This window comes from Marinovum sp. E3, assembly GCF_055755275.1.
The window spans coordinates 57,672-169,722 of record NZ_CM146908.1; the positions used below are offsets into that span (position 1 = coordinate 57,672).

101 protein-coding genes and 4 tRNA genes (1 of these 105 running past the window's edge) are annotated in these 112,051 nt (G+C 64.9%); 49 read left to right on the forward strand and 56 right to left on the reverse strand.

Annotation, left to right across the window (positions count from 1 at the left end; translation table 11 throughout):
- Positions 1-703, forward strand: the 3' portion of a protein-coding gene (uxuA, locus tag AC0J5K_RS00255) for a mannonate dehydratase (RefSeq protein ID WP_274562101.1). It extends 464 nt beyond the left edge of the window; only the last 703 of its 1,167 coding nucleotides appear in the window; the start codon falls outside the window, past its left edge; the stop codon is at positions 701-703.
- Positions 704-743: 40 nt separating this feature from the next.
- Here uxuA and AC0J5K_RS00260 read toward each other — a convergent pair whose 3' ends face one another.
- Positions 744-1,445 carry a GntR family transcriptional regulator gene (locus AC0J5K_RS00260; RefSeq protein WP_139211321.1) on the reverse strand — a complete coding sequence of 234 codons (702 nt, stop codon included), beginning with the start codon at positions 1,443-1,445 and terminating at the stop codon, positions 744-746.
- Between the two features lie 348 nt (positions 1,446-1,793).
- On the opposite strand from AC0J5K_RS00260, the gene AC0J5K_RS00265 reads away from it, so the two are divergent.
- The 14 genes from AC0J5K_RS00265 (at position 1,794) to AC0J5K_RS00330 (ending at position 17,184) form a co-directional block, all read left to right on the forward strand.
- Complete coding sequence (locus AC0J5K_RS00265; protein ID WP_274562103.1) at positions 1,794-2,960, forward strand: UxaA family hydrolase; 1,167 nt, start codon at positions 1,794-1,796, stop codon at positions 2,958-2,960.
- Positions 2,957-3,250: a UxaA family hydrolase gene (locus AC0J5K_RS00270; protein WP_274562104.1), complete on the forward strand. Its 294-nt coding sequence runs from the start codon at positions 2,957-2,959 to the stop codon at positions 3,248-3,250. Before AC0J5K_RS00265 ends, AC0J5K_RS00270 begins: the two co-directional genes overlap by 4 nt.
- On the forward strand, positions 3,247-4,053 hold the full coding sequence (locus AC0J5K_RS00275) for an HpcH/HpaI aldolase family protein (protein ID WP_274562106.1): 807 nt from the start codon (positions 3,247-3,249) through the stop codon (positions 4,051-4,053). The genes AC0J5K_RS00270 and AC0J5K_RS00275 overlap by 4 nt, the downstream gene beginning before the upstream one ends.
- Positions 4,050-5,483 carry an aldehyde dehydrogenase family protein gene (locus AC0J5K_RS00280; RefSeq protein WP_274562108.1) on the forward strand — a complete coding sequence of 478 codons (1,434 nt, stop codon included), beginning with the start codon at positions 4,050-4,052 and terminating at the stop codon, positions 5,481-5,483. Before AC0J5K_RS00275 ends, AC0J5K_RS00280 begins: the two co-directional genes overlap by 4 nt.
- A gap of 11 nt (positions 5,484-5,494) precedes the next feature.
- Positions 5,495-6,595 carry an enolase C-terminal domain-like protein gene (locus AC0J5K_RS00285; RefSeq protein ID WP_274562109.1) on the forward strand — a complete coding sequence of 367 codons (1,101 nt, stop codon included), beginning with the start codon at positions 5,495-5,497 and terminating at the stop codon, positions 6,593-6,595.
- Positions 6,595-7,473, forward strand: coding sequence for a carbohydrate ABC transporter permease (locus AC0J5K_RS00290; RefSeq protein WP_274562111.1), 879 nt, complete (start codon positions 6,595-6,597; stop codon positions 7,471-7,473). The genes AC0J5K_RS00285 and AC0J5K_RS00290 overlap by 1 nt, the downstream gene beginning before the upstream one ends.
- Before the next feature lie 54 nt (positions 7,474-7,527).
- The gene (locus AC0J5K_RS00295) at positions 7,528-8,775 is read left to right on the forward strand and encodes an ABC transporter substrate-binding protein (RefSeq protein ID WP_274562112.1); all 1,248 of its coding nucleotides are present in this window, start codon (positions 7,528-7,530) and stop codon (positions 8,773-8,775) included.
- A gap of 66 nt (positions 8,776-8,841) precedes the next feature.
- A complete protein-coding gene (locus tag AC0J5K_RS00300) occupies positions 8,842-9,720 on the forward strand; it encodes a carbohydrate ABC transporter permease (RefSeq protein ID WP_274562194.1) in 879 nt (292 codons plus the stop codon).
- Positions 9,721-9,734: 14 nt separating this feature from the next.
- A complete protein-coding gene (locus AC0J5K_RS00305) occupies positions 9,735-10,802 on the forward strand; it encodes an ABC transporter ATP-binding protein (protein ID WP_274562114.1) in 1,068 nt (355 codons plus the stop codon).
- Positions 10,799-11,737: an aldo/keto reductase gene (locus AC0J5K_RS00310; RefSeq protein ID WP_274562116.1), complete on the forward strand. Its 939-nt coding sequence runs from the start codon at positions 10,799-10,801 to the stop codon at positions 11,735-11,737. The genes AC0J5K_RS00305 and AC0J5K_RS00310 overlap by 4 nt, the downstream gene beginning before the upstream one ends.
- Position 11,738: 1 nt before the next feature.
- Positions 11,739-12,578 (forward strand): amidohydrolase family protein, encoded by an 840-nt coding sequence (locus AC0J5K_RS00315; RefSeq protein WP_274562117.1) that lies wholly within the window; start codon positions 11,739-11,741, stop codon positions 12,576-12,578.
- Positions 12,579-12,732: 154 nt separating this feature from the next.
- Positions 12,733-15,147, forward strand: coding sequence for a glycosyltransferase family protein (locus AC0J5K_RS00320; RefSeq protein ID WP_274562119.1), 2,415 nt, complete (start codon positions 12,733-12,735; stop codon positions 15,145-15,147).
- Positions 15,144-15,539 carry an HAD family hydrolase gene (locus AC0J5K_RS00325; RefSeq protein ID WP_074836593.1) on the forward strand — a complete coding sequence of 132 codons (396 nt, stop codon included), beginning with the start codon at positions 15,144-15,146 and terminating at the stop codon, positions 15,537-15,539. The genes AC0J5K_RS00320 and AC0J5K_RS00325 overlap by 4 nt, the downstream gene beginning before the upstream one ends.
- A 19-nt stretch (positions 15,540-15,558) precedes the next feature.
- Positions 15,559-17,184 carry a hypothetical protein gene (locus tag AC0J5K_RS00330; RefSeq protein WP_423135782.1) on the forward strand — a complete coding sequence of 542 codons (1,626 nt, stop codon included), beginning with the start codon at positions 15,559-15,561 and terminating at the stop codon, positions 17,182-17,184.
- Positions 17,185-17,218: 34 nt separating this feature from the next.
- Here AC0J5K_RS00330 and AC0J5K_RS00335 read toward each other — a convergent pair whose 3' ends face one another.
- From AC0J5K_RS00335 to ectA, 4 genes are read right to left on the reverse strand one after another with little or no spacing between them, the layout of a single operon-like run.
- Positions 17,219-18,643 carry an aspartate kinase gene (locus AC0J5K_RS00335; protein ID WP_074836595.1) on the reverse strand — a complete coding sequence of 475 codons (1,425 nt, stop codon included), beginning with the start codon at positions 18,641-18,643 and terminating at the stop codon, positions 17,219-17,221.
- Position 18,644: 1 nt separating this feature from the next.
- A complete protein-coding gene (locus AC0J5K_RS00340; protein WP_048528982.1) occupies positions 18,645-19,040 on the reverse strand; it encodes an ectoine synthase in 396 nt (131 codons plus the stop codon).
- 5 nt (positions 19,041-19,045) lie between these two features.
- Entirely contained in the window at positions 19,046-20,338 is a 1,293-nt protein-coding gene (ectB, locus tag AC0J5K_RS00345; RefSeq protein ID WP_048528984.1) for a diaminobutyrate--2-oxoglutarate transaminase, read from the reverse strand.
- A 54-nt stretch (positions 20,339-20,392) separates the two neighbouring features.
- Positions 20,393-20,926, reverse strand: coding sequence for a diaminobutyrate acetyltransferase (gene ectA, locus AC0J5K_RS00350; RefSeq protein ID WP_274562129.1), 534 nt, complete (start codon positions 20,924-20,926; stop codon positions 20,393-20,395).
- A gap of 239 nt (positions 20,927-21,165) precedes the next feature.
- Here ectA and AC0J5K_RS00355 point away from each other — a divergent pair, with 239 nt between their 5' ends.
- Positions 21,166-21,672, forward strand: a complete 507-nt coding sequence (locus tag AC0J5K_RS00355) for a MarR family winged helix-turn-helix transcriptional regulator (protein ID WP_048528987.1) — start codon at positions 21,166-21,168, stop codon at positions 21,670-21,672.
- A 3-nt stretch (positions 21,673-21,675) separates the two neighbouring features.
- Here AC0J5K_RS00355 and AC0J5K_RS00360 read toward each other — a convergent pair whose 3' ends face one another.
- The 3 genes from AC0J5K_RS00360 to AC0J5K_RS00370 form a co-directional block, all read right to left on the reverse strand.
- Entirely contained in the window at positions 21,676-22,992 is a 1,317-nt protein-coding gene (locus AC0J5K_RS00360; RefSeq protein WP_274562133.1) for an HlyD family type I secretion periplasmic adaptor subunit, read from the reverse strand.
- A gap of 4 nt (positions 22,993-22,996) precedes the next feature.
- Positions 22,997-24,793 carry a type I secretion system permease/ATPase gene (locus AC0J5K_RS00365; RefSeq protein ID WP_274562134.1) on the reverse strand — a complete coding sequence of 599 codons (1,797 nt, stop codon included), beginning with the start codon at positions 24,791-24,793 and terminating at the stop codon, positions 22,997-22,999.
- Positions 24,794-24,894: 101 nt separating this feature from the next.
- Positions 24,895-25,554: a TIGR02466 family protein gene (locus AC0J5K_RS00370; protein WP_048528992.1), complete on the reverse strand. Its 660-nt coding sequence runs from the start codon at positions 25,552-25,554 to the stop codon at positions 24,895-24,897.
- A gap of 220 nt (positions 25,555-25,774) precedes the next feature.
- Here AC0J5K_RS00370 and AC0J5K_RS00375 point away from each other — a divergent pair, with 220 nt between their 5' ends.
- Complete coding sequence (locus AC0J5K_RS00375) at positions 25,775-26,503, forward strand: hypothetical protein (protein WP_274562137.1); 729 nt, start codon at positions 25,775-25,777, stop codon at positions 26,501-26,503.
- 5 nt (positions 26,504-26,508) lie between these two features.
- On the opposite strand, the gene AC0J5K_RS00380 is transcribed toward AC0J5K_RS00375, so the two are convergent.
- Positions 26,509-26,757: a hypothetical protein gene (locus AC0J5K_RS00380; RefSeq protein ID WP_274562139.1), complete on the reverse strand. Its 249-nt coding sequence runs from the start codon at positions 26,755-26,757 to the stop codon at positions 26,509-26,511.
- 142 nt (positions 26,758-26,899) lie between these two features.
- Here AC0J5K_RS00380 and AC0J5K_RS00385 point away from each other — a divergent pair, with 142 nt between their 5' ends.
- From AC0J5K_RS00385 to AC0J5K_RS00400, 4 genes are all read left to right on the forward strand, one after another.
- Positions 26,900-29,881 (forward strand): putative sodium/potassium/calcium exchanger, encoded by a 2,982-nt coding sequence (locus AC0J5K_RS00385; RefSeq protein ID WP_274562140.1) that lies wholly within the window; start codon positions 26,900-26,902, stop codon positions 29,879-29,881.
- A 114-nt stretch (positions 29,882-29,995) separates the two neighbouring features.
- Positions 29,996-30,289 carry a hypothetical protein gene (locus AC0J5K_RS00390; protein ID WP_420398612.1) on the forward strand — a complete coding sequence of 98 codons (294 nt, stop codon included), beginning with the start codon at positions 29,996-29,998 and terminating at the stop codon, positions 30,287-30,289.
- Positions 30,290-30,325: 36 nt separating this feature from the next.
- Positions 30,326-31,519: a CaiB/BaiF CoA transferase family protein gene (locus tag AC0J5K_RS00395; protein ID WP_274562142.1), complete on the forward strand. Its 1,194-nt coding sequence runs from the start codon at positions 30,326-30,328 to the stop codon at positions 31,517-31,519.
- Complete coding sequence (locus tag AC0J5K_RS00400) at positions 31,516-32,325, forward strand: citryl-CoA lyase (RefSeq protein ID WP_048529002.1); 810 nt, start codon at positions 31,516-31,518, stop codon at positions 32,323-32,325. Before AC0J5K_RS00395 ends, AC0J5K_RS00400 begins: the two co-directional genes overlap by 4 nt.
- 273 nt (positions 32,326-32,598) lie before the next feature.
- Here AC0J5K_RS00400 and AC0J5K_RS00405 read toward each other — a convergent pair.
- Positions 32,599-32,675 (reverse strand) — tRNA-Arg (locus AC0J5K_RS00405).
- Between the two features lie 237 nt (positions 32,676-32,912).
- On the opposite strand from AC0J5K_RS00405, the gene AC0J5K_RS00410 reads away from it, so the two are divergent.
- The 3 genes from AC0J5K_RS00410 to AC0J5K_RS00420 all read left to right on the forward strand — a co-directional run bounded on the left by AC0J5K_RS00410 (position 32,913) and on the right by AC0J5K_RS00420 (position 36,051).
- Positions 32,913-33,935, forward strand: a complete 1,023-nt coding sequence (locus tag AC0J5K_RS00410; protein WP_048529004.1) for a LacI family DNA-binding transcriptional regulator — start codon at positions 32,913-32,915, stop codon at positions 33,933-33,935.
- 121 nt (positions 33,936-34,056) lie between these two features.
- Positions 34,057-35,259 (forward strand): winged helix-turn-helix domain-containing protein, encoded by a 1,203-nt coding sequence (locus AC0J5K_RS00415; protein ID WP_274562150.1) that lies wholly within the window; start codon positions 34,057-34,059, stop codon positions 35,257-35,259.
- Between the two features lie 585 nt (positions 35,260-35,844).
- Positions 35,845-36,051 (forward strand): hypothetical protein, encoded by a 207-nt coding sequence (locus tag AC0J5K_RS00420; RefSeq protein ID WP_048529008.1) that lies wholly within the window; start codon positions 35,845-35,847, stop codon positions 36,049-36,051.
- Positions 36,052-36,059: 8 nt separating this feature from the next.
- Here the strand turns inward: AC0J5K_RS00420 and AC0J5K_RS00425 are convergent, their stop codons facing one another.
- From AC0J5K_RS00425 to AC0J5K_RS00490, 14 genes are all read right to left on the reverse strand, one after another.
- A complete protein-coding gene (locus AC0J5K_RS00425) occupies positions 36,060-36,659 on the reverse strand; it encodes a glutathione S-transferase family protein (protein ID WP_274562153.1) in 600 nt (199 codons plus the stop codon).
- Positions 36,660-36,757: 98 nt separating this feature from the next.
- Positions 36,758-37,783 (reverse strand): DNA polymerase III subunit delta, encoded by a 1,026-nt coding sequence (holA, locus tag AC0J5K_RS00430; protein ID WP_274562154.1) that lies wholly within the window; start codon positions 37,781-37,783, stop codon positions 36,758-36,760.
- 3 nt (positions 37,784-37,786) lie between these two features.
- Positions 37,787-38,281 carry an LPS assembly lipoprotein LptE gene (gene lptE / locus AC0J5K_RS00435; protein ID WP_274562156.1) on the reverse strand — a complete coding sequence of 165 codons (495 nt, stop codon included), beginning with the start codon at positions 38,279-38,281 and terminating at the stop codon, positions 37,787-37,789.
- Positions 38,268-40,838, reverse strand: coding sequence for a leucine--tRNA ligase (leuS, locus tag AC0J5K_RS00440; RefSeq protein ID WP_274562158.1), 2,571 nt, complete (start codon positions 40,836-40,838; stop codon positions 38,268-38,270). Before leuS ends, lptE begins: the two co-directional genes overlap by 14 nt.
- Before the next feature lie 127 nt (positions 40,839-40,965).
- Positions 40,966-42,603, reverse strand: a complete 1,638-nt coding sequence (locus AC0J5K_RS00445; protein WP_274562159.1) for a peptidoglycan-binding protein — start codon at positions 42,601-42,603, stop codon at positions 40,966-40,968.
- Positions 42,604-42,619: 16 nt separating this feature from the next.
- Positions 42,620-43,792: a phenylacetate--CoA ligase family protein gene (locus tag AC0J5K_RS00450; protein ID WP_074837447.1), complete on the reverse strand. Its 1,173-nt coding sequence runs from the start codon at positions 43,790-43,792 to the stop codon at positions 42,620-42,622.
- A gap of 118 nt (positions 43,793-43,910) precedes the next feature.
- Positions 43,911-44,711, reverse strand: a complete 801-nt coding sequence (locus tag AC0J5K_RS00455) for an ABC transporter ATP-binding protein (protein ID WP_473009885.1) — start codon at positions 44,709-44,711, stop codon at positions 43,911-43,913.
- Positions 44,712-45,469, reverse strand: a protein-coding gene (locus AC0J5K_RS00460; protein WP_420398465.1) for an IS5 family transposase whose coding sequence is annotated in 2 segments (ribosomal slippage) — positions 44,712-45,133 and positions 45,133-45,469 — 759 coding nt in all. Because the reading frame shifts where the segments join, the coding sequence is not laid out codon by codon here.
- Between the two features lie 179 nt (positions 45,470-45,648).
- Positions 45,649-46,938, reverse strand: coding sequence for an ABC transporter substrate-binding protein (locus AC0J5K_RS00465; RefSeq protein ID WP_048529023.1), 1,290 nt, complete (start codon positions 46,936-46,938; stop codon positions 45,649-45,651).
- 49 nt (positions 46,939-46,987) lie between these two features.
- The gene (locus tag AC0J5K_RS00470; RefSeq protein WP_048529025.1) at positions 46,988-48,064 is read right to left on the reverse strand and encodes a branched-chain amino acid ABC transporter permease; all 1,077 of its coding nucleotides are present in this window, start codon (positions 48,062-48,064) and stop codon (positions 46,988-46,990) included.
- Positions 48,065-48,172: 108 nt separating this feature from the next.
- Positions 48,173-48,547: a VOC family protein gene (locus tag AC0J5K_RS00475; RefSeq protein ID WP_074837448.1), complete on the reverse strand. Its 375-nt coding sequence runs from the start codon at positions 48,545-48,547 to the stop codon at positions 48,173-48,175.
- 28 nt (positions 48,548-48,575) lie between these two features.
- Positions 48,576-49,529 (reverse strand): branched-chain amino acid ABC transporter permease, encoded by a 954-nt coding sequence (locus AC0J5K_RS00480; RefSeq protein WP_048529027.1) that lies wholly within the window; start codon positions 49,527-49,529, stop codon positions 48,576-48,578.
- Positions 49,530-49,635: 106 nt separating this feature from the next.
- The gene (locus tag AC0J5K_RS00485; protein ID WP_074837527.1) at positions 49,636-50,427 is read right to left on the reverse strand and encodes an ABC transporter ATP-binding protein; all 792 of its coding nucleotides are present in this window, start codon (positions 50,425-50,427) and stop codon (positions 49,636-49,638) included.
- 142 nt (positions 50,428-50,569) lie between these two features.
- Positions 50,570-52,543 carry an AMP-binding protein gene (locus tag AC0J5K_RS00490; protein WP_274562174.1) on the reverse strand — a complete coding sequence of 658 codons (1,974 nt, stop codon included), beginning with the start codon at positions 52,541-52,543 and terminating at the stop codon, positions 50,570-50,572.
- A 274-nt stretch (positions 52,544-52,817) separates the two neighbouring features.
- Between AC0J5K_RS00490 and AC0J5K_RS00495 the strand changes: the two genes are divergently transcribed.
- Both AC0J5K_RS00495 and AC0J5K_RS00500 read left to right on the forward strand, forming a co-directional pair.
- Positions 52,818-54,725 (forward strand): PAS-domain containing protein, encoded by a 1,908-nt coding sequence (locus AC0J5K_RS00495; protein WP_274562176.1) that lies wholly within the window; start codon positions 52,818-52,820, stop codon positions 54,723-54,725.
- The gene (locus tag AC0J5K_RS00500; RefSeq protein WP_048529031.1) at positions 54,722-55,426 is read left to right on the forward strand and encodes a response regulator transcription factor; all 705 of its coding nucleotides are present in this window, start codon (positions 54,722-54,724) and stop codon (positions 55,424-55,426) included. The genes AC0J5K_RS00495 and AC0J5K_RS00500 overlap by 4 nt, the downstream gene beginning before the upstream one ends.
- A 2-nt stretch (positions 55,427-55,428) precedes the next feature.
- On the opposite strand, the gene AC0J5K_RS00505 is transcribed toward AC0J5K_RS00500, so the two are convergent.
- On the reverse strand, positions 55,429-55,590 hold the full coding sequence (locus AC0J5K_RS00505) for a hypothetical protein (RefSeq protein ID WP_170850563.1): 162 nt from the start codon (positions 55,588-55,590) through the stop codon (positions 55,429-55,431).
- Positions 55,591-55,708: 118 nt separating this feature from the next.
- On the opposite strand from AC0J5K_RS00505, the gene AC0J5K_RS00510 reads away from it, so the two are divergent.
- Positions 55,709-56,107: an MAPEG family protein gene (locus tag AC0J5K_RS00510; RefSeq protein WP_048533624.1), complete on the forward strand. Its 399-nt coding sequence runs from the start codon at positions 55,709-55,711 to the stop codon at positions 56,105-56,107.
- A 111-nt stretch (positions 56,108-56,218) separates the two neighbouring features.
- Positions 56,219-56,851 carry an MT-A70 family methyltransferase gene (locus tag AC0J5K_RS00515; RefSeq protein ID WP_048533625.1) on the forward strand — a complete coding sequence of 211 codons (633 nt, stop codon included), beginning with the start codon at positions 56,219-56,221 and terminating at the stop codon, positions 56,849-56,851.
- Between the two features lie 86 nt (positions 56,852-56,937).
- On the opposite strand, the gene AC0J5K_RS00520 is transcribed toward AC0J5K_RS00515, so the two are convergent.
- Both AC0J5K_RS00520 and AC0J5K_RS00525 read right to left on the reverse strand, forming a co-directional pair.
- Complete coding sequence (locus AC0J5K_RS00520) at positions 56,938-57,723, reverse strand: BglII/BstYI family type II restriction endonuclease (protein WP_074837450.1); 786 nt, start codon at positions 57,721-57,723, stop codon at positions 56,938-56,940.
- 32 nt (positions 57,724-57,755) lie between these two features.
- Positions 57,756-58,706 (reverse strand): HNH endonuclease, encoded by a 951-nt coding sequence (locus tag AC0J5K_RS00525; protein ID WP_244526534.1) that lies wholly within the window; start codon positions 58,704-58,706, stop codon positions 57,756-57,758.
- Positions 58,707-58,837: 131 nt separating this feature from the next.
- Here AC0J5K_RS00525 and AC0J5K_RS00530 point away from each other — a divergent pair.
- A protein-coding gene (locus tag AC0J5K_RS00530; protein WP_420398465.1) for an IS5 family transposase occupies positions 58,838-59,595 on the forward strand; the annotation gives its coding sequence in 2 pieces (ribosomal slippage) (positions 58,838-59,174 and positions 59,174-59,595; 759 coding nt in all).
- 61 nt (positions 59,596-59,656) lie between these two features.
- Here the strand turns inward: AC0J5K_RS00530 and fdhF are convergent.
- Entirely contained in the window at positions 59,657-62,422 is a 2,766-nt protein-coding gene (gene fdhF, locus AC0J5K_RS00535) for a formate dehydrogenase subunit alpha (RefSeq protein ID WP_274563597.1), read from the reverse strand.
- A 192-nt stretch (positions 62,423-62,614) separates the two neighbouring features.
- Between fdhF and AC0J5K_RS00540 the strand changes: the two genes are divergently transcribed.
- Genes AC0J5K_RS00540 through AC0J5K_RS00550 form a run of 3 tightly spaced genes read left to right on the forward strand, consistent with a single transcriptional unit; the run spans position 62,615 to position 65,462 of the window.
- On the forward strand, positions 62,615-63,265 hold the full coding sequence (locus AC0J5K_RS00540) for a histidine phosphatase family protein (protein ID WP_048529038.1): 651 nt from the start codon (positions 62,615-62,617) through the stop codon (positions 63,263-63,265).
- A 10-nt stretch (positions 63,266-63,275) separates the two neighbouring features.
- Positions 63,276-64,331, forward strand: coding sequence for a saccharopine dehydrogenase (locus AC0J5K_RS00545; RefSeq protein WP_074837453.1), 1,056 nt, complete (start codon positions 63,276-63,278; stop codon positions 64,329-64,331).
- A gap of 3 nt (positions 64,332-64,334) precedes the next feature.
- Positions 64,335-65,462 carry a saccharopine dehydrogenase family protein gene (locus AC0J5K_RS00550; protein ID WP_274563603.1) on the forward strand — a complete coding sequence of 376 codons (1,128 nt, stop codon included), beginning with the start codon at positions 64,335-64,337 and terminating at the stop codon, positions 65,460-65,462.
- A gap of 13 nt (positions 65,463-65,475) precedes the next feature.
- Here AC0J5K_RS00550 and AC0J5K_RS00555 read toward each other — a convergent pair whose 3' ends face one another.
- The 5 genes from AC0J5K_RS00555 to AC0J5K_RS00575 form a co-directional block, all read right to left on the reverse strand.
- Positions 65,476-66,198 carry a metallophosphoesterase family protein gene (locus AC0J5K_RS00555; protein WP_274563605.1) on the reverse strand — a complete coding sequence of 241 codons (723 nt, stop codon included), beginning with the start codon at positions 66,196-66,198 and terminating at the stop codon, positions 65,476-65,478.
- A gap of 58 nt (positions 66,199-66,256) precedes the next feature.
- Positions 66,257-66,901: a hypothetical protein gene (locus AC0J5K_RS00560; RefSeq protein WP_274563607.1), complete on the reverse strand. Its 645-nt coding sequence runs from the start codon at positions 66,899-66,901 to the stop codon at positions 66,257-66,259.
- 92 nt (positions 66,902-66,993) lie between these two features.
- Positions 66,994-68,592, reverse strand: coding sequence for a phosphoglycerate dehydrogenase (serA, locus tag AC0J5K_RS00565; protein WP_274563609.1), 1,599 nt, complete (start codon positions 68,590-68,592; stop codon positions 66,994-66,996).
- An 84-nt stretch (positions 68,593-68,676) separates the two neighbouring features.
- Positions 68,677-69,159: a hypothetical protein gene (locus AC0J5K_RS00570; RefSeq protein ID WP_274563610.1), complete on the reverse strand. Its 483-nt coding sequence runs from the start codon at positions 69,157-69,159 to the stop codon at positions 68,677-68,679.
- Positions 69,160-69,161: 2 nt separating this feature from the next.
- Positions 69,162-70,316 (reverse strand): phosphoserine transaminase, encoded by a 1,155-nt coding sequence (locus AC0J5K_RS00575; RefSeq protein ID WP_274563612.1) that lies wholly within the window; start codon positions 70,314-70,316, stop codon positions 69,162-69,164.
- A gap of 299 nt (positions 70,317-70,615) precedes the next feature.
- Between AC0J5K_RS00575 and AC0J5K_RS00580 the strand changes: the two genes are divergently transcribed.
- Both AC0J5K_RS00580 and serB read left to right on the forward strand, forming a co-directional pair.
- Positions 70,616-72,235, forward strand: a complete 1,620-nt coding sequence (locus AC0J5K_RS00580) for an FAD-dependent oxidoreductase (protein ID WP_274563614.1) — start codon at positions 70,616-70,618, stop codon at positions 72,233-72,235.
- 68 nt (positions 72,236-72,303) lie between these two features.
- Positions 72,304-73,173, forward strand: coding sequence for a phosphoserine phosphatase SerB (gene serB / locus AC0J5K_RS00585; RefSeq protein WP_074837461.1), 870 nt, complete (start codon positions 72,304-72,306; stop codon positions 73,171-73,173).
- A 30-nt stretch (positions 73,174-73,203) separates the two neighbouring features.
- On the opposite strand, the gene AC0J5K_RS00590 is transcribed toward serB, so the two are convergent.
- Positions 73,204-74,337, reverse strand: coding sequence for an alkane 1-monooxygenase (locus AC0J5K_RS00590; RefSeq protein ID WP_420398613.1), 1,134 nt, complete (start codon positions 74,335-74,337; stop codon positions 73,204-73,206).
- A gap of 110 nt (positions 74,338-74,447) precedes the next feature.
- On the reverse strand, positions 74,448-75,125 hold the full coding sequence (locus AC0J5K_RS00595; RefSeq protein ID WP_074837463.1) for a GntR family transcriptional regulator: 678 nt from the start codon (positions 75,123-75,125) through the stop codon (positions 74,448-74,450).
- Positions 75,126-75,327: 202 nt separating this feature from the next.
- Here AC0J5K_RS00595 and AC0J5K_RS00600 point away from each other — a divergent pair, with 202 nt between their 5' ends.
- Complete coding sequence (locus AC0J5K_RS00600; RefSeq protein WP_048529058.1) at positions 75,328-76,737, forward strand: NCS1 family nucleobase:cation symporter-1; 1,410 nt, start codon at positions 75,328-75,330, stop codon at positions 76,735-76,737.
- A 161-nt stretch (positions 76,738-76,898) separates the two neighbouring features.
- Here AC0J5K_RS00600 and mutY read toward each other — a convergent pair whose 3' ends face one another.
- Positions 76,899-77,939, reverse strand: a complete 1,041-nt coding sequence (gene mutY, locus AC0J5K_RS00605) for an A/G-specific adenine glycosylase (RefSeq protein ID WP_074837464.1) — start codon at positions 77,937-77,939, stop codon at positions 76,899-76,901.
- Positions 77,940-78,221: 282 nt separating this feature from the next.
- Between mutY and AC0J5K_RS00610 the strand changes: the two genes are divergently transcribed.
- The 3 genes from AC0J5K_RS00610 to AC0J5K_RS00620 are packed head-to-tail and all read left to right on the forward strand — an operon-like array spanning position 78,222 to position 80,532.
- Positions 78,222-78,731, forward strand: a complete 510-nt coding sequence (locus AC0J5K_RS00610) for a DUF721 domain-containing protein (protein WP_274563622.1) — start codon at positions 78,222-78,224, stop codon at positions 78,729-78,731.
- Positions 78,732-78,754: 23 nt separating this feature from the next.
- The gene (locus AC0J5K_RS00615; RefSeq protein WP_074837466.1) at positions 78,755-79,429 is read left to right on the forward strand and encodes a DsbA family protein; all 675 of its coding nucleotides are present in this window, start codon (positions 78,755-78,757) and stop codon (positions 79,427-79,429) included.
- On the forward strand, positions 79,426-80,532 hold the full coding sequence (locus AC0J5K_RS00620; protein ID WP_048529065.1) for a CaiB/BaiF CoA transferase family protein: 1,107 nt from the start codon (positions 79,426-79,428) through the stop codon (positions 80,530-80,532). The genes AC0J5K_RS00615 and AC0J5K_RS00620 overlap by 4 nt, the downstream gene beginning before the upstream one ends.
- A 302-nt stretch (positions 80,533-80,834) precedes the next feature.
- On the opposite strand, the gene AC0J5K_RS00625 is transcribed toward AC0J5K_RS00620, so the two are convergent.
- Positions 80,835-81,854 (reverse strand): IS110 family RNA-guided transposase, encoded by a 1,020-nt coding sequence (locus tag AC0J5K_RS00625; protein WP_074838651.1) that lies wholly within the window; start codon positions 81,852-81,854, stop codon positions 80,835-80,837.
- Positions 81,855-81,954: 100 nt separating this feature from the next.
- Here AC0J5K_RS00625 and AC0J5K_RS00630 point away from each other — a divergent pair.
- Positions 81,955-82,901, forward strand: a protein-coding gene (locus AC0J5K_RS00630; RefSeq protein ID WP_420398614.1) for an IS630 family transposase whose coding sequence is annotated in 2 segments (ribosomal slippage) — positions 81,955-82,296 and positions 82,299-82,901 — 945 coding nt in all. Because the reading frame shifts where the segments join, the coding sequence is not laid out codon by codon here.
- Between the two features lie 24 nt (positions 82,902-82,925).
- Here AC0J5K_RS00630 and AC0J5K_RS00635 read toward each other — a convergent pair.
- The 5 genes from AC0J5K_RS00635 to AC0J5K_RS00655 all read right to left on the reverse strand — a co-directional run bounded on the left by AC0J5K_RS00635 (position 82,926) and on the right by AC0J5K_RS00655 (position 91,571).
- Positions 82,926-83,819: a DUF2189 domain-containing protein gene (locus AC0J5K_RS00635; RefSeq protein WP_048529067.1), complete on the reverse strand. Its 894-nt coding sequence runs from the start codon at positions 83,817-83,819 to the stop codon at positions 82,926-82,928.
- Between the two features lie 190 nt (positions 83,820-84,009).
- Positions 84,010-86,907, reverse strand: a complete 2,898-nt coding sequence (locus tag AC0J5K_RS00640; RefSeq protein ID WP_274566257.1) for an error-prone DNA polymerase — start codon at positions 86,905-86,907, stop codon at positions 84,010-84,012.
- Between the two features lie 272 nt (positions 86,908-87,179).
- Entirely contained in the window at positions 87,180-88,814 is a 1,635-nt protein-coding gene (locus AC0J5K_RS00645) for a thiamine pyrophosphate-binding protein (protein WP_274566258.1), read from the reverse strand.
- 64 nt (positions 88,815-88,878) lie between these two features.
- A complete protein-coding gene (locus tag AC0J5K_RS00650; protein ID WP_274566259.1) occupies positions 88,879-90,117 on the reverse strand; it encodes an aminotransferase class V-fold PLP-dependent enzyme in 1,239 nt (412 codons plus the stop codon).
- A gap of 26 nt (positions 90,118-90,143) precedes the next feature.
- Positions 90,144-91,571, reverse strand: coding sequence for a pyridoxal phosphate-dependent decarboxylase family protein (locus AC0J5K_RS00655; RefSeq protein WP_274566260.1), 1,428 nt, complete (start codon positions 91,569-91,571; stop codon positions 90,144-90,146).
- Between the two features lie 250 nt (positions 91,572-91,821).
- Here AC0J5K_RS00655 and AC0J5K_RS00660 point away from each other — a divergent pair, with 250 nt between their 5' ends.
- From AC0J5K_RS00660 to AC0J5K_RS00675, 4 genes are read left to right on the forward strand one after another with little or no spacing between them, the layout of a single operon-like run.
- Entirely contained in the window at positions 91,822-92,700 is an 879-nt protein-coding gene (locus AC0J5K_RS00660; protein WP_048529077.1) for a metal ABC transporter substrate-binding protein, read from the forward strand.
- Positions 92,693-93,583 carry a manganese/iron ABC transporter ATP-binding protein gene (locus AC0J5K_RS00665; RefSeq protein WP_274566261.1) on the forward strand — a complete coding sequence of 297 codons (891 nt, stop codon included), beginning with the start codon at positions 92,693-92,695 and terminating at the stop codon, positions 93,581-93,583. Before AC0J5K_RS00660 ends, AC0J5K_RS00665 begins: the two co-directional genes overlap by 8 nt.
- Positions 93,580-94,434, forward strand: a complete 855-nt coding sequence (locus tag AC0J5K_RS00670; protein WP_048529078.1) for a metal ABC transporter permease — start codon at positions 93,580-93,582, stop codon at positions 94,432-94,434. The genes AC0J5K_RS00665 and AC0J5K_RS00670 overlap by 4 nt, the downstream gene beginning before the upstream one ends.
- Positions 94,431-95,264 carry a metal ABC transporter permease gene (locus tag AC0J5K_RS00675; RefSeq protein WP_048529080.1) on the forward strand — a complete coding sequence of 278 codons (834 nt, stop codon included), beginning with the start codon at positions 94,431-94,433 and terminating at the stop codon, positions 95,262-95,264. The genes AC0J5K_RS00670 and AC0J5K_RS00675 overlap by 4 nt, the downstream gene beginning before the upstream one ends.
- 50 nt (positions 95,265-95,314) lie before the next feature.
- Here AC0J5K_RS00675 and AC0J5K_RS00680 read toward each other — a convergent pair whose 3' ends face one another.
- From AC0J5K_RS00680 to hisA, 4 genes are all read right to left on the reverse strand, one after another.
- The gene (locus tag AC0J5K_RS00680) at positions 95,315-96,643 is read right to left on the reverse strand and encodes a CoA transferase (protein WP_074837473.1); all 1,329 of its coding nucleotides are present in this window, start codon (positions 96,641-96,643) and stop codon (positions 95,315-95,317) included.
- A 62-nt stretch (positions 96,644-96,705) separates the two neighbouring features.
- Positions 96,706-97,017, reverse strand: a complete 312-nt coding sequence (locus AC0J5K_RS00685) for a phosphoribosyl-ATP diphosphatase (protein ID WP_074837474.1) — start codon at positions 97,015-97,017, stop codon at positions 96,706-96,708.
- Complete coding sequence (gene hisF / locus AC0J5K_RS00690) at positions 97,014-97,775, reverse strand: imidazole glycerol phosphate synthase subunit HisF (RefSeq protein WP_274566262.1); 762 nt, start codon at positions 97,773-97,775, stop codon at positions 97,014-97,016. The genes AC0J5K_RS00685 and hisF overlap by 4 nt, the downstream gene beginning before the upstream one ends.
- A 168-nt stretch (positions 97,776-97,943) precedes the next feature.
- Entirely contained in the window at positions 97,944-98,666 is a 723-nt protein-coding gene (gene hisA / locus AC0J5K_RS00695; RefSeq protein WP_074837476.1) for a 1-(5-phosphoribosyl)-5-[(5-phosphoribosylamino)methylideneamino]imidazole-4-carboxamide isomerase, read from the reverse strand.
- 135 nt (positions 98,667-98,801) lie between these two features.
- On the opposite strand from hisA, the gene AC0J5K_RS00700 reads away from it, so the two are divergent.
- Entirely contained in the window at positions 98,802-99,188 is a 387-nt protein-coding gene (locus AC0J5K_RS00700) for a DUF2147 domain-containing protein (protein WP_048529092.1), read from the forward strand.
- 60 nt (positions 99,189-99,248) lie between these two features.
- The gene (locus AC0J5K_RS00705) at positions 99,249-99,650 is read left to right on the forward strand and encodes a DUF2147 domain-containing protein (RefSeq protein ID WP_274566263.1); all 402 of its coding nucleotides are present in this window, start codon (positions 99,249-99,251) and stop codon (positions 99,648-99,650) included.
- A gap of 3 nt (positions 99,651-99,653) precedes the next feature.
- Here the strand turns inward: AC0J5K_RS00705 and hisH are convergent, their stop codons facing one another.
- On the reverse strand, positions 99,654-100,292 hold the full coding sequence (hisH, locus tag AC0J5K_RS00710; protein ID WP_274566264.1) for an imidazole glycerol phosphate synthase subunit HisH: 639 nt from the start codon (positions 100,290-100,292) through the stop codon (positions 99,654-99,656).
- 66 nt (positions 100,293-100,358) lie between these two features.
- A complete protein-coding gene (locus AC0J5K_RS00715; protein ID WP_048529095.1) occupies positions 100,359-100,958 on the reverse strand; it encodes a TetR/AcrR family transcriptional regulator in 600 nt (199 codons plus the stop codon).
- A gap of 108 nt (positions 100,959-101,066) precedes the next feature.
- On the opposite strand from AC0J5K_RS00715, the gene AC0J5K_RS00720 reads away from it, so the two are divergent.
- On the forward strand, positions 101,067-101,684 hold the full coding sequence (locus AC0J5K_RS00720; RefSeq protein WP_274566265.1) for a DUF2306 domain-containing protein: 618 nt from the start codon (positions 101,067-101,069) through the stop codon (positions 101,682-101,684).
- Between the two features lie 9 nt (positions 101,685-101,693).
- Here the strand turns inward: AC0J5K_RS00720 and AC0J5K_RS00725 are convergent, their stop codons facing one another.
- Both AC0J5K_RS00725 and hisB read right to left on the reverse strand, forming a co-directional pair.
- Positions 101,694-102,176, reverse strand: coding sequence for a GFA family protein (locus AC0J5K_RS00725; protein ID WP_048529097.1), 483 nt, complete (start codon positions 102,174-102,176; stop codon positions 101,694-101,696).
- A 141-nt stretch (positions 102,177-102,317) separates the two neighbouring features.
- Entirely contained in the window at positions 102,318-102,905 is a 588-nt protein-coding gene (hisB, locus tag AC0J5K_RS00730; protein WP_074837479.1) for an imidazoleglycerol-phosphate dehydratase HisB, read from the reverse strand.
- Between the two features lie 148 nt (positions 102,906-103,053).
- On the opposite strand from hisB, the gene AC0J5K_RS00735 reads away from it, so the two are divergent.
- Positions 103,054-103,293: an Lrp/AsnC ligand binding domain-containing protein gene (locus AC0J5K_RS00735; RefSeq protein WP_048529100.1), complete on the forward strand. Its 240-nt coding sequence runs from the start codon at positions 103,054-103,056 to the stop codon at positions 103,291-103,293.
- 82 nt (positions 103,294-103,375) lie between these two features.
- On the opposite strand, the gene AC0J5K_RS00740 is transcribed toward AC0J5K_RS00735, so the two are convergent.
- Both AC0J5K_RS00740 and AC0J5K_RS00745 read right to left on the reverse strand, forming a co-directional pair.
- Positions 103,376-103,450, reverse strand: a tRNA-Gly gene (locus AC0J5K_RS00740).
- A gap of 34 nt (positions 103,451-103,484) precedes the next feature.
- A tRNA-Gly gene (locus tag AC0J5K_RS00745) sits at positions 103,485-103,559 on the reverse strand.
- Positions 103,560-103,781: 222 nt separating this feature from the next.
- Here AC0J5K_RS00745 and AC0J5K_RS00750 point away from each other — a divergent pair.
- Positions 103,782-104,669, forward strand: coding sequence for a cation diffusion facilitator family transporter (locus AC0J5K_RS00750; protein ID WP_274564452.1), 888 nt, complete (start codon positions 103,782-103,784; stop codon positions 104,667-104,669).
- Positions 104,670-104,742: 73 nt separating this feature from the next.
- Here AC0J5K_RS00750 and AC0J5K_RS00755 read toward each other — a convergent pair whose 3' ends face one another.
- Entirely contained in the window at positions 104,743-108,189 is a 3,447-nt protein-coding gene (locus tag AC0J5K_RS00755) for a pyruvate carboxylase (RefSeq protein WP_048529104.1), read from the reverse strand.
- Between the two features lie 104 nt (positions 108,190-108,293).
- Positions 108,294-109,175, reverse strand: coding sequence for a hypothetical protein (locus AC0J5K_RS00760; RefSeq protein WP_274564446.1), 882 nt, complete (start codon positions 109,173-109,175; stop codon positions 108,294-108,296).
- 136 nt (positions 109,176-109,311) lie between these two features.
- Here AC0J5K_RS00760 and AC0J5K_RS00765 point away from each other — a divergent pair.
- Positions 109,312-109,387: transfer RNA gene (locus AC0J5K_RS00765), tRNA-Thr, on the forward strand.
- A 525-nt stretch (positions 109,388-109,912) separates the two neighbouring features.
- Here the strand turns inward: AC0J5K_RS00765 and AC0J5K_RS00770 are convergent.
- The gene (locus AC0J5K_RS00770) at positions 109,913-111,634 is read right to left on the reverse strand and encodes an ABC transporter substrate-binding protein (RefSeq protein WP_274566116.1); all 1,722 of its coding nucleotides are present in this window, start codon (positions 111,632-111,634) and stop codon (positions 109,913-109,915) included.
- A 91-nt stretch (positions 111,635-111,725) separates the two neighbouring features.
- Complete coding sequence (locus AC0J5K_RS00775) at positions 111,726-111,998, reverse strand: DUF2160 domain-containing protein (protein WP_048529114.1); 273 nt, start codon at positions 111,996-111,998, stop codon at positions 111,726-111,728.
- Positions 111,999-112,051 lie beyond the last annotated feature (53 nt).

Here is a 112,051-nt window from a genome sequence, read left to right on the forward strand (position 1 = left end):
CGAAGAAGCCGAAACGCGCTATGACGGCATGGACGGGGCCGCCTGTCAGCGGCTGACCGAGACGATCATCGCCGGGCTGCCGGGGGCCGAGGAAAGCTGGACGCTCGACGGCTTCCGCAATCGCATCGCCGATTACCGCGAGATCGATGCCGCGCGGCTGCGCGCCAACCTGCTGGCCTTTCTCGACCGGGTGCTGCCGGTGGCGCGCGAGGCCGGCGTCAAACTGGCCATCCATCCCGACGATCCGCCCTTCGCGCTGTTCGGCCTGCCGCGGGTGGTCTCCTGCGCCGAGGACCTGGCGGCGATCCTCGATCACGCGCCGGTGGCGGAAAACGGGCTGACCTTCTGCACCGGTTCGCTGGGCGTGCGCGCCGACAACGATCTGCCGGCGATGTTCGATCGGTTCCGCGACCGCATCCACTTCTTGCACCTGCGTTCGACCGAGCGCGAGGCCGATGGCGTCAGCTTTCACGAGGCCGCGCATCTGGCCGGCGATGCCGGTCTGGTCGAAATCGTGCGGCGGGCGCTGCGTCTCGAGGCCGACAGCGGCCGGCACGTGCCGATGCGCCCGGACCACGGCCATATGATCGGCTGGGATCAGTCACGCGGCATGCGCGCCGGCTACCCCTATATCGGCCGGCTGCGCGGCCTGGCCGAGCTGCGCGGTGCCGCCGCGGCCCTGGCCGCGACCGGCCGCGCCTGACGCACCCCGGCCGGCGGCAGGCCCCGGCCCCGCCGGGCCGTCAATATTCGATGGCGTCCAGAAATCTTTGCTGCGCGGTGTTGAGATGCTCTTCGAGCAGCCGCGCGGCCCGGTCGGCGTCCTTGTCGCGGATCGCATGCAGGATCTCGAGGTGTTCGGCAAAGGCCTCGCCGTGGCTGAGATAGCGCGGCGGCAATTGCAGCCGCACCAGCATCTGCTTGGTTTCAAGGTTTCTGAATATCTCGTCGATCAGGCTGCTGCCCAGGGCCCCTAGAAAGGTCTGGTGCAGATCCCAGTCGAGCTTGGTGCGCCGGCGGACCAGCGCCTGGCGCTGTTCGGCGGTCTCGGTCGAGGCTTCCATGATCTCCAGCGTTCTGCGGCGCAATGCGTCGACTTCCTGGGGGTCGTGGTCGCTTGCGTATGCGCGCACCGCCGGCATCTCGACCAGTTTGCGCAACTGATAGATCTCGCGCACCTCGGTGGCGTCGATCTCGCGCAGAACGACGCCTTTCTTGGCAATCAGCTCGACAATCCCTTCGCCCTCGAGCCGCTTCAGCGCCTCGCGCACCGCCGTGATGGTCGAGCCGGTGGCATCGCAGATCTCGCGCTGGGTGACCAGCCGGCCGGGTTTGAACGTGCCCTGCATCAGGCATTTCACAAACCGCTCATAGGCGCCCGAGCGCTGGACCTGGGAGGATTGCGCGGCCTCTTCCACAGTCGGGTCGTTCACGTCACTGGGCACAGGTGATCTCCTGAAAATGGGGCGGTCGGGCAAGGCGAGGGACGGCAGGGGCCCGAGTGATTATCGCCGGCCGCCCGCCCCCTCATTACGCCCAAGCCCCCGGTCTTTTCAACCTGCGCACCTGGCGGCCGGTCGGCGGGGAGAGTGGGGGCGGTCATGCGGCCTCGGTCCTTTCATGGCGGTGAGATCAGCATTGACTCGGCCAGTCGACTCTGTCAAATCTTTTATAAGATCTCAGTTAAGCTCCCAATAAGGAGCGCAGCAATCCAGCTTGGAGACCCGCATGTCGCGCACCGTCGTTCCGGCCCCGAGAGCCGCCCGCACCGCCGCCAGGATGGTGGCCCCCTGATGGTGCGGGGGCCCGAGACATTCCGGGGCTATCCGCGCCCCAGCGGCCGGCCGGGGATCCGCAATCACCTGCTGGTTCTGAACGCCACCGGGCTGACCGATGCGGCGGCGCGGCGGATTGCCGGGGCGTTGCCGGGCACGGTCTTTGCCGGAACGATGTTCGGCATGGGTATGGTCGGCCGGGACGCCGAGCTTCACCTTGCCGCGCTGTCAGGTCTGGCGGTGCATCCCAATTGCGGCGCGGTGCTTCTGATCGGCGCCGACCGCACCCGGCTTGACCAGTTGATCGCGGTGCTGGACCGCGACGGGCGGCCGTATGCGGCGCTGGGCCTCGACGAGGTCGGACATGACGCGCATCTGCTGAGCCAGCGCGGCCTGGCCCTCGGCGCGGGGCTGTTGCGGCGCCTGTCGGCGCAGCAGCCGCAGGACTGCCCGCTCATCAATCTGTTGCTGGCCTTCGAATGCGGCCTGTCCGACCCGTCTTCCGGGCTGGCGGCCAATCCGCTGCTCGGCCGGGTGGCCGATTGGCTGGTCGATGCCGGCGGCAGCGTGATGCTGGGCGAAAGCATCGAATGGCTCGGCACCGAAAAGGAGCTGGCGCGTCGCGCGGCGACGCCCGAACTGGGCCGCGCGCTGAAACAGGCGGTGCGACGGCGCCTCGATCTGGCGCATGCCGCCGGGCTCGACCTGCTCGGCACCAATCCCAATGCCGCCAATATCAAGGCCGGGCTGAGCACCATCGAGGAAAAGGCCAGCGGCGCGGTGCAAAAGGCCGGCACGCGGCCGATCCGGTCGCTGCTGGCCTATGCCGAGACGCCCGCCACCCCGGGGCTGCATTTCATGGACGCCCCGAGTTATTCGCCCGAGTCGCTGACCGGATTTGTCGCCGCCGGGGCGCAGATGATCCTGTTCACCACCGGGCTCGGCAACAGCTATTGCAGCGCGCTGGCGCCGACCCTGAAGCTGAGCGCCAATGCCGCAACCGCCGGGGCGCTGGGCCGCCAGATCGACTTTGACGCATCGGGCCTGCTCGCCGGGCGGACGATGGACGACATGGCCGCCCGGCTGATCGAAGAAATCGCCGCCACTGCCGCCGGCCAGCTCACCTATGGCGAGATCATGGGCGAGGGCGGCGAGGCCATCAGCCGGTTCGGAGAAGCGATATGACCCCGATTGCCCATACGGTCGGCGCCGATGACATGGTCGCCTATCTGCTCGCCGATGTCGCGGCCGGGGCCGAGATCTCGCTGCAAGGCGCGGCAACCGGCGCGGTGACGGCCCAAGACGCGATTTCAGTGTTTCACAAGGTTGCCCTGCGCCCGATCCGCGCCGGCGAAACCGTCTGGCGCGGTGGCTGGCCCATCGGCCGGGCCACGGCCGACATCGCGGCGGGGGCACATGTGCACACCCATAACCTCGTCAGCGCCCATGCCACGACTTCGAAGGAAAGCAAATGACAGACAACTTGCCCCGTACCCTGCAAAAAGGGCGTATTTTCAAGCAGAAGCTGGCCGAGGGCCGGGCGGTTTCCGGCGCATGGTCGACGCTTGGCTCGCCCGAGGTCGCCTGTCTCATGGCGCGGGCCGGGCTGGATTACCTGCTGGTCGATCTCGAGCACGGGCGCGGCGGGATCGATGGTCTGGCGGCACAGGTGCAGGCGCTGGCCGGCTTCGACACAGCGGTCATGGTGCGGCTGCCAGATCACGACACCAGCAGCGTCAAGCGCTGTCTCGATGCCGGGGCGAACTGCCTTCTGGTGCCGCAGGTCGACAATGCCGAAATGGCGGCGCGGGTGCTGGAGGCGGCGCTGTTTCCCGGCGCGGGGCGGCGCGGCGTGGCAGTCGGCGCGATCCAGGCCGCCGATTGGGGGTATGCGGCCGACAGCTATTACACCCATGCCAATGACGCCCTGACGGTGCTGATGCAGATTGAATCGCCCGAGGCGGTGGCCAACCTCGATGCGATCCTCGCGCTGTCCCGGCTCGATGGCCTCTTTGTCGGGCCGAACGATCTCTCAGCCACCATGGGGCTGTTCCGCCAGTTCGAGGCGCCGGCATTCCGCGAGGCCTTTGACAAGGTCTTCGACAGCACCCTGGCCGCAGGCAAGGTGTTTGGCGCGCTGCCCGCTCCCGGCCTGGCGCTCGAGGCGCTGGTGCAACGCGGGGCGCAGGTGGTGCCGGGTGGCTCGGATCAGACGATGTTGCGCGGCGGGGCACAGGCGCTGGTCGCCGGGCTCAAGGCGGCGGGAGGGGCGGCATGACGTCGGTAAAGCCGCCCGTCCTGCCGGCGCCGGCCAATTGGTCGGGCACGGCGGATTTCGAGACCCGCGACCCGGCGCTGGGGCTGGTGGTCGGCCGCTACGCCTTTGCCTCGCCCGGGGATGTGACGCAAGTGCTCGAGATTGCGGGCAAGGGCTTTGCCGCATGGTCGGCGCTGACCGTCAACCAGCGTTGCGATCTGCTGGGCGACTGGCTGTCGCGGATCGAGGCCGAAACCCCGGCGCTGGCCGGCGAGATGACCGATGAACAGGGCAAGCCCCTGGCCGAAGCGACGGCCGAGATCGGCAAATCGCTGCGCGAGGCGCGGCAGATGCTGGGATTTGCCCGCAGCCATGGCGGCCAGACGCTGCCCGGGCGCGCGCCGGGCTGGAGCAACACCATCCTGCGCCGCCCGCGTGGCGTGGTGCTGGCGATCACGCCATGGAATTTCCCGGTGCTGACCCCGCTGCGCAAGCTGGTGCCGGCGCTGGCCGCAGGCAATGCTGTGGTGCTGAAACCCTCGGAATACACCCCGGCGGCGGCAATGCGGCTGGTGCGCGCGGCCGAGGGCCTCTTGCCGCAGGGCGCGCTCTGCCTGGTCAATGGCGCCGGCGAGGTGGCGTCGGGGCTTGTCGCGGCACAGGTCGACGCGATCTCCTTCACCGGCTCGGTTGCCACCGGGCGCAAGATCGGCGCGGTCGCCGGCGGCAATTTGGTGCCAGTTTCTCTCGAGCTGGGCGGCAAGAATGCGGTCATCGTCGACCGGGTGGCCGATCTGGAACCCGCGCTCGATGCGATCATCGGCGCGGCCTTTCAATGTTCGGGCCAGCGTTGCACCGCGATCAGCCGGGTGATCGCCCAGACCGAGGTCTATGACGCGGTGCGCGACGGGCTGATCGCGCGGATGCAGCGGCTGACCGCGGGGCCGGGACGCGATGCCAAAACGACGCTGGGGCCGATCACCACGCAGGCGCAGCTTGATCGGATCACGCATCTTGTCCGTGCCGCCGAGCTCGAAGGCGCGACGGTGCTCACCGGCGGGCGGCGGCTGGCGCCGGACAGCGCGCCCGAGGGGCTGTTTTTCGAGCCGACGCTGCTGGCCAGCGACGATCCCGCCAACCCGGCGGTGCAGGACGAAATCTTTGGCCCGGTGCTGACCCTGTCGCGCTATCACGGCGACGATGCGGCGCTGCGCCTTGCCAATGCCACCGAATTTGGGCTGACCGGCGCGATCTTCACCGACCGGCTCGATTTTGCCCGGCGCGCGATGAATGAGCTGCAATCGGGCATGATCCACGTCAACCACGGCACCGCGCCGGATGACAACATGCCCTTTGTCGGCATCCGCGCATCCGGCCTCGGCACCGGCTCGGTCGGCCCCTCCACCCTCGATTTCTACACGACCGAACACGCCGCCTATCAGGCCGGCTGAAGGAGATTTTCATGAAGTTCACCAATATCGAAATCCGGGCCTGCCGCCACGAACCGGATCAGGCCTACAGCCTGAAGGACGGCAAGCCGATCGACTTCGAATTCCTCGCCATGAAATTCGACACCGACGCCGGGATCAGCGTCGAGACCTTCGGCTTTGCCGGCCGCAGCGCGCTGGCCATGGGGGCGGTCTCGGCCGAGCTGTTGCGGCCGTTCTTCATCGGCCGCGACCCAGATTACCGCGAAAAGCACTGGCACGACTATCGCCGCTTCAACCGGGCCTGGAACTTCACCCCGGCCTATGCCTATGCGCCTTACGACATCGCCTGCCATCTGGCGCAGGCGCAGGCGGCGGAGCTGCCGCTGTACAAGCATCTGGGCGCGGTGCGCGATGCGGTGCCGATCTATGGCTCTTCGCTGACCCTGCCCACGGCGCAGGCCTATGCCGATGAGGCGAAGGCGTTGCAGGCGCGCGGCTGGGCGGCCTACAAGCTGCACCCGCCGGCGGATATCGACATTGCCTTCGAGGCGCACCGGCTCTGCCGCGAGGCGGTGGGCCCGGAATTCCGGCTGATGTCCGACCCGGTCAACAACTTCAATTTCCAGCAGAATCTGCACTTCGGCAAGATGCTGGAAGAGCTGAATTACTACTGGCTCGAAGAACCGATGTTCGACGAATGCCACGGCTCCATGCGCGAGCTGACGCGGGCGCTGCGCATTCCCATCGTCGGCGGCGAGACCGCCGAGAACCACCCCGCAGGCGTGGCCGAGCTGGTGGCCAGCCGCGCGGTCGACATCGTGCGCGGCGACGCCTCGTGGTCGGGCGGGATCACCGGGCTGATGAAGACGGCGCATCTGGCCGAGGCGCATGGAATGAACTGCGAGATCCACACCGCGATCTATCACCCGCTGGAGCTGGTGAACCTGCATTGCGCCGCCGCGATCCGCAACAACGAGTTCTTCGAGGTGCTGGTGCCGGAAGAGCTCTTTGCCATCGGGTTGAAAGATCCGATCGACGTGCGCGACGGCCACGCGCATCTGCCGCAGGGCCCGGGCCTCGGCATCGCGCTGGATTGGGATTTCATCGACAACGCGACGCTGAAGGTGCTGTGATGTCGGATATCGTCCAGCCCGCCCAGGCCGCACAGGCCGTCAACGAAGAGCGCCGCCGCCGCTGGCGGCAGGCCGCGATCTATGCCGCGCTGGCCCTGGTCACCTTTGTCATGGTGTTTCCGATCCTCTGGATGGTCTCGGTTTCGCTCAAACCGACCACGGAGACCTTTTCGCTGCCGCCGCGGCTCCTGCCCGAGACCTTCCATTGGGACGGCTATGCCAAGGTGCTGACCGATCCCAAGTTTCGCAGCTTCCTGATCAACAGCTATGTGGTGGGCCTCGCCGTCACCGCGCTGTCGCTGGTGATCGGCACGCTGGCGGCCTTCGGCTTCTCGCGCTACCGCTTTTTCGGCGACCGGGTGGCCAAGCTCTTTGTGATCACCACCCAGATGGTGCCGACGATCACACTGCTGATCCCCTATTTCGGCGTGATCGTCTTTCTCGGGCTCTATGACACGCTCTGGGGCCTGATCCTGACCTATCTGACCTTCGCGCTGCCCTATTCCATCGTCATGATGAACGGCTATCTCGACACCATCCCCAAGGATTTCGACGAGGCCGCCACCATCGACGGCTGCACGCCGCTGGGCGTGCTGGTGCGGGTGCTGCTGCCGGTGGCGCTGCCGGGGATCATCTCGACCGCCGTCTACACCTTCCTGCTGGCCTGGAACGAGTTCCTGTTTGCCCTGGCGCTGACCCGGTCGATGGACATGCGCACCGTGCCGGTGGGGATTTCGATGATGGTCGGCGAGTTCGGCCTGAAGTGGGACGAGATGATGGCGTTTTCGGTGATCGGCTCTTTGCCGGTGCTGATCCTGTTCATGCTCGTTCAGAGATTTGTCGTCGGCGGGTTGTCCGCGGGGGGCGTCAAGGGGTGAGGAGCCCGCACACCGGGGCGGCAAGCCCCGGACCACAACAAGGAGGAGACTACCATGATCAAGACCCGTTTCACTGCCCTGGCGCTCGCCGCCGCGACGGCGCTGACGCCGCTGGCGGCGCAGGCCGCCGAGATCGAATGGCTGCAATGGTTCGCGGCCGAGAACACCGACGGCTTCTATGACGAGCTGGTCGCCGACTTCGAAGCCAAGCACCCGGATATCACCGTCAAGCTGGTCACCCAGCCCTTTGGCAAGGCGCGCGAGAGCATCGTGACCGACAATGCCATCGGCGTCGGCTCGGACGTGCTGGGGCTCAACATGCCCTGGACCAAGGAATTCCTCGACATCGGCATTCTCGAGCCGCTCGACGAGTATCTGGCCCGCGACGACAACAGCTTTGCCACATCCGATCTGGTCGAGGCGCCGCTGGGCAAGATCGACGGCCACACCTGGATGGTGCCGCTCAATGCCTTTCCCTTCGTGATGCATGTGAACATGGGGCTGGTGCGCCAGGCCGGGTTCGACGCGCCGCCCGCCACCTGGGAGGAACTGGCAGAACAGGCCGGCGCGATCTCGGCGCTGGAGGATGGCATCTCGGGCATCGGTATGCCGTTTTCCTCGCAGCCGCCGTCGAACGGCCCGATCCTGACCTTCCTGCCGCTGCTCTATGCCCATGGCGGCAGGATCATGGCTGACACCACGCCGAACTTTGACAACCCCGAGGTGGTGGCGACGCTGCAATTCCTCAAGGACATGAACGATGCCGGTGCCATCGCGCCGGGTGCGGCCTCGCGCACCGGCGGCGTCGATCTGGAGGAGTTCATCGCCGGGCGCACCGGGTTCATGATTTCCCCAGGGGTGCATTCCAGCTCGATCACCAGCCGCAATCCCGAGCTGGAGTACACGCTGGTGCGGGTGCCCACGAACGGGGAGACCGCCTATCGCGTGCATGGTTGGGAAATCGGCATTGCCGCCGACAGCCCCAACAAGGACGCGGCCTGGACCTTCGTCAACTACCTGCTTTCGCCCGAGGTCAATGCCCGTGCCGCCAAGGCCGCAAATGCGCTGCCCGGCAATCTCGCCGCGCTTGATGCGGTGCGCGAGGGCGCGGATGAGACGCTGCTCAAACAGATGGAAATCCTGTCGGGGGATACCCCGGTCGAGGAGATGCGCCAATCGCCCAAGGCGGCGGCCAGCTGGTCGGTCATGACCGAGGAAATCCAGGCCATGCTGCGCGGCGACCAAAGCCCGGAAGAGGCCGCCGCCGCCGTTCAGGCGCGCTGGCTCGACCTCGCCGGATAAGACGCAAGGGCCGGGCGCATCCCTGCGCCCGACCCTCCACGCGAAAAGGACGTTCAAGTGACCACAATGCTTCGCCAGATGACCACCCGGGGCACGCCCTACCTGTTCCTTCTGCCGGGGCTGGTGATCCTCGGCGCGCTGCTGTCGGTGCCGCTCTACAAGGTGGTGGAATATTCGCTTTACGACAATGTCATCGTCGAGCGAAACCCCACCTTTGTCGGCCTCGCCAATTACACCAACCTGCTCACCGATCCCGGCTATTGGAGCGCCGGGTTCAACACCGTGGTCTTCACCGTGGGTTCGGTGCTGGGCCACATGATTGTCGGCATCGGGCTGGCGCTCCTGGTCAACGCCGATATCGCACCGCGCGCCCGCACGTACTTTCGCTCGATGCTGATCCTGCCGTGGATCTTCACCGCCGTCGTCGTGGCGTTGAACTGGCAATTGCTGCTCAACCCCTTCGGCCTGATCAACTACATGTTGCAATGGATGGGGCTCACGTCCGAGCCGCTCGACTGGTTGGGCGATCCCGATCTGGCGATGTGGTCGCTGCTGCTGATCTCGACCTGGCGCGGCTATCCCTTCATCATGGTCAGCTTCCTGTCGGGGCTACAAACCGTCCCGCGTGAGCTTTACGAAGCCGCCGAGATCGACGGTGCAGGTTTCTGGCACAAGTTCTGGCATGTCACCCTGCCGCAGCTGAAACCGGTGATCTTCGGTGTCGCGCTGCTGGACCTGATCTGGACCTTCCAGCTCTTTCCGCTGGTCTGGCTGTCCACCGGCGGCGGCCCCGGCCGGGCGACCGAGGTGCTCTCGACCCTGACCTTCCGCCTCGCCTTTGTCGATTTCCAGTTCAGCCAGGCGGCCACCGTCGCCGTATCCATCCTCATCATCTCGGCGGCCTTCACGCTGCTTTACCTGCGCAACGAAGCGCGCCGTCTGTAAGACCCGGAGACCCCATGTCACGCATTGAAATCCGAAACCTCGTGAAGATGTACGGCGCCCACCAGGCGCTGCACGGGATCGACATCTCGATCCAGCCGGGCGAGTTCTGTGTCCTTGTCGGCCCCTCGGGCTGCGGCAAATCCACCACCCTGCGCATGGTGGCCGGGCTCGAGACCATCTCGGGCGGCGAGATCGCCATCGGCGAGCGCGTCGTCAACGGGCTGCGCCCGAAGGAACGCGGCATTGCCATGGTGTTCCAGAACTACGCGCTCTACCCGGCCAAGACCGTCTACAACAACATGGCGTTTTCGCTGCAACTTTCGCGGATGCCCAAGCCTGAGATCGACCGGCGCGTGCGCGAGGTGGCCGAGATCCTCGAGCTGACGCCGCTGCTCGAGCGCAAGCCCGGCGCCCTCTCGGGCGGCCAGCGCCAGCGTGTCGCCATGGGCCGCGCCATCGTGCGCGACCCGGAGGTGTTTCTCTTTGACGAACCGCTGTCGAACCTCGACGCCAAGCTGCGCGGCCAGATGCGGGCCGAGATCAAGCGGCTGCACCAGCGGCTCCAGAACACCATCATCTATGTCACCCATGATCAGGTGGAGGCGATGACCCTGGCCGACCGCATCGTCATCATGCGCGACGGCAAGATCGAACAGCAGGGCACGCCGGATGCCATTTTCCACGATCCCGACACCGTCTTTGTCGCCGGGTTCATGGGCAGCCCGCCGATGAACCTGGTCGATTGCATGGTGACGCCGACCGGGTTGAAACTGGGCGACAGCGAGATTGCCTGCGCCACGCCCGACGGGCTGCGCGCCGGCGCGCGGGTGATCTGCGGCATCCGCCCGGACGACATCCGCCCCGCCGTCGACCAGCCCGGCCGCGCGACCGCGACGGTGCCGGTGGACCTGATCGAACAATTGGGCACCGAAAAGCTGGTGCATTTCCGCGCCGGCCAGCACAGCATGATCGGCAAGACCGGCGGCCGGGTCGATCTTGCCGAAGGCGCCCCCCATCCGCTCGCCTTCGACATGGCGCATGCCTATTTCTTCGATCCCGAAACCGAAGGGCGCATTCGATGAGCCAGCCGATCAAACCTCTGGGCCTCGGGTTCGGCCTGTTGGGCACCAGCAATGTCGCGCCGATCTCGGACGCCCAGGCCGAGGCGATGTTCGCCGCCGCCTGGGCGATGGGCCTGCGGCGCTTCGACACCGCGCCGCTGTATGGCGGCGGGCTGTCCGAGGAGCGGTTGGGGCGGCTATTGCGGGGCGTGCCGCGCGGCGATTATCTGCTGTCGTCCAAGGTCGGGCGCTACCGCGATTATGCCGCCCGGGTCAGCAACCCCAAGGCCAACCCGGGCGACTGGCGCGACTATTCCCGCGACGCCACCCTGCGTTCGGTCGAGCAGAGCCTGACGCGGCTGGGCACCGACCGGCTCGACATCGCCTTTGTGCACGATTGCGACGATGACCCGGGCGCCGCACTGGACGGCGCGCTGCCGGCCCTGGCCGAGCTGAAAGCGCAGGGGGTGGTGGGCGCGCTGGGCGTTGGCAGCAATTTCGCCGCCACGCATCTCGCGCTCTTGCGCGAGGCCGAGCTTGACGTGCTGATGGTCGCCGGGCGGTTCACCCTGCTTGATCAATCCGCCGCGCCCGATCTTTTCCCGCTGTGCCGCCAGCGCGGCACCCAGGTCGAGCTGGCTTCGCCGTTCAATTCCGGCATTCTCGCCACTGGCCCCGACGATCCCGCCACGCGCTTCGACTATCAGCCCCCCGACGCCGCGACGCGGGCGAAAGTGCGCGCCATTCAAAAGGCTTGCGCGGCCCATGACGTCACGCTCAAACGCGCCGCGCTGCACTATAGCGCCGCCCATCCGGCGGTGACGCGGCTGGTGCTCGGGCTGACCGCGCCCGCGGGTTTGCGCTCCAACCTGGCCGATCTCTCCGCGCCCGTTCCCGCCGCCCTCTGGCCGGCCCTGGCCTCGCTCGGGATACCGGCCCCAACCGAACAGCCCTGACATGACCCAGCACATCATCGACGCCCATGTCCACATCTGGGACCGCAGCCGCGGCGAGACCTTCATTGCCGAAAAGCAATTCCCCAGCCTCACCGGCAACGCCTTTCTGCCTGCCGATCTTGCCCCCGTTCTGGCCGAGACCGGGGCCGAGAGCGCGGTGCTGGTTCACGGCCCCGCGACGGTCGAGCACGCGCTGCATTGCCTTGATCTTTGCCGCGCGCATGAAATGTTTCGCGCCGTTGTGGGCTGGGTCGATCTGCGCGATCCCGCCTGCCAGGCCCAACTTGCCCGGCAATCCGCCGATCCCGGCTTTCGCGGTGTGCGGCTCACACCGCTGCTGGATGCGGCACCCGAAGACTATCTGCGCAGCGCGGCCGCGCGCGGGGCCTGCGCGGCCTTGCAGGACAGCGGCGCGTTGATCGAGGTGCTGGCCCCGCCGCCCCTGTTTGGCGCCGTGGCGGCGCTGGCCCGGGCGCATCCGAAGCTGCCGGTCGTGGTCGCGCATTTCGGCCTGCCCGACACGGACCCCGGCCGCTTTGACGGCTGGCATCGCGCCATGGCCGGGCTGGCCGAGCTGAACAATATCCACGTCAAGGTTTCGGGCCTGCCGCTGACCGGCGATCCGGCGCAGGACGATCCGATGACCCAGCGTCATGTCGCCGCGATGATCCGGCTTTTCGGGGCCGAGCGCCTGCTTTACGCCAGCAACTGGCCGGTCGCCACGGCCCTGGCCTCGCCGGGCTATTGGCGCCACCGGCTCGACACCGCTCTCGCCGAGCTGGATATCCCGGAGCGCGACCGACAAGCGCTCTACCACGACACCGCCGCGCGGCTGTACTGAGCCGGCCTTTCCGGCGGGCTGCGGGCGCCGCCCATGGAAAACCATGCTTGATGCTGCATGTCGCACAGGTTACCCTGCGGCGCAGAAAATATCTTTCGCTGCCGGTTCAGGCGGCATTTTTACTTCAATACCTTACCGCAGGAACATTGACTTTATGATAGTTTTTCCTCTGGTCGGGAAAAGCCGACGATTTTCCGACGCCGGTTACACCCTTCCGAAATTCCGGCTGGAGGCGTTTGGCGCCCCGATCTTCCGCCACATCGTTCAGCATTTCAACGGGCCCGGGATCAAAGACAACTTCCTGTTTGTCCTCCAGGAGGATGACTTTACAGAGAATTTCATTCGCGCGGAATGCGCCAAGGCCGGGGTTGCCGAGGACCGCATCCAGATCCACCGCGTCCCCCGGATGACCGCCGGGCAGGCGGATACCGTCGCCCAGGGCATCCGCGCCACCGATGTTCCGGCCAACGAGCGGATCATCATATTCAACGTCGATACGATCCGGCTGAATTTCAAGCTGCCATCGGCCAAAGTCCTGAAGCCGCTGGATGGCTATCTCGAGGTCTTTCGCGGCGAAGGCGACCATTGGTCGTTTGCGGAAGTGGCCGACCCGAAAGCCTTCAAGGCCTCCGGTGCTGCCGAGGTCAAGGCCGTCGCGGAGAAGGTGCGGATTTCCGATTTCTGCTCCAACGGATTGTATTATTTCAGGACGGCGGAGCTGTTCCTCAAGCACTTTGACGAAGAAGCGAAAAACTACTCGATAGGCAACGAGCTGTTCGTGGCACCGATCTACAACCGGCTGATCAAGAACGGCCATCGCGTCGCTGCGGTTCTGGTGCCGGCTGAGGCCATGCATTTTTGCGGCACGCCGCAGGAATATGAAGCGTTCCGGGCCCAACAGAGCCCGCGCGGGATCGAGCTTGATTTTGCCTATCACATGTCGGTCCTGACCAGGATGTACACACAGGGCCGATCGCAGCCCAGGTTTACCGAGTTCTTCGATCACATCATGGCGCATCCCAGTATCGCGCAGCAGGGCAAACTAACCGAAATCTGCCGCAACATTCTCGAGTATCACGTCGAGCATGACAGTTTCAGCCATTATACATTCGGCCTGCGCGGATTGCGCGCCGAAGCCAAGGGCTTTCGCAAGGCGACCCAAGCCCTGCGCCCGATCCTGAATGACATGTTGCAACGGGCCTATTTTGAAAACGACCGGGCCAAGGCGATGAATATTCTGGCCGGGCTTATCAACCTCTGTGAAGCGGATGCTCTGAAACGGCCGAGCGAGGCGCTCAAATTCGCGTTTGCCGATTTCTCCTTGCCCGTCCATCGCCATATCCTTCGGATCATGCGGAAATCGATCTCGCCGAGCCGCATGATCAAACATGTCGTCGATCTGGAGCAGGAGAGCCCGACGGTGGTTTTCCTGTTTTTCATCTATTGCATCACCCGGTTGCGCCCGGAGGCCGACAGGAAACCGATCCTCGCCTATATCGAACGTCACCTGGAAACGGCGCGCGAGCATTCCAAGGGTGACGACAAGCGCCGTCAGATCCTGCGCAACATCGTGGCGCAGGACGTCGGCCAGACAAGCGCGAAGCCGCAGGTCAAGGCTGAGCGGCCGGCTGCTCCCAAGAAGCGCTTTGGCCTGAAGTCGCTGTTGCCCAGCTTCAGCAAGAAACCCGCCCTGCGCGGCGCGCTGCTGCTGAGCGGACAGATGCGGGCCGATGATTTTGCCCAGAACTTCCGCAATTCGCCGCTGTTCGACGGCATCGAGCTCACGACGTTGATTTCGACCTGGGCCAATCGGGGCACCCCGCCGGCCAACTTCGGCACCCTGCGAGGCTATGAAGAGAGAATTCGCCCGGTCATTCGCGAGGTCTGCCTGGAAAAGCAGATTTCAGGAGAAGCCTTCAACAAGACCTATGATTTCAGCCCCTCGTCGAGAATTTCAGAGAAGGCGCTCTACGAGGCCTATGACGCGGAATGGGTCCAGATTGACCGGGAAGGTGAAACTTGCCAGAAATTCAAGCACAATCAGGAGCGCTTGTTCTACAAGCTGTTTGACGTCTACCATTCAGCAATCGAAACCGGGGAGTTTGATTTCTTTATCCGGATGCGGCCCGATCTGAGTTTCGATTTCGACCAAAGTGAACTTCGCGAGGCCATCGAAATCTGCGCCCGGCAACCGCGTGCCATATTTGTTCGACGGGCGCCGCTTTATGACATCCATTTCCCTTTCGTTGACGACAATTTTGCCATTGCCGGACCCGAGGCGATAAAACATTATTGCGGCGTCTGGCATGAGTATGGGAAGAAATACAAAGACTTGCCCTTCGACACTGGTTCGGGGGCAATCAATCCGCATTCGACGCTCGGGTACTCACTCATGTTGTCCGATTTGTATATCAGACCAATATTTTCCTTTCAGAACTGGCAGTACAACGCGACACGGATTTGCACGGTTGCCGAGTATATAGGTTTCTTGCGAGCCCGGTCTGGCGCCGATCCTTCGGTTGTCTCCCGTCTGGTTGACCGGCTGTCCGAGCTGGAGCCTGCACAATGAAACCCAATTCGCCCAGGCTTGTTATCGATCTCGACAATACGCTCACGATCGACGGGCCCGAGGACTACTCGACCAAGCGGCCCAATGTGAGCGCCATCGATACCCTTCGCAAGTACCGCAATGACGGTTTCACCATCGCGATCCATACCTCGCGGAACATGCGAACCTATGAAAGCAGTGTCGGGGCGATCACCGCCAATACGGTGCCGATTGTCATTGACTGGCTCAAGAAACACGATGTTCCCTATGACGAAATTTGGGTCGGCAAACCCTGGTGCGGCGACAATGGGTTCTACGTCGATGACCGGGCGATCCGCCCGAGCGAATTCTGCAACCTGTCACGGCAGGAAATCGAAGACCTTCTGAAACGGGAAATGCAGCGCGATGACTAGGGCTCCGACTGCGGTTATCATGTCGGGCGATTACAGCGGCGAAGATATCTGCGCGGAGTTCGGGAAATTGCCGCCGGCCTTTTTGCCGGTTGGCACGCGGCGGCTGTATGAGCATCAGTTCAAGGAACTGACCCGGTTTACCAAGGATATCGTGCTGGCGATTCCGGCTGATTTCGAGCTGGACCAGGCCGATCAGGAACGGCTGGAACGCGAAGAGGTCAGGATACTGCGGGTTCCCATCGGATTGTCGCTGGGAAACGCGGTCTATTTCATTTTCGAAGTCCTGCAATTGACCTCCGGGGTCATGATCCTGCTGGGCGACACCTTGATGCGGTTTCAGGATGATCCGGGGGCGGACACGGTTTCGGTTTTCGATACCACCGATTTCTACAAATGGTCCGAAATCGTCGAGGCGCGGGACGGAGTTCTGAGCTTGCGCAAGGGGTTTGGCGACGGCAATTCGCCCCGCACCGTGGCCTCCGGGTTTTATTTCCTTTCCGACGCGCAGAAGTTTCGCGATGAAGTCTGCAGGGGCGTCGATTTCGATGCCGCGATTTCGACCTATTCAAAGAGTCGGCCGGTGGCTTTGAAGCGGGACGCGTGGCTGGATTTCGGCCATATCAATACCTTCTACAACTCACGCAAACAGATGCTGGTGGCGCGGTATTTCAACTCTCTGGAATGTGACGGCCCAGTGTTGACAAAGGGCGGGCAGGATCAGGCAAAGCTTCGCGCCGAGGCGCGCTGGTTCGAGTCGCTGCACGATGAAATGCGTGTCTTTGCGCCGGCCTATCTCGGCAACAACGGCACCTCCGATGGGTTTTCCTACAATCTTGAATACCTGCACAATCCGACATTGGCCGAGCTTCACGTTTTTGCGCGCCTACCGAGATTTCAGTGGAGCACGATCGGCCGCCAATGCGAAGTGTTCCTTGACCGATGCAACGCCTTTCCGCTGACGTCCACGGATGGCGCCATGGGCAACCATGCGTCGGACTGGTTTCAACGACTGATCGTTGACAAATCCCTGCATCGGGTCGAGGCCTTTGGCCGGCAGGCGGATTTCGATATCGATGCCGAAATCACGCTGAACGGGTGCCGTTATCCATCGCTGATGCGGTTTGCCGTGGGGCTGATTGATGGCATTCGCCCGTCCATGCCGCAGGACATGAGTTTCTGGCATGGCGATTTCTTCTTCGGCAATATCCTGTTCGACCTGCGGTCCAGCAAGCTGAAGGCAATCGATCCCAGGGGTATTCCCGATGCCGCCGAAAAGACCGCGATCGGCGATTGGCGCTACGATATGGCCAAGCTCTGCCATTCCGTCTTTGGCTGCTACGATCTGATCCTGTCGGATCGCATGTCCTTCGAGCGGCGAGGACCAAACGATTTTGCGCTCGAGGTTCATCAGGAAAATTCTGTTCGGGCGGTGCAGGATGAATTCCGCCCGCTGCGCATCCGGGGACAGGATCTGCTGTCCGAGGAAATCATCCCGATGACCGCGTTGCTGTTTGTGGCGATGCTGCCGCTGCACGCCGAGGATCCGAGACGGCAATTTGCCCTGCTCGCCAATGCCTATCGGTTTTTCGATGAATATTCGGCCGGATACGGTGCCCCAAGACGTGAAAAGGCCCGCACCGGCTGATGCCGGGCGGGCCCTTGGTTGCTCTTTGGAGGGCTCAGGCGACGCGGGCGAGCTTTGGCGCGCGTTGCTCTACCAGTGCGCCATGCAGCGCGGCAATGGCCGGCTTCAGCGCGTCACGCTCGAGGATGAACTGAACATCCACGTTGCGCGGGCCCTGGCTGGCGCCGATCGCTTCGAGATCGGCCGCGGCGATGGCCTGAAGGCCACGGGTCAGCACCGAGAGCCCCGACAGATCGCCGCCGATCACCGCTGCCATGGCGATGGCACGCGACGAAACGTCGGCGGAGGGGTAGTGCTTGGCCAGATCCCGCTCGACCCGGCGCAGCACCTTCATCGAGGTGTCCACGTAGTGGGTGATCGTATTGGCGTTCGACACTTTCGAGACGATCCGCACGTTGTGCCGGGTCAGCACCTCGAGGATGGTCGAATCGTAGCCCTTCACGCCGACCATGTCCTGTTCGAACACCTCCAGCGCAAAGAGATCGAGGCCGGTGACAATCTCGACCGCTGCCTCTTCCGCCGGCTGATCGTCGATCAGCGTGCCGGGGTCGGCCGGCTCGAAGGCATTGGTCACGCGCAGCGGCACCGCCGCCTGGCGCAGGGTCTTGGCGGCCTTCGGGTGGATCGCCTCCATCCCGAGGTTCGACAGCTGATCGGCCACGTCATAGTTGGTCCGGCCCAGCTTCTTGACGGCATCGGCGCCGACAAGCTTGGGATCGGCCGACGAGAGGTGGAATTCCTTGTGGATGATCGCTTCCCGGGCGCCGGTCAGCGCCGCCAGACGCGAGAATGTCACCTCGGAATAGCCGCGGTCGAATTCGCCCATCAGGCCCTCGGAGCATTGCGCATAGCCGGTGACGATCGGCATCTCGGTCTCGAGATCCACACCCTTCATTGCGCCGGTGATGCGCTCTTCCAGGGTCAGGTCACCTTCGTCACACCAGCCGGAGAGGTCGATGAACCGTGCGTTCACCCCGGCCCGCTGCAACATCAGAGATGTGACAAAGGCCGAATGCGACTCGCCCAGACCGGCCAGCAGCTCGCGGGTCTGCCCCATGTTCTGGGACAGGCGGAAGTGGCCGTAGGAACACAGCCGTTGCAGGTCGATCAGGCAGTTGCGGGCGCCCAGCAGACGGTCGTTCACAAAGGCATCGGCGCGCTCGATGTCGGCCGGATTCTCCAGCACGCGGGTATGCGCCATCTTCATCGCCTCGGCGACGCGATCCAGCCGGTCATGCCAGCCGTGATCGTTGTCGTCGCTGGCAAAGGCTGCATAGGCGCCGGGCTCGCCGGTCTTCTTGTGCTCGAGCAGCAGGTTGGTGATGCCGCCGAAGGCCGAGACCACGAAGATCCGGCCATAAAGGTCCGCCGGCTTGCGGTCGCCGACGATCAGCGTGTCGCGCAGCTCGTCGATGCGGTCCATGGACGTCCCGCCGATTTTTTCGACTGTATGGGACATGTCAAGCTACCTCGGCTGCCGCATAGGACCCGTCTTCGCGGTGTACTTCCGTCCCGGTGACGGGCGGATTGAAGACGCAGGCCATGACAAGCTCTTCTTCGGCGCGCAGGACGTGCCGGTCATGTTCATTCAGCGCATACATGACGCCGGGGGTGATCTCGTGGGTCTCGCCGGTGGCGAGATCGGTGATCGAGCCCTTGCCTTTCATGCAATAGACGCTTTCGAAGTGGTTCTTGTACTCGAAGGTGTGTTCCGAGCCGCCTTCGAGGAAGGTGATATGGAAGGAAAAGCCCATACCATCATCCGCCAGCAGCATCCGGACCGACGTCCATTGCGCGTCGGACACCACGCGATCCCGCTCGGAATCGACGATCTTGTTGAAATCTCTCACGATCATGTCGGTTACTCCGCTGCGATTGCTGTTTTCTCGGAAATCACGGTCTCGGCCGCCGAAAGCAGGATCTCGAAGCCCTTCTCCAGCAGCGCGACCGGGGTGGTAAGCGGTGCAAGGATCTTGACCACCTGGTCCTCGCTGCCCGAGGTCTCGACCACGAGGCCGTTCTCATAGGCCTTGGCGCAGATCTCGCCGGCGAGCTCGCCCGAACCGACGTCGACGCCCTGCATCAGACCGCGGCCCTTCATCTTGGAGCCCTCGACCATATTTGCCAGCTCGGTCAGCTTGCCATGGATCAGCTCGGCCTTGTCGGCCAGCTCTTTCTGGAACGCATCATCGGCCCAGAATTTCTCGATCGCGACGCGCGCGGTGACAAAGGCGTGGGTGTTGCCGCGGAAGGTGCCGTTGTGCTCGGCCGGGCCGAACACGTCATGCTCGGGGCGCACCAGAAGCATCGCCATCGGCAGGCCGAAGCCCGAGAGCGATTTCGCCATGGTCACGATATCCGGCGTCACGCCCATCTCTTCGAAGGAGAAGAAAGTGCCGCAGCGGCCGCAGCCGGCCTGGATGTCATCGATGATCAGAAGCGCGCCGTGGTCTTTGGCCAGCTTGGCGATGCGCTGCACCCATTCGGTGCTGGCGGCGTTCAATCCGCCTTCGCCCTGCACGGTCTCGAGGATGATCGCGGCGGGCGCGTCGACGCCGCCGGATTTGTCGCTCAGCATCGCCTCGAGGAAATCGGCGGTGTCGGTGGCACCGGCGAAATAGCCGTCATAGGGCATCCGCGTCACACCGGAGAGCGCCATGCCGGCGCCGCCACGGTGATAGCCGTTGCCGGTCGCGGCCAGCGCGCCGTTGGTCACGCCGTGAAAGCCGTTGGTGAAGGCGATGACGTTGGTGCGGCCGGTGACCTTGCGGGCGATCTTCATCGCCGCCTCGACGGCATTGGCGCCGGTCGGTCCGGTGAACATCACCCGGTGATCCATGCCGCGCGGCTCGAGAATGTGCCGGTCGAAGGCCTCGAGAAAGGCGGCCTTGGTGTCGGTGTGCAGGTCGAGACCATGGGCAATGCCGTCGGCGCTGATGTGATCGATCAGCGCGGCCTTCATGTCCGGGTCGTTGTGGCCGTAGTTCAGCGAGGAACAGCCGGCGAGAAAGTCGATGTAGCTCTGGCCGTCGTCCGCCGTCAGCTCGGAACCGCTCGCCTTGGTAAAGACGGCGGGCATGCTGCGGCAATAGGAGCGGGCGGCACTCTCGCGACGTTCAAAGATATCGCGGGTTTCTGTCATGTCCTTGGGCATGAGGTATCCTTTCGCACTTGGTGCGTTGAAAATTTCTGGAATCCGGGGATGAGTTCAGGCAGCGCGTGCCAGCATTTCGGGCGCCGGAAGGCTGATCGTCACCATATGCTCGGTGTCGTGATGCCCGTCGAAATGCGCATCGCGTTCGAAATGCGGCTCATCTGCCAGTTCGCCGCCGATTTCGCGGGCAAAGCTCCGAAAGAGCCCCCAGGATGCGGCGTTGTCCTTGGTGATCGTGGTCTTGAGATGGTCGGCGCCGTCGCAGGCGTCGCGCTGGATCAGTTCCAGCAGCATCTTCTTGCCGAGGCCGAGGCCACGCGCCTGTGCGCTGACCGCCACCTGCCAGACAAAGAATTCGTCCTTCGACGGGATCATGTGGCCGGAGATCCAGCCGACGATCTCCCCGTCAAACTCCGCCACCACGCAGGTATCGCGGAAATGATCGGCCTGGATCAGGTTCGCATACATGGAATTTTCGTCGAGCGGCTTGCAACTTTTGACAAGCGCCCAGATGTCGGCTCCGTCCGTCGCATCGGGTTTGCGCAAACGGAGCTTACGCGTTCGGGGTTCGGTCATGTCTTTCGGCATCTGGCTTTACGCTCCCTGATCGTTCGAGGCTTTAAATAGCGCCAGAGTGCCGAAACTTCAACATGCGAAGTAGATTTATCTCGCTTTCCGGCGCTAATAGCGGCATTTGAGGCAAGAATGCGCCATAATTGGAAAGACTATCGAAGCAGCTTGACTCAGGCTTTCTTCGCTCTGTGAACGAAAGAATGTAGATAGTTTGATGATTGAAGCGTCAACCCGCTTCATGCGACACTGGGCGCATGACTGAATTGCCCCCCATCCGTGTCGACGAGTGCCTCATTGCGCTGCGGCGAATCCTGCGCGCCACGACGCTGTATGAGCGCAATCTTGCCATGGCGGCGGGAATCACCCCGGCACAGCTTCGGGTGTTGCAGATCCTGCACGGTCAGCGCGACGGCAGCACCACGCCCAAGGTGCTGGCAACGCAGATGGGGGTGGTGCAGGCGACGGTGACCGCGCTGATCGACAAGCTCGAGGCCTCGCGCCTGGTATCGCGGCAGCGCAGCGAGACCGATCGCCGCCAGACCCATGTGGTAATCACCGACAAGGGCCGCAGCGTGGTCAAGGATGTGCCCGACGCGCTGCAACAGCGTTTTGTGGGCTCCTTCGAGCGGATGCAGGATTGGGAGCAGGCGCAGCTTCTGTCCTCGCTCGAGCGGGTGGCCGCCATGCTCGACGCCGAAGATATCGATGCCTCGCCGGTGCTGGCGGCGGGCGATTTCCACGCCACGCCAAAGCCGCAATAGTGTTCAGGTGTCGCGGAAGGCGCGATCGAAATAATGTTTGATCGGCCGGAGCACGTATTGAATGGCGATCTGGCTTTCGGTGGTCATGAACGCTTCCACCGGCATGCCGGGCACCAGATCGCGATCGCCGAGCTTGGCCATCTCATCCTCGCGCAGCTGCACCTTGACCTCGTAGTAGAAGGCCTTGCTCACCGGATCCGAGATCACATCGGCCGAGATCCGCGCCACTTCGCCGAGGATGATCGGGATTTCCCGCTCGCTGAACGCCTTGAACTTGATCGACGCCTGCTGCCCGACGCGCACCTCGTCGATGTCGGTGGCGTCGACCCTTATGCCGACCTGCACCGGTTCGCTGCTGGGCACGATCATCATCAGCGGCTTGGCCGCCACCACGACCGACCGGGTGCCGAACAGGGCTGACTGGTGGATGGTGCCGTCCACCGGCGCGCGGATCTCCAGCTTGCTCAACGTGTCGGTGAGCTGAAGCCGCTTTTCCAGGTAGCGCGTGCGCAGCGGCCGCAGCTTGCTCAGCGCCTCTTCGGCCTTTTCCTGTGCTTCCGGCACCACCGCCAACCGCTTGAGGTCGAGCTCGGAGATCTTGCCGCGCAGCTCCGCGATCTTGGCTTCGAGCCTGCCGATCTCGCCGCGCATGGCGACATCTTCCTTCTTGAGCTTGTAGACCTCCGAGGCCTTGATCAACTGGCGTTCGGCCAGGGTGTCGGCATTGGCGATCTCTTCCGCCAAGAGCGACAGCTCTTCGCGAGTGGCGGCCAACTGCGAGGACACCCCGGCAATCTCGGCGCGAATTTGCTGGGCCTGTTCTTCCAGCAGCCGCATGCCGGAGCTGACCGCCTCGAAATGGGCCGCCAGCTGTCGGCGCTGTCGCGCGACCAGCCGGCCGATATCCGCGTGCTCGGCCGCGGCTTCGGCCAGCAACGGGTGCAGGTCGAGCGCGTCGCGGTTGTCGAGCACCGCGTCGAGCCGGGCGATATTGGCCAGCGTCTCGAAGAGCTCGCCTTCGGTGACATTGAGATCGGAGCGCGGCTCGGTGCTGTCGAGCCGGACAAGCAGATCGCCGGCGCGCACCCGGTCGCCGTTGCGGGCAAAAATCTGATCGACGACGCCGCCCACCGGATGCTGTACGGCGGTCATGGTGGTCGAAACCTCGAGCACGCCTTTGCCGATCACCGCCCCCGATATCCGCGCCTGCGTCGACCAATAGCCCAGCCCCGCCAGCCCGAGGATCATTGTCAGCACCACGATGGTGAACGGGCGTCCGGTGGTCCAGGTCCTGCGGCGTCGGTCGGGGCTCTCGGTCATCGGCTCACCGTCTCGCGACCTTGGGGCGGGGCTCTTCGCTCACGGCGCCATCGTTGCGCACCACCGCGACCCGCGGCCGTTGCTGGCCCGCGGCGGCGGGCGCGTCTTCGGCCACCTTGCGGTTCTGGTTGGAGGACGAAGCGCTTTTCTGTTCGGTGAGCTTGCCATCCTTGAGCAGGAAGTGCCGGTCGGTATACCCCAGCCCCTGAGGGTCGCGCGCGGTCATCAGGATCAGCGTCCCCTCGTCCTTGAGCGCGGTAAGCGTCTGTTTCAGTTTTTTGGGAATGCGCACCAGCATATCGGAATCGAGCTGATCGATGATCAGGATTTCCGGGCTGTGATAGAGCGCGCGGGCGAGGCTGAGCTGATAGCGCTCAAAGGCCGAAAGACAGGTGCCGCGGGCATCGATCACGGTCTTGAAGCCATCGGGCAGCGAGCAGATCGCGGCGTGCATCCGCGCCCGACGCGCCGCCTCGCCGACCTTTTCCGGGTCGGGGCTGGCCTCGAAACCCGAGATGTTCTCTTCGATCGTGCCGGCCACAAAACCGGGCGACTCCGGCGCATAGCCGAAAACCCGCTGCGCCTCGGCGTCGGTGAGCCGTGACGTGTGCCGGCCATTGATCAGCACGGCGCCGGCGCTTTGCTGCCACATCCCGAGGATGGTCTCGAGCAGAACGGTCTTGCCCTGGCTCGACAGCCCGTTGATTTCGATCACTTCGCCCGCATTTGCGGTGAGCGAGATCGAGCGCAGGATCAGGTTGCCGGTGAGCGGCGAGCGGACCGAGAGGTTTTGCAGCACAAGCCGGTAGGGTGCGCCGGGCTGTTCGGCGTAATCGTCCTCGAGCTCTTCGGCGCGGTTGGCCAGGATGCGGGTCAGACGCTGCCAGTGCTGGCGGGCCTCGAACATCCGCGGGATCTGGACAAAGAACCGGTCGACCGGTCCGAGAATGCGGGTCACCAGGAAGGTGGCCGCCACCATCGCGCCCACGGTCAGTTCGCCCTGAAGGGTCAGCAGGGCACCCGTGGCCAGCACCGAGTAGCGCACCACCATGGTGGTGATGCGCGACATGGTTTCGAACCAGCTTGTCCAGTCGCGCAGCGCGATGGAATCGTCACGCGCCTGATTGCGCGCCTGTTGCCAGCGCGGATTGAACCCCACGCCCATATCCTGTGACCGCACGGTATCGCGCGAGGCGATGAGCACGTTCTTGAGCTGGTTGACCGCCCCGGAGGCGGCCCGCGACCGTTCCTGGCGGCCGCCCATGAAGATCGCCTGGAGCGCCGCCAGCAGCGCAATCACGCCGACCCCGGCCACACAGGCCCAGCCCAGCAGCGGGTGCAACACAAAGACCACGGCGACAAACATCGGCGCCCAGATGAAGTCGAAGATCGCGATCAGCGAGCCGGAGTGGAAAAAGCCACGCAGCCCGTCGACCTCGTCAAGCCCGACGGCGGGCTTGGGTTTGTTGTGCTGAAAGACATGGTTGCGGCCGGAATGGCGCAGCAGCGTCTGCTCCATCTTTTCTTGGAACTGCGCGCCAAACCGCGCCAGCAGGCGCTTGCGGGCGTAATCCAGCACGCCGAGCACCAGCAGCAGGCCCATGACCAGCGCCACCAGCGCCACCAGGGTTTCGACCGAACGCGAGGTGAGCACCCGGTCATAGATCAGGATCATGAACATCGGCCCGGCCAGGCGCAGGACATTGACCAGAAAACTGAGAAGAAAGGCCGAGGTCAGGATGAACCCGCCCTTGCGGACGGCGGCCCGCGCCGACCCTCGGAGTGCCTTGGCTGAATTCACGTTACTCTGTCCTTCCGTGGTTTCGAGAACCGGAACGGACCGCGTCAGACGACCCATGGCGGACAGCGCCGGCGGCGCTGCCCCGGTGTAGCCGGAAAGAGCTACTTCTTCTTGTTCGGCTTCTTCACCTGATTGAGGTTGAAGCTGATAATGATGCGGTTGGCGTCGTTGCCTTCTTCCTTGGATTCATTCGTGTCGACCGAGTGATACAGCCAGCTCGGAAAAATGAGCATGCGGCCCGGCACCGGCGTGAAGCGGACCTTGGTCCAGCATTCCTTGGGCCGTTTCTTGTTCGGCTGAAACTTTGCCTGGTTCATCAAATGCATGGTTCTGGGTTCAATGAACTCGATATTACCACATTTTTCCGGCGCCTGGATATAGTAGACTCCGCTCCACAGGCAACCGGGGTGGACATGCGCCTTGTTCACGCAGCCCGGCGGGTTGATGATCGACCACATGGTGCCGATCCTCATTTCGTGGGTGTCGGCATAGCCGAGGTTCTCCGACATCCGGGCGGTTGCCTGATTGATGCGCGAGACCATCTCGGCATAGTCGTCGGCTTTGTGCAGATCGTTGTGGCTGTGCCAGCCGCCCAGTGCGGGAATGTTCGAGCGGCTGATGCCTTTCTGGTCGCGGATACGTTCGTTGTAAATCTTTTCGATCAGGCTTTCGTTCAGCTTTTCGGGATTTTTCAAATCGATTTGAAATACCATAGTCGGAAAGTACATGCGTCGAGTGAAATTGAAGTCTTCGTTGGCCATTCCATCTCTCACTTGTTTTAAAATACATGGTCTTGCTAGGATGGCGGCCGCCGCCGCCACCTGCGATCATACCAGCGAAGCGCCTTATTCCAATTGGTTATTTTCACGTGTCCAGCCTGCAACTTATGATGGAGCATCGCTCTGGCGACCGGAGTTGCCCGAAGCGGTTGCCGGGTGACGCTACGGCATCTCACTCTCCTTTGGCGTGTGTGGTCGCGTGATGCGCGCCGCGTCCCCACCCTGCATGCGGGACTGGCTGGCGCTGCACGGCATGACAGCGCAGGGCTGCGCCCGGCTGCTGGCCACCGAACCGCCCCTCCCGGAGCCGGTCGCGCACAGCGATACGGCAGCGGAATGGCCGGACGGCCCGGCGCTCTGGGCACTGGTCGCCCGCGCCCTGACGCACCGCCTGCCAGAGCTCACCCCGGAGATCGAACAAACAGCCGGCGCCACCGTGCTGAACTTTGCCCCTGACCGCGCCCGGCACCCGAAGCCATTTGCGCTCTATATTACTGAAAAATCGTTGGTTTACGTGTCCTGCCCGCTCTCGCGTTCGGCTGCGGACCTCGCCATCGCAGCGCATGAATTCGGCCATGCCCTCCAGTTGCATTGCATCGCCGGAGCCGCACTGGCGCCGGTGCTGCGCGAAACCTGTGCCTTTCTGGCCGAAGAAATGGTGCCGCCGGGGCTGGCCGATCTCTCGGTCGGCCACGCTGGCGCCGCTGCCGATGCGCTGGCCGGCCACCGGGCGCGCAACCTCGGCGCGATGCGTCAGCGATTGCAAGCCTGTCTTGCGCGCCCCGGGGCGGCGTATGACTACAGTTGGAACTATCCGCCCGCCCGAATCCTCGCGTTGCTCCTTCTGCAAGAGGGGACGGGCGCGGTGCGACGGGCGGTTTTCCATGGCGAAAAGAGCCTGGCTGATCTGCGGCGCGATCTGCACGCATAAGGCGATCACCCCGGGTGATCGAGGCACGTTCGCCCCTGCTGCGACAGCGCCTGGAAGACGGTCAGGGCGGGGGCTGCGCGGCCTCGCCGGAAACCCCAGTTCCTTAAATTTCCGTTGACAGAATGCCGATTCGTGCCGAACATCTTGAGTAAATCTGCATTTCCTTGGGCCGTGGCGTCATTGAGCATCACTTTGGCCCGCATTTGGTTTTTTTGTACTGCATTGATTAATATACCCAAATGCACATCGGTCATGCGCTTTTGATATACCTGCATTTCTGGATTTTTCAGGCTCGCTGAGCCGCTCCCACCAGAACTCCCGATTCAGAGCTGCCTGCCTGGCAGGCGCATTTCTTTCATTCTCGCAAGAGACCATTCCGACCAACGGAGACCTCCCATGACCGCCATCATCGCCACCCCCGCCGCCCTGACCACCGACCTCACCGAAGAGCTGGCCGCGCTGATCGACGCCGCGCTCGAGATCCGTGACCTCACCGCGCCCCTGAGCTTTGTTGATTTCTTCGATGGCGATGAAGGCGATGAGGAGAACGAAGGCAACGAGGGCGACGAAGACGACGAGGACAACGAAGGCGACGAGTTCGACGAGGGCGACGAGAACGACGAGGGCGACGAGGGCGACGAGGGCAACGAAGGCGACGAACAGGACGAGCCCGACGGCGGCAATGAAGGCGACGAAGGCAACGAGGGCAACGAAGGCAACGAAGGCAACGAGGACAACGAAGGCAACGAAGCTGACGAAGGCAACGAGGGCGACGAAGGCGACGAAGGCGACGAAGACGACGAATTCAACGAGGCCGACGAAGGCAACGAAGGCGACGAGGGCGACGAAGGCAACGAAGGCGACGAGGGCAACGAGGACAACGAAGGCAACGAAGGCTTTGAGGGCGACGAGGGCAACGAAGGCGACGAAGGCAACGAAGGCAACGAGGGCGACGAAGACAACGAGGGCAATGAGAGCGGCGGCTCGGGCGACGACGGCAACGAGGGCGACGAGGACAACGAGGGCAACGAGTCCGACGAAGGCAACGAAGGCGACGAGGGCGACGAGGGCAACGAAGGCAACGAAGGCAACGAAGACGACGAAGGCAACGAAGGCGACGAAGCCAACGAGGGCAACGAAGGCGACGAAGGCAACGAAGGCAACGAAGGCGACGAAGGCAACGAGGACAACGAAGGCAACGAAGGCGACGAGGGCGACGAAGCCGAAGGCGACGAAGGCGACGAAGGCGACGAGCAGGACGAAAACGACGAAGACGACGAAAACGACGAAGGCGACGAAGGCGACGAGGCCGACGAAGACGACGAGGGCAATGAAGACAACGAAGGCAACGAGGGCGACGAAACCGGCAACGAAGGTGACGAAGGCAACGAGGCCGACGAAGGCGACGAGGGTGACGAAGACAACGAAGGCAACGAAGGCAACGAAGGCAACGAAGGCAACGAAGGCGACGAAGGCGACGAGCCCGGCGTAGACCCGCAGGATGAGGGTGACGAAGAAAACGAGGGCGACGAAGGCGACGAAGACGACGAGGGCGACGAGGGCGACGGCACCGATACGTTCGACGACGAAGGCGACGAGGGCAACGAAGACGACGAAGACGACGAGGCTGACGAAGCCAACGAGGGCAATGAGCACGGCACCAACCCTGACGACGATGATAACGAAGGCAACGAAGGCGACGAAGGCAACGAAAACGTGCCCGGTCAGGAAGACAACGAAGGCGACGAAGGCGACGAGAGCAACGAAGACAACGAAGACGACGAAGGCAACGAAGACGACGAGGCCGACGAAAACGACGAGGGCGACGAAGGCGACGAGAACGACGAAGGCGACGAAGCCAACGAGGACGACGAAAACGACGAAAACGACGAAGGCGACGAAAACGACGAGTTCAACGAAGGCAACGAAGACAACGAAAACGACGAGAACGACGAAAACGACGAAGGCGACGAAGGCAACGAAGGCGACGAAGACGACGAAAACAACGAAGGCAACGAAGCCCTGCCGGATACCGGGAACGAAAACGACGAGAATGACGAAGGTGACGAGGGCAACGAAGGCGACGAACTCGACGAGCACGACGAAGACGACGAGGGCGACGAGAACGATGAAGACGACGAAAACGACGAAGGTGACGAAGGCCAGGAGGGCGACGAAGGCGACGAAGGCGACGAAGACAATGAATTTGACGAAAACGACGAGAATGACGAAGGCGATGAGGCCAACGAGGGCGACGAATACGACGAGGGCGACGAAGGCGATGAGGCCAACGAGGGTGACGAGGGCGACGAAGGCGATGAGCCTGTGGCCGGCACTGGTGACGAGGGTGACGAGGGCAATGAAGGTGACGAAATTGATCCGGACATAGATAACTCCGGTGACGAAGCCGACGAAGGCGACGAAGGCGACGAAGCCGACGAAGGCGACGAAGCCGACGAGCACGACGAAAACGACGAGGGTGATGAAGAGGACGAAGGCGACGAAGGCAACGAGGACGACGAAAGCGACGAAGACGACGAGGGCGATGAAGACAACGAAGGTGACGAAGCCGACGAGGACGACGAAGGGGACGAGCACGACGAAGAAAATGAAGGCGACGAAGCCGACGAGAATAACGAAGGCGACGAAGGCAATGAAGGCGACGAATCCGACGAGAACGATGAAGCGGACGAAGGTGACGAAAACAATGAAGGAGATGAAAACGACGAAAGCGATGAAGGCGACGAAGGCGGCATAAACAACGAAGGAGACGAAGGCGACGAAGACAACGAGAACGACGAGAACGACGAGAACGACGAAGACGACGAAGCTAACGAAGACGACGAAGGCGACGAATTCGACGAGGGCGACGAGGAGAACGAGGGCGACGAAAACGACGAAGAGGATGAAAACAACGAAGGCGACGAAGGCAACGAAGACTTCGAAGGCGACGAGGGAGACGAAGGCCAGGAAGGCAACGAAGGCGACGAAGACGACGAAGACAACGAAGGCGACGAAGACGACGAGAATAACGAAGGCGACGAAGGCAACGAAGGAGACGAAGGCGACGAAGGCGACGAAGCTGACGAGGCCGACGAAGAGAACGAAGGCGACGAAGGCGACGAGAACGACGAACTCAACGAAGAAGACTCCGACGACGAAGGTGACGAAGCCAACGAGGGCAATGAGAACGACGAAGGAGATGAAGGCGACGAAGGCAACGAAGCGGACAGCCAGGCCGATAACAATGAAGGCGATGAAGGCGACGAGAACAACGAAGGCAATGAAGGCGACGAGAACGACGAAGACGACGAGGGCAACGAACACGACGAAGACGACGAGGGTGACGAAGGCGACGAGGGTAACGAACCCGTCTAATCCCTCGCACCACCTGCCTGCGGAGTCCTTCCCGCAGGCAGCGGTTCTGCCAAGACACCAAGGCGGCGCTCCCAGCGCCGCCTTCTTGTTTGGAGCGCTCGCCGGGCTGCGCCCGTGCCCTATATCGGCCAGAACACCGCCAACGAGCTGCTGATCCTGGTTGGCTGCGCTCTCTGCGCGACCTTCCTGCGGTTTGCAGATCTCCCGCTGGCGCGCCTGCTGATCGGCTTCATCCTCGGTCCGCCGTCGAAGAACAACTTTTCCCGCGCCATGCAGTTTTGTGACGGGGTGAGTTTCATCTGCGACTGTCCGATGACACTTGGCCTGCCGGTGCGGGCGCTGATACTGGTGGTCCTGCCCAGTTGCCGCGCGCGGAACCGGGCGGCAGGTGCGGCCAAAGGCGACTGAGGCCCGACGCCAGCGACATCGAGCCAGGGAGAGGCCATGAGCAAACCGCTAGAGGGCATTCGCGTGCTCGATTTGACCAATGTGCTGGCCGGCCCGTTCTGTTGCCACCACCTGGCGCATATGGGTGCCGAGGTGATCAAGGTCGAGGCCAGGGGCCGCGGCGACCTTGCGCGGCAGCTGGGGGCCGACCCGGAGCTGAATGCCAGCGGCATGGGGGTGTCCTTTCTGGCCCAGAACGCCGGCAAGAAATCGGTGACCGTCAATCTCAAGCACCCGGAGGGAAAGGCGCTGTTCCTGCGCCTCGTGGCGACCGCCGATGTGGTGGTCGAGAACTTTCGCCCCGGCGTGATGACCCGTCTGGGCGTCGGATATGACGCGCTGAAAGCGGTGAACCCGCACCTGATCTATTGTGCGATCTCGGGCTTCGGGCAGGATGGTCCCTGGGTGCATCGCCCGGCCTATGACCAGATCGTGCAGGGCGCCTCGGGGGTCATGTCGATCACCGGCGACAGCGAAAGCGCGCCGCTGCGCGTCGGCTATCCGGTGGCCGATACCGTCGGCGGCATCACCGCCGCCTTTGCCATTTCCGCCGCGCTCAATGCCACGCCCCGGGGCAGCATGATCGACGTCTCGATGCTGGAATCGGTGCTGGCAACGATGGGCTGGGTGGTCTCCAACTACCTGATCGCCGGGGTGGAGCCTCTGGCCCATGGCAACGAGAACCCCACCTCTGCCCCTTCCGGGGCCTTCGAAGCCGGCGAAGGCCTGATCAACATCGCCGCCAACAAGGACGAGCAATGGCAGTTGCTGGCCGGGCATCTGGGGTTGTCGCATCTTTGCGCGCGGCCCGAATATGCCAGCCGGGAGGCGCGCAAGGCCAACCGCCGGGCGCTGAAGGCCGAGCTGGAAACCGTGCTGAAAACCCGGCCGGCCCGCGACTGGGCCAAGGAATTGAACCGGATCGGCGTGCCGGCGGGTGCGGTGCTGACCGTGCCGGAAATCCTGGCCATGCCGCAGGTGGCCGACCGGGGGTTTCTGCACAGCTATGCGGATGTGCCCGGCGTGGGGCGCGATATCCAGGTGGCCACGACCGGCATCAAGCTTGACGGCGCGGCGCCCGCGGTCGAGACCCCGCCGCCGGAACTGGGCCAGCACAACGCCGAGATCTGGCAGGAGCTTGGCCTTACCACCGAGGACATCGATACATTGCAAGAGGATGGCGCGATATGACCCGAGACAGCAATGACGTCTCTGACTGGTGGACGACCGAGATCATCGACATGGCGCCCGGCCAGATCCGGTTTCGCGGCCATCCGGTCGAGGAACTGATCGGCGCCGTGACCTTCCCGCAGATGATCTGGTTGCTGACGCGGGGCGACCTGCCCACCGAGGCGCAGGCGCGTCTGCTGGAATGCGCATTGGTCGCGGCGGTCGATCACGGGCCTCAGGCGCCTTCGATCGCGACCGCCCGCATGGCGGTGACCTGCGGGCTCGGACTCAACGGGGCCATGGCCTCGGCGGTGAACATGCTGGATGATGTCCATGGCGGGGCCGGCGAGCAGGCGGTGGAATTCTACGGCTGGATCGATGCGGCCGTTCAGGCGGGCCAGCCTCTGGATGCTGCGGTGCCGCAGATGGTCGACCGCTGGCAGGCCGAGCGCGGCAAATTTATCCCGGGCTTCGGCCACCGGTTTCACAAGCCCGAAGACCCGCGCGCGCCGCGCCTGTTGGGCTTGGTGGACGAGGCTGCCGCGGCCGGAACGGTCAGCGGGCGATACGCCGCCATCGGCCGCACCGTCCAGACGGTGCTCAACGATCGCAAAGGCAGCCCGGTGCCGATGAACATCGACGGCGCGACGGCGGTAATCTATGCAGAACTCGGCTTTGCCGGCCCACTGGCGCGCGGATTGTTCTGCCTGTCACGCTCGGTCGGGGTGATCGCCCATGCCTGGGAACAGATGAACCAGGGCGGGCGCAACAAGGGACCGACCCCGCCTGCCTATCGCTGGACCTATACCGGCCCCGATCCGATCTGAAGCCAGTGAGACCCTCGTTGACGTGATCGGGCTCGGGCGTGTTCCTGTTCACACCGAGGTTCAGGAGCTGATAGCTGAAGCCGCAAACAGTTGGGCGGATGCCGGTTGTTTCTGCATCGCAGAGCCGGAAAAAATCACTCTGCACCGAAAGGGAAATCGCAGTCATTTTCCGTGCACACGCAAGGACGGAAGGACCGTTTTCTGCCCCCCTCAGACAATCAGCGAAGGCACTGGATAAATCGTCTTTTTCCGGGGCATAAAGTCAGGTGATTTTGGCGACCCCGGCAGGATTCGAACCTGCAACCTGCCCCTTAGGAGGGGGCTGCTCTATCCAGTTGAGCCACGGGGCCGTACAGCGCCTGACATAACCGCTCCGGCAGCCGCTGTCAGCCCGGAAAGCCACCGTTTGGAAAAGACGCGGCGCGGTTGTGGCCGGCGGGTCGTTCTGCGGCCTGGCGCCAGCCTGGGCCGGCGGCGCCGCATCGCGAGGCGGCGGCCGCATACTTTGCTTGCCCCGGCGTGCGGGCGAACTTGAACACCCTTGGCGGAGCGCCTAGTCTGGCGTCAGATCAATCGGGAATATCCAAGTGACCTCAGAGCATAACCGCCCGCTGACGCTTCGCGACGTGTCCGAAGCCTCGGGGGTTTCCGAGATGACGGTGAGCCGGGTGCTGCGCAACCGCGGCGACGTCAGCGCCGCCACCCGCGAAAAGGTGCTCGCCACCGCCAAGCAGCTGGGCTACGTGCCCAACAAGATCGCCGGCGCGCTGGCCAGCCAGCGGGTCAACCTGGTGGCGGTGATCATCCCCTCGCTCAGCAATATGGTCTTTCCCGAGGTGCTGAGCGCGATCAGCGCGGTGCTGGAAGAGACCGACTTGCAGCCGGTGGTGGGCGTCACCGACTACATGCCGGAAAAGGAAGAGCGAGTGCTCTTCGAGATGCTGTCCTGGCGGCCCTCGGGGGTGATCATCGCCGGGCTGGAACGTTCGGATGCCTCGCGCGCCATGCTCAAGGCCTCGGGCATTCCGGTGATCGAGATCATGGACACCGACGGCATTCCGATCGACGCCGCAGTGGGCATTTCGCACCGCCGGGCCGGACGCCAGATCGCCAAGGCGATCCTCAAGCAGGGCTATGAGAACATCGGCTTCATGGGCACCAAGATGCCGCTGGATCATCGCGCAAGGAAGCGCTTCGAAGGCTTTACCGAGGAACTGGCGCGCAACGGCGTCGAGATCATGGATCAGGAGTTCTATTCCGGCGGCTCGGCCCTGGCCAAGGGGCGCGAGATGACCAAGGCCATGATGGAGCGCTCACCGGATCTCGATTTCCTTTATTATTCCAATGACATGATCGGCGCTGGCGGGCTGTTGTGGCTGATGGAGGCGGGCTATGACATTCCCGGCCGCATCGGGCTGGCCGGCTTCAACGGGGTCGAGCTGTTGCAGGGGTTGCCGCGCCAGCTGGCCACGATGGATGCCTGCCGCCGCGACATTGGCACGCGGGCGGCGCAGATCCTGGTCGAACGGCTTGATGGCGGCGGCACCGAAGAGCGGGTCTTCGAGATGACGCCGACGATCAGCTTCGGCGACACCCTGAAGCGCTATTGACCGGACGCGGCGCAGGCCGGGCAGGGGGGCTCTGCCCCCGCCCTCGCAGGATTCCCCCGCGGTATCTTCGAACAGAAGAAGCCCCGGGCAGGGCTGTCACCGGCCGGGACTGCGGGCCGCGATGCTGAAGCTCGACAACAGAACCGCCCGCCGGCTGTTTCTCGACCGGCACGGGCTGGCAGAGGCACCGGGCGGGCCGGGCCATGGCGCGGCGCTGGAAGCGGTGATTGGGCGGCTGGGTTTCGTGCAGCTCGATTCGATCAACACCGTCGCCCGCGCCCACGACCTGATCCTCTTTGCCCGGCGACCGCGCTACCGGCCGGAAAACCTGGGCCGGCTGGTCGAGGGCCGAGCGCTGTTCGAGCATTGGACGCATGATGCGGCGGTGATCCCGATGGCGTTTTACCCGGCCTGGGCGCTGAAGCGCCGGCGCGATGCCGCGCGGCTGGCGCAGCGTTACCGGGTCTGGCAGCGGCACGAGTTTCAGACCGAGTTCGACCGGGTGCTGGCGATGATCCGCGAGCGCGGACCGGTGTGCAGCAACGATCTCGGCCCCGACACGCCGCGCAAGGCCGGCGGCTGGTGGGATTGGCATCCGGCCAAGACCGCACTGGAATATCTCTGGCGCAGCGGCACGCTGGAGATCTGCCACCGGTCGGGGTTTCGCAAGTTCTACGACCTGTCGGAGCGGGTGGTGCCCGAAGCGCTGCGCGCGGCGGCATGGGACGAGGCGGAGACCGTGGCATGGCTGATGCGGGGGGCGCTGGCCCGGCTGGGCTTTGCCACCGCTGGCGAGCTGGCGGATTTCTGGGATATCGTGACCAGGGACGAGGCCCGGGCCTGGTGTGCCGCGGCCCTGGCGCGGGGCGAGATTGCCGAGGTGGCGATCGCCGGCGCGGACGGGGCCGAGCGGGTGCATTTCGCCGCGCCGGAGGTGCGGGCCGAGGCCGCGGCCGCGCCCGAACCCGGCGGCCGCTTGCGGGTGCTCAGCCCCTTCGACCCGGCGCTGCGCGACCGCAAGCGGGCCGAACGGCTGTTCGGCTTTCACTACCGGATCGAGGTCTTCGTGCCCGAGGCCAAGCGGCGCTATGGCTATTACGTCTTTCCTCTGCTCGAGGGCGACCTGCTGGTCGGGCGCATCGACATGAAGGCCGACCGCAAGGCCGGCGTGCTCAATGTCACCGCGCTCTGGCCGGAGCCGGGGGTGCGGTTCGGGGCCGGCCGCAGCGCCCGGCTCGAGGCAGAGCTGGCGCGGGTGGCACGCCTGGCCGGGGTCGCGCGGGTGGATTTCGCGGATGGTTGGCGGCGCGACAGCCAAGGGTGACCAGGCTGGCCGGTGTCATGCGCCTGTCACGCGGATCGGGTATCCGGGGCGTGTTATTGAGCCCATCCCCGGGACAAATTGTACTGGTCGTCATTTCGAGCATTTTCGGGTGGCCTATTCTGGCCCACCCCTTTCCCTGAGCCCTGTCAGCGCCTTGGTCCCGCAACGCTTTTTCGGCAACCGGTCCCCTGACATCAAAACAGCCCCGCGAAAGAGGCTGTTTTGATCCCGCCTGCGGGCCGGCATAAGGCGGCCGAAACCGGCGCCTGGGGAGGAGACAAGAGCCGGGACAGACGGGAAAGTTGATTTTACGTGGGTCTGCTATCCTCAAGTGTGCATGGGCGTGGCAGATCTGTCAAGAAAATCGCACCGGGCCACTGGCTTGGTGATTTATTTTCAAGCACTTGGCGCATTGGTGCCACAGAGGGGCCGCCCAAACCGGTTCAGGCTGCCATGTGGCGGGCGTCGGGCGCGCTATGCGCCGGTCGCAAGGCGGGGTTTCGGCGGTAACACTGGTCAAAATGCTGCACCTGCACAATATATCTTCCATGACAGCGTCACCCCGACGAGAAAAGGACAGATATCATGGCACAGCTCACGACCAATATCGCTGACACCCGGCCCGGCATCTTTGCGCGGATTCTGGATTTCCTGATCAGCATCAGCGAAAGCAACAGCCGCATGCGCCGCGTCAACTACCTCAACAGCCTGTCGGATGCAGAGCTCGAAGCCCGTGGCCTGCGCCGCGAGGACATCGTGCGTCACGTCTTTGCCGACGTCATGGCCTACTGAGCCGCGGGTCAGCCGACCGGTTTACTCAATGCACGGGCGCGTCCGAATGCCGGACGCGCCCGCATTCGTGAGAGATACGGGGCAAGTCGTTTGTCCGGGTCGGGGAACTTCGCCGAAATTGCCCAATTGCAGCAATGGGTCAGCACGATATCGGGCACGGTCATCCGCGCTCCCATCACAAACGGCCCGGCCACGCGGTCGGTCAGGCGGGCGAGATTGCGGGCATATTCGGCTTTCAGGCTTTCCTTGACGGCCGGCACGCGCTGATCTTCGGGCAGGACGAAACTGTGCCGGGCGGCGGTCCAGAGCAGGCTGTCCAATTCATCGAGCACGGCAAAGGTGACGGCATCCTGCCGGGCGCGCTCGAGGCTGCCGGCGGGGTAGGTGAGGGCGCCGTGTTTGTCGGCGAGATAGGTGAGGATGGCGGTGGAGTCGGTCAGCGCCGCATCACCGTCGAGCAGCACCGGGATTTTGCCCGAGACTGAATGCGCCGTGACCTCTTCGGCATGCGGGCTGGCGGGCCGATGTTCATAATCCGCGCCCAGTTCCTCGAGCATCCAGAGCACGCGAAAGGTGCGGCTGGCGACGCCGCCGATCACGGTATACATGGCTGGGTCTCCCTCTGATCGTGGCGAGATTAGGCCCAGGCCCGGCCGGGCCGCAACCGGTTTTCGCCCGGCCCGGGCAGGATGGGCCGCGCCAGGCTTCAGCGACTGGCGCCGAGCATGGCAAGGCGGATCAGCATACGCTCGACCAGCGCCATGGCCGGCGCGTTCTGGCCGGCCGAGCGCAGTTGCAGATCGGTGTCGGTGAGCAGGGAGATCGCCTGATCCAGCCGGTGCGCGCCCCAGGCGCTGGCCTGGCGGGTCATCCGGTCGCGGCGCGGGCCAAAGATCGGCGGACGCATGGCGGCGATGCCGCGGGCGGCGCCATCTGGATGGCTTGCGGCGGCATGCAGCGCGCGAAAGTGGCGCATCGCGGCGATCACCAGCCCCACAGGCTGGGTGCCCTGCGCCGCGAGCCGCGACAGCATCGGGCCGATTTCGCGGGTCTTGGCCTCGGCCACGATATTGAGCACATCGTCCAGCTCGGCCTCGGTCGAGGCCGGGGCGACGGCGGCCACATCCTCTGGTGTGACGGCGCTGCTGTCGCCGTGTTTGTAGAGCGCGAGCTTTTCCAGCGTCTGACGGAAATCGCCGGGATCGAGCGCGCGGGACAGCGTGGTGATATCTTCCATCGCGGCGCCTCCGACGGTCACGCCGGCGCGGTTCAGCTCGGCCTCGATCTCGGCGCGCGAAGGCGGATCATCATAGATCACGGCGGCATAGGCGTTGGGATGGGCCTCGAAGGCCTTGCGGATTTTGGAGGTCGCCTTGAGCTGGCCGGCGGTGACGACGATCTGGGCATCGCCCTCGGCCCAATCCTCGAGCGCGGCCAGGATCGCCGGCGCTGCCACGTCGGTGGCCTCTTCGACAAAGGCGACGCGCGGGCCGGGAAAGAAGCCGATCGCCTTGACCGCATCAATCAGCAGCGTCGGTTCCTTGCGCAGATCGCCGCCGGGAATGCGGCTCAGGCGCATCTCGGCCTCGCCCTCGGGGCCGATCAGTGCGGCGATCACCTCTTGCCGTTTCAGCGCCACGCGCATGCCGTCGGGGCCATAGATCAAAAGCCCGGTGCGGCGCGGATCGGGCTTGGCGAAATAGCCGGGGGCTTCGCGGGGCGAGAGTTTCATGGCTTAGAGATCAGGTGCGGCCAGCACCAGCTCCTGCACCACCCGATCGGCGAGGATCACCATCATCCGCTCTTCGGCGTCGCGCTTGGCCTGCAAGGTGGCAACGGTAGAGCCCGAGGCGGAATAGCCGGTGAAATGGCGCACGGTGTTGGTGTCGAGCACTTCGGTCCCGCCGGTGCGGCGCAGCGCATAGGTGACGCGGCCCAGCACCTGATAGCGGGTCAGCGCGCCATCGGAGGTGCTGGCCGAGCTCTCTTCGTTCAAACTGACGATCAGGTCGAGCTCATAGGGTGCCGACGCCCCGCCGGCGCCGAGACGTTCCTCGATCCGGCGGGTGACGAAATAGGCGTTCTGGCTGTCGGGTTCCTCGATGCGCAGGGCGTTCTGCAACCGGCTGGCGCCGCCGCCGGTGCCATAGGCCGGCGCGAAACCGCAGCCCGCCAGCGTCATCGCGGCCGCCGCGCCGAAAAGCAGGCTGCGTCGGTCAGACAACCACATTCACGATCCGCCCCGGCACCACGATCACCTTCTTCGGCGCGCTGCCTTCCAGCGCCTTGACCACAGCGTGATGGCCGAGCGCGAGTTTTTCAACCTCTTCCTTCGAAGCATCGGTGGCAACGCTGATTTCCGCCCGCCGCTTGCCGTTGATCTGGATCGGCAGGGTGACGGCGTTTTCCACCAGCATCGCCTCGTCGGCCTGCGGCCAAGCGGCCGCGATCACCAGCCCCTTGCCACCGAGCAGCGACCAGATCTCTTCGGACAGATGCGGCGTCATCGGCGCCATCAGCTGGGCCAGGGCGCGGGTCGCCGCGCGTTTCGCCTCGCCGCCGGCCTTGGATTTGGCAAGCGTGTTGGTAAAGGCGTAAAGCCGGGCGATGGCGGCGTTGAAACCAAAGCTCTCGATGCCCAGGGTCACATCGCGGATCGCCTTGTGCATCTCTTTCAGCAGCGCCTCGTCCCCGGCCTGCGGGCCATCCTCGGAGGCGGCGGCGTCGCTGGCGATGCGGTGGACGCGCGCAAGGTGGCGGGCGGCGGCCTCGGCGCCGGCGGCGGTCCATTCCACGTCGCGCTCCGGCGGGCTGTCCGACAGCACGAACCAGCGCGCGGTATCGGCGCCGAAGTTGGCAACGATCTCGGCCGGGTCGACCACGTTGTTCTTGGATTTCGACATCTTGGCCGAAGGCACCACCTCGACCGCTTCGCCGGTGGCGCGGACAACGACTGCGCCGTCACGCTCCTCCACATCCGCCGGGTAATGATATACCGGTCGGCCGTTGGCATCCCGGGTCTGATAAATCGCATGGGTCACCATGCCCTGGGTAAAGAGCGCGTTGAACGGCTCCTTGGCGCTTTCCGGCAGATGCCCGGTGATGTGCATGGCGCGGGCAAAGAAGCGCGAATAGAGCAGGTGCAGGATCGCATGCTCGATGCCGCCGATGTACTGATCGACGTTCATCCAGTATTGCGCCGCCGCCAGGTCGGTGGGCGTGTCGGCGTGCGGTGCGGTAAAACGGGCAAAATACCACGAGCTGTCGACGAAAGTATCCATCGTGTCGGTTTCGCGCTTGGCGGGCCGGCCACAGGCGGGGCAGGCGCAGTCGCGCCAGGTCGGGTGCCGGTCGAGCGGATTGCCCGGCGTGTCGAAGCTGACGTCATAAGGCAGCTCGACGGGCAGGTTTTCCTTTTTCTCCGGCACCACGCCGCAGGCCTCGCAATGCACCACCGGGATTGGGCAGCCCCAGTAGCGCTGGCGCGACAGGCCCCAGTCGCGCAGGCGGAACTTGGTCACGCCCTGGCCGACGCCGTTGTCCTCGCAAAAGGCGATGGCGGCGTCGATACCTGCTTCGCCGGTCTGTTCGGTCTCGCCGGCGAAGCCGCGCACATAGATCACCCGCTCCGACTTCGGCGGCACATAGGCTTCGCCGCCGTCTTCCGGCATGGTGCGGCCCTCGTCCTCGGCCGAGGCAAAGACCGAGGTCACCGGCAGCTCGTACTTGCGGGCGAACTCGAGATCGCGGGCGTCATGCGCCGGGCAGCCGAAGATCGCGCCGGTGCCGTAATCCATCAGGATGAAATTGGCGATATAGACCGGCAGATCCCAGGCGGTGTCGAACGGGTGGCGCACGGTCAGCCCGGTGTCAAAGCCCTTCTTCTCGGCCTTTTCCAACGCTTCCTCAGTGGTCGCGCCCTTGCGACATTCGGCGCAGAAAGCAGCGATTTCGGGGTTGTCCTTTTCCAGCGCCCTGGCCAGCGGATGGTCGGGCGAAATGCCCAGGAAGGACGCGCCGAGCAGGGTGTCGGGGCGGGTGGTATAGACCTCGACCCGGTCGAAGCCCTCGGGGCCTTCGGTGAGGCCAAAGGCAAACTGCAAGCCGCGCGAGCGGCCGATCCAGTTCTGCTGCATCAGCTTGACCTTGGCCGGCCAGTCATCCAGCCCGTCGATGGCGTCAAGCAGCTCTTCGGCCATGTCGGAGATGCGGAAGAACCACTGCGTCAGCTCGCGCCGCTCGACTTCGGCGCCCGAGCGCCAGCCCTTGCCGTCCTCGACCTGTTCGTTGGCCAGCACCGTCATGTCGACCGGATCCCAGTTGACCACGGCGTTCTTGCGATAAACCAGACCCTGATCGAGGAAATCCAGGAACAGCGCCTGCTGCTGGCCGTAGTACTCGGGGTCGCAGGTGGCAAACATCCGCGACCAGTCGAGCGAGAGGCCCAGCGGCTTCATCTGTTCGACCATGTCGTCGATGTTGGAATAGGTCCAGTCCTTGGGGTGGCCGCCGCTGGCCATGGCGGCATTTTCGGCCGGCATGCCGAAGGCGTCGAAGCCCATCGGGTGCAGCACGTTGTGGCCGGTGGAAATCTTGTAACGGGCGATCACGTCACCCATGGTGTAGTTGCGCACATGGCCCATGTGCAGCTTGCCCGAGGGGTAGGGGAACATCTCGAGCACGTAGTATTTCGGCTTGCCGCCCTCCATCGTGGCGGTGAAGGATTCGGCCTCGGTCCAGGCCTCCTGCCATTTCGCCTCGATCGAGGCGGCATCATAGCGCGACATATGCGGGTTCCCTTGGGCGTCTTGCGGTCATCCGGGTGATATTGCCTGATCGGGCCAGCGTCCAGTGGGCGAGGGGAAAAAGGGCGCGAGGCCCCGGCGCGGCGGCCGGGGCGCGTGGCAGCAGGCCTCAGCGGCCGGCCAGCAGGAAGGCGGCGGTGCGCTTGCTGACATAGCCGCTGACAAAGATGCCACGGTCTTCCTGATATTGCCGGATCGCACGCCGCGTCTGATCGGTGAAATTGCCATCGGCCATCCCGAGGCTGTAGCCCAGCCCCATCAGACGCTGTTCCACCAGCAGCCGGGTCACGGTGTTGGTGACGATCTCGCGCTCTTCGGCGCGGGCGGCCGCGACCTGCCGGTCGGTGTCGTCATTGCGCATCTCGGCGATGCGACTGCGCGCGGCATCGGCGAATTCCGAATTTCCGAACCGCTCGAGAAAGGCCTCGTAGCCCGCAAGGGTGTCCTGTTCGCGGGCATCGCGCCAGGCGCGCCTTGCGTCGCGTGCGCGCTCTTCCGCCTGCGCGGTCTCGATCTCATCGAGATGGCGGCGGGCATCGGCGGCATAGCGGCCCTCGGGATAGCGTTCGAGATAGGCGCGCAGGCCCGCCTCGGTGCCATCGGCACCGGTGTCCTGCCAGACCCGGTCCTCTTCGCGGCGCATCGCTTCGGCCTGCTCGGCGCGGCGTTCGGCGGCCTGCTCGGTGATCTGACGCAGTTGGCGGCGGTCGAGATAGCCGGTGACCTCCTGGCGCTGATCGCGCTGCCAGTGTTCGATGGCGCTGCGGCTGCCCCGACCGAAGATGCCGTCGATGCCGCGGGTGTCATAGCCCAGGAGGGTCAGGTCGCGCTGGATCTGGCGGCGGTCGTTGCGGGTGAGGTCCAGCCGCTCTTCTGCCGCCTGCCAGCGGTTCGCCTCTTCGGCGTCGAGCGCGGCAATCCGGCGCCTGGCCTCGCCGACATAGCGGCCCCGGGGATGGCGGTCGATGTAGAGATCGAAGGCCTCTTCCGTACCCAGCGCGCTGATCGCCGCCCAGAAACCTTCTTCTTCGGACTGGCTGCGCAGCGCTTCAGTGTCGATGGCGGGCTGCGATGGCCCGATATTGCCTTCGGTGAAGCCCACGGTATCGCTGAGAAATCCGCGTGCCGAGAGCTGTGACAGCGCATCGTCGAGGCTCACGCCTTCGCGCAGCAGCCCGGCAAAGATCGCATAGCGCATCCATTCCGTCGCGCCGCTGGCGAGGGTCACCCCCTGCGGCAGGGTCATCCCCTGGGTGCCGCTGCGCAACCCGGTCTCCTGCGGCGAGAGCTGGCCGGAGCGCCCGGCCAGAATGACGGAGCGGCCCGCCGCCGCCGCGCCGGCGATATCGGCCAGCGCGGTGAGCGAGACCCCCTGGGCCGAGAGATTGAGCGGGCCCACATCGCGCGCATCGGTGCCCAGCAGCCAGGCGTCGGTGCCGGTGCTGACGAAATGCCCGTCGAGCACGATGAGCACGCGGTCGGCCTCCGGGGCGCGGTCGCGAAAGCGGGCCGCGGCCTCGCGCAAGTCATCGGCATCGGCGTTGTAGTCGCTGATGACCTCGAACCCCACCTCTTCGAGCCGCTGGCCAATGGCGCGGATGTCGCGGGCGTCGCGCGCATCGTCGAGACGGCGATAGTCCCAATTGGCCAGAACCAGCGCCAGATCGGCGGCCGAGACCTGGCCCGCCACAAGCAGGGCGGCAAGCGCCACGGAATGCGTCAGCGCGCGCGTCAAGGACAGGGACATGGTGATTCCTCCCGGATCAGTCGTAGACGCGGGTATCTTCGATCACGATGCCATCCTTGGGAAGCTCACCCGGCCTCACAAGCTCGACAGCACCGCGCAGCTTGAGCACCTCGCGGATGGATGTCTCGTAAAGGCTAGGGTCGCCGGCGGCGCTTTCAAGCCGCACGATCATCTTGTCGGCCTCGCCCTCGCGGGCGGCGATCACCCGGGCGCGGGTCACCTCGTCGTGCCGCGCCACCAGTTCGGCCACCTGTTCGGGCCGCACGAACATGCCCTTTATCTTGGTGGTCTGATCGGCCCGGCCCATCCAGCCCTTGATTCGCATATTCGTGCGGCCACAAGGGCTTGCGCCTGGCAGAACGGCGCTCATGTCGCCGGTGGCAAAGCGGATCAGCGGATAGTCGGGATTGAGCGTGGTGACCACGATCTCGCCGACGTCGCCCGCGGCAACCGGGTCGCCGGTGCCCGGGGTCACGATCTCGACGATCACCCCCTCATCGACGATCATGCCCTCCCGGGCGTCGCTCTCATAGGCGATATTGCCGATGTCGGCGGTGGCATAACATTGCAGGCAGGCGATGCCGCGATCGGCGTATTCCTGCCGGAGCGAGGGAAACAGCGCGCCGCCGCCGACCGCCGCCTTGGTGATCGTGAGCGGCAGGCCCAGCGCCTCGGCCTTGTCGAGGATCACCTTGAGGTAGTCCGGCGTGCCGGCATAGGCGGTGATGCCCAGATCATGTGCGGCGCGGGCCTGAAGCTCGGTCTGGCCGGTGCCGGCGGGCAGCACGGCGGCGCCCACCGCGCGGGCGCCGTTTTCAAAGATCATGCCGGCCGGGGTGAGGTGATAGCCGAAACAATTCTGCACGATATCGCCCGCGCCGATGCCGGCGGCGTGCAGGAACCGGCCCATCCGCCACCAGTCGTGGCTCACCCCGCCGGGCTCATAGATCGGGCCGGGCGACTGAAAGACATGCGCCAGGTTCGACACCGGCAACCCGCCAAAGGGCCGCTGCGCCTTCTGCCGGGCCACCAGGTCGGATTTGCGCAGCACCGGCAAGCGGGCCAGCCCCGAGAGGTCGCTCAGCGGGTCGATCCCGTGGCGGGCCAGCTGCGCATTGAGCGCGTCGCGCTGGGCGGCGTGGCGCACCTCGGGCGTCCGGGTTTCCAGGGCGTCGAAATGGCGGCTCATCGAAGGTATCCTTTGGTCAAATGCCGTGGTTCCGCAGGCCGGGCGTCGGCCCGGCATAGCGTCGGTGTGTCGTGCCGGCCTGCCGGGCCGAAGCCCGGCCTGCGGTCGTGAGTGGTGGTCAGGCCAGCCAGCGCTTGCGGCGGCGGTAAGAGCGTACGTCGCGGAACGATTTGCGGCCCTCGTCGGACATGCCGAGATAGAATTCCTTCACATCGGCATTCTCGCGCAGATCCTTTGCGGCACCGTCCATCACCACCCGGCCGCTCTCGAGAATGTAGCCGTAATGGGCAAAGCGCAGCGCCACGTTGGTGTTCTGCTCGGCCAGCAGGAAGGAGACGCCCTCGTTCTCGTTGACCGATTTCACGATCTCGAAGATCTGCTCCACCAGCTGCGGCGCCAGCCCCATCGAGGGCTCGTCCAGCAGGATGGTCTCGGGGCGGCTCATCAGCGCGCGGCCGATCGCCGTCATCTGCTGCTCGCCGCCCGAAGTATAGCCGGCCTGGCTGCGGCGCCGTTCCTTGAGGCGCGGGAAATAGGAATAGACCATCTCGAGATCGGCCTCGATCGCGCCCTTGCCGTCCCGCCGCGTATAGGCGCCGGTCAGCAGGTTTTCCTCGACGGTCAGATGTTCGAAGCAATGCCGGCCTTCCATCACCTGGATCACCCCGCGCTTGACCAGCGCGGCCGGGTCGAGCCCCTGCACCGTTTCGCCCTTGTAGTTGATCGAGCCTTTGGTGACCTCGCCGCGTTCGGAGTGCAGCAGGTTGGAAATGGCCTTGAGCGTGGTGGTCTTGCCGGCCCCGTTGCCGCCCAGAAGCGCGGTGATCCCGCCCTTGGGCACGGTGAGCGACACGCCTTTGAGCACCAGGATCACGTGATTGTAGATCACCTCGATATTGTTGACCTCTAGGGTCAGGATTCATAACCAATAGATGACAATAGCTGCGAGGGCTATGGCAGAGAGGAATACCTTTGGACAGCGGTCATAGCGGGTCGCGACGCGCCTCCAGTCCTTGAGCCTTCCGAACATGATCTCGATGCGGTTGCGCCGCTTGTATCGGCGCTTGTCGTATTTGACCGGGGTCTTGCGTTGCTTTCGACCTGGGATGCAGGCGCGTATCCCTTTGTCTTTCAACGCTTCCCGGAACCAGTCGGCATCGTAGCCGCGATCCCCGAGCAGCCAATTGACTTTTGGAAGGCCGCTGAGCAATGCCCGCGCGCCGATGTAATCGCTGACCTGACCGGCGGTGACGAACAGGTCGAGCGGGCGCCCCTGACTGTCGCAGATGGCGTGCAGTTTGGTGTTCATGCCGCCCTTGGTGCGACCGATCAGGCGACCACGCCCCCTTTTTTCACGCCCAGGCTGGACGCCGTGCGATGTGCCTTCAGGTAGGTCGCATCGATCATCACTGTATTCTTCTCGCCGTGCAGGGCGGCCAGACCCGCCATCATCCGCGCGAAGATGCCTTTCTCGCTCCAACGCTTCCATCGGCTGTAGAGCGTCTTGTGCGGGCCGTAGGCGGCAGGAGCGTCACGCCAGCGCAAGCCATTACGATTGATAAAGATTATGCCGCTCAACACACGCTTGTCGTCAACGCGCGGCTTTCCGTGCGATTTCGGAAAGAAGGGCTTCAGACGCGCCATCTGCGCGTCGGTCAGCCAGAAAAGATCGCTCATGTCACAGCTCCGTTTTAAGAGCCGTGAATCACGCGGTGCGGCCGAAATCAATGCATCCTGAGCCTAGCAGGGCCTCTTCGGATTGGGCTGTGGTCGGTGCGGCGTCCAGCATCTTCTTCTCTTTCACAAATACGCAGATCCGGCGGCAGCGGTCGGCGCCGCCGCCGGAGAGGAGAGATTTACATCTCGCAGGCGTCGTTCACCGGCCAGGGCGCATTGGCCTCGGCGTATTCGGCGGCTTTTTCGGCCACCAGCGCCTCATAGGCCTCGGTGTTCGGCGTCAGGTGGTCCGAGACCTTGACGAATTTCTCGCCGTCCCATTCCAGCATCCAGCCACCCGACTTGCCGGTGTGGTCGGCGCAGGAGGTCTTGAACGGCGGCACCATGCCGTCGAGGCCCAGTTCGCTGATCCGCGCTTCGGTCATGTCGATGTTCTCGAGCCCCCAGCGTAGCTGGCTGGCGTCGATCTCGCCGGTGTCGAATTCCTGCTGCGCCATGCGGATGCCTTCGGCGAGGATGGCCGAGATGATGATGCCGCGGTTGTAGAACACGCCGGCCATCTCTTCTTCATTCGACTTGGAATTGCCGGCATCGACAACGTGGGTCTTGATGTCGGCCACCACCGGCGCGTCGAGGTTCGGGAAGGACCAGGAGATCGACTTGTAGCCCTTGCCGTCTTCGCCGACGATCTTGAGGTCGGCATCATGCCCGGCCCACCAGACACCCACCATGTTCTCCATCGGGAACTTGGTCTTGACGGCTTCGGTGATGGCGCCGGCGTTCATCGCGCCCCAGCCCCACATCACCACGTAATCGGGGCGTTCGCGGCGGATTTGCAGCCATTGCGCCGATTGGTTCTGCATCTCTTTCAGACCGACCGGGATCGGCACCAGCTCGAAACCCTTCTCCTCGGCCATGCGCTCGAGCAGCGGCAGCGGTTCCTTGCCATAGGGGTGGTCGAGGTGCAGGAAGGCGATCTTCTTGCCGTCGAGCGAGCCCTGGCCCTCGAGGTACTGCACAATCATGTCGGCCGCATCCCAATAGCCCGCCGGCGTGTTGAAGGCCCACTGGAAGGTCTTGCCGTCCATCATCGGCGAAAAGCCGTAGCCCGGCGCCAGGATCGGGATCTCGTCGACATTGGTCTTGGGCAGCACCTGAAGCGTGATGCCGGTCGACCAGGGCTGGGTCACGATCGCCTTGCCCTTGGTCTTTTCATAGCATTCCACGCCTTTTTCGGTGGAATAGCCGGTCTCGCATTCCTCGAAGTCGATCATCACGCCGCCGATGCCGCCGTCGCGGGCATTGAGCATGTTCATGTAATCGGCCTGGCCGTTCATCAGCGGAATGCCGGTGGCCGCGAAGGGGCCGGTGCGGTAGCTGAGGTTCGGGGTAAAGAGCCCCTCGGCCAGCGCCGCGCTGCCCGCCGTGGCCAGCGCCGCCGCCGCGGCCCATTTGGTAAAGTGGTTCATCTGGTATCCTCCCATGGATTGCTTGTGTTTTTGGGTATTGGGCCGGCCCCTAGTGCGGGAACGGCCAGAGAATGAGTTTCTCGCGGATCAGCGCCCAGAGCCGGGCCAGCCCGTGCGGTTCGATGATCAGGAAGAAGATGATCAGCCCGCCGACGATCATGATGTTGAGGTGCTCGACCATGGCCGAGGACACCGGAAGGCCCAGGGCTTCGGGCACGATGCCCAGCACCACCGGCAACCCGACGATCAGGATCGCGCCAAGGTAGTTGCCGAGGATCGAGCCCAGCCCGCCGATGATGGCGATGAACAGGATGCGGAAGCTCAGAGGAATGTCGAACAGGTTGGGCTCGGCCGCGCCGCGCCACATGAAGACAAAGAGCGCGCCGGCGACGCCGACCACATAAGACGAGACCGCAAAGGCGGTGAGCTTGGATTTCATCAGGTTGATGCCGATCAGCTCGGCGGCGATGTCCATGTCGCGCGTCGCCTTCCAGGTCCGTCCGAGATTGCCGCGGGTCAGGTTGATGCAGAGCAGGGTGAGCAGGGTGACGATGCCCAGGACCACGAAATACTGCACCACCGAAGAGGCCTGCGGCCCGGCGACATAGATGCCGAAGATGTCGAGATTGGGCACCTGGATCGCGCCGGAGGCATTGTAGTTGTAGAGCCAGGCCCATTTCTCGAACAGCCAGACCAGAAAGAACTGCGCCGCCAACGTGGCAATCGCGAGGTAGAACCCCTTGATCCTCAGCGACGGGATGCCAAAGGCCACGCCGACCCCGGCCGAGAAGATACCCGACAACAGGATCGCCAGGATCGGGTTCATCCAGGGCATCAGGGTGACCATCTTGTAGCAGGCATAGGCGCCCACCCCCATGAAGGCCGCGGTGCCGAGGCTGAGCTGGCCGGCATAGCCGGTCAGGATGTTGAGCCCCAGCGCCGCCAGCGCGTAGATCATGATCGGGATCAGCAGCGTCTGAAAGGCGAACTCGCTGGCGGTCAGCGGAAAGATCACCCAGGCAAAGAGCAGGATGATCGCCAGAAGCACGGCATCCTGCCTGACGGGAAACAGCGCCTGGTCGGCCTTGTAAGTCGTCTTGAACTGTCCTGCGGTTCTATAGAGCATGCGTCGTTTTCCGTTCTTTCCATTGAAGATGCGCGGCGCCCGCCCATCCTGCGTCCGTCCTGGAGACTGCGCGAGCCCCGCGCCTCTCCTGCCCTTGGTCCCCGGCGCTCACGGCCAGTCCGCCGCCGCGCCGGGAAAATCCTCGCCCTGTGGCCCGACGAGGCAGAACCGGTGGCCGGTGGGGGCCTGCATCACGGTCCAGCTCCTGACCGCGCCGATCCGCTCGGCGCCCAATGCGGCCAGCCGCGTGGCCTCGGCACCCTGATCGTCGGTTTCGATGTCCAGATGCACCCGCGGCGCATGGTCCACCGCCTGAAGCAGCACCTTGGGATATCCCTCATGCCCGTCGAACTGGGCGTATTTGCCGTCAGGGTCGATCTTGCCCTCCTTGCCCAGCGCGGCCGACCAGAAGGCGCAGGCCTGTGTCAGGTCGTCGGTTTGGCAGTCGATGACGATGCATCCGATGCGGGATTTGTGGCTCATGTCTGTCTCCGTGACGGGCCGGCGCCCGCTACACTCTCTCGATGATACGTTCGCCGAACAGCCCCTGCGGCCGGAACAGCAGCACGACAAGCGCCAGCACGAAGGCAAACCAGGTCTCGGTATTGCCGCCGAGCAGCGGCTGGCCCCAGTAGATCTCGAACAGTTTCTCCAGGATGCCGATCATCAGCCCGCCGATGATCGCCCCGGTGATGCTCTCCAGCCCGCCCAGCATGAGAACGGGCAGCGCCTTGTAGGCGATGACCTCGAGCGCGAAGCTCACCCCGGCGCGGGCGCCCCAGGCGATGCCGGTCACCAGCGCGATGATGCCGGCGATGAACCAGACCAGCACCCAGACCGTCTGAAGCGAGATACCGACCGACAGCGCCGCCTGGTGATCGTCGCCCAGGGCCCGGATCGCCCGGCCCATCTGGGTGTAGTTGAGAAAGGCCAGCAGCGCCGCCACCAGCAGGGTCGCCACGACAACCACCGTGATGTCGAGGTGTTGCAGGATCAGCAGCCCGTCCCAGGGCTCCAGCACCGTGTCGCCGGTGGGAATGCCGAGTTCCTCGGTGATCATCACCTTGTTCTCGCCGCCAAAGATGATCTCGCCCAGTCCGATCAGGAACAGCGTGATGCCGATGGTGGCCATGAACAGGATGATGTCAGGCTGGCCGACCAGCGGCCGCAGCACGATACGCTCGATGCTGACGGCCAGGATGAACATCACCACCAGCGTCAGCCCGACCGCGATCCAGGCCGGCACGCCCATGGCGTAGAGCCCGACCAGCGTCAGCGCGGCGAAGACCACCATGATGCCCTGCGCAAAGTTGAAAATGCGCGACGAGCGGAAGATGAGCACGAACCCCAGCGCGATCAGCGCATAGAGGATGCCGGAAACCAGCCCCTCCCAGAGCACCTGCATCAGGAAGTCGGGCGCCGCGACCATGTCGGCGAAGGGGGTGATGAAAATTTCTGTCAGCATGGGCGCGTCCCGGTCTGCAAGTGTCTCGCGCCCCGGACCTGATCCGGGGCCTTTCGGCGTCTGTCATGAGGTCCCGGAGCAGGCCCGGGACGGGTCGGAATTTGTCTCAATGTGCCACCCCCAGATAAGCGTCGATCACGTCCTGGTTGCTGCGCACCTCTTCCGGCGTGCCGTCTCCGATCTTCTTGCCGTAATCCATCACCACCACCCGGTCGGAGATATCCATCACCACGCCCATGTCGTGTTCGATCAGGGCGATGGTGGTGCCGAACTCGTCGTTCACGTCGAGGATGAAGCGGCTCATGTCCTCTTTTTCCTCGACGTTCATCCCGGCCATCGGCTCGTCGAGCAGCAGGATCGACGGCTGCGCCGCCAGGGCGCGGGCCAGCTCGACCCGTTTCTTCAACCCGTAGGGCAGGGTGCCCACCGGCGTCTTGCGAATGTGCTGGATCTCGAGAAAATCGATCACCTCCTCGACCTTGCGCCGGTTGGCGATCTCTTCGTCGCGGGCCGTGCCCCACCACAGGGCCTGCGCCCCGATCCCGGCGTGCATATGCGTCAGCCGTCCGGTCATCACGTTGTCGAGCACCGACATGCCCTCGAAGAGCGCGATGTTCTGGAACGTCCGTGCCACGCCCAGGCGCGCCACCTCGTAGGGTTTCATCGCCGGGCGGCGTTCGCCCTTGTACCAGACCTCGCCTTCCTGCGGGTGGTAGAAGCCGGAAATCACGTTCAGCATTGACGACTTGCCGGCCCCGTTCGGCCCGATGATCGCCCGGATCTCGCCCTCGCGGACGTCGAACGAAATGTCCTGGATCGCCACCACGCCGCCGAAGCGCAGCGTGATGTTCTTCATCTCCATCAGCACGCCGCCGATCTGGCGGCCGTCTTCGGTCATGTAACCATCGGTATCCTTCACCGCGCCACCCCCTGCTTCTTCTCTTTCAAAATACGCAGCCCGCCAACGGCTCCCTGCGCGCGCGTCTGACGTTCGGCACCCGGGGCGCTGACGGCCGGCCCGGGCCGGAAAAGCCCGCGTCTCATTCCGCCGCCACCGCGCGCGGGGTCACCGGCACCACTCTGGCGTCGCGGATCTCCAGCGTCGCCTTGATCTTGCCCTTGCGGCCATCCTCGTAGGTGACCTCGGTTTCGGTATAGATGCTGTCCGACCCGTCGTAGAGCGCGGTCACCAGGTCATCGAACTTCTCGCCGATGATCTTGCGGCGCACCTTGCGGGTTCGGGTCAGCTCGCCGTCGTCGGCATCGAGCTCCTTGTGCAGCACAAGGAAGCGGTGCACCTGACAGCCCGAGAGCATCTCGTCCTGCGCGACGCTTTCATTGGTCTCTTCCACGTGGTTCTGGATCATCTCCAGCACCCGCGGATGGCCGGCCAGTTCCTGATAGGAGGCATAGGCAATGTTGTTGCGCTCGGCCCAGTTGCCCACCGCCGTCAGATCGATGTTGATGAAGGCGCAGCACCGGTCGCGGCCGGCACCAAAGACCACCGCCTCGAGGATGTTGGGATAGAACTTGAGCTTGTTCTCGACGTATTTCGGCGCGAACAGCCCGCCATCGGCCATCTGGCCCACGTCCTTGGCCCGGTCGATGATCCTGAGATGGCCGGTGCCCTCTTCGAAGAACCCGGCATCGCCGGTGGCGACCCAGCCCTCCGGGTCTTTGGTGTCGGCGGTGCTTTCGGCGTTCTTGTAGTATTCCACAAAGGTGCCGGGCGAGCGGTAGAAGACCTCGCCATTGTCGGCGATCTTGATCTCGACCCCGGGCGAGGGCACGCCCACGGTGTCCGAGCGCACCTCGCCATCCGGCTGCTGGGTGATGAACACGCTGGCCTCGGTCTGGCCGTATAGCTGTTTGAGGTTGATCCCCAGCGAACGGTAGAAATCGAATATCTCGGGCCCGATCGCCTCACCCGCCGTATAGCCGACGCGCACCCGCGAAAAGCCCAGCGTGTCCTTCAGCGGCCCATAGACCAGCGCTTCGCCCAAGCGGTATTTTAACCGGTCGACAAGCCCCACCTTGCCGCCGTCGAGGATCGTCGGGCCGACCTTCTGGGCATGGCCCATGAAGTGGTGAAAGATCTGCCGCTTGAGTTTGCTGGCGTCTTCCATGCGGATCATGATCTGGGTCAGCTGGGTCTCGAAGACCCGCGGCGGCGCAAAGTAATACGACGGCGCGATCTCGCGCAGGTCGGTCATCATCGTGTCGGCGCTTTCCGGGCAGTTCACGCAGAAGCCCGTCCAATAGGCCTGACCGATGGAAAAGATGAAATCGCCGACCCAGGCCATCGGCAGATAGGCCAGCACCTCGTCGCCTTCGCGCAGGTGGTCGAATTCGGAAGAGTTCTTGGCCGTCTCGATGATATTGCGGTTCGAGAGCACCACGCCCTTGGGCTTGCCGGTGGTGCCCGAGGTATACAGCATGACGCAGGTGTCGTCATAATCGAGCGCGCCGCGGCGGCGGTCGAGTTCGGGCAGGAATTCCTCGCGCGCGGCCCGGCCCTGCTCCTGCACATGGCGAAACCGGTGCAGCTGGGAATGGTCGTATTTCCGCAGGCCGCGGGGATCGATATAGAGCATGTGCTCGAACTGGTGCAGGCCGTCCTGCACCTCGATCACCTTGTCGACCTGTTCCTGATCGGCGGCGATGACGAAACGCGCGCCGCAATGGCCGAGCACATATTCCATCTCTTCGGCGACCGCGTCCTGATAGAGCGGCACCGGCACCGCGCCGACCGATTGCGCGGCGACCATCGACCAGTAGAGATACGGCCGGTTGCGGCCGATGATGGCCACGAAATCGCCCTCGTTCACGCCGAGATTGAGTAGGCCCAGAGCCAGCGCCTCGATCTCCTGCGCGGTTTCGGCCCAGGTCCAGCTTTGCCAGATTCCGAGGTCTTTCTCGCGATAGGCGGGCTTGCCTGCGAACTGCGTCGCATTGCGCTTCAACAGCGCCGGAATAGAGCGCAGTCCTTCTGCGCCCCGAGACGTGTCAGTCAACCGATGTCCTCCCTTTGCCTCGTTTTTCGAGGCTGACCGCTGGTGCGATTCTGCTATCCATTTGGTCAACGTCGAGGCTGACGGTCAACTTTTTCCTTATCGTTTCCGAAATCTTACGAATTGTAACGGGGGGGCGCCGGCCGTCGGTGACCCGGCCGGCCGGCAAGGACGATCCCGGCCCGCGCGACGCAACGGCCGATCCGGCAAAGGTTGATCGGTCGCGGCGAAGCAAGTAACTCTCGAAAGCCACGCGCGCCGCCGGGACATCGCCTTCATGCCGCATTCCGACAGACATCTGTCAGCCATGACCCAAGCCGGGCTGAACCTGATCCAGCAGGCGCTGTCGATCTACGGCCGCAATCTGCGGCTGGTGCAGTGCAACCGCCGCTTTCAGGAGATGTTCGATCTGCCCGAGGCGCTGGTCACCGTCGGCGCCAGCTTCGAGGACACGATCCGCCATCTGGTGTCGCGCGGCGAATACGGCGAGGTTAGCGACCCCGAGGCCTTTGTCGCTGTCCGGGTCGAACAGGCCCGCGCCTTCGAACCGCATTACATGGAGCGCCCCCGCTCCAACGGCCGCTGGATCTCGGTCGAGGGGGCGCCGCTGCCGCAGGGCGGCTGGGTCACCGTCTACACCGACATCACCCGCACCAAGGAGCAGGAGCAGCTGCTGCGCACCCGCTCCGAGCTTTTGTCGGAAGAGGTGCTGCGGCGGTCGGAAGAGCTGGCCAGGACCAACCGGCAACTGGCCTCGACGATCAGCGCGCTGGAGGAAACCCAGCGCCAGCTGCGCGCCATCGAGGCCCGCACCCGGCTGACCACCGAGATGATGCCGGCGCATATCGCGCATGTGGATTCCAGCGGCCGCTACACCTATTCCAATCAGCGGCTGACCTCGGTCATCCCGGGCCGCCCCTCCGACATCGTCGGCATGTCGATCGCCGAGGCGCTGGGCCCGGATGCCTTTGCCAAGGTCCAGCCGCATCTCGCCGCCGCGCTGGCCGGCCAGCCCTCCACCTTTGAGTTTACCGATGCCCCCAGCCTGCGCCGCATCCGCGCCTCCTTTACCCCCGATCAGCACGAGAACGGTGTCTATATCCTGTCGATGGATGTTACCGAGGAAACCCAGACCCGCGTTGCCCTGCAACAGACCCGCCGCCGCGAGATCGCGGCGCAGCTCACCAGCGGGCTGGCGCATGATTTTTCCAACCTGCTGACGATCATCCTCGGCATGCAGTCCAAGCTGAGCCGGATGCCCGATCTGCCGGATGACGCCGCCCCGCTGATCAGCGCCACGCTGAGCGCCGCCCGGCGCGGCGGCACGCTGCTTGGCCGGATCGCCGACATGACCGCCAGCCGCCGTCACCGGCCGGTGGCGACGCGGATCGAGCCCTTTCTGCAAGAGCTTGCGGTGCTGGCCGGTCCCAGCCTGCCGCCGGGGGTCACGCTGCACCTGTCGGCGGATGTCCCGGGCGCCATCCTGTTCGATCCCGGCATGTTGCAGGATTCGCTGCTCAACCTGATCCTCAATGCCCGCGATGCCTGTGGCGAGGCCGGTGCCATCCATGTCGCCGCGCGGATCGATGCCGCCACATGGCTCAGCTTCGAGGTGCGCGACACCGGCCCCGGCTTCACCGAAGCGGCGCTGCGCCACGGGGCCGAACCGTTCTTTACCACCAAGGGCGGCGAAGGCTCGGGCCTTGGCCTTGCCATGGTCTATGACGCCACCAAGCTGGCCGGTGGCGATCTCAAGCTGTGGAACACCGAGGCCGGCGCGCAGGTGCTGCTGCGCCTGCCGCTGCGCCCGGCGCCCGAGGTCGAAGAGGCCGACCCCGGCATGGTGCTGCTGGTCGAGGACAATGCCGATCTGCGCGGCGCGATCCGCGACATGTTGACCGGGCTGGGCTGGCGCGTGGTCGAGGCGGCCTCGGTCGCCGAGGCGCAGGCGCTGATCGACGGGCTGCCGGAAATCACCTCGGTGCTGACCGATATCCAGCTCGAAGGCGCCGAAACCGGTCTCGACCTCGCCACCGATTGCACGGTGCCGGTGGCGCTGATGACCTCGTTGCCCGCCGATCACGCGCTTTATGTCGCCGCCGCGGCGCTTGGTCCGGTGCTGCGCAAACCCTTCAGCGCCGCGCAGCTCGCCGCCGCGCTGGGCGAGAGCCAGGATGCCCCATGACCGATGCGCCGCTGATCACCATCCTCGATGACGAGCCCGAGATCCGCCGGCTTCTGGCCGAGACGCTGGAAGAAGCCGGTTTTCGTACCCTGAGCTTTGGCCGCGCCACCGAATTCGAGGCCGCGCTGCGCCGCACCGCGCCCGACGTCTGCCTTGTCGACCTCAGCCTGCCGGATCGCGACGGCCTGTCGCTGGTGCACCGTCTGGCGCTGGAGCAGGGGGCTTCGGTGATCATTATTTCCGGCCGGGCCGAGGTTCAGGACCGGGTGATCGGGCTCGAGCTGGGGGCCGACGATTACATCATCAAACCTTTCGACCCCTCCGAGGTGGTGGCCCGCATCCGCGCCCGGCTGCGCGCTGCGCGGCCGGCGGTGCAGGCCGGCCGGATCGCCAGCTTCAGCGGCTGGCAGGCGGATTTCGACGCCTATACCCTGCGCAACGAGGCCGGCGACGTGGCGAGTTTCTCCCATGCCGAGGGGGCGGTGCTGCGGATGTTCCTCGAAAGCCCCGGACGGCTGATCACTCGCCAGCAGATGCAGGAGACGCTGGGCGGTGCCGCCGGCGAGAGTTTCGACCGGGCGATGGATGTGCGGATCTCGCGGCTGCGCACCAAGCTGGGCGAGGATCCCAAGAACCCGCGGCTGATCAAGACGATCTATGGCGCCGGCTACATCTTTCTCGGCGAGGTCGACTGGCGCTGAGCTCAGAGGCCGAGGCCAAGCCGCACCGTCGGCAGCAGCGTCGCGGCCAGGATGCCGACGATCCCGCCAATGCCCAGCCGGATCAGCGGCCGTCCCAGTCGCGGCCCGGCAAGCCCGAGCGCGCCGCAGACCAAGGCATAGTATGAGACCGTGATGATATCCATCGGTCCAGCCTAGCATGAAAATCGCGCGAATTCAGCCTTTTGCCACCAACCGGGCAGCGAATTTCATGTGCGATGTGATATGCTGCGCCGAGACTGGTTCACACAGAGGGAGATTCAGATGACCACCTTGGAAATCTACACCGCGCTCAGCGCGCTCTGGATCGCGATAGCCTGGGTGCCCTATATCCTCGACCGGATGGCCGTGCGCGGCCTGATGGGGGCCATGGGCAATTACGATCCGCAGGCGGTGCCGCAATCGGACTGGGCGCAGCGGGCAATGCGCGCCCACACCGTCGCGGTCGAAAGCTTCGTGGCCTTTGCGCCGCTGGCCGTGCTGGCGATGATCCGCCTGCCCGAAGACGGCTATCCCGGCCTGCTGGCAATGACCTATTTCATCGGCATCGTGGCGCATTACATCATCTACTGCCTCGGCATTCCGGTGCTGCGCACCCTGGCCTTTGCGCTGGCGGCGCTGTCGACGGTCGGGCTTGGGCTGCGGGTGCTGGGCGTCTATTGACCGGACGCGGCGTGGTGCCGATGTCACGCCGCGAAACCTTCATTGATGTTTAAACCGTGTTCGCGTATTGTTCGCTTGCTTCACGGGGGCAGGATACGCAACATGTTCGGCATGCAAAACGAAGCTGCTCAAGATCTGGAGAAATTTCTGGACGGCCAGAAATTCGGCACCGTATTGGCCGACCCGCCCTGGCGGTTCACCAACCGCACCGGCAAGGTCGCGCCCGAGCACAAGCGCCTCGCGCGGTATCCGACGCTGGATCTCGACGCGATCTGTGATTTGCCGGTGGCCGAACATCTGATGGATGCGGCACATTGCTATCTCTGGGTGCCGAACGCGCTCCTGCCCGACGGGCTCCGGGTGCTCGAGGCTTGGGGGTTCGAGTACAAGTCGAACCTGATCTGGCACAAGATTCGCAAGGACGGCGGCTCTGACGGCCGCGGCGTGGGCTTCTATTTCCGCAACGTGACCGAGATCGTGCTGTTTGGCGTGCGCGGCAAGAACGCCCGCACCCTGCCGCCCGGACGGCGCCAGGTGAACATGATCCAGACCCGCAAACGCGAGCATTCGCGCAAGCCCGATGAGCAATACGCGCTGATCCAGGAATGCAGCTGGGGGCCGTATCTCGAGCTGTTCGGTCGTGGCGTGCGCGAGGGCTGGACGGTCTGGGGCAACCAGGCGAGCGACGATTACAAGCCCGACTGGAAGACTTACTCCTACAATTCCTCGGTCGCTGCCGAGTGACCCCCGTCCCGGACATGCTCCGGGACCTCTTGGCCGTGGTGGAGGCCCCGGGTCAGGCCCGGGGCGCGGTTGCCGTAAACCGGCTGTTACGCTTCATCCTCCGGCCAGAGCCAGCCCTGGTCGATCTGGCGGGCCGGTTCGTCGAAGGTCACCCGCTCCACCCCGATGCCGATCAGGATCAGCGGGCAGGGATTGCCCACGCCGCGCCGCACCCGGTCCTGAAGCTTGTCCCAATGGGTGCTGGCGGTGCCGAACTTGTCGGCGACAAAGGCCTTGGCAAAGGCCGCGCGATAACCCAAGCCGGAGGCCATCACCCGCGCCACGATCTCGCGCTGGCGGGCGGTGCGTTCCTTGATGTCAAAGACCGCCAGCCCGTCCTCGCTGTCCACCCCTTCGGCGGCCAGCCCGGCGATCACCAGATCGGTCATCCCGTCCTGAAGCGAGGCGCCGCGGGTCACCACCACGCCGAAGCTGATCGCCGAGAGCGCATGCAGCCGCTGGAAGTTTTCGAGATCACGGTCGAAGAACGGATCCTTGTTGTTCCACTCGATTTCGAGCGCGATGGTGCCGTTTCGGCCGCGCCGCACATGGTCGATCTCGTGGCTGATCGCCTCGCGTTCGATGCCGTCGATGGTGGCGCGCTGGATGAAGTTGTGCTTGTGCCAGCCCTTGGCCGCCAGATCGCGACGCAGCCGCTGGGTCGAGCCGGCTTCGCCGCCGCCGCTGGCGATCAGATCCTGCGCCGAGATCCGAAAATCCTCGAGCGCGCCGCAAAGCTCGGCGATCTCCTCCGGAAAATCATGCGCGACGATGGCCTCCGCATGGTTGGTGGCGGCGATCTGGTAGCCGATTTCCCTCAAGTTCTTGAACATAGCTCAGGTCTTACCAGCATCGCTCCAAAATACTATGCCGCATTGCCAAAGATGTTTTCGCGGTGAAATCGAATGTAGTCGGGGTGTGGATAGTGCCGCCGATCTTCTGGGAGATGCAGGCGACCTGTCGGCGAAATCAATCTTTGGCGGACTTCGAATGGAACCTTGTTTTCTGAAACGAGAATTTCATAATTTTCACCTATGCCGATCAACCCTCGGTCGAACATCCAATGAAGTGTACCTGATAAAGCAAGGCCATTGATGACAATATCCGGCCCGTCATGCTGCACTGGACGGATATGCGCCGCTTGTACTTCAGCTCTTCCGCCGCCGTTGCGTAGATCGAGACCGGAAATAGCGCAACGTCCGCGATACGCTGCCTTCACCATTCTTGCAAAAGATTGGGCTCGCGCGGCGCGAGAGCTCAGGATTTTCTCACGAATGTTGCTAATTGGGGCGCCGTGGAAGGGCATTTGGCCTTCCGAGAACTCATAGGCAATCTCGCTGGCGTTTCTCGGCAGTGCCTCCGGGCCGTTTTGAGGTTGCAGGCCTGCCATCACGATTTCGGAAAATTCGTCAAATGACAGTCGGCGAACAGCAGAAGTGTTTGCTCCTCCGGACATGGCTCTTCCGTTTGAGCTACGCAAAGAACGCTCGTAAGCGACTCCCGCACCGTTGTTTCGTGGTACGACACACTCGAATTCCCACTGAGTGGCAGGATCAAGCCAAGCATAATGGTGGTCTTCTTGGTGCGGGTCGGGGCCTACAGACCTCACCTTCTGAACTGATACGTAACCGAAGGCGCCTTTTCTTCCCTCATAGAAGATGACCCAATCGCCCACACACTCCTGCACTACGTTCAAGTACTGCTTTGGGAAATGATAGGCTTCTCCCGGGCGATCTTTGTAAATACTTTGTGGGTTTTGAATGAAAACAGCATTTACCATGGCGGCAATAAAGACTGTGTTTCTTCGGTTAGGCAAGAGAAACTCGCGGACTGAGTTTGGAGTTCAAAAACCTCCAGCCTTCACCGTCTGTAGAGACGCGTTAGGCTCAGGATGCATTGATTTCGGCCGCACCGCGTGATTCACGGCTCTTAAAACGGAGCTGTGACATGAGCGATCTTTTCTGGCTGACCGACGCGCAGATGGCGCGTCTGAAGCCCTTCTTTCCGAAATCGCACGGAAAGCCGCGCGTTGACGACAAGCGTGTGTTGAGCGGCATAATCTTTATCAATCGTAATGGCTTGCGCTGGCGTGACGCTCCTGCCGCCTACGGCCCGCACAAGACGCTCTACAGCCGATGGAAGCGTTGGAGCGAGAAAGGCATCTTCGCGCGGATGATGGCGGGTCTGGCCGCCCTGCACGGCGAGAAGAATACAGTGATGATCGATGCGACCTACCTGAAGGCACATCGCACGGCGTCCAGCCTGGGCGTGAAAAAAGGGGGCGTGGTCGCCTGATCGGTCGCACCAAGGGCGGCATGAACACCAAACTGCACGCCATCTGCGACAGTCAGGGGCGCCCGCTCGACCTGTTCGTCACCGCCGGTCAGGTCAGCGATTACATCGGCGCGCGGGCATTGCTCAGCGGCCTTCCAAAAGTCAATTGGCTGCTCGGGGATCGCGGCTACGATGCCGACTGGTTCCGGGAAGCGTTGAAAGACAAAGGGATACGCGCCTGCATCCCAGGTCGAAAGCAACGCAAGACCCCGGTCAAATACGACAAGCGCCGATACAAGCGGCGCAACCGCATCGAGATCATGTTCGGAAGGCTCAAGGACTGGAGGCGCGTCGCGACCCGCTATGACCGCTGTCCAAAGGTATTCCTCTCTGCCATAGCCCTCGCAGCTATTGTCATCTATTGGTTATGAATCCTGACCCTAGACAATCCATAGTTTGCCTAACGCATGCGTTCAATGGACGGTACAGCGGCTATTCCGCCGCCAGCGCATCCCCGGCCTTTTCCACCCGCACCGCCGAGAACTTGAACTCGGGGATCTTGCCGTAGGGATCGAGTGCCGGGTTGGTCAGGATATTCGCCGCCGCCTCGACATAGGCGAAGGGCAGGAACACCATGTCCGGCGCGATCGCCCGGTCGGCCCGCGCCATGACGGTGATCGCGCCGCGCTTGGTGGTCAGCCGCACCATGCCGCCGGGCTCCACCCCCAGCTTGCGCAGGGTCGCGGGATGCAGCGAGCAATTCGCCTCCGGCTCCACTGCGTCCAGCACGAGGCTGCGCCGGGTCATCGAACCGGTGTGCCAATGCTCGAGCTGCCGCCCGGTCGTCAGGATCATCGGATAGTCCGCATCGGGCACATCATCCGGCGCCACGATGCTGGCCGGGGTGAACTTGGCCCGGCCCTCGGCGCGCGGGAAGCCGTCGCCAAAGACCACGGGCTGGCCGGGATCGGTTTCGGACAGGGCCGGATACATCACGACATTCTCGGCCTCGAGCCGCTCCCAGGTGATATTGGCCAGCGAGTTCATGTTGAGCTTCATCTCGTCGAACACGTCGCGCGGGCTCTCGTAGTGCCAGTTCAACCCGCAACGTTTCGCCAGCGCGACAGTAATCTCCCAATCCTCGCGGGTCTCACCCGGCGGGGTGACGGCAGGGCGGCCCATCTGCACCTGGCGGTTGGTGTTGGTCACGGTGCCGGTCTTTTCGTAAAACGCCGAGGACGGCAGGATCACATCGGCGTAATTCGCCGTCTCGGTCAGGAAAATATCCTGCACCACCAGATGATCGAGCTTGGCCAGGGCATCGCGGGCATGTTCCACATCCGGGTCCGACATCGCCGGGTTTTCGCCGAGGATGTACATCGCCTTGATCTGGCCGTCGTGCACCGCGTCCATGATCTCGACCACGGTCAGCCCCTTCTGGCCGGAAATCTCGCCATCGCGCCAGACCTCGTGGAAGGCCGAGCGCACGCCGTCATCCTCGACGCTCTGGTAATCCGGCAGGAACATCGGGATCAGCCCTGCATCCGAGGCGCCCTGCACGTTGTTCTGGCCGCGCAGGGGGTGCAGCCCGGTGCCGGGACGGCCGATATGTCCGGTCATCAGCGCCAGCGAAATCAGGCAGCGCGAATTGTCGGTGCCGTGGATGTGCTGGCTGATGCCCATGCCCCAGAAGATCATTGCCGCCTTGGCCCTGGCAAAGGTCCGGGCCACGTCGCGCAGCACCTCGGCCTCGATGCCGCAGACCTCGGCCATCTTCTCGGGCGGGAAATTCGCCAGATGCGCCTTCTCGGCGTCCCAGTTCTCGGTGAAGGCCTCGATATACTGCCGGTCGTAGAGCTCTTCCTCGACGATCACATGCATGATCGCATTCAGCATCGAGACATCGGTGCCGGGGCGGAACTGCAAGCGATGGCTGGCGTGGCGTTTCAGCCCGACGCCGCGCGGATCCATCACGATCAGCTTGCCGCCGCGCTTGGTGAACTGCTTGAAGAAGGTGGCGGCGACGGGATGGTTCTCGACCGGGTTGGCGCCGATGACAATGGCGACGTCGGCGTTCTCGATCTCGTTGAAGGTGGCCGTCACCGCGCCGGAGCCGACGTTCTCCATCAACGCCGCGACCGAGGAGGCATGGCAGAGCCGGGTGCAATGGTCGACATTGTTATGGCCGAACCCCTGGCGGATGAACTTCTGGAACAGATAGGCCTCTTCATTGGTGCATTTGGCCGAGCCGAAGCCCGCCACCTCGCGGCCGCGGCCCTTGAGACCGTTGGCCGCCGCGTCCAGAGCCTCATCCCAGGTTGCCTCGCGGAAATGCGACGCGAGATCGCCGGGGTCGACATTCAGCCCCTTCGCCGGCGCATCCTCGCGGCGGATCAGCGGCTTGGTCAGCCGGTGCGGGTGGTGGATATAGTCGAAGCCGAAGCGGCCCTTGACGCAGAGCCGCCCTTCGTTGGCCGGGCCGTTCACCCCGTCAACGTATTTGACCTTGTTGTCCTTGACCTTGAGCGAGACCTGACAGCCGACGCCGCAGAACGGGCAGACCGAGCGCACCTCTTCGTCGAAATCCTTGCTGTCGCCGACCTGCGCTGCATCGACGACCGAGGCCTCGATCAATGCCCCGGTGGGGCAGGCCTGCACGCATTCGCCGCAGGCGACGCAGGTGCTTTCGCCCATCGGATCGTCGAAATCGAACACCGGATAGGCATCATGGCCGCGCCCAGCCATGCCGATCACGTCATTGACCTGCACTTCGCGGCAGGCGCGGACGCAGAGGTTGCACTGGATGCAGGCATCGAGGTTGACCCGCATCGCCACATGGCTGTCGTCGAGCAGCGGAATGCGCCCGGCCTCCAGCGTCGGCAGGCGGCTTTCGCGAACGCCGGCCTGGTCGGCCATGTCCCAGAGATGCGACGCGCTGTCATGCGCGACATCGCGTTCGGGCTGATCGGCGACCAGCATCTCGATCACCATCTTGCGGGCCGATTTGGCGCGGGCGCTGTCGGTGGTGACCTTCATGCCCTCGGAAGGTTCGCGGATGCAGGAGGCGACCAGCGTGCGCTCGCCCTCGACCTCGACCATGCAGGCGCGGCAGTTGCCGTCGGGGCGGTAGCCCGGCGCCGGCTTGTGGCACAGGTGCGGAATCACCAGCCCACGGCCATGGGCCACCTCCCAGATGGTTTCGCCGGGCTGCGCCTCGACCTCGCGGCCATCCAGCGTGAATCGGATCGTGTCGGACATGCGTATTCCTCCCGTGTCAGGGTGGAATACAGCATGATCGCTGCCTGGGGTCAGGGTCAATCCCGACACCTGCACGGGAATATGCGGCGCCGAGGTTTCCGATAGCGGACGCCTGCCGCCTTTTGCCTCCGGCCGCACTTTCCACCCGCGCCAAGGCCCGGTAACTAGGGGAAAACCGCGAAAAGGCCCCGCATGACCCATATCACCCTCATTCGCCATGGACAGGCCAACACCCACGCCACCACGGCCGAGGATTACGACCGGCTCTCGGAGCTTGGCCAGCAGCAGGCGGCCTGGCTCGGCCAGTACCTGCACGAGACGCAGGCGCAGTTCGATCACGTCTGGGCCGGCGACATGTCGCGCCATCTGGCGACCGCGCGCGGCATGGGCCACGACGCGCCGCAGATCGACGCGCGGCTGAACGAGTTCGACTATTTCACCATCGCCCGGCTGGCCGAGCTGGAAAAGGACCTGCCGGCACCGCAAAGCCCCGAGGAGTTTGCCCGCAACATCCCGCAGCTGATGGAATTCTGGCGCGAGGATGCCTTTGCCGACGCGCCGGAGCGGTTTGCCGATTTCGAGGACCGGGCGCAGGGCGCGGTGGATGACATCCTGCGCGCCGGCGGCCGGTCACTAGTGATCACCTCGGGCGGGCTGATCTCGATGGTGCTGCGTCAGGTGCTGCGGCTGGACATCCCGGAAATGACCCGGCTGATGTTCCTGCTGCGCAATTCCTCGGTGACCGAGATCGAATATGTGCACGGCCACCTGATGCTTTCGGTCTACAATGCGGTGCCGCATCTGGCGGCCCCCGACCGCGCCCATGCGCGGACATTCATCTGAGGAAAGCGGCATGACACATCTCTGGGTCCGCGCCGAACAGCGCGCCAACGAGGAACGAGTGGGCCTCACCCCCGAGGGCGCGGCGGCATTGCTGGCGGCGGGGGTGCGGGTGACGGTCGAGCAAAGCTCGGTCCGGGCCATTGGCCTTGAGGGCTACCGCGCGGCGGGCTGCGAGATCGCGGCCGAAAACAGCTGGCCCGAGGCGCCGGACGACGCGGTGATCTTCGGTCTGAAGGAGCTGCCCGAGGATGGCACGCCGCTGCATCATCGTCACATCCTGTTCGGCCATGCCTACAAGGGCCAGCCGGCGGGCCAGGTGCTCTTGCGGCGGTTCAGGGCCGGCGGCGGCACGCTCTATGATCTCGAATACCTGGTTGATGACGCCGGCCGGCGGGTCGCGGCCTTTGGCTATTGGGCGGGCTTTGCCGGAGCGGCGGTGGCGCTGCGCTGCTGGGCGGCGCAGCAGGACGGCGGCATTTGCGGTCCGGTCGCAACCCACCCCTCGGCCGCGCATCTCAGGGCCGAGCTGGAAGAGAGGCTTTCGACCACCGGCAGGCCGCGCCCCGATGCCATGGTGATCGGCGCGCTGGGCCGGGTAGGGTCCGGCGCGGCGGATCTCTGCGATGCCATGGGCGTGCGGGTCACCGCCTGGGACATGGCGGAAACCGCTCATGGCGGGCCGTTTCCCGAGGTGCTCGACCATGACATCTTTCTCAACTGCATCCTGGCCCGCCCCGGCACGCCGGTCTTTGTACCCGCCAGCGCCCGGACCGCGCCGCGCCGGTTGCGGGTGATCGGCGATATCGCCTGCGATCCCGACAGCGATTTTTCCCCGATCAAGGTCTATGACCGCACCACGACCTGGGACAGACCGGCGCTGCGGGTGCAGGACGCCCCGCCGCTGGATGTCACCGCGATCGACAATCTGCCGTCGATGCTGCCGGTGGAAAGTTCGCAGGATTACGCCGCGCAACTGCTGCCCTCGCTGCTGACGCTGGGCGATCTCGAGGCTGGTGTCTGGGGCCGTGCCAAGGCAGAGTTCGACCGGCATATCAGCGAGGTGTAAGGCATGACGATCCATTGGTGCGGCACCGGCCTCTCGGCCATTCCGGGCCTGCGGCGGCTGATCGAGGCCGGACACGAAGTCACCGTCTGGAACCGCACGGCGGACAAGGCGCAGGATGCGGTGGGCGACCTGACCGACCGGATCAAGACCTTCGATCAGCAGGCTCTCGACGCCGAGGTTCAGCCCGAGGATGTGATCGTCTCGATGCTCCCCGTCGACTGGCATGTGCCGCTGGCCGAGCTGGCGCTGGCCCGGGGCGCGCATTTCGTCTCGTCGAGCTATATTTCGCCGCAGATGCGGGCGCTGCATGCCAAGGCGCAGATCAAGGGGGTGAGCCTTGTGGGCGAGGTCGGCCTCGATCCCGGGATCGATCACCTGATGGCCCATGCGTTGGTTGCCGACTACCGCGCCAGCCCGCGCTGCGACGCCTCCAATGCGCTGAATTTCCACAGCTATTGCGGCGGCGTTCCGAAGCATCCGAACGCCTTCCGCTACAAATTTTCCTGGTCGCCGCTGGGCGTGCTCAAGGCGCTGAAAAGCCCGTCGAAATCGATCCGCAATTATCGGCCTTACGAGGTCGCGCGGCCCTGGGACGCGCTGGGCCATTACCAGGCGCCGCTGCCCAGCCCCGAGACCTTCGAGGTCTATCCCAACCGCGATTCGCTGCCCTTTGTCGAGGAATACCGGTTTGATCCGACCTGGCGGCTCGAAACCTTCGTGCGCGGCACCCTGCGGCTCAACGGCTGGGCCGAGGCCTGGGCGCCGGTGTTCGACGAGATCGAAAGTGCGAGCGAGGCGCGGCTGCGCGAGATGTCGGATGCCTTCTGGGCCGAGAATGCCTATGGCGAGGATGAGCCCGACCGGGTGGTCATGTGCGTCTCGCTCTCGGCCTCGGACAGCTCCGGGCCGGTCTGGCACAAGACCTATGTGATGGACGCCTGGGGCGACGCGCGCGGCAGCGCCATGGCGCGACTGGTCTCGGTGCCGGTGTCACTGGCTGTCGAAGCGGCGCAGGCGGGAGCCTTGCCGGCCGGGGTGCAGGCCGCGCCCTCCGACCCGGTGACCGTGGCGCAATGGTTGGGCGAGATCGACCGCCTGGCGCAGCATCTGGCGGTGGTCGATCACAGCTGATCCTCTCGGGTGGTCAGCTCAGGGTGGCGCGGCCGAATTCGGACAGCGTATAGACCGTATCGCCTTCGAAAACGCCGACGGTGAGCGGCCGGCCATAACCGGCCCCGGTGTCGAGGTTGACCCGGTTGCCGTAATGCGTGGCGGCCTCGATGGCGGTGTGGCCATGCACCACCAACGCCTCGAAAGGCCGGGTCTCGTTGAGAAAGGTCTCTCGGATCCAGACCAGATCATCCTCGTCCTGCTGATCGACCGGCACACCGGGGCGCAGGCCGGCATGGACAAAGATCAGCCCGGGCTCGCGGTGCAGCGTCTTGCGGTCGTTCAGAAAGCGGCGGTGAGCCTCCGGCACGCGGGCGCGGGCTTCGGCCAGAATCGCGTCATCCGGCCGGTCCTTGCCGGTCTCGACGCCGTAGGACGCCAGCGTCATGGGCCCGCCAAGGGCCGGATGCAGCCAGCCCCGGCCCGACAGGATGCGGGCGTCATGCCGGGTGCCGTCTTCGAGAAAGCGGCGGAACATGCGGTCGTGATTGCCCAGGAGCGGCACCCAGTCGCGGCCTTCCTCCATGCCCCGGATCAGAAGTTCGATGACGCCGAAGGAATCCGGCCCCCGGTCGACCAGATCGCCGAGAAACACCACGCGGGCCTCGGGCCCGCCATCGGCATCGATCCATTCGAGCGCTTGGCAGAGCATGTCGAATTGTCCGTGTATATCGCCAATGGCATAGATCGGTTTCATCGCGCGCCCCCTTTTCCGCGAGGCTTAACAGCTTGCCGGGGGCGCTGCATCCGGCTTTTCAATTGCCGCCGAACCGGGCTACGGCGAGCGGCACCGGGGCAACCGCCAGCATTGTCATGAGTAAAAAGAGCGGCGGCGAGAAAACCCGGCTGAGCCCGGCCATCATGGCGATGCCGCCACCGCCGCCGAGGACGAAATTGCCCGGCATGTTGAGCAACAACGCCAGCGCCAGGTAGCGTTGGCGCAGCAGGACGGCTGCGAAACGGTTGGGCGCGACCGCCACCAGGGTGGGAAAGACTTCGTCTCGTGGCAGCGCCGCGAAGCGGGTGAGCAACGCCTCGGCGCGGCGCAGGCCGAATTCTCCGGCCAGGCGCGCCAGCACCAGAGGCGGCACAAGCCGACCGGCAACGAAGGCGATGCAGAGGCCGATGACGGTGCAGAGATAGACCAGATAGCCCATTTCGGGTCCGGCGGCCGCCATCAGCATCAGCCCGATCTCGACGCCCGGAACGAAGGGCAGGGCAAGAGACAGCGCATAAAGCAGTAGCGCGGTGATCGCCAGCCGGCGCAGCATGCGCGGATCGGCCGAGGCGAAATCCTCCTCGAGCATGGCGAAGAAACCTTGCAGGTAGCGGTTGGCCAGTACCAGCAGGGCGATCAGGACAACGAGTCGGATGATCGTGGCAGGACGTGGACGCGGCAAGTGGCCCCCTTTACGGCACCAGAGTAGCAGAGCCCAATGCAAAACGCCGCCCGGAAAGGGCGGCGTCGCGATTTTTTTGCTCGGGTGCCGGCTCAGGCGACGTCGAAGGCCAGCGGTTTGACCTGCCGGAACATGCCGGTGGCGGTCAGCTTGTCGAGCACCGGGCCCGGAACCGCATCATCGACATAGAGCAGCGCGATGGCTTCGCCGCCCTTGTCGTGACGGCCAAGGGTGAAGTTGGCGATGTTGACGCCGTTCTCGCCCATGGTTGCGCCCAGGGTGCCGATGATGCCCGGCATGTCCTCGTTCGAGGTATAGAGCATGTGCTCGCCGATCTCGGCGTCGATGTTGATGCCCTTGATCTGGATGAACCGCGGCTTGCCGTCCGAGAAGACGGTGCCGGCGATCGAGCGTTCGCGCTTGTCGGTCACCACGGTCACCTTGACATAGCCGTCGAAGGCGCCCGACTTGTGCTGGTTGGTGGTCGAGATCTTGACGCCCCGCTCTTCGGCGATCACCGGCGCCGAAACCATGTTCACCTCGGGGTTGGCGCGTTTCATGATGCCGGCGATGGTGGCGCAATTCAGCGCCGCCAGATTCATCTCGGCGACCGAGCCGTCGTAGAGGATGTTGATCGCCTTGATCGGCTCGTCCGTCATCTGGCCGATGAACGAACCCAGGTGGCCGGCCAGCTTGACCCAGGGGCCCATGACCTTGGCTTCCTCGGCGGTCACCGACGGCATGTTGAGCGCATTCTCGACCGCGCCGGTCAGCAGATAGTTCGACATCTGCTCGGCCACTTGCAGTGCCACGTTCTCCTGCGCTTCGGTGGTTGCCGCGCCAAGGTGCGGGGTGCAGACCACATTCGGCAGGTTGAACAGCGGGTTTTCCTTGGCCGGCTCTTCCGAAAAGACGTCAAAGGCCGCGCCGGCGACATGGCCGTCCTTGAGCGCATCAGCCAGCGCCTCTTCGTCGACCAAGCCGCCACGGGCACAGTTGATGATCCGCACGCCCTTCTTGGTCTTGGCGAGGTTTTCGCGGCTCAGGATGTTGCGGGTGCCATCGGTCAGCGGCACGTGCAGGGTGATGAATTCGGCGCGCTTGAGAAGCTCGTCCAGTTCCACCTTCTCGACACCCATCTTGTCGGCCTTTTCCTGGCTCAGATAGGGGTCGAAGGCCACGACCTTCATCTTCAGGCCGCGGGCGCGGTCGCAGACGATGCCGCCGATGTTGCCGGCGCCGATCACGCCCAGGGTCTTGTTTGTCAGCTCGACGCCCATGAACTTGGACTTTTCCCATTTGCCGGCATGGGTCGAATCGCTGGCCTCGGGGATCTGGCGGGCGACGGCGAACATCATCGCAATGGCATGTTCGGCCGTGGTGATCATGTTGCCGAAAGGCGTGTTCATCACGATCACGCCCTTTTTCGAAGCGGCGGGCTTGTCGATATTGTCGGTGCCAATACCGGCGCGGCCGATCACCTTGAGGTTGGTGGCGTTCTCGAGGATCTTCTCGGTCACCTTGGTGGCCGAACGGATGGCGAGGCCGTCATACTGGCCGATCACCTCGGCGAGCTTGTCCTTGTCCTTGCCGAGATCGGGCTGGAAATCGACGTCGATGCCCCGGTCGCGGAAGATCTGGACGGCGGCTTCCGAGAGTTTGTCGGAGATGAGAACTTTGGGTGCGGTCATGGTGTAAACCCTTCTAGGAACCGGCGCTGCCGGTATGTGAGCTGTGTGGTGAAAAGGCCGCCCGGCGGGGCGGGCCGTGATGTCTCAGCGCAGCCAGCGATCCATCAGCGGATAGGGCTGCGTGGCGGTGCCGGGTTGCTGGCCATGCGGGTCGGCGGTGACGCCGAACCAGATCAGCAGGGGCAGTCCGGGGCCGGTGCCGTTCGAGAAGGCGGTGATCAGCGCCTCGGCGCCGTCCTGATAGCCATGCTCGTGAAACACTACCTCGACCGGCAGGTTCAGGTGGCGCGCCGCGGCAAAGGACCATGCGGCAGCCGCCATCTCCTCGGCCTTGGTGGGCTTCAGGACCGTCTGCATGCGGCGCTCTTCATCGGCGACTGCGATATGACCGGCCTCGTGGAGAATGTCTCCGGGATAGGCCAGGCGATCGAGATCGACGAGCATTGCGCCGCCCTGGATGTCGAGACCGGGAAGAAAGGTCTCGTGCTCCAGGGTGCAGGTCCGAACCTCGATCCCGATGCTGCGCACGAACTCGAGGAGCCGTGGAACAACGGGATCGACGCCCATGGTCAGGCCGCCTCGGTCTGCGCGGCGAGCGTTTCCTCGTAGGCCCAGGCCAGCCAGGGCAGCATCGCCTCGATGTCCGCTGTCTCGACCGTGCCACCGCACCAGATGCGCAGCCCGGCCGGGGCATCGCGATAGGCGCCGACGTCAAGCGCCACGCCTTCGGCCTCGAGCCGCTTGGCCACGGCCTTGGCGAAGGCCGCGCCGTCGGTGATGCGGTCATCGGTGAACTTCAGGCAGACCGAGGTGTTCGAGCGGGTCGCCGCATCCTCTGCCAGATTGGCGATCCAGTCGTTGGCGTCGCAGAAATCGAAGATCGCCCGGGCATTGGCATCCGCCCGCGCGATGAGCCCCTTGAGCCCGCCGACCGAGCGCGCCCAGTCGAGCGCCACCAGGTAATCTTCGACCGCCAGCATCGACGGGGTGTTGATCGTGGCGCCCTCGAAGATGCCGTCGATCAGCTTGCCACCCTTGGTCAGGCGGAAAATCTTGGGAAGGGGCCAGGCCGGGGTGTAGCTTTCCAGCCGTTCGACGGCGCGGGGAGACAGGATCAGCATGCCATGCGCCGCTTCGCCGCCCAGCACCTTTTGCCAGGAGAAGGTGGTCACATCCAGCTTGTCCCAGGGCAGGTCCTGGGCAAAGGCGGCCGAGGTGGCGTCGCAGATGGTCAGGCCTTCGCGGTCGGCCGGGATCGCATCGCCGTTCGGCATGCGCACGCCCGAGGTGGTGCCGTTCCAGGTAAAGACGACGTCTGTGTCGTAATCCACTGCGGCCATGTCGACGATCTCGCCATAGTCGGCGGTCTTCACCTCGGCGTCGATCTTGAGCTGCTTGACCACATCGGTGACCCAGCCGGCGCCAAAGCTTTCCCAGGCACACATGGTGGCCTTGCGTGCGCCCAAGAGCGACCACAGCGCCATTTCGACGGCGCCGGTGTCAGAGGCGGGCACGATGCCGATCTTGTAGTCGGCCGGAATGCCAAGAATGTCGCGGGTTTCCTCGATGGCGGCTTTCAGCTTCGCCTTGCCCACGGCGGCCCGGTGCGAGCGGCCCAGAGGCGCGTCGGACAGATTTGCCAGATCGAATGTGGGGATTTTGGCGCAGGGGCCCGAGGAGAAACGCGGATTCGTCGGCCGCGCGGCCGGTTTTTGCATAGCCATGTAGCTACCCTTCCAGATAAGCGCCCCTCGTTGGGGAGGGGTGTCCCGCCGCCGGACATACGGCCAGAAAGATCATCCGGCAACAGGTATTTTGCGCGCATGCGACGGATTCGGTGCCGGAAGCGGCGCGCGCACGTTCCGATCGGAAACGCGGATCAATGGAAATTAGTTTACGCGCGTAAAAAATTTGTTTTACGAATCGCCACGGTGCCTGTACATCGCGTTAGCGCTATCAAGACGCGGCCACGGCCCGGCACCCGGGCCCGGCGCGACCGGCCCCTGACGTGGAGAACGCCCCAATGGCACCGTCCCCGACCCAACGCATTCTCATTCTCGGCGGTGGATTCGCCGGCATGTTCGCGGCACGAGAGCTGTCGCGCAGCCTTGGCAAGGGTGCCGAGATCGAGCTTATCAACGAGGTGAATTTCTTTACCTTTCAGCCGCTTCTGCCAGAGGTGGCGGCCGGCAGCATTTCGGTCAGGGATGCGGTGGCGCCGTTGCGCCGGCTCTTGCCGGGCGTGCGGGTGCGGCAGGCTCAGATCCACGACATCGACACCGCGCGCAAGGTGGTGATCATCTTCCAGGGCTTGCAGCGGCGTTACACCGAGGTGCCCTACGATCACCTCGTACTGGCGCTGGGGCAGGTGTCGGATCTGTCGCGGGTGCCCGGCCTCGCGGCGCATGCGCTGACGATGAAGACGCTGAGCGACGCGCTGACCCTGCGCAACCACGTGATCGACAAGCTCGAGCATGCCGACATCACCGCGTTGCCCGAGGTGAAGAAGGAACTTTTGACCTTTACCGTGATCGGCGGCGGTTTTTCCGGTGTCGAAACCGCAGGCGAGATGCTGGAGCTGATCCACAAGTCGCTGGTGTTCTATCCGAATATCGACAAGCGCGAGATCAACGTGCAGGTCGTCGAATTCGCCGACCGGCTGCTGGGCGAATTGCCGGCGTCGCTGGCCGCCTATGCGACGAAACAGCTGGAAAAACGCGGTGCTCGGATCCTGCTGAACACCGGCATCACCGAGGCCACGGGCACCGCCATGGCCACCACCTCGGGCGAGGTGATCGGAACCCGTACCATCGTGGCCACCATCGGCAATGCGCCCTCGCCGCTGATCCGCGGGCTGGGCCTGCCGAATGACCGGGGCCGGTTGCGCGTCGATCGAAGGCTGCGCATCGAGGGCCATGAGGATATCTGGTCGCTGGGTGACGCGGCGCAGATTCCGCTGGTCGAGAATGCCCGCGACCGCGCCGATTTTGCCCCGCCCACCGCGCAATTCGCGGTGCGGGAAGCGCGAACGCTGGCACGCAATCTGAAGGCGGCGCTGCACGGCCGCGAGCTGGCGCCCTTTGTCTATCGCTCCAAAGGGGCGCTGGCCTCGCTCGGCGGCCATCGCGGGGTGGCCGAGGTATATGGCCTGCGTTTTGCTGGCCTGCCCGCCTGGCTGTTGTGGCGCGCCTATTACCTCGGTTTCCTGCCCGGGTTCGCCACCAAGGTGCGGGTCGGCATGCAGTGGCTTCTGGATTCCATGGTCGGCCGTTCGACGGTGCAGACCGGCATCCGCCAGGGGCCGGGCACGCGCTATCTGCGCTACCGCGCCGGGGACCGGGTGTTCGAAGAGGGCAACCGCGCGGATGGATTTTATGCCGTGCTCGAAGGCGCTTTCGAGCTTCGGTACCGCAACGACGACGGCACCGAGGCGCTGCACCATATCGCGCCGGGCGGGCATTTCGGCGACCGGGTGCTTTTTGGCAACGGGCTGCGCACCGGCACGGTGCGGGCGCTCGAGGATTCGCTGGTGTTGATGATCGGGGCCGAGGATTTCCGCCGCCTGCACGAAGCGATGCCGCCGGTGCGCGAGTATTTCGAACGCCGCCGGGCCGGGCCCGCACAAGAGGAATCCGCGGCCTGACAGGCGCAAGGGCAGTGGCGTTTCGCCGCGCGCTGGGGTAGGGGCAGGCGCAAGCAAGGAGTGCCGCCATGTATGTCACCACTTTGATCGCCAGACCCGGCCAGCTGGACCCCGCCGCCGCCGAGGCCCTGCGCAATGCCTGGGGGGGCGGCGCGCTGCAATGGCTCGCCCCCGACGAGGCGGCGGAATTCCCGCTCGAGACCCTGCCGGAGAACCGCTGGCAGGTCTGGGAGGACATGCAGGCGCTTGGCATCGACATGGTGGTCCAGCCCGAAGCGGGGCGGCGCAAGAAGATGCTCCTGGCCGACATGGACAGCACCATGATCCAGCAGGAATGCATCGACGAGCTGGCCGACGAGGCCGGCGTCGGTGCGCGGGTCAAGGAGATCACCGCGCGGGCGATGAACGGCGAGCTGGATTTCGAAGGTGCGCTGACCGAACGGGTCGGCCTTCTGAAAGGTCTGCCCGAGGCGATCATCGCGCAGGTTCTGGACAGCCGGATCACCCTGATGCCCGGCGGCCCGGCGCTGATCGCGACGATGAAGGCCAATGGCGCCTATTGCGCGCTGGTCTCCGGCGGGTTCACCGCCTTCACCGCCCGGGTGGCCGAACAGCTCGGCTTTGATGAGAACCGCGCCAATACGCTGATCGTGGCCGATGCCGCGCTCTCCGGCGAGGTCGGTCGGCCGATCCTCGGCCGCGAGGCCAAGGTCCAGGCGCTGGAAGAGATCACCGCGCGGCTGGAGATTTCCGAGGCGGATGTGATCGCCGTGGGCGACGGCGCCAACGATCTGGGCATGCTGCATCGCGCCGGCGCCGGGGTGGCGCTGCATGCCAAGCCGGTGGTGGCGGCGGAATGCGACATTCGCATCAATCATGGCGATCTGACCGCGCTGCTTTTTGTGCAGGGCTATGCCAAGACAGAGTTTGCCGGCTGAATTGCATCGCCCCAGGAAGCGATCCGCGGCCTAACGCGGGGGCGGGTTGAGCGCCTTGTTGTAGGGGCGCCAGTCCTCGATTTCGGGATAGAAGGTCCGGCGCCAGAGGCGCACGCGGGGGTTCATCACCCGGCGCCAGAGCGGCGGGATCAGGGCGGCGATGGTCATCACCGGATAGCCGTAGGGCAGCTGCGGCGCCTCGTCTTCGCCATAGGTTTGTAGCAGCGGAAATCGCCGGTCGGGCTTGTAGTGGTGGTCCGAATGCCGTTGCAGGTTGATCAGCAGCCAGTTCGACGCCTTCTGCGCCGCGTTCCAGCTGTGGCGGGGCTGGACATGTTCGTATTTGCCCGCGCCCAGATGTTTGCGCGTCAGCCCGTAGTGTTCGACGTAGTTCACCAGTTCGAGCTGCCAGATCGCGATGAAAGCCTGGAGCACGAAGAGGCCGAGGCCGACCCAGCCGGAGAGCAGCACGGCAAGGCCCAGCATCAGCACTTGCAGCGCCCAGTAGCGCCAGAACGGGTTGGCGCGGTCCTGCCAGGGCTTGCCCTTGCGGGCGAGCATGGCGGCCTCGGCCTTGAAGGCGGATTTCAGCGATTGCCGCAGCACGCGCGGAAAGAAGCGGTGGAAATTCTCGTTGTAGCGCGCCGTCACCGGGTCGCGCGGGGTGCCGACATAGCGGTGGTGCACCAGCAGATGCTCCGAGCGGAAGTGCGAATAAAGCACCATGGCAAGAAGGATGTCGCCCAGCCAGCGCTCCAGCCGGCTGCGCTGGTGCATCAGTTCGTGGCTGTAGTTGATGCCGATGGTGCCGGTGAGCACGCCGACGCCGACAAAGAGCCCGATCAGCTCGAGCGTGCCCAGGTGGTCGGCGCGGGGGGCATACCAGATCAGCCCGTAGAGGGTGAGAAATTGCACCGGCACCCAGAGCAGGGTGAGGCGCTTGTACCAGCCCAGCGCCGCCTCCGGCGTGGCGGGATCGGCATTGTCGAGGTTCAGCCCGGTGAGCGCGTCGAGCGCCGAGAACAGATACCAGGTGCAGAGCGGCAACAAGAACACCGCCCATCCGCCCCAGAGGGCCGAGACCCAGGCCAGCGGGACCAGCAGAAAAGAGGCCCAGAAGGGCAGGGCGGCACGCAGGCCGGTTGGCGTCTTGGTCTGTGTCATCGGCGCGGTCATCACTGTCGGCGCGGTTCTGTCACGCCATTGCGGCAACTATAGGGCGCCGCCCCCCGTCGGGGCCAGAGCGGCGGGGCCGGCGGCCGGCTTTCGTTGCGTCACGGCTCCACCCCCCACCAGCGCATGGTCTGGTGCAGGTGTTGGCGGATCGCTTCTGTCGCCCGGCCGATGTCGCCGGCTTCGAGCGCGGCGATGATCCGCAGATGTTCCTCCATCGCCGGCACGATCCGGTCGGGCAGAAAGGGGCGGACGTTTTGGATGATGGCGATGCGGCTGCGGTTGTCTGCATAGAGCTGCGTCATCAGCGCCGAATCGAGCCAGCCCGACAGGCGGTCGTGCAACGACAGATCGACGGCGATGGCCTGGCGCGGCAGGCCGTTGGCCAGGCTCTGGCGGGCGCGGGCCAGCATCTCTTCATGCTGCCGGCGCAATTCGGTCAGGTCGGGCGGACCGGCGCACAGCAACCGCCGCCGCGCGCCCTCGGTCTCGAGCACGGCCCGCAGGTCGAGGCATTCGCGGGTGGTGTCGGCGTCGGCCTCCATCACCGCGATGCCGCGTTTCGGCACCACGGTCACCAGGCCCGCTGCCTCGGCTCGTTTGACCGCCTCGCGCACCGCCGCAAGCGGCAGCCCGAGGGTCTCGACCAGCATCGGCATCGACAGGAAGGCGCCGGCACGAAGCCGGCCATCGTGCAGATGCGCGCGCAGCGTTTCATGGGCCGCGCGGGTGAGGGCGCCGCTGCCATTGCGGGCCGGGGTCGAAACTGCCGTTTTCATGGGCAGGAGGTCCAGATTCCGAGCGCCGCATTTTCAAACATAGGCTGAAAGTCCCTTCGTGATTGTCATGGTGCCCTTGGGGAAGCATTCTATCTAACATGTTATATGCGGTATTTGCTGAATCAACAGCTTTGCCGAAAGAAAAGTCCGCACAGGGCGACACGGGGTCTCCAGGCCCGGCACAGCAACAGGGAACACGCTGATGGACACAATCGCACACACCGAAATGATCGCCGACGAGGACGCGCTGCGCCCGGTCACGGCAGAGGAAAAGAGCTGGGGCTGGTTCGCCATCTTCAACGTCTGGGCCAACGACATCCAGTCGCTGTTCGGCTATTCGCTGGTGGCCTCGCTGTTCATCTCATACGGGGTCAGCGGCTGGACCGCCTTTGCCGCGCTGATCACCGCCGGGCTGATGGTGATGTTCCTCGTCAACCTGTCGGGCGCGGCGGGCGAGAAATACGGCATCCCCTATCCGGTCTTTGCCCGCGCCAGCATGGGCACCCAGGGTGCCAAGCTGCCGGCGGTGCTGCGCGCCGTGGTGGCCGTGTTCTGGTACGGGGTGCAGGTCTATTTCGCCTCGACCGCCCTGGCGCTGCTGATCCGCTCGCTGACCGGGATCACCGGCGGGGCCGAGATGCTGGGGCTGACGGCCGTAGACTGGCTGTCCTTTGTGCTGGTCTGGGGGTTCCACATCGTCATCTTCTGGCGCGGCATGGGCTGGGTCGAAGGTTTCCTGAACATTGCCGGCCCCTTTGTCTATGCGGTGATGATCGGGCTTGTGGTGGTCCTCTGGATCAAGTCCGACGGCCAGCTGCTGAGCCAGGCGCAGACCATTTTCGCCAACCCCGAAGGCACCTGGGGCACCGAGTTCGCGGGCTTTGTCGCCATTATCGGCACCATGGTGGCCTATTTCGCGGCGGTGATGATCAACTTCTCGGACTTTTCGCGCTATGCCAAGGACAAGCGCGCCATGGTCAAGGGCAACCTCGCCGGGCTGCCGTTCAACATGATCCTGTTTTCGGCGCTGGCCCTGCTGACGACCGCCGGTGCCGCCGTGGTCTATGGCGAGGCGATCATCAACCCGACCGAGATCGTCGGGCGTACCGATAGCGTGATTCTGGGGATCATCGCGGCGGTGACCTTCTTTGCCGCCACCGTGGGCATCAACCTCGTGGCCAACTTCATTCCGGCGGTGAACGGCATTGCCAACCTGGCGCCCGAGACCATCGGGTTCCGCAAGGCCGGGCTCATCACTTCGGGCTTTGCCCTGGTGATCGGCGGGCTCTGGACCGCAGTGATCAGCGAGATCGGCATCTCCGGCTTCGTCAACACCCTGGGCGCGACGCTGGCACCGCTCTATGGCATCCTGGTGGTCGACTACTACCTGATCCGCCGGCAGAAGCTGAACCGCGACGAACTCTACAACATGTCGGGTGGTGCCTATCACTACGGCAACGGCTGGCATGACAATGCGCTGGTGGCCTTTGGCATCGGCGCGGTGTTCTCGGTGGCCACGGTCTGGGTGCCGGCGCTGGGTGCGCTCACCGGCTATGCCTGGATCATCGGCGCGGCGCTGGGCGGTGCGATCTACTGGTGGCGCTGCAAGTAAGCCGCCTGACGTGAATTGAAATCCGGGCCCTCGCGAGGCATCGCGGGGGCCTTTTCGTTTCGGGTCCGAGCGGCCCTTTGCAGAGCTTCAAGCGCGCGAGCGCGGCCGAAGGCCGCCACGCATCGCCGCTCGAGGAGCATTTCACAGCTCTCCCGGATGCCTCACTTCTGCGCCAGATCAAAGGCCTTGCGCATGACGGTTGGCAGGTCGCCGGGCCGAAACTCTTCGTGAAACTCGCCGCGGGCCGGGGCGCGGTCCATCGGCACCAGCGCGGTCTTGACCGTCAGGCGCAGGTGGAAATGGGTGAAGGTATGGCGCGCCTCGGTGTTGAGCGCCTTCCACTCGGCGCGGATCGGCGGGTCTTCGCCCGGGGCTTCGTTCCAGTCCGATCCCGGCCAGCCGAGCATTCCGCCCAGAAGGCCGCTGTCGGGGCGGCGTTCGAGCAGATAGGCACCATCGACGCGGCGGGCGATATAGGCGATGCCGTGGCGGATGGGCTTGGGTTTTTTCGGGGTCTTTTTCGGCAGGTCGGTGGCGCTGCCCGCCAACCGCCCGGCGCAATCGTCGCGCCAGGGGCAGAGGCCGCAGGCCGGATTGCGCGGCGTGCAAATGGTGGCGCCGAGGTCCATGATCGCCTGCGCGTAATCGCCGGGCCGGGCCTGCGGCGTGAGGGTCCGGGCCAGCGCGGTGATCTCGAGCTTGGCCTGAGGCAGCGGCGTGTGAACGTCGTGCAGCCGCGTGATGACCCGCTCGACATTTCCGTCCACCACGGTTTCCGGCAGGTCAAAGGCGATGGCGGCGACGGCGGCGGCGGTATAGGGGCCGACGCCGGGCAGCGCGAGCAGGGCGGCGTGATCGGCCGGAAACCGTCCGTCATGTTCGGCAACGACGGCGCGGGCGCATTTCAGCAGGTTGCGGGCGCGGGCGTAATATCCGAGACCGGCCCATTCCGCCATCACATCGGCGTCCGCGGCGGCGGCCAGATCGGTGACCTCGGGCCAGCGCGCGGTGAAACGGTGGAAATAGTCGCGCACCGCGGCAACGGTGGTCTGTTGCAGCATGACCTCGGAGAGCCAGACGCGATAGGGATCGGGCCGGGTGCCGGCCTGGCGCGCGGCGGGGGGCACGCGCCAGGGCATGGCGCGGGCATGACGGTCGTACCAGGAAAGCAGATCGGCGCTCAGGGTCGCGGGATCACGCATGGCGGGCACCCGATCCCCGGCGGCCTTTTCCGGCCAGGGAAGCGCGGCCTCCCGCAGGGATTGCAGGCATCTTCGCGCAAAGCGATTGCGACGACCTGTGCCGCTTGGCGGCACCACCCGTCCGAGGTCGGGCCGGGCGCTTGCGCGCCTCGTGCCGGGGCGCGGGGCATTGACGGAGAGGGCGGCTGTTCACGAATATCTCAGGAAGCTGTGCATAAGTCGGGTTTTGCTGGCGCAGGGCGCGCGGGACACTAGAATAGCCCCAGCGAGAGGGAGTCAATCGTGCCGCAGCGAAGAGCGACGACAAGGGGCTTTGCCCGCACATCCAAGCTTTTGAGCCAGCGTATCCAGCGCGCCAGCGAAAGCCGGGGCTTTGCCGAAACCCGGCTGCTCACGCATTGGCCCGAGGTCGCCGGCGCGGATATCGCGAAAATCGCCCGGCCGGTGAATGTCTCTTTCGGGCGCGGCGGCATCGGCGCCACGCTGACCCTGCTGACCACCGGCGCCAATGCGCCGATGCTCGAGATGCAGAAAGACCGGCTGCGCGAGCGGGTCAACGCGGTCTATGGCTACAACGCCATCGCGCGCATCAAGATCACCCAGACCGCGCCCACCGGTTTTGCCGAGGGGCAGGCGCAGTTCACTTATGGCAAGCAGGCCAAGACGCCACCGCCGCCGGACCCGAAAATCGCCGCCGAAGCGCAGTCCTATGCCGAAAATGTGACCGACGAAGGCCTTCGCGGGGCGCTTGAAGCCCTTGCCCGGAACGTTCTATCCAAGGCCAAGACATGAAAGATCCCGAGAGGAAACAAGATATGAAGCGTATGATCCCTGCCTCCCTTCTGGCGCTTGTGCTGCTGGCCGGCGGCGGCTGGTGGCTGCTCAATCAGGGCGCTGGCAGCACGGCCATCCCGGCCGGTGCGCTCGACGCGCAGGAAGCCTCCGAGGATGTCGATACCTCGACCATCAAGGAGATGGTGCTGGGGGCCGAGGATGCGCCGGTGACGGTGATCGAATATGCCAGCTACACCTGCCCGCATTGCGCCAATTTCCACGCCGGCCCCTACAAGAACCTCAAGGCCGATTACATCGACACCGGCAAGATCAAGTTCGTCTACCGCGAGGTCTATTTCGACCGCTACGGGCTCTGGGCCTCGATGGTGGCGCGCTGCGGCGGTGAAGAGCGGTTCTTTGGCATCACCGATCTGATCTACAAGGGACAGAGCGATTGGGTGGCTTCGGGCGATCCTGCGACCATCGTCGGCGAGCTGCGCAAGATCGGCCGCCTGGCCGGGCTGAACGACGAGGCGCTGGAAAGCTGTCTTCAGGACGGCGACAAGGCCCGCACCCTGGTGGCCTGGTTCGAAGAGAACGCCAAGGCGGATGACATCAGCAGCACTCCCTCTTTCGTGATCGACGGCGAGCTTTACACCAACATGCCCTATTCCGAGTTCCAGGCGATCCTGGACGAGAAACTGGGCGACGCATGAGCCCACTTGCCGGGCTCAAGGTCATCGAGCTTGCACGCATTCTGGCCGGCCCCTGGGCCGGTCAGACCCTTGCCGATCTCGGCGCCGAGGTGCTCAAGCTGGAAAGCCCCGAGGGCGACGACACCCGCCGCTGGGGCCCGCCCTTCATCGAGCGCGACGGCGAAAGATCGGCGGCCTATTTCCACGCCTGCAATCGCGGCAAGACCAGCGAGATCGTCGATTTCCGCACCGAAGAGGGCCAGGCCCGGGTGCGCGAGCTGGTGGCCGAAGCCGATATCGTCATCGAGAACTTCAAGGTCGGCGGGCTGAAGAAATACGGGCTGGATTATGAGGCGCTGCGCGCGGTCAATCCCGGCCTGATCTACTGTTCGATCACCGGTTTCGGGCAGGATGGGCCTTATGCCCATCGGGCCGGGTATGACTACATCATCCAGGGCATGTCCGGGCTGATGTCGATCACCGGCGAAAAGGGCGGCCAGCCGCAAAAGACCGGGGTGGCGATCACCGATATCTTCACCGGCGTCTATGCCACCACCGCCATCCTGGCGGCGCTGCACCAGCGCGGGCAGACCGGCGCGGGCCAGTGGATCGACATGAGCCTGCTGGATTGTGCGGTGGCGGTGACGGCCAATCAGGCGATGAATTACCTCAGCACCGGCCGGGCGCCGGGGTTGATGGGCAACGCGCATGTGAATCTGGCGCCCTATCAGGTGTTTGACTGCGCCGACGGCTATATCATCATCGCCACCGGCAATGACGCGCAATACCGCCGGCTCTGCGATCTGCTGGCGCTGCCCGAGCTGGGGCCCGACCCGCGCTTTGCCACCAATGCCGACCGGCTCGATCATCGCGAAACCCTGACCGAACTTCTGGGCGCCGCGACGGCGCGCTGGGCCAAGGCCGATCTTTTGGCCGCCTGCGAGGCGCAGGGCGTGCCGGCCGGGCCGATCAATGACATGGCGGAGGTCATGGCCGACCCGCAGGTTCAGGCCCGCGGCATGCAGATCGAGGCGGATGGCGTGCCGGGTGTACGCTCGCCGTTCCGGTTCTCCGGCGCGGACCTCGCGCTGGGCAAGGGCGCGCCGAAGCTGGGCGAGAGCTAAAGCGTTTCGGCTTGAATCTGAATCGCGAGGGATTCCCTTGAGGCATCAGATGTGATTCATATGTGGACGCCGCCTATGGCAAGGGTTGATTTTGTCGGTTGCGGTGATCGGTTGCTTTCATATGTCCGGCCTGCTTGCGCGGCTGTCTTCTGCCGCTGGCCCTGATGGAAATCCGCCGGTGAGGTCCCTGATCAACCTGGCGCGCTTTGGAGGCGCGTTGAATCAGACGGGTTTGCTTCACCTTTGGCTCGATCGTTACGCATCATCGACTGCCATTGCCAATCTGGTTTCGGCCGGTGCTGTCAAACGGGTCGCCCGTAGGGCCTGTAGGTCTCGCCGCGCGTGAGCAGTACCCATGCGATGCGGGCGAGTTTGTTTGCGAGCGCGACAGAAACAAGCCGAAACGGCTTTTTCTCCAGCAATCCGTTCACCCAGTCCGTCATCGGCGTCGGGTTTCGCTTGGCGTGCCGCATGACTGCCGTGGCCCCGACGACCAGCAATCGCCTGAGATAGCGGTCGCCCTGTTTCGAGATGCCGCCAAGCCGGGTCTTGCCACCTGTTGAGTGCTGCTGCGGCGTGAGCCCAAGCCAGGCAGCGAACTGTCTGCCGGAGCGAAATTGATCCGGGTCCGTAACGGTCGCTGCGAGGGCGGTCGCGGTGATCACACCGACGCCGGGGATGGCCGCGAGCCTGCGGCTTGCCTCGTTCCCGGCATGCCAGGCCTTCAGGTCCTGATCCAGTGCGCCGATCTCTTCGGTCAATTCAGCGATCCGGCGGATCAGGATCTCAAGCGCCCGGTGGGCATAGGCTGGCAGGGCTTCATCGGCAAATGCCCGATCCGCCAGCTTCACCAGATTGGCGATGCCCGGATTTGCGACAAGGCCATATTCGGCCAAATGCGCGCGAAGCGCATTCGCGGCCATGGTTCGTTGGCGCACGAGTAGCGATCGGGTCCGGTGCGCCATCAGGATGCTCTGTTGTTCTACCGTCTTCACAGGAACGAACCGCATCGTCGGACGCCCAACGGCCTCGCAGATCGCTTCGGCATCCAGAGCGTCGCTCTTGCCGCGCTTCACGTATCCCTTGACGTAAGACGGCGGCATGATCCGCACGTCATGGCCCATGGCGATCAACGTCCGAGCCCAGTGATGCGCCGTGGCACAAGCTTCCACACCGATCAGGCAGGGTGGCAGCTTCGAGAAGAACGGGAGCATCTGTTTACGATGCAGCTTCTTCACCAGAACGGTCTTCCCGGCCCCATCCACGCCATGTGCCTGAAAGACACTCTTAGCCAAGTCCAATCCAATTGTTGCTATGTTCATCGGAACGCTCCTTTCCTGCTTTTGCGTGGTACTCCGCACCACATCTGGCGCTGAGCTCGCAGCGGCGTCCACATCATCATCCTCATTGGGAGGATGGATCATGTCAGCACCTTTGCCTGCGGCGCTTCGGAAACGGTTTCAGAGATATATTGAGGAAGGATTAAGCGGGCGTGCGGCAGCGTTGCGTCTGAAGGTGTCACCGGCCACTGGCGCACGGTGGGCGCGTCAGGTGCGGACCAAAGGTCATGCGGGACCGGCTCCCCAGGGACCTCCACGCGGCAAGGGAAAGCTGGCGCCGCACCAGGGTTTCCTTGAGGAGTTGGTCGCGCAAGACCCCGACATCACGCTCTTCGAGCTGCGCGATGCGCTGGCCGATGCCGAGGGCGTGCGGGTGCATCATTCTTCCATTGCCAACCTGCTGTCCCGGCTCGGTTTCACGTACAAAAAAAGTCGCTGGTCGCCGCCGAGCGCCGCCGCGCCAAGGTAAGACATCAGCGCGTCGATTGGTTCAGGCATCGGCTTCCCGCCGTCTCGGTCTTTCCTGAACGCGTTGTCTTCATTGACGAAACGGCAGTGAAGACGAACCTGACCCGCCTGCGCGGCAGGGCAAAGCGAGGCGAGCGCCTGACAATGGACGCCCCCTTTGGCAGCTGGGGCACGCAGACGCTGATCGCGGGGCTGACCCAAGACGCGCTGATCGCGCCCTGGGTCATCAAGGGCGCGATGGATGGCCCGGCATTTGCCGCTTACGTCGAAAAGGTGCTGGTGCCGGAACTGGAACCCGGCACTGTCGTGATCCTCGACAACCTTGCCACCCACAAGAATGCCGCTGCCGCCAAGGCCATGCGCGACGCCGGGTGTTGGTTCCTGTACCTGCCCCCATACTCACCCGATCTGAACCCCATCGAACAAGCCTTCTCCAAGCTGAAAGCTCACCTCCGACGCATCGGCGCAAGAACATTCACTGAGGTCTTTGAGGCAATCGGATCAATTTGCAATCTCTACGAACCAACGGAGTGCTGGAACTATTTCAAGGCTGCCGGATAGGTCTCAGGTTAATGTCGAAACGCTTTAGGCCTCGGAGACCGGCGCCTTGGCGGCGGGTTCCGGCGGCGCCACCGCCCGGCGATAGAGATGCCAGGTGGCGTGGCCGAGGATCGGCAGCACGAAGATCAGCCCGACGAAGAGGGTGACGAAGCCCAGCGTCAGGAGCGCCGCGACGATCATGCCCCAGACGGCGACCGTGATCGGATTGCGCCAGGCCACTTCGACCGAGGTGGCGACCGCCAGCGGCAGGCCGACCCGCCGGTCAACCAGCATCGGAAAGGAGATCAGTGCGGTGATCAGCACCAGGGCGGCAAAGACAAACCCCAGCGCCAGGCCAAAGCCCAGCATCTGAAGCCCTGCCGTGGTCGTGAATACATCCGTGACGAAGGCGCTGGCAGAGGTTGGTGCCGCCGGCCCGAGCGTCGCGTTGTACAGCACCAGCGCGGTCATCATCCAGGCGACGAAAAGCGCCATCAGATAGCCGCCCAGCACCACCATGGGCGCCGCGGCAGGGGAAAAGGCGACACCGAAGCCGTCGCGCCAGCGCGGCGTCATCCCGGCCTCGCGCCGCCGGCTCATCTCGTAGAGTCCGACGCCGGCCACCGGGCCGAGCAGCGCAAAGCCCGACACCAGCGGGAAGAGCAGCGGCAGAAGGCTCTCGGTCGCGGCGAACCACGCCAGGACAAAGCCCATCACCGGATAGACCAGCACGATCCACATCACATCCGTGCGCATGGCGAGGAAATCCTCGTACCCCTTGGACAAGGCGATGCGCAGGTCGCCAATGTCGATATCGCGGATCACGATGGGGCTCGTTTCGTGTGGATGCAGCTCCTCGACGATCTCGCCGGTCGATGTGAGGCCCTTGCCAAGGGCCTGGGCCGACCAGGAGAGCGGGTTGCCGATTGTCTCAGTCATGATGTCGTCCTTCCGCCAGTTGCTAACAGGAGGGTCCGGACAGGGTGGTTTCGGTGTCCGAAACCCTGAGGCAGATTCAGTGTAGCAGCTTCGCGGGCACTTGTCCGGTGCTTAGGCTGAGGTCACAAAGGTTTGCATGGCTGTGTGCTGGCGGCGCCCGGACCGGAGGCGCGGCCCGCCGCTGGCCGGCTCAGCCGGCAGGCGGCGTCAGCCGGTCGCGCAGCAGCGCCAGGGGGTGGGCGCGCAGGGTCAGGCGCAGGGCGACGTAATCCTCCACCACCTCCTCGCCCAGGGTCATCGCCGGCAGGCGGGCCTCGGGCTCGTCGATCGCCTCGCCGTCGAGATCGCCGTCGAACAGCGGCAGCGCCTTGGCGGCGGTCAGCGCCTTGGCCTCCCAGAGCGCCTCGCGCCGGCGCATCAGCTCGGCAAAACAATCCGCCTCGGCCAACCGCGCCAGCACCGGCGCGGTCAGCCCGGCGCGGCGCCAGACATCGCGCACCGACCGATACCCATTGCCGCGTGCGGCGGTGATCCAGCCGGCATCCTCCTCGGCCAGCCCCTTGATCTGGCGAAACCCCAGCCGCAGTGCCAACCCGCCGCGGCCGTCGGGTTCCATCACGTTGTCCCAGTAGCTCGACTGGATGCAGACCGGCCGCACCACCACCCCGTGTTCGCGGGCATCGCGGACGATCTGCGATGGCGCATAGAACCCCATCGGCTGGGAGTTGAGCAGGGCGCAGGCAAAGATGCCGGGGTGGTGGCACTTGATCCAGGCCGAGGCATAGACCAGCAGCGCGAAACTGGCGGCATGGCTTTCGGGGAAACCGTAAGAGCCGAAGCCCTCGATCTGGGAAAAGCAGCGTTCGGAGAAATCCGCGTCATAGCCGTTCCGCTTCATGCCGCGCATGAAGCGGCTGCGGAAATCGCCGACATTGCCGTTCTTCTTGAAGGTGGCGAGCGCCCGGCGCAGCCGGTCGGCCTCTTCCGGGGTAAACCCGGCGCCGACGATGGCGATCTGCATCGCCTGCTCCTGAAACAGCGGCACGCCCAGCGTCTTGCCCAGCACCTCGCCCAGGGCGTCGGAGGGGAAGGAGACGGTTTCCTCGCCGTTCCTGCGGCGGATGTAGGGATGCACCATGTCGCCCTGGATCGGCCCCGGGCGGATAATCGCCACCTCGATCACCAGGTCGTAGAAACAGCGCGGTTTCATCCGCGGCAGAAAGTTCATCTGCGCCCGGCTTTCCACCTGAAAGACGCCGATGCTGTCGGCGCGGCAGAGCATGTCGTAGACCCTGGAATCCTCGGGCGGCAGGGTGGCGAGCTCCCAGCCCTGCCCCGTGTGGGTCTGCAACAGGTCGAAGGCCTTGCGGATGCAGGTGAGCATGCCGAGGCTGAGCACGTCGACCTTGAGGATGCCGAGGCTGTCGATATCGTCCTTGTCCCAGCAGATGACGGTGCGGTCCTCCATGCTGGCGTTCTCGATCGGCACCAGCTCGTCGAGCCGCCCCTCGGTGACGATGAAGCCGCCGACATGCTGGCTCAGATGCCGGGGAAAGCCGATGATTTCCTGCATCAGCGAGAGGGTCAGGCGGATCTGCGGATCGGTCGGATCGAGCCCGATCTCGCGCAGCCGCTGGTCCTGCAAGCCATCGGCGCCCCAGAACCCCCAGAGCTGCGAGGACATGGCGCCGATGGTGTCCTGGCTGAGCCCCATGGCGGCGCCGACCTCGCGGATGGCGCGTTTGCCACGATAGTGGATCACGGTGGCGCAGAGCCCGGCGCGGTGGTGGCCGTAACGGTCGTAGATGTGCTGGATCACCTCTTCGCGGCGCTCATGCTCGAAATCGACGTCGATGTCGGGCGGCTCGTCGCGCGCCTCGGAGACAAACCGCTCGAAGACCATGGTGCCGATCTCGGGGCTGACCGAGGTGATGCCGAGACAGAAGCAGACCACGGAATTGGCGGCGGAACCGCGGCCCTGGCAGAGGATGTTTCGTTCGCGGGCGAAGGCCACGATGTCGCGGACGGTGAGGAAATAGGGCGCGTAGTTCAGTTTCGAGATCAGCTGAAGTTCGTGCGACAGCATGGTCCGCACCTTGTCGGGCGCGCCTTCGGGATAGCGCCAGCGCAGCCCCTGGTGGGCCAGCCGCGACAGCCGCCCGGCCGGGGTTTCACCCGCGGCGATCTCTGACGGATATTCATAACGCAGCGCGTCGAGCGAGAAGGTGCAGGCCGCCGCCAGCCGGCCGGCGCGGGCGACGGCGGCCTCATGGCCGCGGAACAGCCGCAGCATCTCGGCTTCCGAGCGCAGCCGGCGTTCGCCGTTGGGCTGGGCGCGGGCGCCGAGCGCCTCGACCGTGGTGCCTTCGCGGATCGCGCTGAGCACATCGGCCAGCCGGCGGCGCGGCCCGGCATGCATCAGCGGCGTGGCAGAGGCGAGCGTGGGCAGGCCCAGTTTCGCGGCGAGGCTGGCGAGATGGTCGAAGCGGGCGGCATCGGCGCCGTCATAGGCCGGCGCCATCAGCAGCGACATCTGCCCGCCGAAGCGGCGCGTCAGCTGCTCCGACTGTGGCCACCACGCGCCCGCGCCGGGCGGTGCGACCTGCGCCCCTGGCGGGCCATGGAGCGCCAGGTGGAGACCTTCGGCGCCCATCTCCAGCAGGTCGGCCAGATACAGGATGCAGCTGCCCTTTTCCGCCCTGAGCCGGCCGCGCGAGAGCAGCCGGCAGAGCCCGGCCCAGCCCCGGCGGCTCTGCACCAGGGCGGTGATCGGCGGGGCATCGGTAAAGACCAGCCGCGCGGCGGGGATCAGTCGCGGCAGGGCGTGGCGCAGCGGGTCTGGCGGGGCCGGTTCGGGCGCCGGCGGGCCGATCAGGCCGTGGGCGGCGTCGAAGGCCTGGCGTTGCCTGACCGCGCGGGCGATCTCGCGCGCCTCGGTATGGGCGCGGACGATGCCGGCGACGGAATTGTCATCGGCGATGGCAATCGCCGAGAGCGCGCAGCGCGCGGCACGCTGCATGAACTCCTCGGGGTGGGATGCCCCGGTGAGAAAGGTGAAATTCGAAGTGATCGACAGCTCGGCGAACATGGGATGGGGCGAATCTTTGGCAGGCTGGCAGTATATTCACCTTTTGTTCCTGGGTGGAGTCCAGAATGCCCCGGGGTCGCGCCGATTAATTCGGGGTCGGAGGTTGCGTGCGGGCGCGGGCCCATCCCGGGGGGTGCCTGGCGCCGGGCCGGCGGTGGGGGGCTCTGCCCCCGTCCTTGCAGGACTCCCCCGGCGGTATTTGTGAAAAGAAGAAGCTGCGGGGGAGGGCGTGTGGCTTATGCCGGGGGCCCTGGCCCGGCGCGGGATCGCGATCAGAGGTCGCGCAGGATGAGCCTGGTCGAGAGCGCGCGCGGGTCGGTCCTGAGCTCGATCAGCGCCGGGGTGTCGGCGGCCAGGGCCTGCGCCATGGCCGCGGGGAAACCGGCATCCTCGGTCACGGTCAGGCCCAGGGCGCCGTAGCTCCGGGCCCAGGCGGCGAAATCGGGGTTTTTCAGCCGGGTGCCGGAGACCCGGCCGGGGTATTTGGCCTGCTGGTGCATGCGGATAGTGCCATACATGCCGTTGTTGACCAGCAGGACGATCACCCGGGCGCCATGGTCGCAGGCGGTGCCGAATTCCTGCGCCGTCATCTGGAAACAGCCGTCGCCGGCGAAACAGATCACCGGGCGGTCGGGGTGATGCAGCGCGGCGGCCACCGCGGCGGGCAATCCGTAGCCCATCGAGCCCGAGGTCGGCGCCAGCTGGGTGCGGAAGCGGTGCCAGCGGTAGTAGCGGTGCAGCCAGCCGCAGTAATTGCCGGCGCCATTGGTCAGGATCGCGGTGTCGGGCAGGGTGTCGCGCAGATGCACCAGGACCTGTTCCATATGCAGGTCGCCGGGGGTGTCCTCGGGCGCCTGCCAGTCCTGATAGGCGGCATGGGCCTCGGCGACCAGCGCGCCACGGCCCCGCACCGGGGCCTCTGCCGCGGCAGCCAGTTGCCGGGCAACCTGGCCGGCCTGGGCGGCGACGGCCAGCGCCGGATGGTAGACATGGCCGGGCTCGCTCGGGTCGGGGTGGACGTGAAGGAGCTTTTGTTCCGGCACCGGCGGGGTGACCAGCGTGTAGCCGGCGGTTGTCATCTCGCCCAGACGGGCGCCGAGGCAGAGCAGCACATCGGCCGCGCGCAGACGCTCGGCCAGCGCCGGATTGGCGGCGATGCCCATGTCGCCGGCGTAATTTGGGTGGCTGTTGTCGAAATAATCCTGGCAGCGCAGCGAGGTGGCGACGGGGATCTGCGCCGTTTCGGCAAAGTCTTGCAGCGCAAGCCGGGCCTCTTCGGACCAGAGCGGGCCGCCGGCGAGGATCAGCGGCCGTTCCGCCGCGTTCAGCGCCGCGAGAATGGCGGTGATGTCGCTGTCGGCGGCGCGGCCCGAGGGCGGGTTGGCGGCGGGCACCACGGCGGCCTCGCAGGCGGCCGAGAGCATGTCTTCCGGCAGGGCGAGCACCACCGGGCCGGGGCGGCCCGATTGCGCCACGTGGAAGGCGCGCGAGATATATTCCGGGATGCGCTCGGTGCGGTCGATCTCGGCCACCCATTTCGCCAGCGGCGCGAACATGGCGCGATAGTCGACCTCCTGAAAGGCCTCGCGGTCGCGCTGGTCGCTGGCGACCTGGCCGATGAAGAGCACCATCGGCGTGCTGTCCTGCATCGCCACATGCACGCCGGCGCTGGCATTGGTGGCGCCGGGTCCGCGGGTGACAAAGCAGATGCCGGGGGTGCCGGTGAGCTTGCCATGGGCCTCGGCCATCATCGCCGCGCCGCCTTCCTGGCGGGCGACCACGGTGTCGATGCCCGACAGGTAGAGGCCGTCGAGCGCGGCGAGATAGCTTTCGCCGGGAACGCAGAAGACGCGGGTGGTGCCCTGGGCCTTGAGGGCGTCGACGAGGATTTGGCCGCCGTGGGGCATGGGAGGCTCCTTGGGATGCGCTGCGGCAGGACCGGGGCGACGCCCGGCCTGCCGGGGATGTGGGTTACATGTCTTTCATGGCGGCGAGGAAGGCGGCGACCTCGGCGAGGCTGTTGTAGTGGCACATCGAGACTCGGATACAGGAGGGCTGGCCCAGCGGGTCGAGGATGTTGCCGGAGTAATGGTCGGCCTTGCGGGTGTGGGTGCGGATGCCCTGGGCGTTCAGCGCGGCGACAATCTCTTCCGAGGGCACGCCTTCGCGCCAGAAGCTGACCAGGCCTTCGCGCGCGGGGTTGTCCACGCCGCCGACAATCTCGACGCCGGGCAGTTCCGCCAGGCCGGGCAGGTTGCCGGTGCCGTGCAGCATTGCCCGGGTCAGCGCCTGTTCGTGGTCGTGGATAGCCTGGCCGGCGGCGAGGATGCGGGCGCGGCGATCGGATGCGTCGGAGACCTGAGCGCCGAGCCAGTCGAAATAGCCCACCACGTCGGAGAAGGTGGCATAGGCGCCGGTGTCGCGGGTACCGAATTCCCAGTTCTCTTCGGGCCCGCCTTGCAGCCCTTCGAGGCGGAGCCTGGAGAACCGGTCGGACACCCAGGCGATGCCGTAGCCATGCCGCGAGAAGACCTTGTAAGGCGAGATCACATAACCGTCGATGTCATAGCTTTCGATGTCGATGCGTCCGTGGCTGGCGTGCTGGATGCCGTCGACGAAGATCAGGCAATCGGGCGATTTGGCGCGGATGGCGCGGGTGATCGCCGGCAGGTCCATCGCCATGCCGGTCACCGGCGAGGTGTGCAGGATCGTGGCGACGGCGGTGTCGGCGGTGATCTGCGCGGCATAGGCTTCGGCGGTGACCAGGCCGGTGGCATCGTCATGCGCCACGGCGATATAGTCACGGCCCGCCACATGCGCCCATTTGCGCGCCGCCGAGCGCGAGGCCGGGTGTTCGACGGTGGCGCCGATAACCGGACCGGGCCGCGCGCCGAGGATCATCGCCCGCAGCAGGCGAAAGGTCAGCTCGGTGCCCGACTCGCCGACAAAAAACTGCCCCGACCCGGCGCCGAAGAAGGTGGCCATGTCGGATTTGGCGGTGTCGATCGCCGCCACAAGCGCATGGGCGGCGGGGTTGTCGCGGCCCTGATTGTCGGGAATGGCTGCGAATTTCGTCGAAGTCTCGACCACCGAGTTCAGCGTCAGCGCGCCGCCGGCGTTTTCAAAGAACACGCGGGGGCCCTGGAAGGGGCAGCTTTCGACATGGGCAAAGCGGGCGCGGATGTCGGTCAGGAGGGGATCGGAAAACATGGGGCCTCGATAACTGGGAATGGGGCTCAGGCAGCCTGGGTGAGAGCGTCGGCCCGGGCAGCGACGGCAGCGATGGCGGCGTCGATGTCCTCGGGTGTGGTGCGGTGATTGGCAATGGCGGCCCGCAGGCAGGTGATGCCCCGGGCCTCGGTGGTGGAAAAGACGGCGGTGCCGTCGAGTTGCAGGCTGGCGGCAATGGCCTTGTTGAGCGCGGTCTGCGCCTTGGGCGGCAGGCTGGCGTCGGCGGTAAAGACGCAGAGGTTGGAAATCACCGGGGCCATGAGCGCCATGGCCGGCCGGGCAGTGACGGCCGCGCCCATGCGGGCGGCGGCCCGGCAATTGCCGGTGATGGCGGCGCCGAGCCCGGCGGCGCCATAGCTCTCGACCGCGCACCAGACCTTGAGCGCCCGGGCGCCGCGCGACAGGTCGGTGCCGAAATCGCAGAACCAGGGGTCTCCGCCCGACAGCCCCTCGCCGTGGCTGGCAAGATAGGCGGGGCGGGCGGCGAAGGTGGCGAAATGCTCGTCACCGTTGCGGATCAGGCAGAGGCCGCAGTCATAAGGCACATACATCCACTTGTGGAAGTCGCAGGCCAGGCTGTCGGCGCGTTCGATGCCGTCGGTGAGCGCCCGCCAGGGGGCGTCGGCAAGCCGGGCCCAGGCCCCGAAGGCGCCATCGATATGCAGCCAGAGCGCTTCGTCACGGGCGATGTCGGCCAGCGCGTTCAGATCGTCGAAACGGCCGAAATCGACCGATCCGGCGGTGCCGACGATGACAAAGGGCGTGGCACCCTGGGCGCGGTCCTCGGCGACGGCGGCGCGCAGGGCATCGCAATCCATGCCGCGATCGTCTTCGGGGATGCGGCGCAGGTTGTCGGCGCCGATGCCCAGCAGTTCGATCGCCTTGCGGGTGGCATTGTGCACGCCCGCGCCGGCATAGGCGGTGAGACGGCCCCGCACGCCCGTGCTGCGCACCGCGGGCCCCAGCGCGCGCTGGCGGGCGGTGGCCAGCGCCAGGACGGTGGCCTGGGAGGTGCCGGTGACCAGCACACCCGAGGCGGTCTCGGGGAAGCCCATGATGCGGCGCGACCAGTCGATCACCGCGCGTTCGACGTGGATCATGCCGTGATCGCGGCCGCCGCAATTGGCGTTCACCGTCGCCGCTGCCATTTCCGACAGCAGCCCTGAGGCCAGCCCGGTGCCATGCACCCAGCCCCAGAATCGCGGATGGGTGTTGCCGGTGCCGAAGGGCAGTACGTCGTCGATCAACCGTTGCGCGGTGGCGGCCTCGCCCCGGGCGGTGCCGTCAAGCGCATAGCTCTGGCGGGTCGCCTCTGGCAGTGGCTGCCAGGGATGGGCGCGGGCCTCGGCCAGCCGGTCGATGCAGGCATCGAGCAGCACATGCGCGGTCTTGCGGAAATCGTCCCAGTCCTCGGGGTCGAGCGTATCGGTCATTGTGTCGTCTCGTGGTTTCCTGCGGAGCATAGGGCCGCCGCCGCGCCGTGCAAGCCGGGATCCGGGAACCCATGGCAAAGCACGAGGCGGGAGCGGCCCCGGATCAGGGTCCGGGGCGCAATGCGCCGGGTTCGCCGGGGTGGGGCGCGAAAGAAGGGGTGATCTAAAATGAGAATGGTTCTCAATTTCATTGACATCCGGTCAAGGGCGCGCATATTGGCGCAAAGACACGTCAATTCAGGAGGACTGCATGCTGCGAGGGATAATGGCCGCGATGGCGCTGGCCGCCGCAGGGCCGGTGGCGGCCCAGGAGTTCAAGGTTGTCACCACCTTTACCGTGATTGCCGACATGGCACAGAACGTGGCCGGCGAGGCGGCCGAGGTGGTCTCGGTCACCAAGCCGGGGGCGGAAATCCATGGCTACGAGCCGACGCCGCGCGATCTGGTCAATGCGGTGGATGCCGATCTGGTGTTGTGGAACGGAATGAACCTCGAGCTCTGGTTCGAACAATTCCTCGCCAACCTCGGCGAGAAACCCTCGGCGGTGGTCAGCACCGGTGTGGCCGAGATCCCGATTTCCGAAGGCGCCTATGAAGGCAAGCCCAATCCCCATGCCTGGATGTCGCTGGACAACGCGCTGATCTATGTCGACAACATCCGCGACGCCCTGTCCGCGCACGACCCGGAAAATGCCGAGACCTATGCCGCCAATGCCGAGCGCTACAAGGCGGAGATCTCCGCCGCCATCGGTCCGCTGCGCGATCTCATCGACGAGGTGCCCGAGGGCCAGCGCTGGCTGGCGACCTGCGAGGGGGCGTTTTCCTATCTGGCGCGGGATTTCGGGCTGCAAGAGGTCTATCTCTGGCCGATGAACGCCGATCAGACCGGCACGCCGCAGCAGGTGCGGCGGATGATCGACACCATCCGCGACCGCGAAATTCCGGTGGTGTTCTGCGAAAGCACGGTGAACACCGACCCCGCAAAACAGGTCGCCCGTGAAACCGGCGTGCGCTATGGCGGCGAGCTCTATGTGGATTCGCTGTCCGAGGCGGAGGGGCCGGTGCCGACCTATCTCGATCTGCTGCGGGTCACCACCGAGACCGTGGTCGAGGGCTTGACCGGTGGCTAGAATCGGCATCAAGGAATTCGACACGGCCGGGCTTTGGGTGCGCGATCTGGCGGTGACCTATCGCAACGGTGTCACCGCGTTGAAATCGGCCAGTTTCGCCGTGCCCAAAGGCTCTATCGCTGCTCTGGTGGGGGTGAACGGCGCCGGAAAATCCACCCTGTTCAAGGCGATCATGGGGTTTCTGCCCGCCGCGAAAGGCGAGATCGGCATTCTGGGGCAGGGGGTGAAAGCCTCTTTGAAACAGGGGCTTGTGGCCTATGTGCCGCAGGCCGAAGAGGTCGACTGGAGCTTTCCTGTCCTGGTCGAGGACGTGGTGATGATGGGCCGCTTCGGCCGCATGGGCCTGTTGCGCATCCCCTCGGCCGGAGACAAGGCGGCGGTGCAGGCGGCGCTGGAGCGCGTCGGCATGCAATCCTATCGCAAGCGCCAGATCGGCGAGTTGTCCGGTGGCCAGCGCAAGCGGGTCTTCCTCGCCCGGGCGCTGGCACAGGAGGGCCAGGTGATCCTGCTCGACGAGCCATTCACCGGCGTCGACGTACAGACCGAAGAGGCGATCATCGCCCTGCTGCATGAGCTGCGCGAGGAGGGCAAGGTGATGCTGGTCTCGACCCACAATCTCGGTTCGGTGCCCGAGTTCTGCGATCAGGTGGTGCTGGTCAAGGGCACTGTGCTGAACTACGGCCCGACCAAAGAGGTCTTTACTCAGAGGAATCTCGAAGCGGCCTTTGGCGGCGTGCTGCGGCACTTCGTGCTGGGCGGCGCCGATCTGCATGACGACGAGGACGAGCGGGCGGTGACAATCCTGTCCGACGACGAGCGGCCCTTTGTCATGTACGACGATCAGGCCCGCACCGTCGGGCCGCGCAGCGAGGAGGAAGAATGAGCCTGCTGCTCGAACCCTTTTCCTATGGCTACATGACCAACGCCATGTGGGTCAGCGCCCTTGTCGGCGCGGTCTGTGCCTTTCTCTCGGCCTATCTGATGCTCAAGGGATGGTCGCTGATCGGCGATGCGCTGAGCCATTCCATCGTGCCGGGGGTCGCCGGCGCCTATATGCTGGGGCTGCCCTTCGCGCTGGGCGCCTTCCTGTCGGGCGGGCTGGCGGCCGGGGCGATGCTGTTTCTCAATCAGCGCACCGGCCTCAAGGAAGACGCGATCATCGGCATCATCTTCACCAGCTTCTTCGGGCTGGGGCTGTTCATGGTTTCGGTCTCGCCGGTCTCGGTCGATGTGCAGACCATCATCCTTGGCAATGTGCTGGCGATCACGCCGGAGGACACCTTGCAGCTTGCGGTGATCGGCTTTGTCTCGCTGGCGGTGCTGCTGGTGAAGTGGAAGGACTTGATGGTCGCCTTCTTCGACGAAAACCACGCCCGCTCGATCGGGTTGAAGCCCGAGCAGCTGCGCTTTGTCTTCTTTGTGCTGCTCTCGGCCTCCTGCGTGGCGGCCTTGCAGACCGTCGGGGCGTTTCTGGTGATTGCCATGGTGGTGACGCCCGGGGCGACCGCCTATCTGCTGGCCGACCGCTTTCCCGTGTTGCTGGTGATCAGCGTCACCATCGGCGCGGTGACCTCCTTTGTCGGCGCCTATGTCTCCTATTTCCTCGATGGCGCCACCGGCGGCATCATCATCACCTTGCAGACAACGGTCTTCCTGCTGGCCTTCTTCTTTGCGCCCAAACACGGGCTGCGCGCGGCACGGGCCCGGGCGGCCGAAGCGCTGAGGGAGGCATGATGGACACGCTGCTTGCGCCCTTCCTCTTTCCTTTCATGCAGAACGCCTTTCTGGCGGCGCTGCTGCTGGCCGCGCCGACCGCGATCCTGAGCTGCTTTCTGGTGCTCAAGGGCTGGTCGCTTATGGGCGACGCGGTGAGCCATGCGGTGCTGCCGGGCGTGGTGCTGGCTTATATCCTGAACATTCCGCTGATCATCGGGGCCTTTGCGGCGGGGATGACCTGTGCGCTGGCCACCGGGTATCTGAATGCCAATTCCCGGATCAAGCAGGACACCGTGATGGGGGTGGTGTTTTCGGGCATGTTCGGCCTTGGTATGGTGCTCTATGTCAAGGTGCAGACCAATGTGCACCTCGATCACATCCTGTTCGGCAACATGCTGGGTGTCGGCGCGGCGGATCTCTGGACTGCGGGGATTGTCGGCGCCTTTGTCACCGCGGTGCTGGTGTTGAAATGGAAGGACCTGCTGCTGCATGCCTTCGATCCGGCGCAGGCGCAGGCCATCGGGCTGCCGGTGGGCTGGCTGCATTACGGCATGTTGGCGATCCTGTCGCTGACCATCGTCGCAGTGCTGAGCGCGGTGGGGCTGATCCTCGCCATCGGGCTGTTGATCGCGCCGGGGGCGATCGCTTTCCTGCTGACGCGGGAGTTCCGGCACATGCTGATGGTGGCGGTGGCGGTGAACCTGAGCGCGATGCTTGGCGGGGTCTACGCCAGCTTCTGGCTCGACAGCGCGCCGGCACCGACAGTGATCCTGATGCTGACCGGCTGGTTCGTCCTGGCGTTCCTCTGGCGGCAATGGCGGAATGCGCGGCGCGAAAGCGCGGTTTGAGGTTTGGGGAGAGGTCGCGGGTCAAGCCCGGGACGGCGTTTGGCGTGGGGTCAGGCGGTCCAAGTCGCCGGATGGCGGCGCACGGGGCCTGAAGGCAGATGCCATATCGGGGGCTGGCCGTTCACCGTGAGCGGCGGCGACATGCGCTGCGCCGGGCCCCAGCCGGTCTCTTCGATGCTGTCGGTGTAGTCCGCGTCAGTGGCGGTGATCGGCGTCTGCGGCGTCAGGCTTCCCGTGGCGGACATCAGGCACTCGGCGGTGCGCGCCAGCGACAGCTCGGCGCGGGTGGTCTGGCCGCCGGCGCGCCGGGCGAGGCCGCGCAGCGCGGTGGCAGCCATCAGATAGCCGGTGCCGTGATCGAGCGCCTGCACCGGCAAGGGCAGCGGCCGGTCGAGACCGGCCTGCCGCATGCCTTCGGCGGCAATGCCGCAGGACATCTGCACCAGCGAATCAAAGCCGCGCCTGTCGCCCCAGGGCCCGCTGCGCCCATAGGCCGAGAGACTGACATCGATCAGCCCGGGATTGAGCGCGCGCCGTGCCTCCGGCCCATAGCCCAGCCCCTCGAGCGCGCCGGGGCGATAGCCGTGCAGCAGGATATCGGCCGAAGCGAGAAGCCGCTCAAAGGTCTTGCGATCCTCGGCCCGGTGCAGGTCGAGCCCGGCGCAGCGCTTGCCGAGATTGACTTCGGCCTCGGCGGCGGGTTCCGACCAATGCGGCGGGTCGATGCGCAAGACCTGGGCGCCGAAGCCGGCCAGAAACCGCGTCGCGACCGGCCCGGCCAGCACCCGCGTCAGATCGAGCACCCGGCAGCCGGCGAGCGAGGCCTTGCCCGGCGCGCAATCCTCGGCGTCCTGCCAGCGCACCAGAGGTTCGGCCCCGACGGCGCGGCCCTGCGGATGGCGCTGCCACGCCTCGGCGCTGCGCATGGCGGCGGCGCAGCCTCCGGCGGCAACGATCGCGCTTTCCAGCGCCTCGGCCTGCCAGGTGGCGACCGCCGCCTGCACCTCGGCCGGCACGGCGGCACAACCCAGCACCGAGAGCGCGGCGTCGCGGTGATGCGGGGCATTGGTATGCAGGCGGATGAAGCCGTCGCCGGCGGCGTAATTTCCGGCAATCGGATCCCAGACCGAGGGCATCTCCCAGCCTTGCGGGCGCAGGGTGAAATCGAACCAGAGCGAGGCAAGGCGCCGGTCGATGCTCACTGCCTCGGCACTCTTTCCATCAAGCGCGGCCAGCGCGGTTCCGGCGGCGGCGATGGTGGCCGAGGCGAAATCGCTGACCGCATGGATCGAGGGCAGGGCGCCGCGCCCGACCTCGCGAAACGGCGTGGCATCGAGGTCCAACGCCTGCGTGATCTGCGGCCAGTAGGAATGGGTCATCTCGCTCTCCGGTTGGGGCTGGCGCAGCCTAGGCGTCGGCGCGCCCGAAGGGCAAGGCGTGCCTAGCTGCGGGTGGCTTTCTCGGCGATGCCCGAGGTGCCCTGGCGGCGGGCCAGTTCGGTGAGCACGGCGTCAAGCGGGATGTCCCGCGCGGCCAGCATGACCAGCAGGTGATAGAGCACGTCGGCGGCCTCGTAGGTGAGGTTCTCGGCGTCGCCCTTGGCTGCGGCAATGATCGCCTCGATCGCCTCTTCCCCGAATTTCTCGGCGCATTTCTCCGGCCCCTTGGCCAGCAGCTTGGCGGTCCAGGAGCTGTCGGGATCAGCGCCCTTGCGCGCCGCGATCACCGCTTCGAGATCGTGCAACACGCTCATGTCAGCCTCATCGCGATGCCGGCGGCGGCCATATGGGCCTTGGCCTCGGCGATGGTGTGATCGCCAAAATGAAAGATCGAGGCGGCCAGCACCGCCGAGGCGCCGCCCTCGGTCACGCCCTCGACCAGATGGTCGAGCGTGCCGACGCCGCCCGAGGCGATCACCGGCACGGAAACCGCATCCGAGATCGCCCGAGTCAGCGGAAGGTTGAAGCCGGCGCGGGTGCCGTCCCGGTCCATCGAGGTCAGCAGGATCTCTCCGGCGCCCTTCTCGGTGACCAGTTGCGCGAATTCCACCGCGTCGATGCCGGTGGGCTTGCGGCCGCCATGGGTGAAAATCTCCCATTTGCCGGGGGCGACGGTCTTGGCGTCGATGGCGCAGACGATGCACTGGCTGCCGAACTGGTCGGCGGCTTCGGCGATCACATCGGGGTTGGCCACGGCGGCGGAATTGAAGCTCACCTTGTCGGCCCCGGCGAGCAGCAGCTTGCGCACGTCCGCCGTGGTGCGGACGCCGCCGCCGACGGTGAGCGGAATGAAGCATTGTTCGGCGGTGCGCTGCACCACATCCATCATCACGCCGCGATTTTCATGCGTCGCGTGGATGTCGAGAAAGCAGAGCTCGTCGGCACCGGCGAGGTCATAGGCGCGGGCCGATTCCACCGGGTCGCCGGCATCGCGGAGATCGACGAAGTTCACGCCCTTGACGACGCGGCCATCGGCGACGTCCAGGCAGGGGATGATGCGGGTCTTGAGCATGGGGGTCTCTTACGGCGTGGCGCCGGGCGGGGCAAGCTGGCTGTTGCCGCAGCGGGTCGGGCGCGCGGGCGCGGCGCCAGCGACGAGCGTGCTGTTGACCGCCAGCCCGTCGCCACCCGCCGGGACCGGACGCGTCAGGGAAAGCGTGGTCGCGGGAAGGGGCGGGCCTCAGCCCGCCATCACCGAGAGCGCCTCGCGCAGGTCGAAGGCCCCGTCATAGAGTGCCCGGCCCGAGATCGCGCCGTTGAGCGGCGCGCCGCAGTTGCGCAACGCCTTGAGGTCGTCGAGCGAGGAGACGCCGCCGGAGGCGATCACCGGAATCGAGACGGCGTTGGCCAGCGCCGCGGTGGCCTCGACGTTCGGGCCCTGCATCGCGCCGTCGCGATTGATGTCGGTATAGATGATTGCGGCGACGCCGGCATCCTCGAAGCTCTGCGCCAGCTCGGTGACCTCGACATCGGTCTCTTCGGCCCAGCCCTTGGTGGCGACCATGCCGTTGCGGGCATCGATGCCGACGGCGACCTGACCGGGAAAGGCGCCGGCCGCTTCGCGCACCAGCTTGGGGTCTTCGACCGCGGCGGTGCCGAGGATGACCCGCGCCAACCCCTTGTTGAGCCAGCTCTCGATCGTTTTCATGTCGCGGATGCCACCGCCCAGCTGGGTCGGCACGGCGGTTGCGGCGAGGATCGCCTCGACCGCGCCGGCATTGACCGGGCCGCCGACAAAGGCACCGTTGAGATCGACCAGATGCAGCCATTCACAGCCCGCCTCGACAAAGGACCGCGCCTGATCGGCGGGGTCGTCGTTGAAGACGGTGGCCTTGTCCATGTCGCCGCGCAGCAGACGCACGGCCTTGCCGTCCTTGAGGTCGATGGCAGGGTAGAGGATCATTGTCGCAAATACCTTCGGTCGCAGTTCGGCGGCGTGTGGCACGTCACGTCGCGGAATGCAATGGACCCGACGTCACAGTTGCGCGGGAGGGCGCAAGGGTCGCAGGCTCAAGGCGCACTCAGGGAGGAGACCGAGATGAAAAGACTTGCACTGACCGTTGCCGCGCTGACGCTGGCGGCGGGGGCGGCCCTGGCCGATCCGGCCGAGGGCGTCTGGCAGACCCAGCCGGATGACGGGGCCTATGCCCATGTGACAATTGCCCCTTGCGGCCAGAGGCTTTGCGGCACGATCAGTCGCACCTTCAAGGGCAGTTCCGAATACAATTCGCCGAACAAGGGCAAACAGCTGGTGATGGGGATGACGCCGCAGGGCAACGGCAAATACACCGGCAAGGTTTGGCGGCCGTCGAACGGCAAGATATACAACGGCAAGATGCAGGTGAGCGGAAAGACGCTCAAAATGTCCGGCTGCATCGCCGGCGGCCTGCTGTGCAGCTCTCAGGTCTGGACTCGACTCAAGTGACCGGCATCATGAAGCAGGGGCGCGATCGGCGCGCCCCACGCTTCTGACAGGAGACCGGCCATGGGCCGAGGTCTGAAACGCGTCGTTTGTCTTGGCGCTGTCATATGCACCCTGGCGGCTGCCGTTGGCGCCGATCCTCTGGTCGGGCTCTGGGCCTCGCCACCGGACGGCAAGGGCCAGACCGGCATCGTCCAGATCAAACCCTGCGGCGACGCCTATTGCGGCACGCTGATCAAGGCCTTCGATCCGAACGGCAAGCAGATCGTCACCAAGAACGTCGGCAAACGCCTGCTCTGGGGGATGAAACCCATGGGCGGCGGCCTCTATGGCGAGGGGCGGGTCTTCGTGCCGATCTTTGGTCGGGATTATCCGGCCGAGGTCACGCTTTCGGGGACGCGGATGACCGTGAAAGGCTGTGCCGCGCTGGTTTGCAAGGCGCAGAAATGGCGGCGCGCGCAATAGGCGTCAGGGGGCCCAGCGCAGGAAGTTGGCAATCATGCGCAGCCCGTTGCCCTGGCTTTTCTCGGGGTGGAACTGCATGCCGACCATGGTGTCGCGCCCGATGACGGCGGTGACATCGCTGCCGTAATCCACATGCGCGATCCGTTCGCCCGGCTCGGTGACGCGGACGTGGTAGGAATGGACGAAATAGGCATGAGCGCCGGTCTCGATCCCGTCGAGCACCGGATGCGGGCTGTCGACCACCAGGTCGTTCCAGCCCATATGCGGCACCTTGAGCGCGGGATCGGTGGGGGCGATCCTGACCACCTCGCCGCCGATCCAGCCAAGGCCCGGCGTGTCCTCGTATTCGCGGCCCATCGTGGCCATCAGCTGCATGCCGACACAGATGCCCAGAAACGGGCGGCCCTGCACCTCGACCGCCTCGACCATGGCGTCATACAGCCCGGAATGGCCTTTCAGTTCGCGCATGCAGGCGGGAAAGGCGCCATCGCCGGGCAGGACGATGCGGTCGGCCCGGGCGACGACATCGGCATCGCCGGTCACTACCACCTCGCCACCGCCGACCTCGCCCGCCATGCGCTGAAAGGCCTTCTCGGCAGAGTGAAGGTTGCCGGATTCGTAGTCGATGATTGCCGTGAGCATGGGCCAGGTCCTTCGGATGGAACGGCGTGAGGGGTCGCGCAAATCGCCCGCGGGGTCAAGGGGCGGTCACCTGTCCGGTTCTGGCGGCGTGCCGATCCGGTCGAGCAGGGCCAGCACCGCGTCCTCGGGCGCGGGGCCGGGGCCGAAGCGCCCGGTCAGGATCAGCAGCGCAAACCCGTGAACCAGCGACCAGACCTGGGTCTCGATGATCAGGGGGTCGGTGCCCGGCGGCACGAATGGCGCGCAGGCGTCGCGCAGGACCTGATAGGAGGGTGTGGAGCTCTCCCGCATGTCGGTGATCTTTTTGGAATGGGCGCGGAAGCTGAAGATCAGGTCATAAAGCGCCGGCTCTTCGCGGGCAAAGGCGAGATAGCCCTTGCAGATGCCGTGCAGCCGTCCGCGCGGCGTCTGCGGCCCGGCATCGGCGAAATCGAGCATGCGATGACGGAACCGGACAAAGCCCTCCTGCGCGATGGCCACCCGCAACCCGTCGATCCCGTCGAAGTGATGCGCCGGCGCGGCATGGGACACGCCAGCCCGCGCCGCGCATTTGCGCAGGGTCAGCGCGTCGAGCCCGCCCTCCGTCAACAATTCTATGCCGGCTTCGATCAGCGCCTGGCGCAGGTTGCCGTGATGGTGGCTGGCCTTGTCTTTGGTGTCGCTCATGCAGGCCGGATAAGCGGCTGGGTTGACAGCGTCAAGCGACTCGCATAATTGACAGTGTAAAGTTTACACCGTCAAGCTACACGACGATCTGCATGAGGAGGCCCTGCAATGCCCACCACCTGGACGACAAGAGCCCGCATTTTTCTGTTCTGGTTTCTGCCGCTCGCGGTGGCGCTGGTGTCCTGGCGGTTCATCCCGCTGGGGGTGGAGGCCACGATGAACTTCATGGCACATCACCTGGAGGGCCGGGCGCTGGCGCTCTATGCGCATATCGGGATCGCGCCGCTGGTGCTGGCACTGGTGCCCTTTCAGGTCAGCCCTCGTCTGCGGGCCTGGTGGCCCGCGTTGCATCGCTGGACCGGCCGGGCCTATGCGCTGGGCGTGCTGGTGTCGGGGGTGGCCGCGCTGTCGCTGGCGGCGCATACGTCGGCCGGGCGCGTTGCCGGACTGGGCTTCGGCCTGCTGGGCCTGCTCTGGATCGCGATCACCGCCCAGGCGGTGCGGCTGGCGATGTTGCGTCGGATCGCCGCGCACCGGGTCTGGATGATCCGGTCGGCGGCGCTGACTCTGGCCGCCGTCACGCTACGGCTGGAGTTGCCGATCCTGGTGGGAGTGCTGGGCTTCGAACAGGGATATCCGATTGTCGCCTGGTCCTGCTGGGTGCCGAACCTGATCGTCGCGGAATGGATCATCCGACGGCAGCAGAAGGGAGCGCTGCGCGCCTGATCGCGGCGCTTAGCGCAGGTGGAGGATGTGGTCGAAGATCTCGGGTTCGAGCGGCGTGCCGTCAACGGTGGCGGCATGCTGGCGGAAGGCCTTGAAGCCGGCCGGCACAAAGGCGGCAAAGGTGGCGCTGTCGAGAAAGATGTATTTGCTGTTCTCGGGGGTGAACTCGAACCAGCCGGGATCATCGAAGGTCCCGGCATAGACGCCCAGCCTGTCCGGCCAGCGCGAAAAGGTCAGGTGGGTCTTGGTGCCGCAGGTGTCGCAGAAATGCACCTGAACATCCTGGCCACTGCCCTCGGAGACATGGGTATAGACCTTGGGGCTGCCCCGGGTGATCGCAAAGACGGGCAAATCAAAGATCGGCTCCACCATGCCGGATGTCCCGGTGGCGCGCTGGCAGAAATGGCAGAAACAGGCCGTGACCCAGAGCGGGGGCGCGGTAACGTGATAGCGCAGCGCGCCACAAAGGCAGCCGCCCGGTTGATCGGTCATGGTGTCTCGCCTTTTCGATGACGGTCCCGCCGCCAGACTGGCATGCGCCATGCGGCTGTGACAACCGGTATCACCCGGCCCGTGCCGCACGGGATCGCCCGCCCCGGCGGCCTCGCGGCGGACCGCGACCGGTTGCCCCGGCTAAAGCGCGCCTTTGGTCGAGGGGATCGCATCGGCCTTGCGCGGGTCGAGTTCGACCGCCTCGCGCAGGGCGCGGGCGACGGATTTGAAGGCGGCTTCGGTGATGTGGTGGCTGTTGAGCCCGTGCAGCGCATCGATGTGCAGCGTGATGCCGCCATGGGTCGACAGCGCTTGAAAGAATTCACGCACCAGTTCGGTGTCGAAAGTGCCGATCTTGGGGCTGGGCAGGTCGACATTCCAGATCAGGAAGGGCCGTGCCGACAGGTCCAGCGCCGCACGCACCAGCGCATCGTCCATCGGCAGAAGGCAGGCGCCATAGCGGCGAATGCCGGTCTTGTTGCCCAGTGCCTGAACCAGCGCCTGACCGATGGCGATGCCGGTGTCCTCGACGGTGTGGTGATCGTCGATATGCAGGTCCCCTTCGGCGCGGATCGTCATGTCGATCAGCGAATGCCGCGACAATTGGTCGAGCATGTGGTCGAAGAACCCCACGCCGGTCTGGTTGTCATAGGCCCCGGTGCCGTCGAGATCGAGGGTGACGGAAATGCTGGTTTCGGCGGTCTGGCGGGTGATCGTGGCTGTGCGCATCTGGCTCGTCCTTCAAAGTCAGCGCCTTATAGGCCGGGGCGGGCAGGGCTCCAAGAGGGCCGTCACCGGTTTTCGCCGCTTGTGCGCGCCGGGCCACTGTGCCAGCCTCTGGCCTGCCGAGCACGGCGCGAACCAGTGAGGAATGCCGATGACCACCTGCGTCTTTGTCCAGTTGCGTTGCAAGCCGGGGACCACCTACAAGGTGGCCGAGGAGATCGTGCTGCGGGAAATCCACTCGGAACTCTATTCCACCAGCGGCGATTTCGACCTGATGCTCAAGCTCTACATCCCCGAGAGCGAGGATGTCGGCAAATACATCAACGATCACCTGCTCGACATTGCCGGCATCGAACGCTCGCGCACGACACTGACCTTCAAGGCGTTCTGAGGCGGCGCGGCCGCGACTGGAGCGGAAAACAGCGGTTACCTGGCCCCGTAGGGCAATTCCTTTTGATCTGATCGAGTGAGTTTGGAGCGGGCGAGGCGATTCGAACGCCCGACCCTAACCTTGGCAAGGTTATGCTCTACCCCTGAGCTACGCCCGCATCCGTTTGGCCATCTCTGGCCTGGGGTTCCCTATGGAGCGGGCGAGGCGATTCGAACGCCCGACCCTAACCTTGGCAAGGTTATGCTCTACCCCTGAGCTACGCCCGCATATCCATGGGTGTGGCGGATTTATAAACTGTTGGCGCGGCCTGCAAGCGGAAAATGCCGGCGTGGAGCAAAAAAAGCGCCGAAACCGGGACCGGGGCGAATATATGGCGCCGCGCGCCGTGCCGGATGCGGCTTTCTTATCCGGGGTCGATCGGGTAGCTGCGGGCGAAAATGCGACGGCGGCAGCGGCGCCGGGAATTGGCAAGGCAAAAGAGGGGCATCATGGTGGAGCAGACCGCGCGACGGCGCCTCAACAAGGCTGCGGGGCTGGCCTCGGTTGGTGTGGCCGGGGTTCTCGTGCTGGCCAAGCTATGGGCCTTTGCCGCCACCGGATCATTGGCGATCGCCGCCTCGGCTGCGGACAGCGCGCTGGATCTGCTGGTGTCCGCCACTGCCTTCATGGCGATTCTCTATGCGGCGCGGCCGCCCGATGCCGATCATGCCTTTGGCCACAGCTCGGCCGAAGACCTCGCGGCGCTGGCCCAGTCGGTCGCGATCTCGGTGGCCGGCGTGGCCATCGGGCTTTCGGCCTTTGCCCGGTTTTCGGCAGGCGCGCCGCCGGTGCTGCGGGCCGAGGGGCTGGGGCTGGCCATCATGGGCGGGTCGGTCGCTCTGACCCTGGCGCTGGTGTTGTTTCAGCGCTGGGTGGCGCGGCGTACCGGCAATCGCATCGTCGCGGCCGACAGCTTGCATTATCTCGGCGACCTGATTCCCAATCTCGGCGCCATCCTCTCATTGCTCGCGGCGCGCTATCTCGGCGTGGTCATCGTCGACACGCTTGTCGCGCTTCTGGCGGCGGCGCTGATGATCATCGGCGCCGCGCGGATCGCGAAGCAGGCCGTCGATTCGCTGATGGACCGCAAGGCGCCCGATGCCATCGAGGGGATCATCGCGGCGCTGGCACGCGATCACCCCGGCGTGCGCGATTTTCACGACCTCAAGACGCGGATGGCCGGCTCTCAGATCTTTGTCGTGCTGCATATCGAGTTGGACGGCGATCAATCGCTGCGCGAGGCGCATGACATCGGCGCCGATCTCCGCCAGAAAATCCTCGCCGCCTGCCCGAATGCCGATGTCACCATCCACAAGGACGTCTGGCAGGGCGGATGAGCTGACGCCGAAACCATGAAAAACGCCCCCGCAGAGTGCTGCGGGGGCGTCGTTTTCGGGATATAGGGGGCCGTCAGTCCAGCTCGACCAGCAGGTCCTTGGCGTCGATCTGGCCGCCGGGCTGAACGTGGACCGCCGTGACAATGGCGGCCCGCTCGGCGTGGATGCCGGTTTCCATCTTCATCGCCTCGATGGTCAGCAGCAGATCGCCTTCCTTGACCTTGTCGCCCGGTTTGACGGCCACCGTCGCCACGACGCCCGGCATCGGCGCGCCGATGTGCTTGTCGTTGCCCAGCTCGGCCTTGGGCCGTGCGGCGGAAGAGGCGGCGGCCTTGCGGTCGGGCACGCGGATCACGCGCGGCTGGCCGTTGAGTTCGAAGAACACCTTCACCTCGCCGTCCTCGCCGGTCTCGCCAACCGCCTGAAGCCGGATTTCCAGCGTCTTGCCGGGGTCGATTTCCGCCGTGATCTCTTCGCCGGGCTGCATGCCGTAGAAGAAGGTATGCGTTGGCAGCGCGCGCACCGGGCCATAGCTGCGATGACGGCCCATGTAGTCGAGGAAGACCTTGGGATACATCAGGTAGCCATTCAGATCCTCGTCATCCACCTCATAGCCATTGAGTTCTTCCGACACCTGCTTGCGGGTCGCCTCGATATCGACCGGCTTGAGATGCTTGCCGGGGCGCTCGAGGTTGGGTTTCTCGCCCTTGAGCACCTTCTTCAGGATGCTCGCGGGGAAGCCGCCCGGCGGCTGGCCGAGGTTGCCCTTCATCATGTCGATTACCGAATCCGGGAAGGCCACGTCGGTGTCGGGGTCTTCCACCTGCGCCCGGCTCAGACCCTGCGACACCATCATCAGCGCCATGTCGCCCACCACTTTCGATGACGGCGTGACCTTGACGATATCGCCGAACATCATGTTGACGTCGGCATAGGCCTGCGCCACCTCGTGCCAGCGCTCCTCAAGCCCGAGCGAACGGGCCTGGGTCTTGAGGTTGGTGAACTGGCCGCCGGGCATCTCGTGCAGATAGACCTCCGAAGCCGGAGCCTGCATGCTCGATTCAAAGGCGGCGTACTGGCCGCGCACCGCTTCCCAGTAGTTCGAAATCTCGCGGATCGCGGCAATGTCGAGCCCGGTGTCACGCTCGGTAAAGCGCAGCGCCTCGACGATCGACCCCAACGTCGGCTGCGAGGTGTTGCCCGAGAGCGCATCCATCGCGCCATCGACGGCATCGACCCCGGCTTCGGCCGCAGCCATGATCGTGCCGATGCCGGCGCCAGAGGTGTCGTGGGTGTGGAAATGGATCGGCAGGCCGACCTCTTCCTTCAGCGTCTTGATCAGCGCGCCGGCGGCCGAAGGTTTCAGCAGCCCGGCCATGTCCTTGAGGCCCAGCACATGCGCGCCACCGTCGCGGAGTTGCTGGCCCATCTCGACATAATACTTCAGGTCGTACTTCGACCGGTCCGGATCGCGGAAATCGCCGGTGTAGCAGATCGTGCCCTCGCAGACCTTGCCCGCCTCCTGTACCGCGTCCATCGCCACGCGCATGTTCTCGACCCAGTTCAGGCTGTCGAAGACGCGGAAGACGTCGACGCCGGATTCCGCCGCCTGTTTGACAAAGAACTGCACCACGTTGTCGGGGTAGTTGGTATAGCCCACCCCGTTCGAGGCGCGCAGCAGCATCTGCGTCATCACGTTGGGCATCGCCGCGCGGATGTCGCGCAGCCGCTGCCAGGGGCATTCCTGAAGGAAGCGGTAGGCGACGTCGAAGGTCGCGCCGCCCCAGCATTCCACCGAAAACAGCTGCGGCAGCTTGGCGGCATAGGCAGGCGCCACCTTGATCATGTCGATCGAGCGCATCCGGGTCGCCAGAAGCGACTGGTGCCCGTCGCGCATCGCGGTGTCAGTGATCAGAACCTGCTTCTGCGCGGCCATCCAGTCGGCTACCGCCTGCGGGCCCTTTTCCTCGAGCAGGTTGCGGGTGCCGTAGGCCGGTTTTTCGCCAAAGGGTACCTGCGGCGGCTTGGCCGGTTTCAGCTCGGGGTGCGGCTTGGGACGGCCCTGCACCTCGGGATGACCGTTCACCGTGATGTCGGCGATATAGGTCAGAACCTTGGTGCCCCGGTCGCGGCGCTTCTTGAAATCGAAAAGCTCGGGCGTCTCGTCGATGAACTTGGTGTGGTACTGGTTGTTGAGAAAGGTCGGGTGCTTGAGCAGGTTCTCGACAAAGGCGATGTTGGTGCTGACGCCGCGCACGCGGAATTCGCGCAGCGCACGGTCCATGCGCGAAATCGCCTTTTCCGGTGTCTGCGCCCAGGCGGTGACCTTGGTCAGAAGGCTGTCATAGTAGCGGGTGATGACGCCGCCGGCATAGGCTGTGCCGCCATCGAGCCGGATGCCCATGCCGGTGGCCGAGCGATAGGCGGTGATCCGGCCATAATCGGGGATGAAGTTGTTCTGCGGATCCTCGGTGGTGACCCGGGTTTGCAGCGCGTGACCGTTGAGGCGGATGTCGTACTGGCTGGCCTTGCCGGTGGCCTCGGCCAGCGACTTGCCCTCGGCAATCAGGATCTGCGCCTGCACGATGTCGATGCCGGTCACTTCCTCGGTGACGGTGTGCTCCACCTGCACCCGCGGGTTGACCTCGATGAAATAGAACTTGCCGGTCTCCATATCCATCAGGAATTCGACGGTGCCGGCGCATTCATAGTTCACATGGGCGCAGATCTTGCGGCCGAGCTCACAGATTTCCTCGCGCTGTGCTTCGCTCAGATAGGGCGCGGGCGCGCGTTCCACGACCTTCTGGTTGCGCCTCTGGACCGAGCAGTCGCGTTCGTAGAGGTGGTAGATGTTGCCCTGCTTGTCGCCGAGGATCTGCACCTCGACGTGGCGGGCGCGGGTGATCATCTTTTCCAGATAGCCCTCGCCGTTGCCAAAGGCGGCCTCGGCCTCGCGCCGGCCTTCGAGCACCTTCTCCTCGAGCTCGTCCTCGGAAGAGATCGGCCGCATGCCACGACCGCCGCCGCCCCAGGAGGCCTTGAGCATCAGCGGATAGCCCACTTCGGCGGCCTGTTTCTTGATCTTGGCCATGTCATCGCCCAGCACCTCGGTCGCCGGGATCACCGGCACCTCGGCCTCGATCGCCACGCGCCGCGCGCTGGCCTTGTCGCCAAGGGCGCGCATGGTCTCGGCCTTGGGGCCGATAAAGGTGATGCCGGCGGCGTCGCAGGCATCCACGAAATCGGGGTTCTCCGACAACAGGCCATAGCCCGGGTGGATCGCATCGGCGCCCGACATCTTGGCAACGCGGATGATCTCCTCGATGCTCAGATACGCCGCAACCGGCCCCAGACCCTCGCCAATGCGATACGCTTCGTCCGCCTTGAACCGGTGCAGGCCGAGTTTGTCTTCCTCGGCGTAGACCGCGACGGTCCGTTTGCCCATCTCGTTGGCGGCGCGCATGATGCGAATGGCGATCTCGCCACGGTTGGCGATGAGGATCTTCTGAAAGTCAGGCATGGCAGGCTTTCCATTTGTTGCATTGCAGCATGCTTAAACGGTCGGCTCCGGTAGGTAAACATGTCTGACAGGTTCAAAAGTGGCCTCAAACCGCTTTCAAGGCGTCATGCTGCGATCAGGGTCACGTTCCTCATGTTGGCCATGATCTCGATATCGCGTTCGTAAAGGTCGGTCAGCGCGTCGACGTATTCGTCCGTCCAGCCGGGAATATCGAGCTCTTCTTCGACCGCCTCGTCAAGCGCATATTTGTCGAGAAAGGCGATCATGACCTTGCGCTTGTGCGGCTCGGAGATGCCGGGATGTTCGTGCAGGAAGGCGCGAAACCGGCGCATCCCCTCCTCCGACATGATCCTGGACAAGAGGTCGAAGGCGCCGGCGATCTTGGCGCCCGAGGGCAGCCCGGCCATGGCGCGCAGGATCTCGCCCCAGATCAGCGGGCTGTCCTCGTTGCACCAGACGGTGATCGGCAGGTCGGGCAGGGCGATCTGGATGCGCTCGATCACCTCGGACCAGCGCAGGTAGGCGGGTTCGGTGCCATTGAGAAAGCTGTCGAAGCTCTGGTGCGGCGTCTCGGCATAGACCGCCGGCAGCCAGGTGGCCGGATTGCGGATGCCGATGAAAAGCTCGATCTGGTCGGTCTCGAAGAGCCGCGCGGCATTGCGCATCCGCTCGTCGGCGCGTGGATACATCCGGCCGCTGCCAAGCGCGATCTTGGGCACGCAGAACAGGTGGTCGTGGCTCAGGATGATGCGGCCGAAGCTGTCGGGGTCTTCGCTGAGGATGTTCTCGAGCAGGATGTCGCGCGCGTCGGGCGCGGGATCGGCCTTGTCGAGCGCATTGAGGCTGCCGCTGAGCAATTGCCGGTAGCGGCTTGGCCCCGGCACGGCCACTGCGCGGGCCCGCAGGTCATCGGCATTGCGCAGCAGGCATCGCAGAAGCTTGCCGCCGTCGGTGGCATGTGCGCCGGCATGGAGAATGACTTTCATGGGGGGCCTTTGTGCTGCGCTCGCGCGCACTATACAAAAGCCTGCCGCGGGGGAAAGCCCGCAGCGGCGCCGCCCCGCCGGCGCGCCAGATTTCCTCTTGCCCCGCCGGCGGCGACGATTTAGACGATTGCGACGTGCCCCTATAGCTCAGCTGGTAGAGCAACTGATTTGTAATCAGTAGGTCCGCGGTTCGAGTCCGTGTGGGGGCACCATTTATCCTTAATAATCAATGGATTGCACGGATTCAAAGGTGAGAATCCGTTTATGTTTGCGGTAACTGTCCCGAAACTGTCCCGATTGATGCACGCTCGGCGTGCAAAGTCGCCGGACAGTTGTCAATAAGTATCTGAAACTTCTGACTTGGGGGAGTTTTTTGAAGGGGCGGCAAACTGATTGCTACCCTGTCGGTTGTGCGTAGCCTTCGACCTTCGACCTTCGACCTTCGACCTTCGACCTTCGACCTTCGACCTTCGACCTTCGACCTTCGACCTTCGACCTTCGTCAGAGACGAGTGAACGCGTGCCCGTAAAACACCCGCTCGCCTTTGCCGGTCACGATTTTGGATAGTTCTGTTTCACCGCCATATGCCGCTTCGGTGCGGATGGTGAATACATGCGGGTATCGCCGGAATACACGCGAGGCGCCGCCGGACAGGTCGGCGGGGCCATGTCCATTCGGGCCGGTCCGGCCGCAGGCAATTGGCCGAGGCCCCGAAGGGCCCCGGCCGGAGAGTCAGGTTACTGCCAGGACTTGATCAGCTCGTCATAAGCGATCGTCTCGGGCTCTTCGTCCTCGTTCTGAAGCTTGGCATAGGGCGCGCCATCCTGGCTCAGCCAGTGTGACGGTTCCATTTCCTCGTTCATGACCGGGCCGATGTCGCCCTGGATGCCGGCACGTTCCAGACGCTCGAGCACGCGCTCCTGGTCGGCGCAGAGGCTGTCGAGCGCTTCCTGCGGGGTTTTCGCACCGGACATGGCGTCACCGATGTTCTGCCACCAGAGCTGTGCCAGCTTCGGGTAATCCGGCACGTTGGTGCCGGTGGGCGACCACGCGACACGTGCCGGCGACCGGTAGAATTCCACCAGACCGCCCAGCTTGTCGGCACGTTCAGAGAAGCTGTCGTGCTGGATCGTCGACTCGCGGATGAAGGTCAGGCCGACATGCGCCTTCTTGACGTCCACGGTTTTCGAGGTGACGAACTGGGCATAGAGCCAGGCCGCCTTGGCACGGTCGACCGGGGTCGACTTCATCAGCGTCCAGGAGCCCACGTCCTGATAGCCGACCTTCTGGCCGTCTTTCCAGTAGACACCATGCGGCGAGGGGGCCATACGCCATTTCGGCGTGCCGTCCTCGTTCATCACCGGCAGGTCGGGCTCGACCGTGGCGGCGGTGAAGGCGGTGTACCAGAACATCTGCTGCGCGACATTGCCCTGCGCCGGGATCGGGCCGGCTTCGGAGAAAGTCATGCCGGCGGCGGCCGGGGGCGAGTACTTCTCGAGCCATTCGATCGCCTTGGTCACCGCGTAGACGGCGGCAGGCGCGTTGGTGGCGCCGCCGCGTGCGACGCAGGAACCGGTGGGCTGCGAGTTCTCGTTCACCCGGATGCCCCATTCGTCGACCGGCAGGCCGTTGGGCTCACCGACGTCGCCCATGCCGGCCATCGACATCCAGGCATCGGTGTAGCGCCAGCCGAGGCTCGGGTCTTTCTTGCCGTAGTCCATGTTGCCAAAGACTTCGCCATCGACACCCATGTGGCTCAGGTCACGGCCGGTAAAGAATTCGGCGATGTCCTCATAGGCCGACCAGTTGACCGGAACGCCAAGCTCGTAGCCGAACTGTTCCTGGAAATCGGCCTTGTTCTTCTCGTCGTTGAACCAGTCGTAGCGGAACCAGTATAGGTTGGCGAACTGCTGGTCGGGCAGCTGATAGAGCTTGCCATCGGGCGCGGTGGTGAACTGCGTGCCGATGAAATCGTCGAGATCGAGACCGGGGTTGGTCACATCCGCGCCTTCGCCGGCCATCCAGTCGGTCAGATTGCGCGCCTGCTGATAACGCCAGTGGGTGCCGATCAGGTCGCTATCGTTGATGTAGCCGTCGTAGATGTTCTCGCCCGATTGCATCTGGGTTTGCAGCTTCTCGACGACGTCGCCTTCGCCGATCAGGTCATGGGTGACCTTGATGCCGGTGATCGCGGTAAAGGCCGGGGCCAGCACCTGGCTTTCGTATTCATGGGTGGTGATGGTTTCCGACACCACCTTGATCTCCATGCCGGCCATCGGTGCGGCGGCATCGATGAACCACTGCATCTCGGCTTCCTGATCGGCGCGGCTCAGCGACGACAGGTCACCGATTTCGCTGTCAAGGAAGGCTGTTGCCTCTTCCATGCCGGCGAAGGCGGCGCTCCCGAGCAATGACAGGGCCATTGCCAGGGATGTGGTTGATTTCAACTTCAAGTTCATAATTTTCCTCCCAATTGTAGGAACTTGGTTGCTTCGAAGACGGCGCCCTGTGGGGTTTCTCAGGTCCCCTCGGGGCGTCGCCGGTTGCCTGTTACACCCAGCGGAACACCGCTGCGGCATAGATCAGGCAGACGATCAGCGCATAAGGTTGGTTTGCGCCGACCAATCCAAGCCAGGCCAGATTGATGAAGGCCGAGCCGAGAAGGGTGATGAAGAGGCGGTCGCCCCGTGTGGTTTCGATCCTGAGGATGCCGGTGCGCGGCGTCTCGGGAAACTTGATCGCGAGGATCGTGAAGGTGATGAGCAGCGAGGCGATGACCATAAAGAAGATCGCCGTCGGCCAGGTCCATGCCATCCAGTCCATTAGTTGTCCTCCCCTGCGATAGATTTGAGAATTGCGCCGTCGTTCCCGGGTAT

Bases quoted from the DNA above. Each gene is read 5' to 3' on its own strand.
- AC0J5K_RS00415 (WP_274562150.1), top strand. From the start codon at position 34,057: ATGCTGAAGCTCGACAACAGAACCGCCCGCCGGCTGTTTCTCGACCGG.
- AC0J5K_RS00770 (WP_274566116.1), bottom strand. From the start codon at position 111,634: ATGAACTTGAAGTTGAAATCAACCACATCCCTGGCAATGGCCCTGTCA.
- AC0J5K_RS00635 (WP_048529067.1), bottom strand. From the start codon at position 83,819: ATGACTGAGACAATCGGCAACCCGCTCTCCTGGTCGGCCCAGGCCCTT.
- AC0J5K_RS00480 (WP_048529027.1), bottom strand. From the start codon at position 49,529: ATGCTGACAGAAATTTTCATCACCCCCTTCGCCGACATGGTCGCGGCG.
- AC0J5K_RS00620 (WP_048529065.1), top strand. From the start codon at position 79,426: ATGAGCCCACTTGCCGGGCTCAAGGTCATCGAGCTTGCACGCATTCTG.
- AC0J5K_RS00510 (WP_048533624.1), top strand. From the start codon at position 55,709: ATGACCACCTTGGAAATCTACACCGCGCTCAGCGCGCTCTGGATCGCG.
- AC0J5K_RS00595 (WP_074837463.1), bottom strand. From the start codon at position 75,125: ATGAAAACGGCAGTTTCGACCCCGGCCCGCAATGGCAGCGGCGCCCTC.
- AC0J5K_RS00305 (WP_274562114.1), top strand. From the start codon at position 9,735: ATGTCACGCATTGAAATCCGAAACCTCGTGAAGATGTACGGCGCCCAC.
- AC0J5K_RS00540 (WP_048529038.1), top strand. From the start codon at position 62,615: ATGACCCATATCACCCTCATTCGCCATGGACAGGCCAACACCCACGCC.
- AC0J5K_RS00450 (WP_074837447.1), bottom strand. From the start codon at position 43,792: ATGAGCCGCCATTTCGACGCCCTGGAAACCCGGACGCCCGAGGTGCGC.
- AC0J5K_RS00395 (WP_274562142.1), top strand. From the start codon at position 30,326: ATGAGCAAACCGCTAGAGGGCATTCGCGTGCTCGATTTGACCAATGTG.
- AC0J5K_RS00380 (WP_274562139.1), bottom strand. From the start codon at position 26,757: ATGACCGATGTGCATTTGGGTATATTAATCAATGCAGTACAAAAAAAC.
- AC0J5K_RS00550 (WP_274563603.1), top strand. From the start codon at position 64,335: ATGACGATCCATTGGTGCGGCACCGGCCTCTCGGCCATTCCGGGCCTG.
- serA (WP_274563609.1), bottom strand. From the start codon at position 68,592: ATGACCGCACCCAAAGTTCTCATCTCCGACAAACTCTCGGAAGCCGCC.
- AC0J5K_RS00655 (WP_274566260.1), bottom strand. From the start codon at position 91,571: ATGACCGATACGCTCGACCCCGAGGACTGGGACGATTTCCGCAAGACC.
- ectA (WP_274562129.1), bottom strand. From the start codon at position 20,926: ATGCCGAAAGACATGACCGAACCCCGAACGCGTAAGCTCCGTTTGCGC.
- AC0J5K_RS00290 (WP_274562111.1), top strand. From the start codon at position 6,595: ATGTCGGATATCGTCCAGCCCGCCCAGGCCGCACAGGCCGTCAACGAA.
- AC0J5K_RS00505 (WP_170850563.1), bottom strand. From the start codon at position 55,590: ATGGATATCATCACGGTCTCATACTATGCCTTGGTCTGCGGCGCGCTC.
- AC0J5K_RS00680 (WP_074837473.1), bottom strand. From the start codon at position 96,643: ATGACCCATTCCTACTGGCCGCAGATCACGCAGGCGTTGGACCTCGAT.
- AC0J5K_RS00660 (WP_048529077.1), top strand. From the start codon at position 91,822: ATGCTGCGAGGGATAATGGCCGCGATGGCGCTGGCCGCCGCAGGGCCG.
- AC0J5K_RS00685 (WP_074837474.1), bottom strand. From the start codon at position 97,017: ATGAGCGTGTTGCACGATCTCGAAGCGGTGATCGCGGCGCGCAAGGGC.
- AC0J5K_RS00370 (WP_048528992.1), bottom strand. From the start codon at position 25,554: ATGGCCAACGAAGACTTCAATTTCACTCGACGCATGTACTTTCCGACT.
- serB (WP_074837461.1), top strand. From the start codon at position 72,304: ATGTATGTCACCACTTTGATCGCCAGACCCGGCCAGCTGGACCCCGCC.
- AC0J5K_RS00295 (WP_274562112.1), top strand. From the start codon at position 7,528: ATGATCAAGACCCGTTTCACTGCCCTGGCGCTCGCCGCCGCGACGGCG.
- AC0J5K_RS00580 (WP_274563614.1), top strand. From the start codon at position 70,616: ATGGCACCGTCCCCGACCCAACGCATTCTCATTCTCGGCGGTGGATTC.
- leuS (WP_274562158.1), bottom strand. From the start codon at position 40,838: ATGTCGCGCTATGATGCCGCCTCGATCGAGGCGAAATGGCAGGAGGCC.
- AC0J5K_RS00590 (WP_420398613.1), bottom strand. From the start codon at position 74,337: ATGACACAGACCAAGACGCCAACCGGCCTGCGTGCCGCCCTGCCCTTC.
- AC0J5K_RS00760 (WP_274564446.1), bottom strand. From the start codon at position 109,175: ATGAAAGTCATTCTCCATGCCGGCGCACATGCCACCGACGGCGGCAAG.
- AC0J5K_RS00715 (WP_048529095.1), bottom strand. From the start codon at position 100,958: ATGAGCGACACCAAAGACAAGGCCAGCCACCATCACGGCAACCTGCGC.
- AC0J5K_RS00400 (WP_048529002.1), top strand. From the start codon at position 31,516: ATGACCCGAGACAGCAATGACGTCTCTGACTGGTGGACGACCGAGATC.
- AC0J5K_RS00485 (WP_074837527.1), bottom strand. From the start codon at position 50,427: ATGACCGAAGACGGCCGCCAGATCGGCGGCGTGCTGATGGAGATGAAG.
- AC0J5K_RS00425 (WP_274562153.1), bottom strand. From the start codon at position 36,659: ATGTATACCGTGATCGGCGGCGTCGCCAGCCGCACCTTTCGCGTGCTC.
- AC0J5K_RS00700 (WP_048529092.1), top strand. From the start codon at position 98,802: ATGAAAAGACTTGCACTGACCGTTGCCGCGCTGACGCTGGCGGCGGGG.
- AC0J5K_RS00310 (WP_274562116.1), top strand. From the start codon at position 10,799: ATGAGCCAGCCGATCAAACCTCTGGGCCTCGGGTTCGGCCTGTTGGGC.
- AC0J5K_RS00720 (WP_274566265.1), top strand. From the start codon at position 101,067: ATGCCCACCACCTGGACGACAAGAGCCCGCATTTTTCTGTTCTGGTTT.
- AC0J5K_RS00300 (WP_274562194.1), top strand. From the start codon at position 8,842: ATGCTTCGCCAGATGACCACCCGGGGCACGCCCTACCTGTTCCTTCTG.
- AC0J5K_RS00600 (WP_048529058.1), top strand. From the start codon at position 75,328: ATGGACACAATCGCACACACCGAAATGATCGCCGACGAGGACGCGCTG.
- mutY (WP_074837464.1), bottom strand. From the start codon at position 77,939: ATGCGTGATCCCGCGACCCTGAGCGCCGATCTGCTTTCCTGGTACGAC.
- hisB (WP_074837479.1), bottom strand. From the start codon at position 102,905: ATGCGCACAGCCACGATCACCCGCCAGACCGCCGAAACCAGCATTTCC.
- AC0J5K_RS00375 (WP_274562137.1), top strand. From the start codon at position 25,775: ATGCGCGCCGCGTCCCCACCCTGCATGCGGGACTGGCTGGCGCTGCAC.
- AC0J5K_RS00640 (WP_274566257.1), bottom strand. From the start codon at position 86,907: ATGTTCGCCGAGCTGTCGATCACTTCGAATTTCACCTTTCTCACCGGG.
- hisH (WP_274566264.1), bottom strand. From the start codon at position 100,292: ATGCTCACGGCAATCATCGACTACGAATCCGGCAACCTTCACTCTGCC.
- AC0J5K_RS00495 (WP_274562176.1), top strand. From the start codon at position 52,818: ATGCCGCATTCCGACAGACATCTGTCAGCCATGACCCAAGCCGGGCTG.
- AC0J5K_RS00650 (WP_274566259.1), bottom strand. From the start codon at position 90,117: ATGTTTTCCGATCCCCTCCTGACCGACATCCGCGCCCGCTTTGCCCAT.
- AC0J5K_RS00775 (WP_048529114.1), bottom strand. From the start codon at position 111,998: ATGGACTGGATGGCATGGACCTGGCCGACGGCGATCTTCTTTATGGTC.
- AC0J5K_RS00420 (WP_048529008.1), top strand. From the start codon at position 35,845: ATGGCACAGCTCACGACCAATATCGCTGACACCCGGCCCGGCATCTTT.
- AC0J5K_RS00315 (WP_274562117.1), top strand. From the start codon at position 11,739: ATGACCCAGCACATCATCGACGCCCATGTCCACATCTGGGACCGCAGC.
- AC0J5K_RS00520 (WP_074837450.1), bottom strand. From the start codon at position 57,723: ATGTTCAAGAACTTGAGGGAAATCGGCTACCAGATCGCCGCCACCAAC.
- AC0J5K_RS00355 (WP_048528987.1), top strand. From the start codon at position 21,166: ATGACTGAATTGCCCCCCATCCGTGTCGACGAGTGCCTCATTGCGCTG.
- AC0J5K_RS00325 (WP_074836593.1), top strand. From the start codon at position 15,144: ATGAAACCCAATTCGCCCAGGCTTGTTATCGATCTCGACAATACGCTC.
- AC0J5K_RS00735 (WP_048529100.1), top strand. From the start codon at position 103,054: ATGACCACCTGCGTCTTTGTCCAGTTGCGTTGCAAGCCGGGGACCACC.
- AC0J5K_RS00555 (WP_274563605.1), bottom strand. From the start codon at position 66,198: ATGAAACCGATCTATGCCATTGGCGATATACACGGACAATTCGACATG.
- AC0J5K_RS00385 (WP_274562140.1), top strand. From the start codon at position 26,900: ATGACCGCCATCATCGCCACCCCCGCCGCCCTGACCACCGACCTCACC.
- AC0J5K_RS00320 (WP_274562119.1), top strand. From the start codon at position 12,733: ATGATAGTTTTTCCTCTGGTCGGGAAAAGCCGACGATTTTCCGACGCC.
- AC0J5K_RS00265 (WP_274562103.1), top strand. From the start codon at position 1,794: ATGGTGCGGGGGCCCGAGACATTCCGGGGCTATCCGCGCCCCAGCGGC.
- AC0J5K_RS00275 (WP_274562106.1), top strand. From the start codon at position 3,247: ATGACAGACAACTTGCCCCGTACCCTGCAAAAAGGGCGTATTTTCAAG.
- AC0J5K_RS00625 (WP_074838651.1), bottom strand. From the start codon at position 81,854: ATGAACATAGCAACAATTGGATTGGACTTGGCTAAGAGTGTCTTTCAG.
- AC0J5K_RS00675 (WP_048529080.1), top strand. From the start codon at position 94,431: ATGATGGACACGCTGCTTGCGCCCTTCCTCTTTCCTTTCATGCAGAAC.
- AC0J5K_RS00465 (WP_048529023.1), bottom strand. From the start codon at position 46,938: ATGAACCACTTTACCAAATGGGCCGCGGCGGCGGCGCTGGCCACGGCG.
- AC0J5K_RS00475 (WP_074837448.1), bottom strand. From the start codon at position 48,547: ATGAGCCACAAATCCCGCATCGGATGCATCGTCATCGACTGCCAAACC.
- AC0J5K_RS00570 (WP_274563610.1), bottom strand. From the start codon at position 69,159: ATGGGCGTCGATCCCGTTGTTCCACGGCTCCTCGAGTTCGTGCGCAGC.
- AC0J5K_RS00705 (WP_274566263.1), top strand. From the start codon at position 99,249: ATGGGCCGAGGTCTGAAACGCGTCGTTTGTCTTGGCGCTGTCATATGC.
- hisA (WP_074837476.1), bottom strand. From the start codon at position 98,666: ATGATCCTCTACCCTGCCATCGACCTCAAGGACGGCAAGGCCGTGCGT.
- AC0J5K_RS00755 (WP_048529104.1), bottom strand. From the start codon at position 108,189: ATGCCTGACTTTCAGAAGATCCTCATCGCCAACCGTGGCGAGATCGCC.
- AC0J5K_RS00280 (WP_274562108.1), top strand. From the start codon at position 4,050: ATGACGTCGGTAAAGCCGCCCGTCCTGCCGGCGCCGGCCAATTGGTCG.
- AC0J5K_RS00500 (WP_048529031.1), top strand. From the start codon at position 54,722: ATGACCGATGCGCCGCTGATCACCATCCTCGATGACGAGCCCGAGATC.
- lptE (WP_274562156.1), bottom strand. From the start codon at position 38,281: ATGTGGTTGTCTGACCGACGCAGCCTGCTTTTCGGCGCGGCGGCCGCG.
- hisF (WP_274566262.1), bottom strand. From the start codon at position 97,775: ATGCTCAAGACCCGCATCATCCCCTGCCTGGACGTCGCCGATGGCCGC.
- holA (WP_274562154.1), bottom strand. From the start codon at position 37,783: ATGAAACTCTCGCCCCGCGAAGCCCCCGGCTATTTCGCCAAGCCCGAT.
- AC0J5K_RS00725 (WP_048529097.1), bottom strand. From the start codon at position 102,176: ATGACCGATCAACCGGGCGGCTGCCTTTGTGGCGCGCTGCGCTATCAC.
- AC0J5K_RS00470 (WP_048529025.1), bottom strand. From the start codon at position 48,064: ATGCTCTATAGAACCGCAGGACAGTTCAAGACGACTTACAAGGCCGAC.
- AC0J5K_RS00360 (WP_274562133.1), bottom strand. From the start codon at position 22,992: ATGACCGAGAGCCCCGACCGACGCCGCAGGACCTGGACCACCGGACGC.
- AC0J5K_RS00750 (WP_274564452.1), top strand. From the start codon at position 103,782: ATGGTGGAGCAGACCGCGCGACGGCGCCTCAACAAGGCTGCGGGGCTG.
- AC0J5K_RS00340 (WP_048528982.1), bottom strand. From the start codon at position 19,040: ATGATCGTGAGAGATTTCAACAAGATCGTCGATTCCGAGCGGGATCGC.
- AC0J5K_RS00515 (WP_048533625.1), top strand. From the start codon at position 56,219: ATGCAAAACGAAGCTGCTCAAGATCTGGAGAAATTTCTGGACGGCCAG.
- ectB (WP_048528984.1), bottom strand. From the start codon at position 20,338: ATGCCCAAGGACATGACAGAAACCCGCGATATCTTTGAACGTCGCGAG.
- AC0J5K_RS00615 (WP_074837466.1), top strand. From the start codon at position 78,755: ATGAAGCGTATGATCCCTGCCTCCCTTCTGGCGCTTGTGCTGCTGGCC.
- AC0J5K_RS00545 (WP_074837453.1), top strand. From the start codon at position 63,276: ATGACACATCTCTGGGTCCGCGCCGAACAGCGCGCCAACGAGGAACGA.
- AC0J5K_RS00670 (WP_048529078.1), top strand. From the start codon at position 93,580: ATGAGCCTGCTGCTCGAACCCTTTTCCTATGGCTACATGACCAACGCC.
- AC0J5K_RS00335 (WP_074836595.1), bottom strand. From the start codon at position 18,643: ATGTCCCATACAGTCGAAAAAATCGGCGGGACGTCCATGGACCGCATC.
- AC0J5K_RS00575 (WP_274563612.1), bottom strand. From the start codon at position 70,316: ATGGCTATGCAAAAACCGGCCGCGCGGCCGACGAATCCGCGTTTCTCC.
- AC0J5K_RS00445 (WP_274562159.1), bottom strand. From the start codon at position 42,603: ATGTCCCTGTCCTTGACGCGCGCGCTGACGCATTCCGTGGCGCTTGCC.
- AC0J5K_RS00270 (WP_274562104.1), top strand. From the start codon at position 2,957: ATGACCCCGATTGCCCATACGGTCGGCGCCGATGACATGGTCGCCTAT.
- AC0J5K_RS00330 (WP_423135782.1), top strand. From the start codon at position 15,559: ATGTCGGGCGATTACAGCGGCGAAGATATCTGCGCGGAGTTCGGGAAA.
- fdhF (WP_274563597.1), bottom strand. From the start codon at position 62,422: ATGTCCGACACGATCCGATTCACGCTGGATGGCCGCGAGGTCGAGGCG.
- AC0J5K_RS00645 (WP_274566258.1), bottom strand. From the start codon at position 88,814: ATGCCCCACGGCGGCCAAATCCTCGTCGACGCCCTCAAGGCCCAGGGC.
- AC0J5K_RS00285 (WP_274562109.1), top strand. From the start codon at position 5,495: ATGAAGTTCACCAATATCGAAATCCGGGCCTGCCGCCACGAACCGGAT.